This is a genomic window from Pseudomonas sp. GM74 (assembly GCF_000282455.1).
Taxonomy (GTDB): domain Bacteria; phylum Pseudomonadota; class Gammaproteobacteria; order Pseudomonadales; family Pseudomonadaceae; genus Aquipseudomonas.
The window spans coordinates 1-113140 of record NZ_AKJG01000047.1; the positions used below are offsets into that span (position 1 = coordinate 1).

A 113140-nucleotide genomic window follows, 5' to 3' on the forward strand; every position below is an offset into this window, starting at 1 on the left:
GTAGCAGCTGCCGAGCCTGCGAGGCTGCGTTCGGCTGCGCAGCAGTCGTAAAACCCTGAGCCCCCGGTCTTCCTGAAGAACCGCGCCGGCTGATCTTACGACTGCTGCGCAGCCGAACGCAGGCTTCGCCAGCTGCTACAAAGAGCGTGTTTTGCCTGGGGTTTATTGTGTTTCCGGATATGCGTTGCACGAAATTTTCACAAAGTGTCCAAGACAATTCGCCCGCGCCAACATTGCGGACAGTAATCAATGGCAATGCTGCCGTTGATCGTGCAACATTTGCGCACCGCGCAATCCCCGGGGCCTGGTACTGGCCAAAAAGAGGGCAAGGCGCAGCTGTATTTTTGAAACTTCAACTTCCAATGGGTCCTAAAACGACATGGCAATCCCGGACGCCCTGAATCAGCAGCGAGCTTCTAGTCGCCTGCTGCAACCGACCGTCAAATCGCATCTGGCCTACACGTTGTTGTGTGCCCTGGTCATGATGGTCATGTTCAGCCTGCTGCGCGTCGCGCTGCTGGCTTACAACCGCTCGATGATCCTCGACACACCGGCCTCGACCTTCCTCGAGGCATTCGCCAACGGTCTGCGTTTCGACCTGCGTCTGGTGGTCTATCTCAGCATTCCGCTGCTGCTGGCACTGTTCAGCGCCCGGGCCATGGCGGCACGCGGGCTGTTCCGTCTGTGGCTGACGGTGGTCTCCAGCATTGCGCTGTTCCTGGGCCTGATGGAGATGGACTTCTATCGTGAGTTCCACCAGCGCCTCAACGGCCTGGTCTTCCAGTACGTCAAGGAAGATCCGAAAACCGTGATGAGCATGCTCTGGTACGGTTTCCCGGTGGTCCGTTACCTGCTGGCCTGGGCCGTGGGTACCTGGATCCTGAGCCTGGCATTCAAGGGCGCCGACCGTGCGACCCGTCCTCGTGGCCCGTTCAGTGGCGGCAGCATCGGCACACGCCAGGTTGCGCCGTGGTACGCGCGTATCGCGGTATTCGTGGTGTGCCTGCTGGTTTGCGTGGTCGCCGCCCGTGGCACCCTGCGCCAGGGCCCGCCGTTGCGTTGGGGTGATGTCTATACCACCGACTCGAATTTCGCCAACCAGTTGGGCCTCAACGGCACGCTGTCGCTGGTAGCCGCAGCCAAGAGCCGGATGTCCGAAGATCGCGACAATATCTGGAAGGCGACCCTGCCACAGCCACAAGCCCAGCAAGTGGTGCGTGACATGCTGGTGCTACCGGCCGAGAAACTGGTGGATGCCGACACCGCGGCGGTACGTCGCGATTACACCCCGCCAGCCGACAAGACCCTGCCGATCAAGAACGTCGTCGTGATCCTGATGGAAAGCATGGCCGGTCACTCGGTGGGTGCATTGGGTGGGCCGGGCAACATCACGCCGTACCTCGACAAGCTGTCGAAGGAAGGCTTGCTGTTCGACCGCTTCTTCTCCAACGGCACCCATACCCACCAGGGCATGTTCGCCACCATGGCCTGCTTCCCGAACCTGCCGGGTTTCGAATACCTGATGCAGACCCCGGAAGGCAGCCATAAGCTGTCCGGTTTGCCGCAGTTGCTCAGCGCCCGTGACTTTGACGACGTGTATGTCTACAACGGCGATTTCGCCTGGGACAACCAGTCGGGTTTCTTCAGCAACCAGGGCATGATCAACTTCATCGGCCGTAACGATTTCGTGAATCCGGTGTTCTCTGATCCGACCTGGGGCGTGTCCGACCAGGACATGTTCGACCGTGGCCTGGTCGAGCTCAAGGCACGGGAAAACGGCAAGCCGTTCTATGCCTTGCTGCAAACCCTGTCCAACCACACGCCTTACGCCTTGCCGACGCCATTGCCGGTCGAACGCGTGACCGATCGTGGCAGCCTGAACGAACACCTGACCGCCATGCGTTACTCGGACTGGGCGTTGGGCCAGTTCTTTGAAAAGGCCCGCAAGGAGCCGTACTTCAAGGAAACCCTGTTTGTCGTCGTCGGTGACCACGGTTTTGGTAACGAACAGCAGATCACCGAAATGGACCTGGGCCGCTTCAACGTGCCAATGCTGATGATCGCGCCGGGCATCCAGGAAAAATTCGGCCAGCGTGACCACACCGTGGGCACTCAGATCGACATCGTGCCGACCATCATGGGCCGCATCGGTGGCGAAGTTCGCCATCAGTGCTGGGGACGCGACCTGCTCAACCTGCCGCAAGGCGACGCGGGTATTGGTGTGATCAAGCCGTCAGGCAGCGAGCAGACCACGGCCATCCTCACCGCAGACCAGATTCTGGTCCTGCCGAAGGACAAGGACATGGCGCCGAAGTTGTATCAGTATGAATTGGGTGCCAACCCTCGCGCCGAAGTCATTGCCGATGCGCCGCGTACCGCGGACTTGAAACTCAAACTCGAAGCGTTCCTGCAAACAGCGACCAAGAGCCTGCTGGACAACACCGCCGGTGTTGTTGATGGCAAGCCGGACTAAGTTGTGACGCAATAGAAAAGAGGCCCCTCAAGGGCCTCTTTTTTTTGCCGGTCGGATATTTATATTCGGCCGAGCAAGAGCAGGATCAACAGCACCACCAATACGACGCCGAGGATTCCAGACGGGCCGTAACCCCAACTTCTGGAGTGCGGGAAGACCGGTAAACCACCGATCAGTAACAGGATCAGAATAATGATCAGTATTGTGCCCATATCTATTTCCTTGTCGAAAATGCAGTGGATTGACCATGCCAATCGAGGTCAGCGGGAATGAAGTAAATTCGGGCTGCTTAAAAACTCCGACTCTTGCGCTTGCAGGAAAATTCCAGGTTTTTTTGAAGTATTTCGGACGGGCTCTTATTTCTTTTGTGGTTGCCTTGGTTGCTACAGGCGCTCTCGCGGTTTGCTCGGGCCATTCAGCAATCTGATGGAGCGTGGGTCGGGCAGTTTCCTTCGTTACACTCGATGCATCTTCCGAGAACAACAAGGCTGTCTGCTATGCAAAATCGCATGATGATCACTGGTGCAGGCTCTGGCCTGGGTCGCGAAATCGCGCTGCGCTGGGCGCGTGAAGGCTGGCAACTGGCCTTGTCGGACGTCAGCGAGCCTGGCTTGCAGGAAACCTTGAAGCTGGTCCGCGAAGCGGGTGGCGACGGTTTTATCCAGCGCTGCGACGTACGCGATTACAGCCAGTTGACGGCGTTCGCCCAGGCTTGCGAGGTCAAGCTCGGTGGCATCGATGTCATCGTCAATAACGCGGGTGTAGCGTCTGGCGGGTTCTTCAGTGAATTGTCCCTGGAAGACTGGGACTGGCAGATCGCGATCAACCTGATGGGCGTGGTCAAGGGCTGCAAGGCGTTCCTGCCACTGCTGGAAAAAAGCAAAGGCAAGATCATCAACATCGCGTCCATGGCCGCGCTGATGCAAGGCCCGGCGATGAGCAACTACAACGTGGCCAAGGCGGGCGTGGTGGCGTTGTCCGAAAGCCTGCTGATCGAGCTGGCGCATCAGGAAGTCGGCGTGCATGTGGTGTGCCCGTCGTTCTTCCAGACCAACCTGCTGGACTCCTTCCGTGGTCCGACCCCGGCCATGAAAGCCCAGGTTGGCAAGTTGCTGGAAAGCTCGCCGATCAGCGCTGCCGACATTGCCGATTACATCTACCGGCAGGTCGCCGCCGGCGAGTTCATGATCCTGCCCCACGAACAGGGACGCATGGCCTGGGCGATCAAGCAGAAGAACCCGCAATTGCTCTACAACGAAATGACCGCCATGGCCGACAAAATGCGCGCCAAGGCCAGGCAATCCGCAAGCTGATCTTGCCCGCAGGCGACGCTGTGGTTAGGGTGGCCGCCATCGGCCATCCTCGCGAGACGCTTGCATGCTCAATTACCTGTGGTTTTTTCTCGCCGCGCTGTTCGAAATTGCCGGTTGCTTTGCCTTCTGGATGTGGCTGCGCCAGGGTAAAAGCATGTGGTGGGTGGTGCCGGCGCTCCTGAGCCTGACCCTGTTCGCCCTGCTGCTGACCCGGATCGAAGCCACCTACGCCGGCCGCGCCTACGCCGCTTACGGTGGCATCTACATCATTGCCTCAATCGGCTGGTTGGCCGTGGTCGAGCGGATTCGTCCGCTGGGTTCGGACTGGCTCGGCGTGGCGCTGTGTGTGATCGGCGCGAGCATCATCCTGTTCGGGCCGCGATTCTCCGCGTCCTGACAGATTGGTCCTACAATCAGCCGGTCTGTCAGACCTTTCTGTAAGTGTGGTGCGTCATGGCTGTCAGTCCGGTCTGGATTGCTGTCGGAGCATTGTAGGCGTACGGCGGGCCGGGCATCTTCAAGGGCCAGAAACCCCTGAAGGACACTCCTCATGCTCGTACTCACTCGCGTTGTGGGCGAAACCATTTCCATCGGTGACAACATTACCGTGCGCGTACTCGCGATCAACGGAAACAACATACGCTTTGGCGTCGAAGCACCGCAGGACGTCAGTGTGTACCGCTGCGAAATCTACCAACGGATCCAGAACAAACTGGAAAAAACCAAGGCGCGCTGAAGGCTTCAGTCAAACAGGTGCTTGGGCACGTCGTGCTTGAGCATCAGTTGGCATTGCTCGCTTTCCGGGTCGAAGACAATCAGTGCCTGGCCCTTGGTCAGCGCCTGGCGCACGCGCAGTACGCGGGTTTCCAGGGGGGTGTCGTCACCATTGTCCGTGCCGTCGCGGGTCACGAAATCCTCGATCAGGCGGGTGAGGGTGTCGACTTCAAGTTGGTCGTGGGGGATCAGCATAGGCACCTCGGTTGGATCAATGGCGCGATGCTACGGCGTATGGCCGGTATCGGCTAGCCTGGGATTTGATGTTGTCTGCACTGACGCCATCGCGAGCAAGCTCGCTCCCACAGGGTTCAGCGGCGAACCGAAGATTTGTGTTCACCACTGATCAACTGTGGGAGCGAGCTTGCTCGCGATAGCGGTTTACCCGGCGATGAAGATCCTGGATCAGTTCTCCGACCGCTGCCCCACCAGGCTGTCCACCGACGGCACCCGCGTATCGCTTTCCATCTGTGTGTCATGTTCGAGCTGATGGCTGAAGCGGTCCAGTGAGCCCTTGGCCGGCTGTGCATCGCTGGCAAACACGGGTGGGCTGAGGATGTACGCACCGAGCAGGCGGCTGAGGGCGGCGAGGCTGTCGATGTGGGTGCGCTCGTAACCATGGGTGGCGTCGCAGCCGAAGGCGAGCAGGGCGGTGCGAATGTCGTGGCCGGCGGTCACCGCCGAATGGGCGTCGCTGAAGTAGTAGCGAAACAGGTCCCGGCGTGCCGGCAACTCGTTGTCGCCGGCCAGGCGCAGGAGGTGGCGCGACAGGTGATAGTCATAGGGCCCGCCAGAATCCTGCATCGCGATGCTCACCGCGTGCTCGCTGGAGTGTTGGCCTGGCGCGACTGGTGCGATGTCGATGCCGACGAACTCACTGACGTCCCAGGGCAACGCCGCCGCGGCACCGCTGCCGGTTTCCTCGGTGATGGTGAACAACGGATGGCAGTCGATCATCAGCTCTTGGCCACTGTCGACGATGGCCTTGAGCGCCGCCAGCAGCGCGGCCACCCCAGCCTTGTCGTCGAGGTGACGGGCGCTGATGTGGCCGCTTTCGGTGAACTCCGGCAATGGGTCGAAGGCGACGAAGTCGCCGACGCTGATGCCCAGCGACTCGCAGTCGGCACGGGTGGCGCAGTAGGCGTCCAGGCGCAACTCGATGTGATCCCAACTGATCGGCATCTCATCCACGGCGGTATTGAATGCGTGCCCGGAAGCCATCAGCGGCAAGACGCTGCCGCGGATCACGCCATTGTCGGTAAACAGGCTGACCCGGCTACCCTCGGCAAAGCGGCTGGACCAGCAGCCGACAGGCGCGAGGGTCAGGCGGCCGTTGTCCTTCACTGCACGCACCGCCGCGCCGATGGTGTCCAGGTGGGCGGAAACGGCGCGGTCGGGGCTGTTTTTCTTGCCCTTGAGCGTGGCGCGGATGGTGCCGCGACGGGTCAGCTCGAAGGGAATGCCCAGTTCTTCAAGGCGTTCGGCGACGTAGCGCACGATGGTGTCGGTGAACCCGGTGGGGCTGGGAATGGCGAGCATTTCCAGCAGGACTTTTTGCAGGTAGACGAGGTCCGGTTCGGGGATTTTACTGGTCATGGAAACTCCTGATGAGTTGAGGCGCCTTTCAGGACGCCTTCGCGAGCAAGCCCGCTCCCACAGGGAAATGCGATCAAAAGTGGGAGCGGGCTTGCTCGCGAAAGGGCCAGTCCAGACACCACAGAACTAAGGCACCACCGGCTGACTGTGCGGAAACAGCAAATCCACAAACCGCTCCGCCGTGGGTTGCGGTTCGTGATTGGCCAGCCCGGCCCGTTCGTTGGCTTCGATAAACACATAGTCCGGCTGGTCAGCGGCGGACACCATCAGGTCGAGGCCGACCATGGGAATGTCCAGCGCCCGCGCGGCCCGCACGGCGGCGTCCACCAGCGTCGGGTGCAGGATCTCCGTGACGTCTTCAAGCACGCCGCCGGTATGAAGATTCGCCGTGCGCCGTACGAACAGGTGCTCACCGGCCGGCAGAATGCTGCTGTAGTCGTATCCGGCGGCACGCAAGGTGCGTTGGGTTTCCTGGTCCTGCGGGATCTTGCTTTCGCCGCCCGTGGCTGCTTGTCGTCGCCGGCTCTGGGCTTCGATCAATGCACCGATGGAGTGCTGGCCGTCGCCCACCACTTCGGCCGGCCGGCGAATGGCGGCGGCGACCACTTCAAAACCGATCACCACAATGCGCAGGTCCAGGCCTTCGTGGAAACTTTCCAGCAGCACGCGGCTGTCGAAGTGGCGAGCGGCTTCCATGGCTTGCTGCACCTCCTCTATGGTGCGCAAATCCACCGCCACCCCTTGGCCCTGTTCACCATCGAGTGGCTTGACCACCACGCGCTGGTGTTCATCGAGGAACGCCAGGTTGTCATCGGCGTTACCCGCCAGTTGCTGCGCCGGCAGGTTCAAGCCGGCTGCCTTGAGCACTTTGTGGGTCAGGCTTTTGTCCTGGCACAGGGTCATGCTGACGGCGCTGGTCAGGTCGCTCAGGGATTCGCGACAGCGTACCCGGCGCCCGCCATGGCTGAGGGTGAACATCCCGGCGTCGGCGTCATCGACATGCACATCGATGCCGCGACGGTGTGCTTCCTCGACAATGATCCGCGCGTAAGGGTTGAACGCGGCTTCCGGGCCGGGACCGAGAAACAGCGGCTGATTGATGCCGTTCTTGCGCTTGATGGCGAAGGTCGTCAGGTTGCGAAAACCGAGCTTGGCGTAAAGGCTTTTCGCCTGGCGGTTGTCGTGCAGCACCGACAGGTCGAGGCAGGCGAGCCCGCGGCTCATGAAGTGTTCGATCAAATGCCGCACCAGCACTTCACCGACACCCGGCCGCGCACAATGCGGGTCGACCGCCAGGCACCACAGGCTGCTGCCGTGTTCCGGATCGTTGAAGGCCTTTTCATGATTGAGGCCCATGACGCTACCGATGATCGCGCCGCTGTCCTCATCTTCGGCAAGCCAGTACACCGGGCCGCCCAGATGACGCGGCGTCAACAGGGTGGCGTCGATCGGTAGCATGCCGCGGGCCTGATACAGCTGGTTGATCGCCTGCCAGTCGGCATCGCTTTGCGCGCGTCGAATACGAAAACCACGAAACACCCGTGTCGCCTGACGGTAGTCGCTGAACCATAGGCGCAAGGTATCGGACGGGTCGAGGAACAGCTGCGTCGGCTCCAGCCCCAGCACTTGCTGGGGCGCGGCGACGTACAGGGCAATGTCCCGCTCGCCGGGCTGCTCGTTGAGCAACTCGCCGGCGAGGCTCGCGGCATCGGCAAAGGTGTGGCCGATCAGCAAGCGCCCCCAGCCGCAATGCACGGCGATCGGCGCCCCGCCGAGTTCACTGCCATCCTCGGCCAGGCGTGCCTGCAAGCGTTCGTAGGAGGGTGACTGGCCGCGCAACAGGCGTTGGCTGAAAGCCGTGGCGTGAGGTTTCATCGGTCAGATTCCTTGTTCGCTGAGCCATAGGTTGAGGGCCGCCAGTTGCCACAGCTTCGAGCCGCGCAATGGTGTCAATTGCCCCTGCGGATCAGTCAGTAGACGGTCGAGCATCGCGGGGTTGAACAGGCCGCGATCCTGGCCGGGATCGAGCAGCAGCTCGCGCACCCACTCCAGCGTATCGCCTTGCAAATGCTTGAGGCCCGGCACCGGGAAGTAACCTTTCTTGCGGTCGATCACTTCGCTGGGAATCACTTGTCGCGCCGCTTCTTTCAAGACTTGCTTGCCGCCGTCCGGCAGTTTGAAACGCCCCGGAATCCGTGCCGACAGCTCCACCAGGCGGTAATCGAGAAACGGCGTGCGCGCTTCCAGGCCCCAGGCCATGGTCATGTTGTCGACCCGCTTGACCGGGTCGTCCACCAGCATCACCGTGCTGTCCAGACGCAAGGCCTTGTCCACCGCCGCATCGGCACCAGGCAGGGCGAAGTGGGCTTTGACGAAGTCACCGGCGGCGTCATTGGCGGTCAGCCATTTCGGTTGCACGGTGGCGGCGTAGTCATCGTAACTGCGGTCGAAAAACGCCTCGCGGTACGCGGCATACGGATCACTCGCGCCATCCACTTGCGGATACCAGTGGTAACCGGCGAACAGTTCATCGGCGCCCTGGCCGCTTTGTACCACCTTGCAGTGTTTGGCCACTTCCCGGGACAACAGGTAGAAGGCGATGCAGTCATGGCTGACCATCGGCTCGCTCATGGCGCGGAACGCGGCGGGCAGTTGTTCGATGATTTCCTTTTCGTCGATGCGCAGTTGATGGTGCTGCGTGTCGTAGTGCCGGGCGATCAGGTCCGAATACTGGAACTCGTCCCCACGCTCGCCGCCGGCATCCTGAAAGCCGATGGAGAAGGTCGACAGATTGTCCACGCCGACTTCCCGCAACAGGCCCACCAGCAGGCTTGAATCGACACCGCCCGATAGCAGCACGCCGACATCCACTGCCGCGCGTTGGCGGATGGCGACCGCTTCGCGGGTACTGTCGAGCACACGGTCGCGCCAGTCTTCGAGGGTCAGATCCGTCTCATCGGGGTGAGGGCCATAGGGCAGGGTCCACCAGGTTTTCTGCTCGGTGCGGCCATTGGCTTCGATGCGCATCCAGGTGGCCGGCGGCAGTTTTTCAATGCCCGCCAGCAAGGTGCGCGGTGCCGGGACCACAGCGTGGAAATTCAGGTAGTGATTGAGCGCCACGGGATCGAGGATCGGGTTGATGTCGCCGCCCTTGAGCAATGCCGGCAGAGTCGAGGCGAAGCGCAGGCGCTGGCCGGTGCGCGACAGGTACAGCGGTTTCACGCCGAGACGGTCGCGGGCGATGAACAGGCGTTGGGCATCGCGCTCCCAGATGGCAAAGGCAAACATGCCATTGAGTTTCGGTAGCAAGGCCTCGCCCCAGGCGTGATAGCCCTTGAGCAACACTTCGGTGTCGCCACCGGAATAGAAGGCGTAACCCAGGCTTTCAAGCTCGGCGCGCAGCTCCGGAAAGTTGTAGATCGCCCCGTTGAAGGCCAGGGACAAACCCAGTTGCGGATCTATCATCGGCTGCGCCGAGCCGTCCGACAGGTCCATGATTTTCAGGCGCCGGTGGCCCAGGGCAATCGGTCCCTGGCTATGAAAACCCCAGGCGTCGGGGCCGCGAGGGGCCAGGTGATGGGTGATTCGTTCAATGGCTGCAAGGTCTGCAGGTTGATGATCAAAACGTAACTCGCCAGCTAATCCGCACATATATTCCTTACCGGTTTTTCCGTTGGGGAGGGTCGATCGATACCGCGCCGAAACAGCGGGTACTCAGAAAGTGACCCTCCTCGGTAAGGGGAGTTTTAGATCAATGAGTTATATGCGCGACAGACCACGGCCGAGTCCCCCCCGTGAGGGCGACTTCGGCTACCGTATCGACTACTTGCCGCGGATAAGACGCCGCAAGGCAAACCGATTGGGATGACAGGCTTCGGCCACGCTTCTGGGCAACGGCAGGGGTTCGTTGTCCAGCCAGGCTGCCAGCAGTTCTCCGGACAGCGGCGCGGTGATCAGGCCGCGCGAGCCGTGACCGCTGTTGATGTACAAACCGTCAAGCCATGGGCATTCGACATCCGGCACCTGCCGGGCGTCCTTGCCCAGTGCCGCATACGCCTGAGTGAACGCCTGGGTGTCGGCCAACGGGCCGACGATCGGCAGGTAGTCGGGGCTGGTGCAGCGAAATGCAGCGCGCCCCCGGAGACTTTCAGGCGCAAGTTTATCGGCCTGTAAACGCTCCACCAGATCGTGGGAAATCTCTTCGAGCATGGCCATGTTACCCAGGTGTTCTGCCGTGGTCGGCGTCAGGTCATCGCTCTTGAAATCGAAACTGGCCCCCAGGGTGTGTTCGCCCAAACGGGCAGGGGCGACATAGCCTTCGGCACACACCACGGTGCTCAGGGCCTGGCTTTGCGGCGTCTGCGCCAGGCGGGTGATTTGCCCGCGAATGCGCTTGAGCGGCAACTCGGCGCTCTCGGGGAAACGCTGGATTTCAGCCGCACCGGCGAGCACCACCACAGGTGCTTCGGCAAGCAAGCGTTCGCCGTCCCAGGCTTGCCACTGGCCCTCAATCTTGCGCAGTTGCAGCGCATCGTGATGGGTGAGCAATTGAATCTGTGGATGTGCAGCCTGCCATTGACACAGCGCCGGTGGGTGGACCCAGCCGCCTTCGGGATAGAACAGGCCGCCGTGTGCCAGCCCGATACCGGCCACGGCCTGTGCCTCGGGTTGATTCAGCAGGTGCAGCAGGTCCGCTGGAAACGCCGCGGCCAATTGCGCCTGACGTTCGGCTTCCTTGGCATTGAAGGCCAGTTGCAACACGCCGCAATCGTCCCAGTCGCGGCCCCGTTGCAAGTGTTCGAGCAGGCGTCGGGTGTAGCCGAACCCACTGACGATCATTTGCGACAGCGCCGTGCCGTGGGCGGATAACTTCAGGTAGAGCACGCCCTGCGGGTTGCCCGAGGCTTCCTGGGCGATGGCGTCGTGGCGCTCCAGCAAAGTCACTTGCCAGCCCCGCGCGGCGAGGCTGGCGGCACTGGCACAACCGGCCAGCCCTGCGCCGATTACCAGCGCCCGGCGTTCGTCGCTCGGCGGTGCCGGTCGGGCAAACCAGGGTTTGTCGGGCGCCGGGACGGGCACGTCCTGGGGCCAGCCGAGGAACTCGCCGCGCAGAATTTCCCATTTATGGCCGATGCCGGGGGTGCGTTTCATCTTGAAACCGGCGGCGTTGAGCAGGCGCCGCACCCAGCCGGTGCTGGTGAAGGTGCTGATGGATGCACCGGGGGCGGCCAGGCGAGCCAGTTCGGCAAACAGCTCGGCGGTCCACATGTCGGGGTTCTTCGCCGGAGCGAAACCGTCGAGGAACCAGGCGTCGATTCGGGCATCGAGTTGCGGCAGTTGCTCCAGTGCATCGCCGATCAGCAGCGTCAGGGTCACGCGGCCGTGGTCCAGCGTCAGGCGCTGAAAGCCCTGATGGATGGCCACGTATTGCTCAAGCAGTTGATCGGCAAACACCTTGAGTTCCGGCCACAGCGCCAGGGCCCGTTGCAAGTCGTCGTGGCTCAACGGGTACTTCTCGACGCTGACAAAATGCAGCCGCGCACCGGCCGCGGCGTGTTGCTCGAATACCTGCCAGGCGCACAAGAAATTCAGCCCGGTGCCGAACCCGGTTTCCCCGATGACCAGCCGCCCGCCATCGGGCAAGGCCGCAAAGCGTTCCGCCAGACGGTTCTGCTCAATAAAGACATAGCGGGTTTCGTCCAGCCCCGACTGGTCGGAGAAATACACATCGTCGAACACTCGCGAATACGGGCGACCTTGGTCGTCCCAGTCGAGCTGGGCGTGGGGCAATACAGGTTTCATGGCAGGCTCGGCAACGGCAAGGCTGCCATTCTAGCCGATCGACGGCGTGGTGCTTGATCCGTGGCAAGGTATGCATTGGCCGAGACCGGGAGAATCTCTGCTGGCCTTCAGTTCAATCCGCTAGTCTTGCTCACATCTGGAAGGGAGCCGCTCATGTTTGAATCCGCCGAAATCGATCACGCCATCGACAAAGAAACCTACGACGCCGAAATCCCGGCACTGCGCGAAGCGTTGCTCGAAGCGCAATTCGAATTGCAGCAGCAACGCCGCTTCCCGGTGATCATTTTGATCAATGGCATCGAAGGTGCCGGCAAGGGTGAGACGATCAAGGTGCTCAACGAGTGGATGGACCCGCGCTTGATCGAGGTCCGCACCTTCGATCAGCAAACCGACGAAGAGCTGGCACGGCCACCGGCCTGGCGGTACTGGCGGATGCTTCCGGCCAAGGGCCGCATGGGGATTTTCTTCGGCAACTGGTACAGCCAGATGCTGCAGGGACGGGTCCATGGCGAGTTCAAGGACCCCCGGCTCGACCAGGCGATCAACGGGGCCGAGCGCCTGGAAAAAATGCTCTGTGACGAAGGTGCGCTGATCTTCAAGTTCTGGTTCCACCTCTCCAAGAAGCAAATGAAGGCGCGCCTCAAGGCATTGGCCGACGACCCGCTGCACAGCTGGCGCATCAGCCCGCTGGACTGGCAGCAGTCGCAAACCTACGACCGCTTCGTGAAGTACGGTGAGCGGGTCTTGCGCCGCACCAGTCGCGACTATGCACCCTGGCATGTGATCGCCGGGGCGGATGCCCATTATCGCAACCTGGCCGTGGGGCGGATTCTGCTGGCGGGCCTGCATGGCGCATTGAAGCGGCCGACGATCCATCCTGAAAAGGTCAGCGCCGCGCCAGTGTTCCCCAGTGTCGATCAAGTGAATTTGCTCGACAGCCTGGACCTGGCCCTGCACCTGGACAAGGAAGATTACGAAGAACAGCTGATCACCGAGCAGGCGCGGTTTTCCGGGCTGATGCGTGACAAACGCATGCGCCGGCACGCACTGGTGGCGGTATTCGAGGGCAACGACGCGGCCGGCAAGGGCGGGGCGATCCGCCGGGTAGCGGCGGCACTGGACCCACGTCAGTACAGCATCGTACCGATTGCCGCACCCACCGAAGAAGAACGGGCGCAACCGTATCTGTGGCGCTTCTGGCGGCACCTGCCGGCCCGGGGCAAGTTCACCGTATTCGACCGCTCCTGGTATGGCCGGGTGTTGGTGGAGCGCATCGAAGGTTTTTGCAGCCCGGCGGACTGGCTGCGTGCCTACGGTGAAATCAACGATTTCGAAGAACAGCTCACCGACGCCAGTGTGATCGTGGTCAAGTTCTGGCTGTCCATCGACAAACAGACGCAACTGGAGCGCTTCGAAGAGCGCGAGAAGATTCCCTTCAAGCGCTTCAAGATCACTGAAGACGACTGGCGCAACCGTGAAAAATGGGATGACTATCGCGCGGCGGTCGGCGACATGGTCGACCGTACCAGCACCGAGATTGCGCCATGGACCCTGGTGGAAGCCAACGACAAGCGCTGGGCACGGGTCAAGGTGCTGCGCACCATCAACCGGGCATTGGAAGAAGCGTTCGAAAAATCCGACCAGCATGAAGGCAAGCGTAAGGACAAGGATTGAAGCGATGGTTACGCATACGCGAGGTGAATGATTGTCGCGGTCGGTGAAGGGCTGGACTTATGCTCGGTCCACTCTCAACCGATAACAACAATGAGGTATGCCATGCGTGAAGTGGTGATCGTCGACAGCGTGCGGACCGGCCTGGCCAAATCCTTTCGCGGCAAATTCAACATGACCCGCCCGGACGACATGGCGGCACACTGTGTCGATGCCCTGTTGGCGCGCACCGGTATCGATCCGGCGAGCGTCGAGGACTGCATCGTCGGTGCGGGCTCCAATGAGGGCGCCCAGGGTTTCAATATCGGTCGCAACGTCGCGGTGCTCTCGCGCCTGGGTATCGGCACGGCCGGCATGACCCTCAATCGGTTCTGTTCCTCGGGCTTGCAGGCGATCGCCATTGCCGCCAACCAGATCGCTTCGGGTTGCAGCGACATCATCGTCGCCGGCGGTGTCGAGTCCATCAGCCTGACCATGAAGAGCGTCAACACCGACAACCTGATCAACCCACTGCTCAAGGAGCAGGTGCCGGGCATCTATTTCCCGATGGGCCAGACTGCTGAAATCGTCGCGCGTCGGTACAACGTCAGTCGCCAAGAGCAGGACCTCTACGCGCTGCAAAGCCAGCAACGTACCGCAGAGGCTCAGGCCGCCGGGTTGTTCACCGACGAAATCGTGCCGATGGCGGTGAAGTATCGCGTTGAAGACAAGGCTACCGGTCAGGCAAAGATCCTCGACGGCATCGTCGACCGTGATGACTGCAACCGCCCGGACACCACCCTGGAAAGCCTGGCCGGATTGAAACCGGTGTTCGCCGAAGATGGCTCGGTCACGGCGGGCAACTCTTCGCAGCTGTCCGACGGCGCGTCCATGACCTTGGTGATGAGCCTGGAGAAAGCGCTGGAACTGGGGCTCAAGCCGAAAGCGTTCTTCCGCGGGTTTACCGTGGCCGGTTGCGCGCCGGACGAAATGGGCATCGGCCCGGTGTTTTCGGTACCGAAACTGCTCAAGGCCAAAGGCTTGCGGGTTGACGACGTCGACCTGTGGGAACTCAACGAAGCGTTCGCCTCGCAGTGCCTGTACAGCCGCAACCGCCTGGAAATCGACAACGCCCGGTACAACGTCAACGGCGGCTCGATTTCCATCGGTCACCCGTTCGGCATGACTGGCTCGCGTCAGGTCGGGCATCTGGTTCGTGAGTTGCAGCGACGCAATCTGCGTTACGGCATCGTCACCATGTGCGTGGGGGGCGGGATGGGGGCGACCGGGCTGTTCGAAGCGGTGCGCTAGGCCTCGATATTTCTCGTTGTCAGTTAGATAGCCATCGCGAGCAAGCTCGCTCCCACAGGTTCTGTGGCGCCCAAAGAACCTGTGGGAGCGAGCTTGCTCGCGATGGGCGCGCCACGGTCAAAAAACATCCCCCGGAGATTGCGACCCGCACAGTTTCATTCGCGGCCAGAAGGCAACTGTGCCTGTGTACGCCACAGCTCTGCGCCTAGAATGACGGCTCCTGTCAGTCGGCGTTGGGGTTCACATGCACATTTCATCGGGTCGCTGGGGTTACGGTCTGTTCCTGGCCTTATTGACCGCGTTGTTGTGGGGAATCCTGCCGATCAAGCTCAAGCAGGTATTGCTGGTGATGGACCCGGTGACGGTGACCTGGTTTCGCCTGATGGTGTCCGGAGGCTGCCTGTTCATTTACCTGGCGGCCACCAGGCGCCTGCCCAGCCGTAAGGTGCTCGGCCCTCGCGGTGGCTGGCTGGTGCTGATGGCAGTGCTCGGCCTGGTCGGTAACTATGTGTTGTATCTGATGGGCCTTGACCTGCTCAGCCCCGGCACCGCGCAACTGGTGGTGCAGATGGGCCCGATCATGCTGCTGATTGCCAGTCTGTTTGTGTTCAAGGAGCGTTTCAGCCTGGGGCAGGGGATTGGCCTGCTGGTGCTGCTGATCGGCTTTGCGCTGTTTTTCAACCAGCGCTTGAGTGAGTTGCTCACGTCGCTGACCGACTACACCGCCGGTGTGTTGCTGGTGTTGCTGGCGTCCACGGTCTGGACCTTCTATGCCCTGGGGCAGAAGCAGTTGCTGACGGTGTGGAATTCGCTGCAGGTGATGATGGTGATCTACCTGTTTTGCGCATTGTTGTTGACGCCGTGGGTGCATCCGCTCGAAGCGTTGCAATTGAACCCCATGCAGGGTTGGTTGCTGCTGGCGTGCTGCCTCAACACCCTGATTGCCTATGGCGCGTTTGCCGAGGCCCTGGCCCATTGGGAAGCCTCCCGGGTCAGCGCGACGCTGGCGATCACGCCGTTGGTGACTTTTGCTGCGGTTGCCATGGCTGCGTGGTTGTGGCCCGACTATGTGCATGCCGAGACGATCAATGGCCTGGGGTATGGCGGCGCGGTGCTGGTGGTGCTGGGTTCGGCATTGGTGGCGTTGGGGCCTTCGTTGATTGCCGGGTTGAAGGCTCGCAAAGTAAGGATGGCGGCCAGTTAGACCGCGTTATCGTTCATCGCGAGCAAGCCCGCTCCCACAGGTTTTGCGTCGTTCATCAACTTTGTGAACGACGCAAAACCTGTGGGAGCGTGGCTTGCCCGCGAAGACGGACTATCAGGCGCTACAGTACTCAGCCCTTGGCCCCAGCCTCCAGCATGTTCTCCGGCCTCACCCACGCATCGAACTCTTCGTCAGTCAGATACCCGAGCTGCAACGCCGCCTCGCGCAAGGTCAGGCCTTCGCTGTAGGCCTTCTTGGCGATCTCCGCCGATTTGTCATAGCCGATGTGCGGGTTGAGCGCCGTCACCAGCATCAGGCCACGCTCCAGGTGTTCAGCCATTTTTTCCGCATCCGGTTCCAGGCCTGCCACGCAGTGCTGCTGGAAGTTGCTGCAGCCATCAGCCAGCAAACGGATCGATTGCAGCAGGTTATGGATGATTACCGGTTTGAACACGTTGAGCTGCAGGTGGCCCTGACTGGCGGCAAAGCCGATGGCGACGTCGTTGCCCAATACCTGGCAGGCCAGCATCGACAGCGCTTCGCACTGGGTCGGGTTGACCTTCCCTGGCATGATCGAACTCCCCGGTTCATTGGCCGGTAGCCTGACTTCGGCGAAGCCTGCGCGCGGGCCGGAACCCAGCAGGCGCAGATCGTTGGCGATTTTCATCAGCGTCACGGCGAGGGTTTTCAGCGCGCCGGACAGCGTGGTCAGCGGCTCATGACCGGCCAGTGCGGCGAACTTGTTCGGCGCGGTGATAAACGGCAAACCGGAGAGGGCGGCCAATTCCGCGGCGATGGCTTCACCGAAGCCGTGGGGTGAGTTCAGCCCGGTGCCGACGGCGGTTCCACCCTGGGCCAGCTCGCAGACCGCGGGCAGTGCGCTGCGGATCGCCCGCTCGGCGTAATCGAGTTGTGCGATGAAGGCCGAGATTTCCTGACCGAAGCTGATCGGTGTCGCATCCATCATGTGGGTCCGGCCGGTCTTGACCAGTTTCATATGGCGGGCGGCCAGTTCGGCCAGCCCGCCGGTCAGTTCACTGATCGCCGGCAGCAAGTGCTGTTGCACCGCCTGGACGGCGGCGATATGCATGGCGGTGGGGAAGCAGTCGTTGGAGCTCTGGGAGCGATTGACGTGATCGTTTGGGTGCACCGGGGACTTGCCGCCACGGGGGTTGCCGGCCAGTTCGTTGGCGCGACCGGCGATCACTTCGTTGACGTTCATGTTGCTCTGGGTGCCGCTGCCGGTTTGCCAGACCACCAGCGGAAACTGGTCGTCGTGGTCGCCGGCGAGCACTTCGTCGGCTGCCTGCTCGATCAGGCGGGCGATATCGGCGGGTACGTCGCCGTTGCGATCATTGACCCGTGCCGCGGCTTTCTTGATCAGCGCCAGGGCATGCAACACGGCCAGCGGCATGCGTTCGTTGCCAATGGCGAAGTTGATCAGCGAGCGTTGCGTCTGAGCGCCCCAGTAGGCTTCATCCGGGACTTCAACCTGGCCGAGGCTGTCGGTTTCGATACGGCTCATCTTGCTCACTCCTGTAGGTCCGATTGCGCAGTTTAGGCCGTGATCGACGGCCGTGGTTCCATCAGTCTGAATTTGACCATTCAACCCCTCTAAATCAGTCGCGACAAGGCTTGGGGTTGAGCGACACACTTTTTTAGGCGCAGAATGGACGCCCTTGGGGTCTTACCTCGCCAGCTAGAAAAGGAAACTCGATGACTCGTCTTCGTGCCATCTGTACCGCCGTTGCTTTGGTCTGCGCCAGCGGCCAGGTTCTTGCCGACACCGCCAGCCATAACGCCAGTGCCGAGGCTTTCCTGACCATGGCGCACGCTGACAAACTGGGCACTCCGGTGTACATGCAAGTACAGCAGATGTTTGCCCAGCGTTTCGAACAGACCAAAGCCCCTGAGTCGAAAAAGGCCGTGCTGGAAACCTACCAGGCCAAGGCCAACGCCGCTCTGGACCAGGCCATTGGCTGGAATAAGCTGAAACCGGACATGGTCAAGCTCTACACCACCAACTTCACCGAATCCGAGCTCAAGGACCTGGTTGCGTTCTACCAGTCGCCACTGGGCAAGAAAGTCCTGGAAAAAATGCCTCAGCTGACCCAGCAATCGGCCCAGATGACCCAGGCCAAGCTGGAAAGCGCGGTGCCTGTGGTCAACAAGCTGCTGGCTGACATGACCGCCGAGCTGACGCCGAAAGACGCGGCTGCTCCAGCCAAGAAAAAGCCTTAAGCGGAGTTCGGTATGACCATGCAACAACGCATCGAATCGACGCTGGCCCTGCTTCAGCCCGAGCATCTGCAAGTGCTGGATGAGAGCCATATGCACAGCCGGGGGCTGCAAACCCATTTCAAGGCTGTGGTGGTCAGTGCGCAGTTCGAAGGCTTGAACCGGGTCAAGCGCCACCAGAAGGTCTACGGCACGCTTGGCGAGCTGATGGGCGAGTTCCATGCGTTGGCGCTGCATACCTACACGCCAGAGGAATGGGCCCGGATCGACGCGGCTCCGGCCTCGCCGACCTGTGCCGGCGGCAGCAAGCACTAAACACAGGTTTTTTGTTAGAATGCCCAACGCGCCGCTCACCCGGCGCGTTTTTTTTCGCATCCGGTTCACCCCTTACGAGGGTAGCCACCTGGAGATTCACCCATGACACAACAGATTGTCGTGGCGGCACTGTATAAGTTCGTCACCCTGGAAGATTACGTCGCCCTGCGCGAGCCCCTGCTGCAAGCGATGGTCGACAACGGCATCAAAGGCACCCTGCTGATTGCCGAAGAAGGCATCAACGGCACCGTGTCCGGCAGCCGCGAAGGCATCGACGGGCTGATGGCCTGGCTCAAGAACGACCCGCGCATGGACGACATCGACCACAAAGAGTCGTACTGCGATGAGCAGCCGTTCTACCGCACCAAAGTCAAACTCAAGAAAGAAATCGTCACCCTTGGCGTGGAAGGCGTGGACCCGAACAAAAAGGTCGGCACCTACGTCGATCCGCAGGACTGGAACGCGCTGATCAGCGACCCGGAAGTGCTGTTGATCGACACCCGTAACGACTACGAAGTCTCGATCGGTACCTTCGAAGGCGCCATCGACCCGAAAACCACCAGTTTTCGCGAATTTCCCGATTACATCAAAGCCAACTTCGACCCGGCCGTGCACAAGAAGGTCGCGATGTTCTGCACCGGCGGCATCCGCTGCGAGAAGGCCTCGAGCTACATGCTCAGCGAAGGCTACGGTGAGGTTTTTCACCTCAAGGGTGGCATCCTGAAGTACCTCGAAGAGGTGCCGCAGGAAGAAACCAAGTGGCAGGGCGACTGCTTCGTGTTCGACAACCGCGTGACCGTTCGTCACGACCTGAGCGAAGGCGACTACGATCAATGTCATGCCTGCCGCACGCCGGTGAGCGTGGAAGACCGCGCGTCCGAGCATTACGTGGCCGGCATCAGTTGCCCGCATTGCTGGGATAAGCTGAGCGAGAAGACCCGTCGCAGCGCGATCGACCGGCAGAAGCAGATCGAACTGGCCAAGGCTCGTAACCAGCCTCACCCGATCGGCTACAACTACAAGCAAGCATCCTCCGAGGCCTGAACCATGTCTGCGCGCCTGCTCTATGTGATGGACCCGATGTGTTCCTGGTGCTGGGGGTTTGCCCCGGTGGCCAACGCACTGGTCGAGCAGGCGCAAGCCGCGGGTGTGGATGTGCATCTGATCGTCGGTGGTTTGCGCACCGGTAGCGGTGCGGCGCTGGAGCCGACCACTCGCCGCTACATCCTTGAACACTGGCAGGCTGTCACCGAGGCCACCGGCCAGCCGTTCAAGTTTGAAGGCGCGTTACCCGATGGTTTTGTCTACGACACCGAGCCGGCCTGCCGGGCACTGGTGACGGCGCGCGGACTGGCGCCGGATTGCGCCTGGAAGCTGCTCGGGCTGATCCAGCAGGCGTTTTATGTCGAAGGCCGGGACGTCACCCGCGCCAGCGTGCTGGTGGAGTTGGCCGAACAGGCCGGCGTACCGCGCATCGAGTTCGCCGCCGCTTTCGACCGTGCCGACATGCACACTGCGACTGATGCCGATTTCACCTGGGTCCAGGACCTGGGCATTGCCGGTTTCCCCACTCTGCTGGCCGAGCGTAACGGCCAACTGGCGTTGTTGACCAATGGCTATCAGCCGTTGAGCGAGTTGTCCCCGCTGCTCGGCCGCTGGCTGGAGCGTGCTGCCTGTGCATGATCTGCCTGATGATGTCGCTACCGCTAAACGTGTCGACCGTCTGAGCTGGGCGGAAATCCGTCGCCTGGCCCTGCATCACAAGAAATCCCTGTGGATCGCCAACGGCGTGGCCGTGCTGGCGACCTTGTGCAGTGTGCCGATTCCCTTGCTCCTGCCATTGCTGGTGGACGAGGTGTTGCTGGGGCACGGTGACGCCGCGCTGAAGATCATGAACCACGCGCTGCCCGAAGGCTGGCAAAAAGCGGCGGGCTACATCGGCCTGATGCTGCTGGTGACCTTGACCCTGAGGTGTACGGCGTTGCTGTTCAACGTGGTGCAGGCGAAATTGTTCGCCGGGTTGGCCAAGGACATCGTCTACCGCATTCGCATACGCCTGATCGAACGGCTCAAGCGTATCTCGCTGGGTGAATACGAAAGCCTGGGCAGCGGCACGGTGACCACGCATCTGGTCACCGACCTGGACACACTGGACAAATTCGTCGGTGAAACCCTCAGCCGTTTCCTCGTGGCCATGCTGACCCTGGTCGGTACGGCGGGCATTCTGATGTGGATGCACTGGAAACTGGCATTGCTGATCCTGCTGTTCAACCCGCTGGTGATCTACGCCACGGTGCAGTTGGGCAAACGGGTCAAGCACCTGAAGAAACTCGAAAATGACAGCACTTCGCGCTTTACCCAGGCGCTGACCGAAACCCTGGATGCCATCCAGGAAGTTCGCGCCGGCAACCGTCAGGGGTTCTTCCTCGGTCGATTGGGGCAACGCGCCCGTGACGTGCGCGACTATGCGGTGAATTCGCAATGGAAAACCGATGCGTCGAACCGGGCCAGCGGTTTGCTGTTCCAGTTCGGCATCGATATTTTCCGTGCCGCGGCCATGCTCACGGTGTTGTTCTCCGACCTGTCCATCGGCCAGATGCTCGCGGTGTTCAGCTACCTGTGGTTCATGATCGGTCCGGTGGAGCAACTGCTGAACCTGCAATATGCCTACTACGCTGCCGGCGGTGCGCTGTCGCGGATCAATGAGCTGCTGTCGCGCGATGATGAGCCTGAATACCCGGGCGGCGTCGACCCGTTCATCGGGCGCGAGACGGTCGGGCTGGAAGTACAAGGGTTGAGCTTCGGTTATGGCGATGAACTGGTCCTGAACCAGATGAACCTGTCCATCGCCCCCGGCGAAAAGGTCGCGATCGTCGGCGCCAGTGGCGGGGGCAAGAGCACGCTGGTGCAACTGCTGCTGGGCTTGTACACGCCGTTGGCCGGAACCATTCGCTTTGGCGGTTCGACCCAGCAGGAGATTGGTCTGGAAACCGTGCGGGAAAATGTTGCCGTGGTCCTGCAACATCCGGCGCTGTTCAACGACACCATCCGGGCCAACCTGACCATGGGCCGCGAGCGCAGTGACGAGGCCTGCTGGCAGGCACTGGAAATCGCCCAATTGCACGGCACGGTCCGGGATTTGCCCAATGGCCTGGACAGCGTCGTCGGGCGCTCAGGCGTGCGTTTGTCCGGCGGGCAGCGTCAACGCCTGGCCATTGCCCGGATGGTGCTGGCCGAGCCCAAGGTGGTGATCCTCGACGAAGCCACATCCGCGCTGGACGCCGCCACCGAGTACAACCTGCACCAGGCACTGGCGCGGTTTCTGAGCAACCGCACCACGTTGATCATTGCCCACCGTCTTTCGGCGGTGAAACAAGCCGACCGGGTGCTGGTGTTCGATGGCGGGCAAGTTGCCGAGGACGGCGACCATCAGCAACTGATTGCCGACGGTGGCCTGTATGCCAAGCTTTATGGTCATTTGCAGCGGTTGTAGGTTTAACTCCACAGCACTTGGAGCGCGTTTTTCCCACCGTCGTAGCCGAACTCTTTCATCACGATCGAGCACGACTCGCAAGGGGGCATCGTCGTGGCGATGTTGACGGATTTGATTGCCTTGGGATCGGGGTATTTTTCCCGAATCACGCGGATCAACTTGCTTTCGCTGTCCAGTGACGTCGGTTTTTTCGACTGCGCCGGATTGTATTTTTCGATGTCCTTGATGGTCGCCGGCACGGCCAGCAACTTGCCCTCGACGGTCACGTCAAGGGAGGTATAGGGAAAGCTCTGATTCATGTCGATATTGAAGTAGGTCGAATCACCGACCGGAACTGAATCCGCTCCAAGATGTTGCTTGAACAGCGGCAAGTGACCGGTTGTTTGCTGGGCACCGGACACGCTGACGTAGATTTCCCGTTGCCCACTGCTGGTAATGACGTCGGCGTAGGCAATGTTTCTCGGATTGAAGGAGCGTTCGCGTTTGGGTATCAACTGGTGCAGCTTCTGCATGGTCTGGTTGATCCTTAGCGCGCTGTTGGCATTATTGGCGTCGATCGTCGGCTCCATGAACAAGGTATCGAAAATATTGGCGGTGCTTTGACGCAAGTCCTCCGGAGCGTCCTTGCTCCTGCTCCATGTCGTGGCTCCTTTAGGCAGTCGAGTGACGATCATTCGGGTTGAATGATCGAACATCAGTGCTTCTCCAGGACTGGTGTCGACCTTCAGGAGTTTCATGTTGCCCGGAGGGTTAGATTTCGTTCCGATCGGAATGGCGATCTCGTCCATGGTTTTCATGGCGAGCTCAAGGGCTTCTTTACTATGGATGCGCGCGATGTTATTGGCGCTCAATGACCCGGTGTACACCGTTAGCAGTTCCGCACCCAGGGTGCCTTTAGCCAAGTCAGCCTTGAACAAGCGTTTCAATGTCAGCGGCTCGCTCAGGTTTTGGCCCTTGGGCACTGTCGCGACGTAATATTTGTCGGTGTTGATTCGGCTGAAGACATAAGTGCTCGATTCATCGATGGATGGCACCAGAATGGCCCCGATCCGGTGCGGGTCCTCGGCGCCCTCGTAAACCCCCTTGACTTCGATACGGCCATAAATGCCTTTGCGGAACATCAGGTTGGCCGGCATCTCGCGGCGGGGCACCAGCCACTTCTTGTCAAAGCCAAGTTCGGTGATGTCACCAGGGTAAAGGGTCGGTTTGTTGTCGATGACCTGATAAAGATTTCCCTCATGGGTTATAAACTGACCGTCATGACCTGGCCGGGTAACCGCTTCAGCCACCCTGTCGCCAAACCAGGGGGCGTAACCTTTGGTTTCGTCGAATGAGCCGACCTCCGGTGTTGGGGCGGGCGTTCCTGTCACAAAACTGCTGAGGCATTCGCTGCCGTTGTTTGGCGCGCGGCGTGGCCGGCAGGGGACTGACGTCAATGCGCTGCTGTCATCGATCATCTCGATGCGGCGCAGGTCTTCGCCATCCAGGCGGTAGGGAACGTCGTCGATGAAGACTGTCGTGCGCCCATCGATATCGAACTGATAGCGAACCTGCGCCTGATCCGGGAGTTCGATGAAAACCAGATCGTCGGTTTTTTCCACGGTGCTGTAGCTGGAGCGCCCGAGTGAAAGCTCATGATTCCGGGTGGTGATCCGGGGCCCGTAGGGCCTGGTGGACAGCGGGTCAAACAAGTAATGGTGGCCGTCGATCTTGCGTACCGGAACGTCTTCGATGCCTTTGACGATGGCTAACTGGTCGGCGTCCGTCAGCGGCTTCCAGCGTCCCGGTTCAGTGATCTGGGGCAGGCTGTCGAAAAAGTCATAGCTATCGGCTCTCCCCGCGAGTTTTTTCAACTGGAGCATCGCCCGCTTTTCCAGATAGACGACTGCACGCCCTGCGCTTTTTATGCCACTGCCAGTAAGCCGCAGCAGATCCACTGAACCGTCCAGGGGGTTGAAGTTTTTCAGACTCGAGGTCACCAGTTTTCGGGATAGATTCGCCATTCGCGGCAACGTTGCCCGAATCCCCATTCTGCCGGCATTGGCGGTCAAGCGGATGCTGCCGGCAGCGAACTTACCCAAGGGAACCATGAATGACACGATATCGAGCGCTAGTCCGATCACGCCGAGGACGCGATCACCGAACTTATCCGATTGAAGGTCTTCGAGGCTGCCCCAGAATGGTACGAAACCCTTGAGGTTATGCAGCCAGTGTTCCTTGTTACTGTCGCGTTCGAATTGAGTGACTCCCCAGGCTTCGCGACGAAGTTCCTGTTCATCAAGATAAAACAATCGGGCTGCAATAAACGACGCGATTTGTCGTGTACGGGGGGATGTCAGCGTGAGGTTGGGAAAATGGTCGTGATGTGCCGTTGACATTGCAGTAGGAGAGAGGGCATCACCGAGCTGGTCAAGAATCGCGAGACAGGTGCTGCCTGATTTCGGGGGCATGCCGGAATCATGGGCACTACGATCGAATGGCAGGCGATGTGGGCGTATGGCGATATGGAAGTCATAGTCTTCCTCAACCAGGCGGTTGACGAAGTAAAATTTGTCTCGGGTGCCTCCGACATGGGCGGTTGTCACATCAGTGCGCGGCCTTATGACACCAGCACGGGGCAGGCACTCATAGAAGCGCACGGCGTTGTCGTAAGTGGCTTGCAGCACAAACCCCATGCGCGCCCTGAGCGGCAGCGTATGTGTTGCAGTTTCTTCTTCGGCCTTGCGCCCGGTCTCATCCCTGAGGCTGAGAACCCTGACCTCACCCTGCTCCAGTATCTTGCGATCAGCCCACGGCAGCGTGACCAACAGGCTTTTGATCAGGTTTTCGTAGGCTATTTTTTTCTTGGCCAGATAGTTTTTGAATTGCTCGTCGAACAGGGCTGCAATGTCAGGCAGCGTGCGATTGACTGGAAACAACTGTACGTGGCGAGTCTTGGAATCTACCGGGCCTGATTCAAATTTGCGTTCAGATGACAGTCTGATCCAGTGTCTCGCGGTTTTGCCGTCGCTGCTGATGTACCACTTGTGATCGGGGCTCAAGCCATCCGAGGCATATACTTCCACCAGCGGCCAGGTTTTATGCGGTACGTCCGGTGTGTCCAGAAGACTGCGCTCAACGCGCTTGCCTGAACGATACAGGTTGCGCATCACTCTGGTGGCAACAGGGGCCGGCATAAGGTCGTTGGCCAATGCCCGCTTTAGTTGTTGTTCCGCCAGTTTCAGCCGGTCTGGAGGCGCCACTTCGAGTTGGACAATTGCCTCATTCAATTGCGCCTTGTGGTTTTCCAGCGCTTGCAAGGCGCTCAGTTTGTCCTGCGTAGCGTCGCCAGTTTGCGCACCCGGCTGCACTGCACCGGTTGCATTTGTCCACGCCAACGCCGCTGGAACTCGCGTCAGGTCAATCAACTGGTGCAGAGCGTCGGTGGCATTGCGGATTTTCTTCAGCGGCAGATCGGTGATTTGCTGGAAGGTCAGTCGTTGCAGCAGGGCCGGGTCCAGTGCATGGGCGAGATGGGCGCCGTGAACGAAATTGACCCAGACGACAGAAGTGGCGTATGGCAAGTCGTGGGGGATGTCGCGCACCTGAAATTCAACCGGGAACCAGGCTTGACAGAGCCTTCCCAGCAACGCTGTTTCGGTCGGCGTTGTCGTGCGAAATGAGTCTTCCAGGTGCTGCCGGAAGTTCTTGAGGATATTCGCGTAGCTTTGGCCTTGATTGGCGCGTTGTTGCAATTGATAGCCGGCAATGCTGTGTGGCGCTTCGGTACACGTCAGGTCGTACCATAGTCGCAATGCCTCCAGCAGCAGTTTTTCACCAATGTCCGGAACCGTTACTTCGTCGGGTTTGCTGCCGTACCAATCGAGTTCTTCCAGCAGGCGTTGGGCCAGGTTGCGTGCCTTCGCAGTGTCGAGCAAACGCTCAAGACAGGCGGTGGGCTGGACCGCCAGTTGATGGGGGGTCAGCGGTGGTTCGATTTCACTGGTCAGGGCGTCGATGACGGAGCTGGCTTCATTGGTGACCAATTCGCTGACGACGTCGAGAATCAGGGTGTGGTCGTGTGGTTCTATCAGTTCACTGATTTGCAGACCCTGCTCCAGATTCAATCGGTGAATGGCGCGTTTCTCCTCCACCTCTTCAATCAGTCGGGTCAGGGAATCGGTGTTTTGTGCAATTGGCAACGCAAGTCCGTAATACTTCAGGAACTGTGACAGAGGCAGCAATCTGTCGGTGCGGATGTGTCCACCTATGTTCATCAACGCTCGTTGAAAGGCTCGAATATCGCTGGTGGAACTTGTTACATCCTCGATTGTGTATGTAGTGACGCCATCCTTGAAGCTTGTGGAGAACACACACTGATCGGCGATGCCGGTGACTTCCATCAGCAGTCCTTCAGGGGTTCGAAGATATTCGGACAAGGCCCTGTTGCCGGCGTTTTCGATAAGCCCTGACAGTAGGGTTTGCGCGTGGCTGTGCTCCATGCCCAGGGGAGAATCTGCCTCGGGAGGCATGTAAAAGTATCGCAAGTCGGAAGATGCCGTTTGCACAGATCGTAATGCGGTCAGTAATGCCCTGAATTCGGCTTGATGACTGGCACGTCGTTGTAATGGGGTGGGATTCGAGTTTGGGGATAGCATGAGAATACGGCTCTTGAAATGGAGTAGAGCCGTCAGTGTCAGAATTTTGTGTACTCCGGATGCGGTACATATGTAATGCATGTTGTACCGTATCTGGCTTGCTGGAAACGGGAACGCCCCCTAGTCTAGCGGTAGCGATTTCGTCCGGAAGGCGAGCAAGCAGTGCTAATGCAAGGGACCTCATGAATCAAACGCGGACTCTCGGAACGCCACGGCTGTTGGGCATCGTCTGGCCATTTATTGCCGTTGTGGTGTTTCAAGCCTTGTTGGGCGGCGTTAGCCTTTACGTGCTGTCGGCGGTTCGCGGCTATGTTGCCGGCGAAAGCCTGTGGTCCAAGGGCCAGAAGGACGCCATCTATTACCTCAACCTCTACGCCGACAGCGGCGACGAAGCGATTTTTCATAAATACCAGAACGCCATTTCCGTACCTCAGGGCGGGCATGAGTTGCGCGTGGCGCTGGATCATCAACCGCCGAATATCGAGGCGGCACGTGTGGCGATTCTCAAGGGGGGCAACCACCCGGACGACGTTTCCAGCCTGATTTGGCTTTACCTCAACTTTCGTCACTTCAGCTACCTCGAAAAAGCCATCAACCTCTGGACCGTGGGTGATGCCTATCTGGTCCAACTCAATGACGTTGCGCGGGACATGCATCAGCACATCGCTGCCGGCCCGGTCTCCGGTGTGGATGTACAGCGCTGGAAGGATCAGATCTTCGCCATCAATGACGGCGTGACGCCGGCGGCAAAGGCGTTCAGCGATGCCTTGGGTGAAGGTTCGCGGGTGATTCTGCGTTTGTTGCTGGCGACGAATCTGGCCACCGCCCTGGGCTTGATTGCATTGGCCTTGATGCGCACCCATAAACTGCTCAAGCAGCGCCATGCCTTCGCCGATGCGCTGCAAGTAGAGAAAGAACGGGCGCAGGTCACCCTGCAATCGATTGGTGATGGAGTGATCACCACGGATGTTTCCGGTGCGATCGCCTACATGAATCCCGCGGCCGAGGCGTTGACCCATTGGAAAGCCGAGCAGGCGACGGGGTTGCCGCTGGCGGCGCTGTTCAACCTGCTGGACGAAAATGCCCAGACCGATGGTTTCACCCTGATCGAGCATATTCTGAGCGGTCAGCTCAGTGGCGGCAGTGAACACTCCAAACTGATTCAACGCCTGGACGGCAGCACGGTGTCGGTCACGCTGGTGGGCGCGCCAATCCGCAATGCCGGCAAAGTCAGCGGGACGGTGCTGGTGCTGCATGACATGACCCAGGAACGGCAATACATCGCCAATCTGTCGTGGCAGGCGACCCACGATGCCTTGACCGGGCTTGCCAACCGTCGCGAGTTCGAATATCGCCTGGAACAGGCGCTGCACAACCTGACCCGCCATTCGGGTCGCCATGCCCTGATGTTCCTCGATCTGGACCAGTTCAAGCTGGTCAACGATACCTGCGGCCACGCGGCAGGCGATGAGCTGTTGCGACACATCTGCGCGCTGCTGCAATCCGGGCTGCGCGAAGGCGACACCCTGGCGCGCCTTGGCGGCGACGAATTCGGCATCCTGCTGGAAAACTGCGCACCGGAAGCGGCGGAGAAAATTGCCGAAAGCTTGCGCCAGACAGTGCAGAATTTGCATTTTGTCTGGAAGGGCCGGCCTTTCGTGACCACTGTCAGTATCGGGCTGGTCCATGTCGCGCAGAATCCGACGACGCTCGAAGCTTCGCTGCGTGCTGCCGACATGGCGTGCTACATGGCCAAGGAAAAGGGCCGGAACCGGGTCCAGGTCTATCATCCGGATGACTCGGAACTGTCCCTGCGCTTCGGCGAAATGGCCTGGGTGCAGCGTTTGCACATGGCGCTGGAGGAAGACCGCTTCTGCCTGTACGCCCAGGAAATTGCCCCCTTGGGCCATGTCGATCAGGGCAGCGGGCACATTGAGATTCTGCTGCGATTGCATGATGAAGCCGGGCGGATGATCTTGCCCGACAGCTTCATTCCTGCAGCTGAACGCTATGGTCTGATGAGTTCGATCGATCGTTGGGTGGTGCAGAACGTGTTCAAGGTCATCGCCCAATGCCGGGTCGAGCAAGGCCACGGGCCGCTGGCCATGTGTGCGATCAATCTGTCAGGCGCGACGATCGGGGATGAGGCGTTCCTGGACTTCTTGCGCGAACAGTTTGTGACGCATTCGATTCCGCCTGAAATGATTTGTTTTGAAATTACTGAAACCAGTGCCATTTCAAATCTTGGCAGCGCCATTAGATTCATTAATGAACTCAAAGGCTTAGGCTGCCATTTTTCCCTGGACGATTTTTGTGCCGGAATGTCCTCATTCGCGTACCTGAAACATTTGCCTGTAGACTTCCTGAAGATCGACGGGAGTTTCGTAAAGGATATGCTGGACGACCCGATTAACCGCGCCATGGTCGAAGTGATCAATCACATTGGCCATGTGATGGGTAAGCGCACGATTGCCGAGTTTGTCGAAACGCCCCAGATCGAGCAGGCATTGCTGGAAATCGGGGTGGATTATGCTCAAGGGTATGTGATTGAACGCCCGCAGTTGTTTACCTGCGACAGTTTGCTGAGTCGCCCTGCCAGGCCTCAGCCGCTGCTGTTCAAGGCGCCTGGCACGTTCCGTTGAAACTCCTGTCGGTCTTACAATCACAATCAAAAGGAGCTCGACAGTGATCGATACATTCAACCGAACCGGACCGCTCATGGAAGCTGCAAGTTACCCTGCCTGGGCCCAGCGCCTGATCCAGGATTGCAGCGAGAGCAAGCGCCGGGTTGTCGAACACGAACTGTACCAACGCATGCGAGACAACAAGCTCAGTGCGAAGACCATGCGCCAGTACCTGATTGGTGGCTGGCCGGTGGTCGAACAGTTCGCGTTGTATATGGCACAAAACCTGACCAAGACCCGTTTTGCCCGTCATCCCGGCGAAGACATGGCCCGTCGCTGGCTGATGCGCAATATCCGTGTCGAATTGAATCACGCCGACTACTGGGTGCACTGGAGCCGCGCGCACGGTGTCAGCCTGGAAGAGTTGCAGGCTCAGCAGGTTCCCCCCGAGCTTCACGCCCTGAGCCATTGGTGCTGGCACACCAGTTCAGTCGACTCGCTGATCGTCGCGATTGCCGCCACCAATTACGCCATCGAAGGGGCGACCGGAGAATGGTCGGCGGTAGTGTGCTCCAACGGTATCTACGCCGCCTCGTTCCCCGAGGAAGATCGCAAGCGGGCGATGAAGTGGCTGAAGATGCATGCCCAGTACGACGATGCCCATCCATGGGAAGCCCTGGAGATCATCTGCACATTGGCGGGCACCAACCCGAGCAAATCCCTGCAGGTGGAGCTGCGTCAGGCTGTTTGCAAGAGCTACGACTATATGTACCTGTTTCTCGAACGTTGCATGCAATTGGAGCACGCAGAACGGGCACTGGTCGTTCGTGAGCGGATGGCACTGGCCGAAGGCTGATTCAAAGTCTGCTTGAAACAACTGTGGGAGCGGCGGTGCGACGATTCGACTTGCTCGCGAAAGCGGTGTATCAGGCGGCATGGATGTCGCTGATATTCCGCATTCGCGAGCAAGTCGAATCGTCGCACCGCCGCTCCCACATTGGTTTATGTGGTGGCTGAAAAAATCAGCCCGCCATCTCCAGCCGGTTACGCCCTTCGCGCTTGGCCACATACAACGCGCTGTCTGCCCGTCGCAACAGGCTTTCGGCAGACTCGCCGGGCAACAGGGTCGAGCAGCCGAGGCTGACCGTCAGCAGGATCCTGCGACCATCGGCCAGGTACTCTTCAGACTGCGCTGCAAACCGCAGCCGCTCACCGACCATGGCAGCGGCCTCGCGACAGGTATTGGACAGCAGGATCAGGAATTCTTCACCGCCATAGCGGAATACCATGTCCACGTTGCGCAGCTGGTTTTTGATCGAGGCAGCGACCGCCTTGAGTACGTCATCGCCTGTGCTGTGGCCATGGGTGTCATTGACTTGCTTGAAATGATCGATGTCCAGCATCAGCACCGACAACGGTTGCAGATGGCGCCGGGACAGCTCGATTTCCCTTTGCAGCGTCTGGTCCATGGCGATGCGGTTACCGGCGCCTGTCAGCGGGTCGCGCAGTGCGTTTTGGGTGGCGGTACGGTACAGCAGCGCATTGCGCATCGGGAAAAGCAGCGCGGCCAGCAGTGATTCGAGATTGCCTTGCTCCTGTTCGCTGAAACGCTGATTGCGGCGGAAAACCAGCTCACCCAGATGTTCGCCTTCGTGGCTGAGGCTGTAACTGATGGAGTGGTGGCCGCGTTGGCCGAACTCCAGGCGCAGGTCACTGCTCTTGTGCTGGTAGCACAAGGCGTCCAGCGGCACCAACCGCTGAATCTCGCGATAGAAAGTCCCAAGAATGCGTTGCGGCTCCAGACTGGTTTGCAACTGCAGGCTCAGTTGCTGGCGCAATTGCGCAAGACTGACAGGTCTTTCCAGGAGGGGCGGCTGCTGACCAAAGCCCAGGCGCTGCAATTTGGCGCTATCGAAGTCAATTGCGTTGGTCTGGGAGGGTGGTTTCATAAGGCGTGCGCCCCTAAGCAGTAAGGCTGTCTTACAAGCAGGGTGAGAGCGGCTTAGGGCTGCGCGTCGTACTGGTCCGTCAGTCCCGTAGGACATTTCGTACAAGTTTAATCCGCTTTGTAGAAGAAGAGTAATCTCTGGACTCAAGCTTCACCCCCGTCTGCTTTCACGTTACATGTCTGAGCAAACTTAGAGCGAAAGTCGTGCCATTCGGTTCATCCGAATAAAAGCCGTATTAAATCAATAGGTTGATGTTCTTCTGCTTCCTGTGTAGCGCAGGGTGTGACGTTTGTTTGACAGGTGCCTGGTTCGAATCCGATAGCCTTCGTGTGCCGCGACAGGAAGCTGGCGCGGCACCAATAAGCGACGTACGGTCGTTACTGGGCGTTGAACGCCTGGCCATTGATACCGGTGCTGTCCGGGCCCATCAGGTAGAGGTAGACCGGCATGATCTCCTCGGGTGTCGGGTTGTTCAGCGGGTTTTCACCCGGGTATGCCTGGGCGCGCATACTGGTGCGGGTAGCGCCCGGGTTGATGCTGTTGGAGCGTACCGGAGCCACGGTATCGACTTCGTCAGCCAGGGTTTGCATCAGGCCTTCAGTGGCGAACTTGGAGACACCGTAAGCACCCCAGTACGCACGTCCCTTGCGGCCGACGCTGCTGGAAGTGAACACCACCGAAGCATCCTGCGACAGCTTGAGCAGCGGCAGCAGTGTGCTGGTGAGCATGAACATGGCATTGACGTTGACTTGCATGACGCGCATGAAGTTTTCGCCGGAAAGCTGCTCGATCGGTGTGCGCGGGCCGATGATCGAAGCATTGTGCAGCAGGCCGTCGAGATGCCCGAATTCGCTCTCGATCATTGCGGCCAGCTCATCGTATTGATGGGGCAGGGCGGTTTCGAGGTTGAAGGGGATGACTGCCGGTTGTGGATGGCCGGCGGCTTCGATTTCGTCGTAGACCTGGGTCAGGTTGGCTTCGGTCTTGCCCAGCAGCAGTACGGTTGCGCCGTGTGCCGCGTAGGTTTTCGCCGCTGCGGCGCCGATGCCGCGTCCTGCGCCGGTGACCAGAATGACCCGATCCTTGAGCAGTTCGGGGCGGGCGGAATAATCAAACATAAAAAACCTCACAAACAGAAGACAGATCGCAGCGCGGCCATTCGCGGGCAAGCCCGCTCCCACAAAGACTGAGGGTGTTCACACATTTTGTATCCACCAGGGGAACCTGTGGGAGCGGGCTTGCCCGCGAAGGCGTCAGACATCACGCCACTTCCCTGGAGCCTGAAACCGGATCTCAGCAGCTACACAAAGCGCTATCGAGCACCTTGCGCAACTCCAGCGGGTGATCGACCACCACGTCCGCACCCCAATGCCGCGGGTTGTCATCCGGGTGGATATAACCGAAGGTCACCGCAGCAGTCTTGGTACCAGCATCGCGGCCCGACTCGATGTCGCGCAGGTCATCGCCTACGAACAGCACGCAGGCCGGGTCGAGGTCGAGCATCTTGCAGGCCAGGATCAGCGGCTCCGGGTCCGGTTTGCTGTTCTTCACGTGATCCGGGCAGATCAGCAGCGCCGAGCGTTCAGCCAGCCCCAGCTGTTGCATGATCGGTTCGGCGAAACGCAATGGCTTGTTGGTGACCACGCCCCAGATCAGGTTGGCTTTTTCGATGTCGGCGAGCAGCTCGGCCATGCCGTCGAACAGCTTGCTGTGAACGGCACAACCCACGAGGTAGCGCTCCAGGAACTCCAGGCGCAGCTCCTCGAACCCCGGCGATTCCGGGTCCATGGCGAAGGTCACCGCGACCATCGCCTTGGCGCCTCCGGAAATCTCGTCGCGGATGTGCTTGTCGTTCATCGGTGGCAAGCCGCGGTCGGCACGCATCGCCTGACAGATCGCAATGAAGTCCGGCGCGGTGTCGAGCAGAGTGCCGTCCATGTCGAAAAGAACTGCTCTGATTGGCATCGGCTTATTCCTCGCGCAGGGTCTGGATCATGTAGTTGACGTCCACGTCGGCCGCCAGTTTGTAGTGTTTGGTCAGCGGGTTGTAGGTCAGGCCGATGATGTCCTTGACGGTCAGGCCGGCCATGCGGCTCCAGGCACCGAGTTCGGAAGGGCGGATGAATTTCTTGAAGTCGTGGGTGCCGCGCGGCAGCAGCTTCATGATGTATTCGGCGCCGACGATGGCGAACAGATACGCCTTCGGGTTGCGGTTGATGGTGGAGAAGAACACCTGGCCGCCGGGCTTGACCATGCGGAAGCAGGCTCGGATGACCGACGACGGGTCCGGCACGTGCTCAAGCATTTCCAGGCAGGTGACCACGTCGAACTGCTCGGGCATTTCTTCGGCCAGGGCTTCGGCGGTGATCTGCCGGTATTCGACGTTGACGCCCGACTCCAGTTGATGCAACTGGGCAACCGCCAGCGGCGCTTCGCCCATGTCGATACCCATGACGGTCGCGCCGCGCTGAGCCATGGCTTCGCTGAGGATGCCGCCGCCGCAACCGACGTCGAGGACCTTCTTGCCGGCCAGGTTGACCCGTTCGTCAATCCAGTTGACCCGCAGCGGGTTGATGTCGTGCAGCGGTTTGAATTCGCTTTCGCGGTCCCACCAGCGATGGGCCAGGGCTTCGAATTTGGCGATTTCGGCGTAGTCGACGTTGCTCATGGTTTAAGTCCTCTAAAACTTGAAAAATCCTGTTGCCCCGGATGTGTTCCGGGGGGCTTACGATTCGATACGGCCGCTGATGCGCTGTCCCCAGGCCTTGGCGACAGTGCCAAGCTGTTGTTCATCCAGGCGTGTCAGGCGACGGTCGTCGAGCAGTTGCTTGCCGGCAACCCAAAGGTGTTTCACGCAGTCGCGGCCGGTGGCGTATATAAGCTGCGAAACCGGGTCGTAGACCGGCTGCTGGGCCAGGCCGGAGAGGTCGAAAGCCACCATGTCCGCAGCCTTGCCGATTTCCAGTGAGCCGGTTTCGGCCTCGATACCCAATGCCCGGGCACCGTTGAGGGTGGCCATGCGCAAGGCACGATGGGCATCCAGCGCGGTGGCCGAGCCGGCGACAGCCTTGGCCAGCAAGGCTGCGGTGCGGGTTTCGCCGAGCAGGTCCAGGTCATTGTTGCTCGCCGCGCCATCGGTGCCCACCGCGACATTGACCCCGGCCTGCCACAAACGCTCGACCGGGCAGAACCCGCTGGCCAGCTTCAGGTTCGACTCCGGGCAATGAATCACATTGCTGTTGCTTTCTACCAGCAGGACCAGGTCTTCTTCGCTGACCTGGGTCATGTGAACCGCCTGGAAGCGTGGCCCCAGCAAGCCCAGGCGCGCCAGGCGGGCCAGTGGTCGTTCACCGCGCTGCTCGACCGATTGCTGCACTTCGAACGCCGTCTCATGCACGTGCATGTGGATCGAGGCGTCCAGTTCTTCGGCAATCACCCGGATTTTCTCCAGGTTTTCGTCGCCCACGGTGTAGGGTGCATGGGGGCCGAAGGTGATTTTGATGCGCTCGTGGTGCTTGAGGTCGCCAAACAACTCGACACCCTGACGAATGGCTTCGTCCGCCGAAGCCGCGCCCGGAATAGGGAAATCGAGGATCGGAATCGCGATCTGCGCGCGAATGCCGCTGTTGTGTACGCGCTCGCTGGCAACCTTCGGGAAGAAGTACATGTCAGAGAAACAGGTGATGCCGCCTTTGATTTGCTCGGCGATGGCCAGGTCCGTGCCGTCGCGTACGAAATCCTCGTCGACCCACTTGGCTTCGGCGGGCCAGATGTGGTTTTCCAGCCAGGTCATCAATGGCAGGTCATCGGCCAAGCCACGAAACAGTGTCATCGCCGCGTGCCCATGGGCATTGATCAGGCCGGGGCTGAGCAGCATGTCGGGCAATTCGCGGGTTTCTGTTGCGTTAAGCTTCAGTGCGGCGGAACGTGGGCCGATAAACACGATGCGTCCATCACGGATGCCCACGCCATGCTCCTTGAGGACAACACCAGCGGGCTCGACGGGTACCAGCCAGGTCGGCAGCAATAACAGGTCGAGCGCAGCGGCAGTGTTCGGCATCGAGGGTCGGTTCCAGTGCTTTTGTATAGGATGGCGAAGTATACCCGAGCGTCTTCGCGGGGGGATCGCTATAATCGGCGGCTTTTGTTCATGAGTGCGGGGTGAGGGATGCGCGATCGACTGTTGGCTGCGGAAAAGGTAAAGGCCATCGATTGGCGTGATGGCGCTCTCCATCTGCTGGATCAGCGTATTTTGCCGTTCGAGGAAACCTGGATTACCTACACCAGTGCAGCGGGTGTGGCCGAGGCAATCCGCTCGATGGTGGTGCGTGGTGCTCCGGCGATTGGCATCAGTGCGGCTTATGGCATTGTACTGGCAGCCCGCGCCCGGATTGCCGAAGGTGGCGACTGGTACGCGGCGCTGGAAGAGGATTTCATGTTGCTGGCCGATTCCCGCCCTACCGCCGTCAACCTGTTCTGGGCGCTTGGCCGCATGCACGACCGGCTTGATCGCCTGAAAGACAACGCCGATCCGCTTGAAGTGCTGGAGGCCGAGGCCATCGCCATTCACGAAAGTGATCGCGAAGCCAACCTGACCATGGCGCAACTGGGGGTGGACCTGATCCGCAAGCATCAGGGCAACGCCCAGGCGATCCTGACCCACTGCAACACCGGTGCGCTGGCCACGGGCGGCTTTGGCACCGCGCTGGGGGTGATTCGTGGCGCATTCATCGAGGGCATGGTCGAGCAGGTTTATGTCGACGAAACCCGGCCATGGTTGCAGGGTTCGCGGCTGACTGCGTGGGAGCTGGCCAATGAAGGCATTCCCGTGACCCTCAATGTCGATTCCGCTGCGGCGCATATCATGAAGACCAAAGGCCCTACCTGGGTCATCGTCGGCGCTGACCGGATCACCGCCAATGGCGACGTGGCCAACAAGATCGGCACCTACCAACTGGCGGTCAACGCCATGCACCACGGCGTGCGCTTCATGGTGGTGGCGCCGAGTTCGACCATCGACATGAACCTGGCCAATGGCGATGAGATCCCGATTGAAGAGCGTGATGGTCGCGAGTTGCTGGAGGTCGGTGGCAAGCGCGTCGGGGCCGATGTCCATGCCTTCAACCCGGTGTTCGACGTGACGCCGGCAGACCTGATCGATGCGATCGTCACCGAAAAAGGCATCGTCGAGCGCCCGGATACGGCGAAAATGGCGCAGTTGATGTGCCGCAAGCGTCTGCATTGATTATCGTTGGCGTCTGTTCAATCGCTTTCGTCGGATCGCCGCCCGGAGCAAGCCCGCTCCCACAGTGTTTTATGGTGTTCACAAAACCTGTGGGAGCGGGCTTGCCCGCGAAGAGGCCCTAAAAGCCAACAAATCAACCCGAATCAGCCACAAATTCTCCATTCAACACGGCTCTAAGCCTCTCTCGTCCCTTTCAAGCCTGTCACCGGTCAACTAACTACTCTCCATGCGCATCTGGGGGATAGGTGCGTGGCGGCTCTTGTGATAACATCCGGCGGTTTCCATGGTTGCCCCGCGGGGTGACCTTTACTGCGCAGATCCATGGCATAACTCGTTGATTTGTCGTAAGCCAATGCATGGCACTGAGCCTGCAGCGGCGAGCTTCGTTGGTCCTGACGAAGTTTCACCAGAAAAAGGAATCAGGCTTCTCATGGGCGAACTGGCCAAAGAAATCCTCCCGGTCAATATCGAAGACGAGCTGAAGCAGTCCTACCTCGACTACGCGATGAGCGTAATTGTCGGGCGGGCACTGCCGGATGCGCGCGATGGCTTGAAGCCCGTGCACCGGCGCGTGCTGTTCGCGATGAGCGAGCTGGGCAACGACTTCAACAAGCCGTACAAGAAATCTGCCCGTGTTGTCGGTGACGTGATCGGTAAGTATCACCCGCACGGTGATACCGCGGTGTACGACACCATCGTTCGGATGGCGCAGCCATTCTCCCTGCGCTACCTGCTGGTAGACGGCCAGGGCAACTTCGGTTCGGTGGACGGCGACAACGCCGCGGCCATGCGATACACCGAAGTGCGCATGACCAAGCTGGCGCACGAGCTGCTGGCTGACCTGCACAAGGAAACCGTGGACTGGGTGCCGAACTACGACGGCACCGAAATGATCCCGGCGGTCATGCCGACCCGTATTCCCAACCTGCTGGTCAACGGCTCCAGCGGTATCGCCGTGGGCATGGCGACCAACATTCCGCCGCACAACCTCGGTGAAGTCATCGACGGTTGCCTGGCGCTCATCGACAACCCAGAGTTGACTGTCGACGAGCTGATGCAATACATCCCCGGTCCGGACTTCCCGACCGCCGCGATCATCAACGGTCGCGCCGGCATCATCGAGGCCTACCGCACCGGTCGCGGGCGCATTTACATGCGCGCCCGCTCGATGATCGAAGACATCGACAAGGTCGGTGGTCGCCAGCAGATCGTCATCACCGAACTCCCTTACCAGCTGAACAAGGCGCGTCTGATCGAGAAGATCGCCGAGCTGGTAAAAGAGAAAAAGCTCGAAGGCATCACCGAACTGCGCGACGAGTCCGACAAGGACGGTATGCGCGTCGTGATCGAGTTGCGTCGCGGCGAAGTGCCGGAGGTCATCCTCAACAACCTCTACGCCCAGACCCAGCTGCAAGCGGTGTTCGGTATCAACATCGTCGCGCTGATCGACGGTCGTCCGCGGATCCTGAACCTCAAGGACCTGCTGGAAGCCTTCGTCCGTCACCGCCGCGAAGTGGTGACCCGTCGTACCGTGTTCGAACTGCGTAAAGCGCGCGAACGTGGCCACATTCTGGAAGGTCAGGCAGTTGCCCTGTCGAACATCGACCCGGTCATCGCCCTGATCAAGGCATCGCCAACGCCGTCGGAAGCCAAGGAAGCGCTGGTCAGCACCCCTTGGGAATCCTCGGCCGTGGTGGCGATGGTCGAGCGTGCCGGCGCCGATTCGTGCCGTCCGGAAAACCTCGATCCGCAATACGGTCTGCGCGACGGCAAGTACTTCCTGTCGCCAGAACAGGCGCAAGCCATTCTGGAACTGCGTCTGCACCGTCTGACCGGTCTGGAACACGAGAAGCTGCTGGCCGAGTATCAAGAGATCCTCAACCAGATCGGCGAGCTGATCCGCATCCTCAACAGCGCCACGCGCCTGATGGAAGTGATCCGCGAAGAGCTGGAAGTGATCCGCGCCGAATACGGCGACGTGCGTCGTACCGAAATCCTCGATGCCCGTCTCGACCTGACCCTGGGTGACATGATCCCGGAAGAAGAGCGCGTCGTGACCATTTCCCACGGTGGCTACGCCAAGACCCAGCCGCTGGCTGCGTACCAGGCCCAGCGTCGTGGCGGTAAAGGCAAGTCGGCGACCGGCGTCAAGGATGAGGACTACATCGCTCACCTGCTGGTTGCCAACAGCCACACCACGCTGCTGCTGTTCTCCAGCAAGGGCAAGGTGTACTGGCTGAAAACCTACGAAATCCCTGAAGCGTCCCGCGCTGCCCGTGGTCGTCCGCTGGTCAACCTGTTGCCACTGGACGACGGTGAGTACATCACCACCATGCTGCCAGTCGAGGAATACACCGAAGGTCACTATATCTTCATGGCCACCGCCAACGGCACCGTGAAGAAGACCCCGCTGGAATCCTTCAGCCGTCAACGCAGCGTCGGCCTGATTGCGCTGGAGCTGGATGAAGGCGACGTATTGATCAGCGCGGCCATCACCGATGGCGAGCGCGAAGTGATGCTGTTCTCCGACGGCGGCAAGGTCACCCGCTTCAAGGAATCCGACGTTCGCGCCATGGGCCGTACCGCTCGCGGTGTGCGCGGCATGCGTCTGCCGGAAGGTCAGAAGCTGATTTCCATGCTGATCCCGGAAGAAGGCAGCCAGATCCTCACCGCTTCGGCGCGTGGCTACGGCAAGCGCACGGCGATCACCGAGTTCCCTGAGTACAAGCGTGGCGGTCAGGGCGTTATCGCCATGGTCAGCAACGAGCGTAACGGCCGTCTGGTCGGTGCGGTCCAGGTACTCGACGGCGAGGAGATCATGCTGATTTCCGACCAGGGTACCCTGGTGCGCACCCGTGTCGACGAAGTGTCCAGCCTGGGTCGTAACACACAGGGCGTGACCCTGATCAAGCTGGCCAACGACGAAACACTGGTCGGGCTGGAGCGGGTTCAGGAGCCGTCGGAAGTCGAGGGTGAAGAGCTGGAAAGTGAAGAGGGTGAAGGGTTTGTCGGGGAAGTCGTGATCGACGACGTTGCCGATGACCAGCAACTCGACGCCGCCGCTGACGAAGAACCACAGGAATAAGCGGGCAAGCAGGGGGCGGATGAAAATTCGCCCCCTTGTTGTTTGAATTGTCGAATTGTTCTCATGTAGGAGCTGTCGAGCGAAGCGAGGCTGCGATCTTTTGATCTTGCCTTCAGGAATAAAGATCAAAAGATCGCAGCCTCGCTTCGCTCGACAGCTCCTACAGATCAAATAGATTGATTGAAATCAGAGCGAGATTGGATGTGAGCAAGAGAGCCTATAACTTCTGTGCCGGTCCTGCGGCGCTTCCCGAAGCTGTCCTGCAGCGCGCCCAGGGTGAACTCCTCGACTGGCACGGCAAGGGCCTGTCGGTCATGGAGATGAGCCATCGCAGCGATGAGTTCGTGTCCATTGCCACCAAGGCCGAGCAGGATCTGCGTGATCTGCTGAATATCCCCTCGAACTATAAAGTGCTGTTCCTGCAAGGTGGCGCCAGCCAGCAATTTGCTCAGATTCCTCTGAACCTGTTGCCGGAAAACGGCTCGGCCGACTATATCGACACCGGTATCTGGTCGCAGAAAGCCATCGAAGAAGCTTCGCGCTTCGGCCACGTCAATGTTGCCGCCACCGCCAAGCCTTACGACTATTTCGCCATTCCCGGCCAGAACGAGTGGAAGCTGTCGAAAGACGCGGCCTACGTTCACTATGCGCCGAACGAAACCATCGGTGGTCTGGAATTCCAGTGGATCCCGGAAACCGGCGATGTTCCGCTGGTCGCCGACATGTCCTCGGACATCCTGTCGCGCCCGGTGGATGTGTCACGCTTCGGCATGATCTACGCCGGCGCCCAGAAAAACATCGGCCCGAGCGGCATCGTGGTAAACATCGTGCGTGAAGACCTGTTGGGTCACGCCCGTTCGCTGTGCCCGACCATGCTCGACTACAAGGTCGCAGCCGATAACGGCTCGATGTACAACACGCCGCCGACCCTGGCCTGGTACCTGTCCGGCCTGGTGTTCGAGTGGCTCAAGGAGCAGGGCGGCGTCGAGGCCATCGGCAAGCTCAACGAAGTCAAGCAGCGCACGCTGTACGGCTTCATCGATGCCAGCGGCCTGTACAGCAACCCGATCAACAAGTCGGACCGCTCGTGGATGAACGTGCCGTTCCGCCTGGCTGATGATCGTCTGGACAAGCCGTTCCTGGCCGGTGCCGACGAACGTGGCCTGTTGAACCTCAAGGGTCACCGTTCCGTGGGCGGCATGCGCGCCTCCATCTATAACGCCGTCGACATCAACGCCGTCAATGCGCTGGTTTCGTACATGGCAGAGTTCGAGAAGGAACACGGCTAATGTCTGAGCAAGAACTCAAGGCACTGCGCCTGCGCATTGATGCCCTGGACGAAAAGGTCCTGGAGCTGATCAGCGAGCGTGCGCGCTGCGCCCAGGAAGTCGCGCGGGTAAAGATGGCCTCGCTGGCCGAAGGCGAAGTGCCGGTGTTCTATCGTCCTGAGCGTGAAGCTCAGGTGCTCAAGCGTGTCATGGAGCGCAACCAGGGGCCGCTGGGCAACGAAGAGATGGCGCGGTTGTTCCGTGAAATCATGTCTTCGTGCCTGGCGCTCGAGCAGCCGCTGAAAGTGGCTTACCTCGGCCCTGAAGGTACGTTCACCCAGGCGGCGGCCATGAAGCACTTCGGCCACGCGGTGATCAGCAAGCCGATGGCGGCGATCGACGAAGTGTTCCGCGAAGTGGCGGCGGGGGCAGTGAATTTTGGCGTGGTGCCGGTGGAGAACTCCACCGAAGGCGCGGTCAACCACACCCTCGACAGCTTCCTCGAACATGACATGGTGATCTGCGGCGAAGTCGAGCTGCGTATCCACCATCACCTGTTGGTCGGTGAAAACACCAAGACCGACAGCATCAGCCGCATCTACTCCCACGCCCAGTCCCTGGCCCAGTGCCGCAAGTGGCTGGACGCCCATTACCCGAATGTCGAGCGCGTGGCGGTGTCCAGCAACGCCGAAGCGGCCAAGCGGGTCAAGGGTGAGTGGAACTCGGCGGCCATTGCCGGTGACATGGCGGCCGGCCTGTATGGCTTGACCCGTCTGGCCGAAAAAATCGAGGACCGCCCGGATAACTCCACGCGCTTCCTCATGATCGGCAACCAGGAAGTGCCGCCGACAGGCGACGACAAGACATCGATCATCGTTTCGATGAGCAACAAGCCGGGTGCGCTTCACGAGTTGCTGGTGCCGTTCCACGACAATGGCATCGACCTGACGCGAATCGAGACTCGTCCGTCGCGCAGCGGTAAATGGACCTACGTGTTCTTCATCGACTTCGTCGGCCATCACCGCGACCCGCTGGTCAAAGGTGTGCTGGAAAAGATCAGTCAGGAAGCAGTGGCACTCAAGGTGCTGGGTTCCTACCCGAAAGCAGTTCTCTAAGGGGCGGTAGCAAATGAGTGGCAATTTCCTCGCTCTGGCACAGCCGGGCGTGCAACAACTTTCGCCTTACGTTCCGGGCAAGCCCGTGGACGAACTGGCGCGTGAACTGGACCTCGATCCAGCCAGCATCATCAAGCTGGCGAGCAACGAAAACCCGCTGGGCGCGGGCCCCAAAGCGCTGGCGGCGATCCGCGATGCGCTGGCCGAGCTGCCCCGTTATCCGGACGGCAACGGTTTTGCACTCAAGAGCCTGTTGGCCGAGCAGTGCCGCGTCGAGATCGATCAGGTCACGCTGGGCAACGGCTCCAATGACATCCTGGAACTGGTCGCGCGTGCCTACCTGGCACCGGGTCTGAATGCCGTGTTCAGCGAGCATGCGTTCGCTGTCTACCCGATTGCCACCCAGGCGGTCGGCGCACAGGCCAAGGTGGTTCCGGCCAAGGATTGGGGGCATGATTTGCCTGCCATGCTGGCGGCGATCGATGCCAACACCCGCGTGGTGTTCATCGCTAACCCGAACAATCCGACCGGGACCTGGTTCGACGCCGAGGCGCTGGACGAATTCCTGCAGGATGTGCCGGAGCATGTGCTGGTCGTACTGGACGAGGCTTACATCGAGTACGCCGAAGGCAGCGATCTGCCGGATGGCCTGGACTTCCTGGCGGCTTATCCGAACCTGCTGGTTTCCCGCACCTTCTCCAAGGCCTATGGCCTGGCCGCGCTGCGCGTGGGTTATGGCTTGTCCACGGCGGTGGTTGCAGACGTGCTGAACCGCGTACGCCAGCCGTTCAACGTCAACAGCCTGGCCCTGGCCGCGGCCTGTGCGGCGTTGAAGGACGAAGAATATCTGGCGCAAAGCCGTCAGTTGAACGAGTCCGGCATGCAGCAACTGGAAGCTGGTTTCCGTGAGCTGGGGCTGAGCTGGATCCCGTCCAAGGGCAATTTCATTTGCGTCGATCTCGGTCAAGTCGCGGCCCCGGTGTTCCAGGGCTTGCTGCGTGAAGGCGTGATCGTGCGTCCGGTGGCCAACTACGGCATGCCGAATCACCTGCGCGTCACCATCGGCCTGCCGGCAGAGAACAGCCGTTTCCTGGAAGCGCTGTCCAAGGTTCTGGCTCGTGGTTGATGTCACTGCGCTGCAATCTGCTGAGCCTATGATCGGTCGCCTGGTGGTGGTCGGTCTCGGGTTGATCGGCGGTTCGTTTGCCAAGGGGTTGCGTGAAAGCGGTCTGTGCCGCGAAGTGGTCGGGGTCGATCTCGATCCGCAATCGCGCAAGCTCGCGGTCGAGTTGGGTGTGGTGGATCGCTGCGAGGAAGACCTGGGCGTTGCTTGTCAGGGCGCCGATGTCATCCAGTTGGCGGTGCCGATCCTGGCCATGGAAAAAGTGCTCGCGCGTCTGGCGGGCATGGATCTGGGGCAAGCGATCCTGACCGATGTCGGCAGTGCCAAGGGCAATGTGGTGCGTGCGGCCACCGAAGCATTTGGCAAGATGCCGTCATGTTTCGTGCCTGGGCATCCGATTGCCGGTTCAGAGCAAAGCGGGGTGGAAGCCTCCAATGCCGAGCTGTTCCGTCGCCATAAAGTCATTCTGACGCCGCTGGATCAAACCGATCCGGCAGCCCTGGCGGTGGTCGACCGTTTGTGGCGCGAACTGGGCGCCGATGTCGAGCACATGCAGGTCGAGCGCCACGATGAAGTGCTGGCCGCGACCAGTCATCTGCCGCACTTGCTGGCGTTCGGCCTGGTCGATTCGTTGGCCAAGCGCAATGAAAATCTTGAGATCTTCCGTTACGCTGCGGGCGGTTTCCGCGATTTCACAAGAATCGCCGGAAGCGACCCGGTCATGTGGCACGACATCTTCCTCGCCAACCGCGAGGCTGTCCTGCGCACACTCGATACATTTCGCAGCGACCTCGACGCCTTGCGCGACGCGGTCGATGCAGGGGATGGGCACCAATTGTTGGGCGTTTTCACTCGCGCCCGGGTTGCCCGCGAGCATTTCAGTAAAATCCTGGCCCGCAGGGCCTATGTGGACGCTATGAATTCCAACGATCTGATTTTCCTGGCTCAACCTGGTGGCCGCCTGTCCGGTCGGATTCGCGTACCGGGTGACAAATCGATTTCCCACCGTTCGATCATGCTGGGCTCCCTGGCCGAAGGCGTCACCGAAGTCGAAGGTTTCCTGGAGGGCGAAGATGCCCTGGCGACCTTGCAGGCTTTCCGTGACATGGGTGTGGTCATCGAAGGTCCGCACCATGGTCGCGTGACCATCCACGGCGTCGGCCTGCATGGCCTGAAGCAGGCACCGGGCCCGATCTATCTGGGCAACTCCGGTACTTCGATGCGTCTGCTGTCCGGCCTGCTGGCTGCGCAGAACTTCGACAGCACCCTGACCGGCGATGCTTCGCTGTCCAAGCGCCCGATGAATCGCGTGGCCAATCCGCTGCGTGAAATGGGCGCGGTGATCGAAACCGCCGCCGAAGGTCGTCCACCGATGACCATTCGTGGAGGCAACAAGCTCAAGGGACTGACCTACACCATGCCGATGGCCAGTGCCCAGGTTAAGTCCTGCCTGCTGTTGGCCGGTCTGTATGCCGAAGGCAAGACCACGGTTACCGAGCCTGCTCCGACCCGCGACCATACCGAGCGCATGCTGCGTGGCTTCGGCTACCCGGTAACGGTCAATGGTGCGACCGCATCGGTCGAGTCCGGCAACAAGCTGACCGCGACCCATATTGAAGTTCCGGGTGATATTTCGTCTTCGGCGTTCTTCCTGGTGGCGGCATCGATCGCAGAAGGTTCGGAGCTGGTGCTGGAACACGTCGGCATCAATCCGACCCGTACCGGTGTGATCGACATCCTGCGCCTGATGGGCGCCGACATCACCCTGGAAAACCAGCGTGAAGTGGGTGGCGAGCCTGTAGCTGACTTGCGCGTACGTGCGGCTAAACTCAAGGGTATCGAGATTCCCGAGGCGCTGGTTCCGCTGGCCATCGACGAGTTCCCGGTGCTGTTCGTCGCCGCCGCCTGTGCCGAAGGGCGCACCGTGTTGCGTGGCGCGGAAGAACTGCGGGTCAAGGAGTCGGATCGTATCCAGGTCATGGCCGATGGCTTGCTGGCGCTGGGCGTCAAGTGCGAACCAACCCCGGATGGCATCATCATCGACGGCGGCCAGATCGGCGGCGGTGAAGTGCACGGTCATGGTGATCACCGTATTGCCATGGCGTTCAGCGTTGCTTCGCTGCGCGCCAGTGCGCCGATCCGCATTCATGATTGCGCCAACGTCGCGACATCGTTCCCGAATTTCCTGGCGCTGTGCGCACAGGTCGGTATTCGCGTGGCACAAGAGGCGCAGTCGTGATCAGCATTGCACCGGTCATCACCATCGATGGGCCAAGCGGTTCGGGCAAGGGCACGGTAGCCGGGATTCTGGCCAAGCGCCTGGGCTGGAACCTGCTGGACTCCGGTGCGTTGTACCGATTGCTGGCGTTCGCCGCGCATAACCACGGTGTCGACCTGACCAATGAAGAGCTGCTGAAGAAACTCGCCGCTCATCTGGATGTGCAGTTCATCGCAGCGACGGACGGTCAGTTGCAACGCATCATTCTGGAAGGTGACGAAGTCAGCGATGTCATTCGCACCGAAAGCGTCGGTTCCGGCGCTTCTCAGGTAGCTGCGCTGCCCGCTGTACGCGAGGCGTTGCTGCAGCGCCAGCGGGCTTTTCAGGAAGCGCCGGGCCTTGTGGCGGATGGCCGCGACATGGGCACGGTGGTTTTTCCTGACGCGCCGCTGAAGATTTTTCTGACGGCCAGCGCCGAGGAACGGGCACGCCGTCGATATTTGCAGTTGAAGGGCAAAGTCGAGGGTGTTAGTCTGTCGAGTCTGCTAGATGAGATACGTGCACGCGATGAGCGTGACACCCAGCGAGCGGTAGCCCCGCTCAAACCGGCGGCTGACGCCATACAGCTGGATTCCACGGAATTATCCATCGACCAGGTGCTGGAACGCATCATGAGCGAAATCGCCATTCGCGATATCGCCGGGTGACCAAGAAGGCCGCAGGGGACCAGTCATAGTCCTGCGGTGGCTTCTTTTAAATGAAACTAACCCACACCGTCTGGGGTGTGGAGATGGGCGTATTCTTCGCCCTCATCAACAGGAATTAAAATGAGCGAAAGCTTTGCGGAACTCTTTGAAGAAAGCCTAAAAACCCTGAACCTTCAGGCAGGCTCCATCATCACCGGTGTTATCGTTGATATCGATTACCAGGCTCGCTGGGTAACCGTTCACGCTGGCCTGAAGTCTGAAGCACTCATCCCGCTTGAGCAGTTCTACAACGACGCTGGCGAACTGAACATCAACGTCGGTGACGAAGTTCACGTTGCTCTGGACTCGGTTGAAGACGGCTTTGGTGAAACCAAGCTGTCCCGTGAAAAAGCCAAGCGCGCTGAATGCTGGATTGTTCTGGAAGCAGCCTTCGCAGCCGAAGAAGTGGTCAAGGGCGTTATCAACGGTAAGGTTAAAGGCGGCTTCACTGTCGACGTTAACGGCATCCGTGCGTTCCTGCCAGGTTCTCTGGTTGACGTCCGTCCAGTGCGCGACACCACGCACCTGGAAGGCAAAGAGCTGGAATTCAAGGTCATCAAGCTGGACCAGAAGCGCAACAACGTTGTCGTTTCCCGTCGTAGCGTCCTGGAAGCCGAGAACTCCGCCGAGCGCGAAGCTCTGCTGGAATCCTTGCAGGAAGGCCAACAAGTCAAAGGTATCGTCAAGAACCTCACCGATTACGGCGCATTCGTCGATCTGGGTGGCGTCGATGGCCTGCTGCACATTACCGACATGGCTTGGAAGCGTATCAAGCATCCTTCCGAAATCGTCAACGTTGGCGACGAGATCGATGTCAAGGTTCTGAAGTACGATCGCGAGCGCAATCGTGTTTCCCTGGGCCTGAAGCAACTGGGCGAAGATCCATGGGTTGCTATCAAAGCCCGTTACCCGGAAAGCACTCGCGTTACCGCGCGTGTAACCAACCTGACCGACTACGGCTGCTTCGCTGAGCTGGAAGAAGGCGTTGAAGGTCTGGTACACGTTTCCGAAATGGACTGGACCAACAAGAACATCCACCCTTCGAAAGTCGTACAAGTCGGCGACGAAGTGGAAGTCATGGTTCTGGACATCGACGAAGAGCGTCGTCGTATCTCCCTGGGCATCAAGCAGTGCAAATCCAACCCATGGGAAGATTTCTCTGGCCAGTTCAACAAGGGCGATAAAATCTCCGGCACCATCAAGTCGATCACCGATTTCGGTATCTTCATTGGTCTGGACGGCGGCATCGACGGTCTGGTTCACCTGTCCGACATCTCCTGGAACGAAGTGGGCGAAGAAGCCGTTCGCCGCTTCAAGAAGGGCGACGAGCTGGACACCGTTATCCTGTCGGTTGACCCAGAGCGCGAGCGCATCTCCCTAGGTATCAAGCAACTGGAAAGCGATCCGTTCTCCGAGTACGTTCAAGAGAACGACAAAGGCGCCATCGTTAAAGGCATCGTGAAGGAAGTTGACGCTAAAGGCGCCATCATCACTCTGGCCGACGATATCGAAGCGACTCTGAAAGCCTCCGAAATCAGCCGTGACCGCGTTGAAGACGCGCGCAACGTTCTGAAAGAAGGCGAAGAAGTAGAAGCCAAGATCATCAGCGTTGACCGCAAGAGCCGTGTAATTCAGCTCTCGATCAAGTCGAAAGACGTTGAAGACGAGAAAGAAGCAATCCAGAGCCTGCGCGACAAGCCAGTAGCTACTGATGCTCCTGTGGCCACCACTCTGGGTGACCTGCTGCGTGCACAAATGGAAAAACAGAACTAAGTTCTGATTTTCTGTAAAAAAGGGCGACTTCGGTCGCCCTTTTTTGTGCCTGGCGTTTGGTGAAGTACCTGGGGGTGTAGTCGCTTGGGGCGTGAACCAAAAAGGACGAAAGAAGGTCTGATTGTTTAGTCGGATCAATCGCTTATTTGCAGCTAGTCTTTAGCCTGAGACTAATGATCGCTCGATAGGCTTTCTGGCAAAAGGACGTGAATGAACAAGCTCATTGTCGCAGTAGCAGTGCTGGCATTGGCGGGTTGTACCACCAGCGCCAAAACTCACGTAGTGCGTGGGGTCAGCGGTATTGAAGTCGATTGTTCGGGGCTCGGTTCGAAATGGGACAAGTGTTACAAGCGCGCGGCCAAGGAGTGCAAGGGGGCGGGCTATAAGGTTTTGACACGGTCTGATGATCTTAAGGAAGAGGAGGAGGAGGGAGGGCTTTTTGGGTTCAACCCGGCGGGTTTCCTGACCCGCACTATGCTGGTGATTTGCCGATGACAGGGTGAGCGCCCGGAGTCTTCCCGTTTCGGGAATCAAGCATTTTGAGGGGCTGGGATAGATGCTAAAACTCAGGCTGTTCAAAATCGTGCAGGCGTGCTAAAACCTTTGAAGCGCTGATCTAGCTGCTTGAAAAAGAAGGGAAAAATATGACGAAGTCGGAGTTGATCGAACGAATTGTCACCCATCAAGGGCTGCTCTCATCCAAGGATGTGGAGCTGGCCATCAAGACCATGCTTGAGCAAATGTCCCAATGTCTGGCTACCGGGGATCGCATCGAGATCCGGGGGTTTGGCAGCTTCTCTCTGCACTATCGCGCGCCACGGGTAGGGCGCAATCCGAAAACCGGCCAGTCTGTCAGTCTCGACGGTAAATTCGTTCCTCACTTCAAGCCAGGTAAAGAGCTGCGTGATCGGGTGAATGAAGAAGAGGAGGATGCGCTTTGACAGTCACTGCCGATCAAGGAGCCCTTCATGCGTAATCTCATGCGAGTGCTGCTTGGCGTGTTAATCCTTTTTCTGGTACTGGTGATCCTGGCTTTCGTACTGGAGAATCAGCAATCGGTTACCTTGTTTTTTCTCGGTTGGGCTGGCCCGCAACTGCCAGTATCTTTGGTAATAATTCTGGCTTTGCTGGCAGGGATGGTCGTCGGACCGCTACTTGGCTGGATTCTAGGACGCTCGTCCAGGATTTTGCGCAAGCGACTTGTTTAGTAACATCCAGTACGAAGTGCTCAGAGAGCTCGCGCCACAGCTTCTCTACATCCCTTAGTAAATCGGTCATTAAGCTGTAAAATGTTGCGCTTGTTCGAGAGTGGTCTATCTCCACATCGATTTAGACTGGCTCTGCCAGAGGCCGCATTTTTTGATGGCCTTGTATTCATGGATTTGGCAGCGCCGATGTGCAGCCCGGTCAGCAACTCAAGGGTATGGTTTCGCGTGAAAATTCTCGTAACCGGCGGAGCCGGATTTATTGGTTCGGCAGTCATTCGTCATATCATTTCGAATACCGCCGATTCTGTTGTTAACGTCGATAAACTTACCTATGCCGGTAATCTCGAGTCTTTAGCGGAAGCCAGTCAGAGCCCGCGCTATGTATTCGAGCACGTTGATATCTGCGATCGTGACCAGATCGATCGTGTACTGCTTGAGTCTCAACCCGACGCCATCATGCATTTGGCTGCGGAGTCGCACGTTGACCGCTCGATCTCGGCGCCCTCCGATTTCATCCAGACCAATATCATCGGCACCTACACCTTACTGGAAGCTACGCGTCAATACTGGATGGCGCTGGACGATACACGCAAAGCCAGTTTTCGGTTTCACCACATCTCGACTGATGAAGTTTACGGAGACCTGGAAGGTCCGGAAGACTTGTTCACTGAAACTACAGCCTATCAGCCAAGCTCGCCTTACTCGGCCAGCAAGGCCAGTTCCGATCACCTGGTCAGCGCCTGGAGTCGTACTTACGGTCTACCAACCCTGATCACCAACTGCTCGAACAATTACGGCCCCTGCCATTTTCCTGAAAAATTGATCCCGTTGATCATTCTCAATGCTCTGGAAGGCAAGCCCCTGCCTGTCTATGGCAAAGGCAATCAGGTTCGTGACTGGCTCTATGTCGAAGACCACGCCCGTGCACTCTACAAAGTTGTGACCGAAGGCGTCATCGGTGAGACTTACAACATTGGTGGTCACAACGAAAAACAGAATATCGAAGTCGTCCATTCGCTGTGCGCGTTGCTCGATGAACTGCGTCCAAACTCTGCTCACCGTCCCCACGCTAACCTGATCACTTATGTTCAGGACCGCCCAGGTCACGACCAGCGTTATGCAATTGATGCCAGCAAAATTCAGCGCGAGCTTGGGTGGGTACCGCAAGAGACATTCGAAACGGGCATCCGCAAGACGGTTGAGTGGTATCTGAGCAACACTGATTGGGTGGAACATGTGAAGAGCGGTAGCTACCAGCAGTGGATCGACCAGAATTACGCGGGTCGTTCGAGTACGGTATGAAAATCCTCCTGCTCGGGAAAAGCGGACAGGTCGGCCGGGAGCTACAGCGATCACCCGCGTCATTGGGCGAGTTGATCGCGCTGGATCGTCTGAAGGTTGAAGGTCTCTTCGGAGACTTGTGTGATCTGCCGCGTCCTTCCAAAGAGCTTGAAACTTTAAGCGTCATTGCTGATCAGATAGGGGTTGCGACAAGTGCGGATCCGATCGCCGATGTCGCCGCATTGGCTATTCAGCAAATTCAGACTCGGAAAGAATTTCTGTGTATCCGCTATGTACTTGCCAAACTGGCAATCGGGCATAGGCCGGAAAGCTTGGGGGGCTTATAAGCGGCTGATAAATACAAAACCAGGACTGTCGTTTCAATGAGTAGCGTTTCTACTCTAGATATCATGATTTTTAAAATTTTTTCCATGTTTAAATAAAATATTTTCACCTTGATGTGTGACTAGACTCATTGAAGGGCACTGATTTGAGTAAGTGGGGCGCGTGCGGAGAGGAGCTGAAGGTGTTTTACATGGTTGGGGCTATGGTTTTTTTTATTTCAAGGGTTTTAGGATATGCAGGTTGGTTCAAGTAATTCTGTAGTCAATGATGGTCTCGATTTGCACGCGCTTGCTCATACACTTTGGCGACAAAAAATTGTGATTTTGTGCGCGGCGCTGCTAGGAACATTCGTAGCCGCTTCCTATGCATTCCTCGCTGAACCTTTGTACGAAGCGAAGGCATTTGTGATCCCGCCTACCCAAAATGACATTGAGAACTTAAATTACGGTCGTATCGATCAGTCAAAGTTGCCTCAGTTTACGGTAAAGGACGTTTATTCGGTTTTTTTGAAGAACTTGCAAAGTGAGTCACTTCGTCGCGAGTTTTTCAAGAATACATATTTAGCTGCGCAAGGAAAGAGTGAGGATCCTAAGGGGCGGTTATATGAGAAGCTTTCTAAGAATCTTGTTATTTCCATGGTTGGCAAAGATGCGTTGGATCGATACTCCGTTGTTATCCTGAATAATGATCCGGAAATGGGTGCCAAGTGGATTGAGCAACTGTTGGCGCGTGCACAGCAATTGGCGATGCAAGAGATCAATAAAAATATCTCCAGTGAGTATGATATCGAGTCTCAAAATCTTCATCAGGAAATAGTCTCGTTGCGAGAAATTGGAGACAAGACAAGAGAAGATAGCTTAATTAAACTTCGTGAGGCCCTGGTGGTTGCCCAAGCTATTGGTCTTGAAAGGCCGCCAACCGTTGGCAGCGACTCGAAGGCCTCGATTGGTATTGTAGGCAACATGGACGGTGATCTTACCTACATGCGCGGCACGAAAGCACTGACGGCTGAAATAGAAAATTTGAAAACAAGGAAGTCTGACGATCCATTTATCAGCCGGTTGCGAGAGATAGAAACGAAGTACAATTTTTATAATCAACTTTCAAAGAGCTATCGAGAAGCGAAAGCTTTCAGGATAGATGGGCTCGTAGAGAAGTCGGGCTCACCAGTCAAGCCAAAATTTTTATTTGTAATTTTGGCTGGCATGTTTTTAGGTCTTGTTTTCGGGATGGTTGTTGCAGTTATTCGGGACTTTTTTATGACCAATAAAGTTGGCATACAGAAGACCCTATAACACGCAGCGATCTTGCTTGTTTTGATAGATTTTATTTATCGTGGCGGTTGTTTGATTTGCCAAGTCTATTGAACGGCGTTGGTTGTCTTGTGGGACAGCTTTATGTTCGTCTATCGGAAAAATAGCACTAAACAGGTGTAGGATTATGTTTAGCCGGTAGATGGTTTGTATCAATGTTGGTGAGTAGCCTAGGATCAGGCACGAGGGAAGAGTATGAAAGGTATCATTCTGGCAGGCGGTTCGGGAACTCGTTTGTACCCACTGACGAAAGGGGTATCCAAGCAGCTGCTTCCGATTTACGACAAGCCGATGATTTTTTATCCGCTTTCTGTGCTCATGCTCGCCGGGATCCGTGACATCCTGATTATCACGACGCCTGAGGATCAAGCTGGATTTCAACGTTTGCTTGCTGATGGCAGTCAGATCGGTGTCAACCTCACATATGCAGTTCAAGCAAGTCCCGATGGTCTTGCACAAGCATTTCTTATCGGTGAGGAATTTATTGGCAAGGATTCGGTGTGTTTGGTGCTTGGCGATAATATTTTTTATGGCCAGGGGTTTACGCCCATGCTCCAAGAGGCGACGAAGCGTAAAAGCGGCGCCACAGTATTCGGTTATCAAGTGAAGGATCCGGAACGATTTGGTGTTGTTCAGTTCGATGAAAGTCGTAAAGCGATCTCTATTGAAGAAAAGCCACTCAAGCCAAAGTCGAATTTCGCAGTAACCGGGTTGTATTTCTACGACAATGATGTGATTGAAATTGCAAAGCAAGTCAAGCCTTCTGCACGCGGCGAGTTTGAAATTACCTGTATAAACCAGGCATATCTGGAGCGAGGAAGTTTGCATGTCGAACTTCTGGGGCGAGGATTTGCGTGGCTGGATACCGGTACACACGAAAGCTTGCTCGAGGCTTCGCATTTTGTTGAAACAATAGAAAAGCGCCAAGGTTACAAGATCGCCTGTTTAGAGGAAATTGCCTTTAATAATGGGTGGTTGACCGTTGCAGAGCTCAAAAGGACTGGCAATGAACTGAAGAAAAACAGTTATGGACAGTATCTGTTGAGTCTGGTTGACGAGATTGATGAAAAGTAATTTGTTTAGAGTTTGAGTTGAGTTCTACATGGGTGGCCTATGGCGTACTTGAGCGCAATACAGTTGAGTGAACTAGGTTTCAGAACCCTAGGGGAAGAAGTAAAAATCAGTGACAAGGCTGCTATCTATAACCCAGAGTTGATTGACCTTGGGGATTACACGCGAATAGATGATTTTTGCGTGGTGTCGGGGCGCGTGGTGTTTGGTAAGTATAATCATATTACACCAATGTGCCTCGTTGCTGGTGGAGAGCCAGGTATCGAGTTTTCCGACTTCTGTACGCTGGCTTATGGTGTAAAAATTTTCTCGCAATCAGACGATTACAGTGGTGCCACACTTACTAACTCGTTGGTTCCAAAAAAATATAAAAATGAAATATTCGAGAAGGTTAAGCTCGAGCGCCATGTAATAGTTGGTGCAGGAGCAATAGTGATGCCTGGAGTCACTATTAAAGAGGGCTGCTCGATAGGTGCTATGGCATTGGTTACGAAAAGCACTGATCCATGGGGGATTTACGTTGGTGTTCCTGCTGAGCGAGTGAAGGAGCGCAAGCGAGATCTCCTGGCACTCGAACAAATGTTTCTGGATGAACAAAAATGACTATTCCATTTAATAAACCACCTTATACCGGAAATGAAGATCAATACGTCATTTCCGCAATGCGCAGCGGAAAGATGTCTGGTGACGGGGAGTTTACCCTTCGTTGTCAACGTTGGTTTGAAGAAAAGCTACACTGCAAAAAAGCGTTGTTAACGCCGTCGTGTACTCAGGCTCTGGAAATGGCTGCTCTGCTGGTTGATATTCAACCGGGCGATGAAGTGATCATGCCTAGTTATACGTTTGTCAGCACAGCTAATGCTTTTGTATTGCGCGGTGCAAAAATCGTATTTGTTGATATTCGCCCTGACACTATGAATATTGATGAAACGCTAATTGAGGCTGCAATTACCGACAAAACAAAAGCTATTGTGCCTGTCCATTACGCGGGGATTGCTTGCGAAATGGACACAATTATGTCCATCGCAAAGCAACATAACTTGTTTGTTATCGAAGATGCCGCTCAAGGTATGATGTCGACCTATAAAGGTAAGGCGTTAGGTACCATTGGCCACATGGCGGCCTATAGTTTTCATGAAACAAAGAACTATACGAGTGGTGGTGAAGGTGGACTGCTACTGATAAATGATGAACAATTTATAGTTCGGGCGGAGATCATTCGAGAGAAAGGGACTAATCGCAGTCTGTTTTTTCGCGGTATGATTGATAAATATACCTGGGTTGATGTGGGTAGTAGTTATCTTCCAGGAGAACTGCAAGCTGCTTATCTATTCGGTCAACTCGAAAAAGTGGACGAGATAAATAGTGCAAGACGTCATATCTGGGAAAGTTATTATCTGGCATTAAAAGAGCTCTCCGATGCTGGCCATGTCGAGCTTCCCACGACACCTGATGGATGTGTCGGCAACGCCCATATGTTTTATATAAAAGTTCGGGATATCGACGTTCGAACAAAAGTACTGGGTTTGCTCAAAGATCAGGAGATCGGTGCAGTTTTCCATTACATTCCACTCCACTCAGCGCCTGCGGGATTGCGGCTTGGTCGTTTTCACGGCAAGGATGTTTGCACCACAGTTGAGAGTGAGCGCCTGATTCGTCTGCCAATTTGGTACGGAATGCAAAAGAAGGACATAGATCGAGTAACTTCTGTTGTCATCGGTGCGGTTCATGCATCCGGCCAGTGAAGTTACAAAAAATTTCTCTGATAACAAGCGTGCGCTAATCAGCGCCGCTTTAACCAGTCTCGCCCAGATTTCGAAAATCGGAGTTGGTTTCGCCTTCATCAAGCTTGTTGCTGTATACCTCGGTGCAGAAGGTATGGGGCAATTGGGACACTTTATGAGTGCTGTCACCATGCTTTCTCTGCTTGCAGGGGGAGGGATTGTAAACGGCCTTATCAAATACGTCGCACAGTACAAAAAACAACCTAAGGAACTGCTGAAGACGATTGCGGTTTCCAAAGCTTATTCTTTAGTTTTTTGTGTTGTTGTGTGTTTGTTGGGGTGTTCTTTTTCCAGGGTTATCTCCAGTTATATCTTTAAAACGCCTGATTACTATTGGATTGTGGTGTTTCTTTCTGTTGCTCAGTTTGGGTTTGCTTTTACCAATCTAGTGACGGGAGTCGCAAATGGTCTTCGTGATACCAAGACATTTGCGGTTATACAAATAGTCGGAAATATATTGGTTCTTCCGGTAAGCTGGATCTTGATTAAGAGGTTTGACTTTGTCGGTGCAGCGATATCGATGGTGCTTTTTTTCTCATTTTATTCGATACCGGCACTGTATTTTTACTGTAAATCTATTTTCTTGAAGTTGCCCGTTGGTTTCAAGTTTGAGAAGCAGGGTTTTAAACGATTGTTGTCCTTTACGTTGATGGCAACAGTTGGAGCAATCAGTGTTCCATTGGTCGAAATTATTGTTCGTGAGCAAATTATTGAGCATGTTGGATTTGTAGCAGCGGGTATTTGGCAGGCATCGATAAAGTTATCCAGTGCATACATGGGTTTTTTTACGATATTTCTCGCTGTTTATTTTATGCCAATGGTTTCAGAAAAGACTAAGGTGGCGGAAATTACACCTCTGGTTTTTAAGTTTATGAAGCTCGTTATGGTTATTTTTGTATTGGGTGGGGCGTTGTTTTTCGCTCTTCGTCAATACGTAATTCCATTACTGCTTTCGTCCGAGTTTTCCGAGCTTGAAGGTCTTATCAAGTATCAACTGCTAGCAGATTTTTTTCGTGTTACCACGTACGTGATAAGTTTCGTCGTTGTGGCACGGGCGGCACTTAAAATATATTTGCTAAGTGAACTGACTCAGGGTGTGGTGTTTTGCAGTTTAAGTCTGTTTTTTTTGAATAGTGGTCAGGGCGTCGAAGGCGCTTTTATCGCTAACTTAATAATGAATGTAATTTATTTTATTGTTTCGGTTTTCGGCTTTGTGATTTATAAAAGGAGAAATGCTTGATGTTATCCGGGAGCGTGGTTGTATCTTGTTATAATCAACAGGATTACATAGAGGAATGTCTGGATAGTATCCTTTCTCAGGATATAGATTTTGATTGTGAAATTATTGTCTCGGATGATTGTTCAACCGATCGAACACAGGAAATACTTCGTGAGTACTCAAGCAAACACGAAGGTAGAATAAAGTTGTTGTTGAGAGAGAAAAACGTTGGCGCCGCCTTGAATTACCATGGTGTCCACAAGATGGCGTCAGGAGATGTTGTTTATCATTTTGATGGTGATGATGTCATGCTGCCGGGGAAGCTTCAGCAGCAGTATAATATTTTTAAAGAGAACGCAGATGTAAATGTCGTGTTCCATAAAGCTATTTATTTTTCTGATGACGGTTCTTACTCTTCTGAAACACAGTACCCAAGTTCTGACGCAAGCCTGGTTTCTTTTATCTCGCTTCAGGAAATGGCCCGCTGGGGAGCGATTGCGGTTCACAGTTCCTACGCCTATCGTCGAACCTCCAGGAAGGCAGTCATCACTCGAGAATTTATGGAGTGGTTCTTCGTTATCGATTCTTTACTTCCTGACGGCAAGGCAGCCTACATAAACTCTCCGTTAGTAAAATATCGGTGCAATCCATCTGCAGGTTCTTATTTGTCGACGACCAAAGGGAAAATAAAATCGTATACGATTTATTTTGATGATTTGTATCGATATTTTTATCAGCTACCAGAACTGAGAGAAGATCTATATTCTAATTTTATTGTCACGTTCCTGGCGATGGCGAAATCTACTCGCAAGTGCACATTCAAGGGGTTGGTTTTTCTGTTGCGCAATTTTTACTACTTCCGACTACACAAGTTTATGGATACGGTAAGTGTCAGAAAGCATGTAGGCCCTGAGAGCAAAGTTCGTTGACTAGAGAACAGTACGATGTGAGGCTGATCGAGGCGAGAAAATGGCTGGTTTAGAGTTGTATGGCACACCACTGTATGTGATAAGTGTTTTTCTACTGTTATTGACTGCAGTGAGAGCGATGGTGCCTGATAACAGGGCGAGCAATCTGTTTCGCACGATAGAGGTTTTTATCGTTTTTCTTGCGATTGTATTGGCGTCCTATTATATATCTAATCGACCATTTGATATGGAAGGTGATACTGAGGTCTATATAAATTTTTACAACGATTTTAATTCTGGTCTCGAAAATCCATTTCAAACCTTTGAGCCAGGCTTTATCGGTGTGGTCAGTTTTTTTGGCTTTCTTGGTTTGAGCTATCAGTGTTTTTTCTTCTTTGTTGCATTTATGTTTTTATGGTCCTACTACCTTTTGCTGAAAGTTGTATTTGGCAGTAGCTCTGGTTGGGTGCTCCCTGCTTTTGGGTTTTTGTTATTTTATCCGTTCTTTTTTTCATTGACGGCAAATATTATTCGTCAAGGTTTTGCTCTTTGCTTTGTGAATTTTGCCTTGGTTTGTTGTGTGAGAAACTATTGGCGTCGAGGTTTAGTGTTTTCACTGTTGGCAACATTATTTCATAAGTCCTCATTGGTTTACTTTCCTTTTGTGCTTTTTCGAAAGCAAATAATGGGGGTTGGTGTTTTTGGTGTAGTTGTTTTTTGGGTGTTGGTGTCTTTGGCATCCTACTTTAAGGTTTTTTCGTTACTGGTGTCCATGTTGTTCGAGTTGTTGTCAGGTTACGGTCTGTCAATAAACTATACTGATGTCGATAATATTGACTATCTCACAGGGTTTAGATGGGATTTCTGGGCGTTTTCATCGTTTTCTATTATATTGTTGATAGTGCTTAAACTGCTAGAGAGGGACAGAAAAAGCGAAACGTATATATTCTACATCTGTGCGTTTCTTTCTTGTTTGCATATTGCGATGTTTGATGTGGCTTATAATGATCGGTTTGGCATTTATGCCTGGATTTTCTATCCCTTGGAAATCGGGTACGTCATTCGCCTCGCATGTGCCAGTTTAGCAACTGGAAAACAACCAAAAGAAGCTGGAAACGAAAATGTGTTTTTGTAAGTGGGGGAGGTGAGATGTTCGTATTACTGACAGGTGCCAAGGGTTTTATTGGAAGCCAATTGCTCGCGCGCCTGTGTGCATCGGGCCATAAAGTCAGAGTTGTAACTCGTACCTCCTTTGAGACCAGTTTCAGCGGTGTAGAGGTTGTGCTGGCTGACTTGACGAGCCCTGAAACGAATTACGACTCTTTGGTATCCGGTTGCGAAGTCGTTTTCAATTGCGCGGGTGAAATCCGCGATGAAAAGGCCATGCGATCACTTCATGTCGATGCCACCAGTCGTTTGATTGCAGCTGTTAATCGTTTGGCATCTCCGGAACACCCTATTCACTTTGTTCAATTAAGTAGTGTGGGAGCATATGGCCCTGCCCAAGGTGCGCTCCGTATTGTAAGTGAAACAACAAAAGAAAACCCTCACGGAACCTACGAAGAAACCAAGACGATAGCCGACTCACTGGTAATGAAAGGTGGAAGTAGTAAGTTCTTCAGTTACTCGATATTGAGGCCGTCTAACGTATTTGGTGCAAACATGACGAACAATTCGCTTCGTCAGCTTGGGAAAATTGTACAGAAAGGCTTGTTTTTTTACATTGGAACTGCCAGGAGAGATGCCGTCGCTACATATATCCATGTTGAGGACGTCGCCTCTGCCTTGATGCTTTGTGGATTTCACCCATTGGCTAGAGGTGAGGTATTTAATCTTTCTAATGACTGTCCATTGTCAGATCTGATAAACGGAATGGCCGATGCACAACATGTATCCCGTCCGAAATGGAGCGTTTCAGAAACTCTGCTACGCGTGATGGTTGCCGTAGCCAATCGTTTTTTGCGTCTACCTGTCACACCGGCACGTATTGACGCACTAGTGTCTAAAACAACTTACCCAGCCACCAAGATTCGTGACACCCTCGGTTTTGTTCCTGAAAAAAATGTGCCAGAGGCTATCAGTGAACTTTTTACGAAACAGCCGATAGTCTGATAAGTGGAGTCATCTTTATGTTTTACGACCAAGTACTCCTAAATATCATTCGTGTTTTTTTGCAACCTGTGGTTGCAGCTATTGGTTTGATTGTTTCGACGCGGGGTAATGGACGGAGCCAAGGTGTTAAGAGGGGGATTCACAGTGCAGGATAAAAACTTAAAAGTTGCTCGAGTTTCAACTGTTCCTTTTTTTGTTCTAACACAGTTGAAAGCGCAGATTGACGCGTTGTCAGCTTCTGGTGCTGCGGTTACTGTTATTGCTAGTCACGATGAAATGAGTAGTCAGCTAGCGGAAAGTACGAATTATATACCTGTAAATATTGAGCGTAAGATAGATCCTGTAAAGGATTTGTTAAGTTTGATATCGCTGATTAAGGTTTTCAGAAGCAAAAAGTTCAATGTGGTTCATTCTACGACACCGAAAGCAGGGTTGCTTTGTGCAATTGCAGGTTTTCTATCGGGTACTGAAGTCCGTCTGCATACCTTTACCGGACAGCCTTGGGTGACGATGGGTGGAGCCAAAAAATTAATACTGAAGTTTTGTGATAAAGTTATAGGAGTGCTGAATACACATTGTTATGCCGACAGTATAAGCCAAAAGAATTTTCTTGTTTCCAGCGGTGTAATAAAAGCTGAAAAAATTTCCGTTCTAGGAAGTGGGTCGTTGGCAGGCATAAATCTTGATCGGTTTGATTCTTCTCGTTACGGCGTGGAGGAGTTGGCCGATTTGCGAAGTGGTCTTGGTATTCCGGAGGGCAGCAAAATACTATTGTTTGTCGGGAGAGTTACTCCGGACAAAGGAATCAGAGAACTTTTGGCGGCATTTGGTGAGATTGTACGTGCCGATAAAAGTGTATTTCTCATTCTGGTAGGGCCATTTGAAGCCGATGCCGAAGAAATTGTCGCCAGCGCCTCTACGGATGACTTGACTCGTAACCTTAAAATTGTCGGTTATTCAAACGAGCCTGAAAAGTATATGGCTCTGGCGGACCTGCTATGTCTACCCAGCTATCGCGAAGGCTTCGGCACCGTTGTCATTGAGGCAGCGGCCATGGGGACCCCTACGGTAGGCACTGATATTTACGGTTTGTCAGATGCGATAGTAAATGGTGAGACGGGAATTTTGGTTCCTGTCAGGGATTCTGCTTCACTTGAGCAAGCCATTGTTTCGATATTGAATGATGCTCGATTATTGGAGGCGATGGGGGAGGCTGCGAGAATGCGGGCCATTACCGAATTCAGTGCGAATACCTGCTCTGAACTGTTGATTAACGAATATAAGAGGTTTTTTAATTGACTATTGATTCAGTTCAGGTCCCCCTACGTATCGTAGTTACAGGGGCAAGTGGCTTTGTCGGATCCGCGGTGGTGAGCGCGCTGGATAAAGTCGAGCGATATTTCCCAGTGGCTGTCGTGCGTTCAAAAAAAGATGGCCAACAACTTTCTTCGTCAATGTTCTCAGTTCCGGATATATCCTCTGCTACTGATTGGCGTGCCGGAGTAAAGGACGCTGCAGTTGTTGTTCATGCTGCCGCACGGGTTCACGTTATGAAGGAAGTAGAGCAGGATGCGTTAGCCGAGTTCAGGAAGGTTAATGTTGAAGGCACAATCAATCTTGCTCGGCAGGCTGCCGCAGCGGGAGTTAAACGTTTTATTTTTATCAGTTCCATAAAGGTAAACGGGGAGCAGACAAATTGCGATAAGCCGTTTACCGCTGACGATAAGCCTGCCCCATCCGATGCCTATGGTGTTTCCAAAAAAGAAGCCGAAGACGCATTGCGGGTTATTTCGAAAGAAACTGGTATGGAAGTTGTCATCATTCGGCCTACCTTGGTTTATGGCCCAGGTGTAAAAGCTAATTTTAGAAATATGATGGCTTGGCTCTACAAGGGTATTCCGCTGCCATTTGGTTCTATTCATAACAAGCGAAGTTTGGTTTCACTCGACAATCTCGTCAGTTTGATTATGGTTTGCATTGAGCACCCCAATGCCGCGGGACAAACATTTTTGGTCAGTGATGGTGTTGATTTGTCTACAACTGAATTATTACAACGTACTGCCAAGGCGCTAGGGGTCAAGAGTCGGCTGCTTCCGGTTCCTGAAAAGATGTTGGCATTTTGTGCTGTTGCGTTGGGACGTCGATCACTTTCCCAGCGTTTGTGTGGATCACTGCAAGTAGACATACAAAAGACCCGGCATCTTCTTGGATGGTACCCGGCTGTATCAGTCGAAGACGCTCTAGACAAAACAGCCAAAGAATTTTTGGAACATCACTGATGACGAACTTATATTGGATTTTACCTTTGGCGTTTGTTGGCGCTCTGGTAGGCACTGCTGTTCTACGTCGATATGCATTGTCCAATAGCCTTATTGATGTCCCAAACGCGCGGAGCTCCCACGTGTTACCCACCCCCAGGGGAGGAGGGGTCGCGATCGTGGTTTCCTTCCTTTTGAGTGCGATTTTTCTTGCTGTGACTCAACAGATTCAATGGTCCGTCGCCTTGGCTGTCCTGGTGCCCGGGGGACTTGTCGCGATCATTGGTTTTCTCGACGATCACGGTCATATCCCGGCACGTTGGAGACTGCTAGGCCATTTTTCGTCGGCAATCATCGGAATGGTGATTTTCAACGGAATGCCGGCGATTCACCTGTTCGGCATGGCCATTGATCTAGGATGGGCGGCGTATTTATTTGGAAGCTTCTATCTGGTCTGGTTATTGAACCTGTACAACTTTATGGACGGGATCGATGGATTGGCGAGCATGGAAGCCATTTTTGTTTGCCTGGGTGGAGCAATCCTGTACATCGTTTCAGGAAATCCCGGTTCTGTGTGGGGGCCGGTGGCGCTCGCGCTGGCTGTTGCCGGTTTCTTGTATTGGAATTTCCCTCCGGCGCGAATTTTCATGGGCGATGCCGGTAGCGGTTTCCTGGGCATAACGCTAGGTTTTCTGTCATTGCAGGCAGCGTGGGTAAACCCCGCTTTGTTTTGGGGGTGGCTGATTCTCCTGGGCGCGTTCATTGTCGACGCGACATGCACGCTTTTCGTTCGACTGATTAGAGGCGACAAGGTTTACGAGGCGCATCGCAGTCATGCTTATCAGTACGCGTCACGACAGTACGGAAGCCATTTACCTGTAACGCTTTCAGTAACCGGTATAAATGTGGTTTGGCTGTTACCAATTGCCATACTGGTGGCGATAGGCCTGCTTGATGGTCTCGTCGGATTGTTGGTGGCTTATGCACCCTTGCTTGTGCTGGCATTGCGATTCAAAGCTGGTCAGCGCGAAGTGTGATGTGTCGCTTGAAGTTGTTTGAGATAAACACGCTTGAGCTTTAAGCTTGTCGTTTGCTTTATTTGAAAAGGATATTGAGATGCTTCGCCAATGGCTACTGCAGCTTCCGCGACGCCAAAAAAGGCTGATGCAAGTTGCGACCGATATTTTCCTGGTCTGGGCTGCGCTTTGGTTGGCATTCGTCGTTCGCTTGGGTATTGACGAGATCGTAAATCCACTGCAGGCGCACACCTGGTTATTCGTGTGTGCACCGATTGTCGCGATTCCGCTGTTCATTCGCTTCGGATTGTATCGTGCGGTTTTGCGCTACTTCGGAAACGACGCACTGATTGAAATCGTGAAGGCGGTTAGTCTCTCGTCGCTGATCCTCGGGCTCGTGGTCTATTGGTATAGCAATCATCAGACTGTTATTCCCCGCTCGATCATTTTTAACTATTGGTGGCTCAGCTTATTGATGATTGGTGGGTTGCGACTAGCAATGCGCCAGTACTTTCTTGGCGATTGGCTTACTGCTGCTCAGCATGTCCCGTTTACGAATAGAGACAAGGGGTTGCCAAAGGTTGCAATCTACGGGGCAGGAGCCGCTGGAAACCAGCTGGTAGCAGCGCTTCGCATGGGACGATTGATGAGACCTGTCGCGTTTATCGATGACGACACTAGTATTGCTGACCGGGTCATTTCGGGATTACACGTTTACGAGCCCAAGCATATTGAGAAAATGATCGATGTTACCGGCGCTCAGGAAATCCTTTTAGCCATCCCGTCGGCAAATCGCGGGCGGCGTCGTGAAATATTGGGGTACCTGGAAGGCTTTCCGCTGCATGTCCGAAGTGTTCCCGGCTTTATGGATCTGGCGAGCGGTCGTGTAAAAGTTGACGACATTCAGGAAGTCGATATCGCGGACCTGCTCGGGCGTGATGCCGTGCCTGCGCAAGGCGATCTGCTCGAGCACTGCATCAGGGGCCAGGTCGTGCTGGTGACGGGGGCAGGTGGATCGATCGGTTCTGAGCTTTGCCGCCAGATACTGGTGTTGCGACCTACTACGCTTTTGTTGTTTGAGCATAGCGAGTTCAATCTTTACAGCATTATGTCCGAATTGGAGCAGCGGGTTGCACGCGAGTCTTTGCCTGTAAAGTTGCTGCCGATCCTTGGGTCTGTCCGTAATCAGGAAAAACTGCTGGACGTGATGAAGACGTGGCGTGTCGATACGGTTTACCACGCTGCGGCTTACAAGCATGTCCCGATGGTTGAGCACAACATCGCCGAAGGTGTACTCAACAACGTCATTGGTACGCTCAATACTGCGCAGGCTGCGTTGCAGTCCAATGTTGCCAATTTTGTACTCATCTCAACGGACAAGGCAGTACGGCCTACCAACGTCATGGGTAGCACCAAGCGTCTGGCCGAGATGACGCTCCAGGCACTGAGCCAGGAATTGGCACCTGTGTTGTTTGGGGACGCCTCGAATGTTTCGCGGGTCAACAAAACCCGTTTTACGATGGTTCGATTCGGCAACGTCCTGGGCTCTTCAGGATCTGTCATCCCGCTATTTCACAAGCAGATTCAACTCGGTGGTCCACTGACGGTTACTCATCCGAAGATCACTCGCTATTTCATGACGATCCCCGAGGCGGCCCAGCTTGTGATTCAAGCAGGTTCAATGGGGCAGGGAGGCGATGTTTTCGTTCTGGACATGGGCGAGCCGGTAAAGATTGTCGAGTTGGCGGAAAAAATGATCCACCTGTCCGGTCTCAGTGTGCGCTCGGAGAGAAATCCCCATGGAGATATCTCTATTGAGTTCACAGGCCTTCGCCCTGGTGAAAAGCTGTATGAAGAGTTGTTGATCGGCGACAACGTAGCCGCAACGCCTCATCCAATGATCATGACCGCCACTGAGGACTACCTTTCCTGGGAGGTTCTCAAAGTCAAGCTGGCGGAATTGCTGGCCGCAGTCGAGCAGGACGACTACTCCTGCGTCCGCCAACTCCTGCGCGAAACCGTCAGCGGCTACACCCCCGACGGCGAGATTGTCGACTGGATCTACCAGCAGCGCCGTCTCGAGCCCTGATTACTCCACATCCTGCAACAGACACATTTTTGACACGCTCCAGACATCACCTAAGTTTTGAAGGCAGCTTCGGAAAAGCTGCTTTCTCAATCGATGTCATGGAGCGTCATTTATGCGTACTGGCTATTTCTACTCTCTCGTTTTTGCCCTGCTGACCAGCACTTCAATTGCCGTCGTAGCTGCACCTGCAGTCAAACAGGAAGCTGGAAATCCTCCTGTGGTGATGGAAGCTTCAGAGAAAGAGCAGTCCGGCAAAATCAACCTCAATGCGGCGGATGCAGCGACACTGCACCGCGAACTGTCCGGTGTGGGCGAGGCCAAGGCGAAAGCGATTGTTGCGTATCGTGAGGTTAATGGACCCTTTGCTTCAATTGACGAACTGCTTGAGGTCAAGGGTATCGGCAAAGCCATTCTCGATAAAAACCGCGATAAGCTTGAGGTGAACTAAACTTGTAAATCTACGCCAAGGGGCCGGTCATTGACCGGCTTTTTTGCATTCTGGCAAATGGGAACATTCCGGGCGTTGACTGATTCTGGCCCTGATCATTGAGACTGACCCTCTGTCAGCATAATAAAATTACGTCTATCATATATTGGTTAAATTATGCCTATAATAAACCGACGTTCCGTCACCGCGTCCTGAAACCCAGGCGCTGGTTTTCTCTTTGCGTTTCTCAGGAGCACTGCCATGAATTCTGTTCAGTCCCCAGGTACGGCCCTCGTCACCGGTGCTTCGTCGGGTATCGGTGCGGTTTACGCCGAGCGTTTGGCGGCACGCGGTTTTGATCTGTTGCTGGTTGCCCGCGATCAGGATCGATTGGAATCCGCAGCCAGCAAACTGCGCACCGATCATGGTGTTCGGGTCGAGGTGCTTAAAGCGGACCTGACTCAAAAGGAGGACCTGCTCAAGCTCGAGCAGCGTTTGCGTAGTGATTCGAGTATCAGCCTGCTACTCAATAATGCAGGTGTGGCAGCGGATGGTTTGCTGGCCAATGCCGATATGGACCAACTCGAGCGCTTGATTCAACTCAACATCACGGCGGTTACTCGGTTGGCCTCGGCCGCTGCGGCCAGCTTTACCAAGGCCGGGCGCGGCACGATCGTCAATATCGCATCGGTTGTGGCATTGTTTCCCGAGCGTTTCAACGCGACGTACAGCGCCAGCAAGGCCTATGTATTGAGCTTGACTCAATCGTTGAGCGCCGAACTGAATGGCACTGGAGTGAAGATCCAGGCGGTGCTGCCCGGTGTGACACGAACCGAGATCTGGGAGCGCTCCGGTATCGATGCGTCGCAGATTCCTGCGGAAATGGTGATGGAGGCGGGTGAGATGGTCGATGCTGCGTTATCGGGTCTGGATCAGGGTGAACTCATCACCATTCCTTCGTTGCCTGATGCGGCGGATTGGGATGCGTTCGTGGCGGCGCGTCATGTGATGGCGCCTAACCTTTCGAAAAGCAAGGCCGCAGCCCGTTATCGGTAAGCGCCATCAATCGGCTTGAGGTGTATTTGGTATGAATGATCGTCGAGTGGTTGTAACGGGCATGGGCCTGGTGTCACCGTTGGGGAGCGGTGTCGAAGCGGTCTGGGAGCGGCTGCTGGCCGGGCGTTCCGGGCTGCGCAATTTACCGCAAGAGGTGGTGGCTGATCTGCCGGCCACGGTCGGCGGTGCAGTGCCTGGGCTGGCGGATGATCCCGAGGCGGGGTTCGATCCGGACCGGGCAACCCCACCCAAGGAACAGAAGAAGATGGACCGCTTCATCCTGTTCGCCATGGAAGCGGCGCGTCAGGCACTGGAGCAAGCCGGCTGGCAAGCGCTGGATGCCGAATCCCAGGAGCGCACGGCCACCATCATCGGTTCAGGTGTGGGTGGTTTCGGCGCGATCGCCGACGCGGTGCGCACTACCGATAGCCGTGGTCCGAGACGTTTGTCTCCATTCACAATCCCTTCATTCCTGGTCAACCTCGCGGCAGGTCATGTGTCGATCCAGCATGGCTTCAAGGGGCCATTGGGAGCGCCGGTCACGGCGTGCGCCGCCGGGGTTCAGGCGATTGGCGACGCGGCGCGGCTGATTCGTGCAGGTGAGGCGGATATCGCGGTATGCGGCGGCGCGGAAGCGGCGATCGATCGGGTCAGCCTGGCCGGGTTTGCGGCTGCTCGCGCCTTGTCCAGTGCTTACAACGAAACGCCTGAGCGCGCTTCGCGACCTTTCGACAGTGGTCGCGATGGTTTTGTCATGGGGGAGGGTGCCGGGCTGCTGGTCATCGAGTCTCTGGACCATGCGCTGGCCCGGGGCGCTCAACCCCTGGCGGAGCTGGTCGGCTACGGCACCAGCGCCGATGCCTTTCACCTGACTGCCGGACCCGAAGACGGCAACGGTGCGCGACGGGCGATGTCGTTGGCATTGGCACAGGCCGGTGTTTCACCAGCTCAGGTTCAGCATCTGAATGCCCATGCAACCTCGACTCCGGTGGGGGATCTGGGTGAGTTGGCGGCGATCAAGGCGTTGTTCGGTGCGCAAAACGGCATTGCCGTGACATCGACCAAGTCGGCGACCGGGCATTTACTCGGTGCAGCGGGGGGAATCGAGGCGATCTTTACGCTGCTGGCGATCCGTGACCAGGTTGCACCGGCGACCCTCAATTTCGAGAACCCGGACCCTGCCACTGAAGGTGTCGACATCGTTCATGGCAACGCGCGGCCGATGGCCATCGTATATGCGCTGTCCAACGGCTTCGGATTTGGCGGGGTCAATGCCAGTGTGCTGTTCAAACGTTGGCAGGGTTAATCCTGCGAGTGCTTGAGGTGTTCGCGTGCGACGTCGAGAATCCGTTGGGCAAACTCGGCGTCGGCGACGCTGCGCGATAACAGCAAGGCGCCGACCAGCGTAGACATGATGACGATGCTGCGGTCGGCGGTGTGCTCACCCTCAAGGGTGTGCTGGATCTGATCGAGTCGCGCCTGGAGCACGACGTCGCTGGTCGGACTCGGTTGACCACGCAGCCCCAGTTCCGAGGAAATGGTCAGCAGAGGGCAGCCTTCGTGGGGTGAGGTTTGATGCCATTCGGACAGGTAGGCGTCGATGAAGGCTTCGAGTGGCTTTTCCTCGGCGAAGATTTGCGCGCACAACTCGTCGACTTGTGCGCCAGCCTCCTGCAAGGCTTTTTCTACCAGTTCATCTTTGGACTTGAAGTGCGAGTAAAAACCACCGTGAGTCAAGCCCAATGCTTTCATCAGGGGTTGCAGCCCGGTCGCGCCGATACCGTCGCGTCGAAATCGTGCTGAAGCTTCCTTGATTATGCGTTGGTGGGTCTGGGCTTTATGGTCCTGCGAGTAACGCATCTGATATCTCCGCATCAATGCGGCCCATATTAACCAATGAAAATTGCATGGTGACTGTACTTCTACGTCTAAAAAGCATGCAGATGCTTCGATATGGGTACAAAGCGGCATGATTTCAGGGGAAGCCACGCAAAAACAAACCCCGCCGTTCAAGGCGGGGTTTTCAGTCAGCGGTCCTGCGCTTCCTTGGCGTCCATTTCCGCATTGCGTTCGGCGACGCGCTTGCGTTGTTCTTCGGTCAGTTCGACCTTGTTGGCGGTGTCGCGCAGCAGCATCAGACCACCAACGATCGAGCCGATGGCAACGACCAGGATCAACCAGGCATACCAGGGCATAGGACTCTCCTTGAAAAGCAGGCGGTCGGCGAGGGGTCGCCAACCGATCGTGCATACCGTTTTGAGTGATGGGGTTGCATCGCAGTTCCATCGCTGTCATCCCCATTCTATGCCTGTTACTCGAGGTCTACCCGAACGCTTTCACAGTCCGGTCAGCATCGCATCCGCCGGCGCGTCGGCACGCAGTTGTGCGGTGAGCATGAAGTACACGAAACCTGCCGCCATGAAGCCCAGAAAAATCACGCCGATCAAGGTGTTGAACCAGGCCATCGCCACCAGGCACACCACGGCCAGCATCAGTGCAATGAACGGCACCAGCGGGTAGCAAGGGGCACGGAAGGTGCGTTCCAGGTTCGGCTCGGTTTTACGCAGTTTGAACAGGCTGAGCATGCTCATGATGTACATCACGATAGCGCCGAAGACGGCCATGGTGATCATCGCGGCGGTCAACGTCATGCCGCCAAGGTTGATCAGGCCATCGCTGTAGATGGCTGCGATGCCGATGACACCGCCGACGATGATCGCCCGGTGCGGGGTTTGAAAGCGCGACAGCCTGGACAGGGACGCCGGCAGGTAACCGGCCCGGGCGAGGGCGAAGAACTGCCGCGAGTAGCCAAGGATGATCCCGTGGAAGCTCGCCACCAGTCCAAACAGGCCGATCCACACCAGCATGTGCAGCCAGCCCGAGCTTTCGCCAACCACGGTTTTCATCGCCTGGGGCAGCGGGTCGTTGATGTTCGACAGGGTACGCCAGTCGCCGACGCCCCCGGCGAAAAACATCACGCCCATCGCCAGCAGCACCAGGGTCAGAATTCCACTGATGTAAGCCTTGGGAATCGTGCGTTTCGGGTCCTTGGCTTCTTCGGCGGCCATGGCTGCGCCTTCGATGGCGAGGAAGAACCAGATTGCAAAGGGGATCGCCGCGAACATCCCGGCAATCGCCGGAGCACCGAAAACATCGGAGCCGGCCCAGCCATTGAGGGCGAAGTTGCTGAAACTGAATGCCGGGGCGACCACGCCCATGAACACCAGCAATTCAGCGACAGCCAACACGCAGACCACCAGTTCGAAGGTGGCTGCCAGTTTCACGCCGAGGATATTGAGGCCCATGAATACGATGTAGGCACCGACTGCCGCGTGTTTCGGGTCCAGGGCTGGAAACTGGACATTGAGGTAGGCGCCGATGGCCAGGGCAATCGCCGGTGGGGCGAAGACGAATTCGATCAGAGTCGCCAGCCCGGCGATCAACCCGCCTTTCTCGCCAAAGGCGCGACGACTGTAGGCAAATGGACCGCCGGCGTGGGGAATGGCGGTCGTCAGCTCGGTGAAACTGAAGATGAAGCAGGTGTACATGGTGGCGACCATGAAAGAGGTCACCAGAAAGCCCAGGGTTCCGGCCACGCCCCATCCATAGCTCCAGCCGAAATACTCTCCGGAAATCACCAGCCCGACCGCAATGCCCCACAGGTGCAAGGTGCCCAGCGTGGGTTTGAGTTGTGTGTTCATGGGTTTGCTCCCTGAGTGGTTTGGAACGCTCGGGGGAGGCCGGTGCAGTGGGCGTGCCATTTTGTGATGTTGCGTCGTAAAGCGCTGAAAGCTGTCGTATCGGGGATGATCGCTGCTGGATGCATGCTTTTTGATGCGCCAGTTGGGTGCGTTGTTGTCTGTTGTGCCGCCATCGCGAGCAAGCTCGCTCCTACAGTGGAGCCATGTTGTATGGGCTGACGCATCTCCAATGTGGGATCGCGATGTGGCCCGCGCATGCGCCATCAAACCTCGCTGTAACAAAGCCATAAACCCACTATTTACGCTTTCTTTATGTCCCGCAGGCACCCTCGGTCTCGTTCCTTTACAGCCTCCTTTCCGACAATGACTCCACACGCGGCAATACGCCGTAACACGGAGAACTTCCATGAGCGTTCTGGACGGGGTGTCGCTGCTGCTGGCAGTGGGGCTGTTCATTTATCTGTTGGTTGCGCTGCTGCGCGCGGACCGGAACTAGGAGCGGCTATGCACAGTTATGACTATTGGCTGATCCTCGGGTTTTTCGCCCTGGTATTGGTCCCGGCGCCGTTTCTCGGGCGCTTCTACTACAAGGTGATGGAAGGGCAGCGCACCTGGCTGACGCCGGTTCTCGGTCCGGTCGAACGCGGTTGTTATCGTCTGGCCGGCGTCGATCCGCAGGCTGAACAGAGCTGGCAGAAGTACACACTGGCCTTGCTCGCCTTCAACCTCGCGGGTTTCCTGCTGCTGTTCACGATCCTGCTGTTCCAGGACCACCTGCCGCTCAATCCACAGAACCTGCCGGGTCAGGAGTGGACGCTGGCGTTCAACACCGCTGTCAGCTTCATGACCAACACCAACTGGCAGGCCTATAGCGGCGAAGCGTCCCTGAGTTACCTGAGCCAGATGGTCGGCCTCACCGTGCAAAACTTCGTCAGCGCCGCCACCGGCCTGGCGGTACTGGTCGCGCTGTGTCGCGGTATCGGTCGCAAATCCACCCGGACCCTGGGCAACTTCTGGGTCGACATGACCCGTGCCACCCTCTACGGCTTGCTGCCGCTGTGCCTGCTGCTGGCGCTGTATCTGGTCTGGCAGGGCGTGCCGCAAACTTTCGCGCAGTACGTGAATGCGGTGACGATGCAGGGTGTAGACCAAGTGATTCCGCTGGGACCTGCTGCCAGTCAGATTGCGATCAAGCAATTGGGCACCAACGGTGGCGGTTTCTTCGGCGTCAACTCGGCGCATCCGTTCGAGAACCCGACGGCCTGGAGCAACCTGTTCGAAATGGCCTCGATCATTCTGATCCCCGTCGCGCTGGTGTTCACCTTCGGCCATTACGTGAAGGACTTGCGGCAGAGCCGCGCGATCATCGCCTGCATGCTGGCGTTGTTCCTGATCGGCGGCGCGACTTCGCTGTGGGCCGAATACCAGCCGAACCCGGCCCTGAACAATGTCTCCGTCGAACAGACCGCGCCGCTGGAAGGCAAGGAAGCGCGCTTCGGCACTACCGCCACTGTGTTGTGGTCGGTGACCACCACGGCCGCGTCCAACGGTTCGGTGAACGGCATGCACGACAGCCTCAACCCGCTGAGCGGCATGGTGGCGCTGGTCAACATGATGGTGGGCGAAGTGATCTTCGGCGGCGTCGGCGCCGGGCTCTACGGCATGTTGCTCAACGTGCTGATCGCGGTGTTCCTCGCCGGCCTGATGATCGGCCGTACCCCGGAATACCTCGGCAAGAAACTGCAAGCCAAAGAAGTGCAATTGCTGGTGGTGACCCTCATGGTCATGCCGATTGGCGTGTTGGTGCTTGGTGCGATCGCCGCCAGCCTGCCAGGCCCGGTGGCTGCGGTGAGCAACCCTGGATCTCACGGATTCAGTCAGTTGCTCTACGCCTATACCTCGGCCAGTGCCAACAACGGTTCGGCGTTCGGTGGCTTCGGTGCCAACACGCCGTTTCACAACCTGATGCTGGGCCTGGGCATGTTGATTGGTCGCTTCGGCTACATCCTCCCGGTTCTGGCCCTGGCCGGCAGCCTGGCGATGAAGAAAACCGCACCGATTGGCCAGAACAGCTTCCCGACCCACGGCCCGCTGTTCGTAACCCTGCTGACTGTGACCATTTTGCTGGTGGGTGGCCTGACATTCCTGCCGACCTTGGCGCTGGGCCCGATTGCTGAACATCTGAGTATGGGCTTCTGAGGACTATTTGATGAATATGCCCGTAATTAAACCGGCCACCGTAAAGGCACCGGAACAACCGAAAACCGCGATCTCGGCCCTGTGGCGTCCGGCGCTGGTGCAAGCCTTCGTCAAGCTCGATCCACGGCAATTGCAACGTGCGCCGGTGATGCTGGTCGTTGAACTCACCGCGATCCTGACCACCGTGCTGTGCTTTATTCCTGACACGGCGGTGCCGACTTTCGTCGCCGCGCAAATCGCTGTGTGGCTATGGTTCACCGTACTGTTCGCCAACTTCGCCGAGGCCCTGGCCGAAGGTCGCGGCAAGGCTCGCGCCGACAGCCTCAAGGCCGGCAGCGAAGGCCTCAGCGCCCGGCGCAAGACCGGCAACGGCAGCTTTCAGGTGGTGCCCGCCGCCAACCTGCGTAAAGGCGATGTGGTGCGCGTCGAAGCGGGGGAGATGATCCCCGGTGACGGCGAGGTGATCGAAGGCATCGCGGCGGTCAATGAAGCGGCGATTACCGGTGAATCGGCGCCGGTGATCCGTGAGTCCGGTGGCGACCGCTCGGCCGTCACCGGCAACACACGGTTGGTATCGGACTGGCTGCTGGTGAAGATCACCGCCAACCCCGGTGAGTCGACCCTGGACCGCATGATCGCCCTGGTCGAAGGCGCCAAACGCCAGAAAACCCCGAACGAAGTGGCGCTCGATATCCTGCTGATCGGCCTGACCCTGATCTTCCTGCTGGTGGTCGTTACCCTGCAACCGTTCGCCCACTTCGCCAATGGCAGCCTACCGCTGGTGTTCCTGGTGGCGTTGTTGGTCACGTTGATTCCGACCACCATCGGCGGCTTGTTGTCTGCCATCGGTATCGCCGGGATGGATCGCCTGGTGCGCCTGAACGTGATCGCCAAGTCCGGTCGTGCGGTGGAAGCGGCGGGGGACGTGCACGTGCTGCTGCTGGACAAGACCGGCACCATCACCTTCGGTAACCGTCGTTGCTCGGCGGTATATGCCGCTCCTGGCGTCACTGCCAAGGAACTGGCTGAAGGCGCATTGTTTGCCTCGCTGGCCGATGACACTGCTGAAGGCAAGTCCATCGTCGAGTACTTGCGTGGCCTTCACCCTCAGGCGGAGCCATCCGCCGAGCTGTTGACCGCTGTGCCGTTCAGTGCTGAAACCCGCTTGTCCGGTGTCGACTATCAAGGGCGCGTGTACCGCAAGGGCGCGGTGGATTCGTTGTTGGCGTTCGTGGGCCTCAAGCGCGCTGATCTGGCTGCACCGTTGTCCCGTGAAATCGACAAGATCGCCCAAAGCGGCGGCACCCCGTTGCTGGTGTGTGCCGACGGCAAGTTGCTCGGGGCGATCCACCTCAAGGACGTGGTCAAACCCGGTATCCGCGAGCGTTTCGCCGAGTTGCGCAAGCTGGGAATCCGCACCGTCATGGTCACCGGCGACAATCCGTTGACCGCCGCTGCCATCGCAGCCGAGGCGGGTGTGGACGATGTGTTGGCGGAAGCCACTCCGGAGAAAAAACTGGCGCGCATTCGTCACGAGCAAAACGACGGTCGTCTGGTCGCCATGTGCGGCGACGGAGCCAACGACGCCCCGGCCCTGGCCCAGGCGGACGTCGGCATGGCGATGAACGACGGCACGCAAGCGGCCCGTGAAGCGGCCAACATGGTCGACCTCGACAGCGACCCGACCAAGCTGCTGGACGTGGTGCAGATCGGCAAGGAATTGCTGGTCACCCGTGGGGCGCTGACGACCTTTTCCATCGCCAATGACGTGGCCAAGTACTTTGCGATCCTTCCGGCACTGTTCGCCGCGATCTACCCGCAACTGGGCGTGCTCAACGTGATGCAACTGAGCAGTCCGCAGAGCGCGATTCTGTCGGCGATCGTTTTCAACGCGTTGATCATAGTGGTGCTGATTCCCCTGGCATTGCGCGGTGTGCGCGTGCAGGCGGCGAGTGCGGCGGCGTTGCTGCGGCGCAACCTGCTGATCTATGGCCTGGGCGGGATCCTGGTGCCGTTCGTGGGCATCAAGGCGATCGACATGCTGTTGACGGCGTTTCATCTGGTTTGACCTGACACCCCCACAGGTTTTTCCTGTGAATTCGAGGATTTTGATATGTCCACATTGATACGCCCGGCCCTGAGCCTGCTGGTCCTGATGACGCTGATCACCGGGGTCGCTTATCCACTGGTGGTCACCGGCGTGGCCCAGGTCGCGTTCCCGGATCAGGCCAACGGCAGCCTGGTGCGGGATGCCGAGGGCAAGGTTCGCGGCTCCTCGCTGATCGCCCAGAATTTCGTCGGCGACGCCTGGTTCCACCCGCGTCCTTCGGCCGGTGCCTTTGCCACCGTGTCGAGCAGTGCCAGCAACCTGTCGCCGAGCAACCCGGCGCTGGCGACGCGGGTACTCGAAGATGCCGGCAAGCTGCTGGTGCCCGGCCAGGGACCGGTGCCCCTGGCGCTGGTCACTACGTCCGGCAGTGGTCTCGATCCGCACTTGCCACCGGCGGCGATTGCCTATCAACTGGCGCGTGTCGCGACGGCGCGCAACCTGCCGGTAGCGACGCTGCAACAACTGCTGGACGCCCACATCGAACAGCCACTGATAGGCCCGCCGGTGGTGAATGTGCTTGAGTTGAATCGGGCGCTGGAAAAGCTTTAGGTCCGTGGTGCTGCGCCCGCTCCCACAATTGGAGTGCGTACTCCTGTGGGAGCGGGCTTGCTCGCGAAGACGGTTTGACAATCACTACATCAACATCTGAAAGACGAGAACTCCAAGCATGAGCAACTCCGGCCGCGCCGACGCGCTGTTAGCAGACCTGCCCCGCGATGGCCGTGGCCGGCTCAAGGTATTTCTCGGTGCCGCGCCAGGTGTCGGCAAGACCTACGCCATGCTGCAAGCGGCCCACACCCAGTTGCGCCAAGGGGTGAAAGTCATTGCCGGCGTCGTCGAAACCCATGGCCGGGCGGAAACCGAAGCACTGCTCGGCGGCTTGTCGCAGCAGCCGTTGGTACGTTCCGAGTACCGTGGCGTGTTGCTTGAAGAAATGGACCTCGACGGTCTGCTCCTCGCCAAGCCGAAGCTGGTGCTGGTCGACGAACTGGCGCACACCAACGCACCCGGCAGTCGTCACGAAAAACGCTGGCAGGACATTCAGGAACTGCTCGCCGCCGGCATCGATGTGTACACCACGGTCAACGTTCAGCACCTGGAAAGCCTCAACGACCAGGTGCGCGGCATCACCGGCGTGCAGGTCCGCGAAACCCTGCCGGACTGGGTATTGCAGGAAGCCTATGAATTGCTGCTGATCGACTTGCCTCCACGGGAGCTGCTCGAGCGTCTGCGCGATGGCAAGGTCTATGTACCGGAGCAGGCGCGGGCGGCCATCGACGCGTTCTTTTCCCAGACCAACCTGACAGCCCTGCGCGAACTGGCGATGCAAACCGCGGCGGCGCAGGTCGATAACGATCTGGCCCAAGGGTATCGTCAGTTGGGGCAAGCGGCGCCGGCCGTGCGCGGGCGTTTGCTGGTGGGGGTCGACGGCGATGCCCAGGCCGAGCGCCTGGTGCGTCATGCCAGTCGTGTGGCCCAGCGGCGGCACCTGCCCTGGAGCCTGGTGCACGTGGACAACGGCAGCGTGCGTGACGAGCAGTCACGCCTGCGTCTGCAGAGTGCCCAGCAACTGGCCGAGCGCCTGGGCGGCGAGGTGGTGTTGCTGCGCGCCGGTGAAGTGGCGAAAACCCTGATCCAGCATGCAGCTGAACGCCGCGCCAGCCTGGTGCTGGTCGGCCAGTCCCGGCCGCGGTTGCGCCGGCGTCTGTTCGGTGGTGGGTTGGCGGCGCGACTGCTGCGCAATGCGCGCGGGCTGGAGATCAATGTTCTCGACAGCGATCACCAACAGCTGCAACCCCATCAGCGGTCGATGCATTCACTGGTCTGGTTCGACTACGCATTGGCCGTGGTCGCGACGGTACTGGCCAGCGCCCTGGCCTGGGCTGTGGCGAGCGTGCTGCCATTGCCGAATATCTCTCTGGTGTTCCTTGCGGCGGTGTTGCTGGTGGCGGTGCGCAGCAGCCTCGGTCCGGCGTTGGCCTGTGCGGCGCTGTCGTTCCTGACCTATGACTTCCTGTTCATTCCACCGACTTTTTCTTTCAGCATACAGCGCGAAGAAGACGTGCTGACCTTGCTGTTTTTCCTGTTGATGGCGGCCCTCACCGGCAACCTCGCGGCGCGCCAGCGCAGGCAATTGCAGGCGCTGCGCGATACCCAGGAAGAGACCACTGAATTGCTCGACCTGTCACGCAAACTGACTGCCGCCACCGACCGCCAGGCCGTGGTCAGTGCGGCCGCCCAGCACCTCAACGGTTGGAGCGATGTGCAACTGTGCCTGCTCAATCGCGATGGGCAGAGTGGCTGGAAAGTCGAAACCGGTGGCCCGCTGGAGTTCAGCGAAGCCGAGCGCGCCGCCGCCGACTGGGCCTGGCAGCACGATCAACCCGCGGGTGCGGGCACCGGTACATTACCGTTCGGCCGCTGGTGGTGGTGGCCATTGTCGGTGGAAGACGGCCCGCTGGCGTTGCTTGGCGTGTGCGCCAGGGAAGGCCAGACCCTGAGCGGCCAGCGCCGACGCTTGTTGACCGCGCTGAGCCAGCCGCTGGCCCAGGCGCTGGCCCGGGCGCAACTGGCCGATGATCTGGAAGCGGCGCGGCTGCACGGCGAAACCGAGCAACTGCGCAGCGCCTTGCTGGCTTCGGTGTCCCACGATTTGCGCACTCCGTTGACGTCCATGCGCGGCAGTATCGATAGCCTGCTGGCCCTGGGTGAAGCGATCCCGCTGGAGGACCGGCGTGAGTTGCTTGAGGGCACCCGCGATGAAGCCGAGCGCCTGGACCGCTACATTCAAAACCTGCTCGACATGACCCGCCTCGGCCACGGAGCCCTGAAGCTGGCGCGGGACTGGGTGTCACCGGCGGATATCGTCGGCAGCGCGCTCAATCGCCTGCGGGCAGTTCTTGCGCCGTTGCAGGTCACTACCGAGGTGCCGGCCGAGTTACCGCTGCTGTATGTGCATGCCGCGCTGATCGAACAGGCCCTGATTAACGTGATGGAAAACGCCGCGCGGTTTTCGCCACCCCACGGGCGCTTGCAACTGCGCGCCGGGGCCGATGACAGTGAGCTGTTTTTCTCGGTCTGCGATGAGGGCCCGGGGATACCGGAAGAGGAACGGGCGAAGATTTTCGACATGTTCTACACCGCGGCCCGGGGGGATCGTGGCGGGCAGGGTACCGGGCTGGGGCTGGCGATTTGTCAGGGCATGGTCGGTGCCCATGGCGGGCGCATCAGCGTCGCCGACGGCATCGAGGGGCGCGGCACCTGCATCACGTTGCACTTGCCGCTACAGGCTCAGCCGGGATACGAAAGTGAAGCCTGACCGCGCTTGCGCTACTCTCTTGCAACTTCTTTGTTTTGATGTGAATTCATGAGCCAGACCGCGACCATTTTGGTCATTGACGACGAACCGCAGATCCGCAAGTTCCTGCGCATCAGCCTCGCTTCCCAGGGCTACAAAGTGCTGGAGGCGGGTACCGGCAGTGAAGGATTGGCGCAAGCGGCGTTGAACAAACCGGACTTGCTGGTGCTCGATCTTGGCTTGCCGGACATGGACGGCCAACAGGTATTGCGCGACTTTCGCGAGTGGTCGACGGTGCCGGTGCTGGTGCTCTCCGTGCGCGCCGGTGAAGGGCAGAAAGTCGAGGCCCTGGATGGCGGCGCCAATGACTACGTGACCAAGCCATTCGGCATTCAGGAGTTCCTGGCGCGGATCCGGGCGTTATTACGCCAGGCGCCCGCAGGCGAGGTGCAACAGGCGGCGCTGAGCTTCGGTCCGTTGACGGTCGACCTGGCGTATCGCCGGGTGTTGCTCGACGATGTCGAAGTCGCGCTGACCCGCAAGGAGTACGCCGTGCTGGCGCAACTGGCACGGCATCCCGGGCGGGTGATCACCCAGCAGCAATTGCTCAAGGACATCTGGGGACCGACCCACACCGAAGACACTCACTACCTGCGCATCGTGGTCGGGCACTTGCGCCAGAAACTGGCGGATGACCCGACCCGGCCAAGGTTTATCGTCACCGAGGCGGGGGTGGGGTATCGGTTGTTGAGTGAATAGTTTTGAAATTTTGTGGTGACTGATCTGGCGCTTTCGCGGGCAAGTCGGATCGCGAAGTGGCTCTGGTAGTCACCCGAGAACTTTCAGACTTTCAATTCTGCTCATTCTCATACCGATCCAGCGTATCCCGCGCAATCTCCCGTCCCAGCGCGATCAGCTCCGGCGCCTTGTAGAACTCGAAAAACCGGCACACGCGCTTGGGCACGTTGATCAGGATGTCCGGCGGATACCCGGCAATTTTGTATTGCGCCAGCGACGTCTGCATCACCTCGAAACTCTGGTTGATCAAATCCAGCAAGGACGCTGGCCCGACGTTGTCGATGATGAACGAACCGGTGGCGGAGCGGGGCGCGCCACTGGCTTCCGGAGCGGCGGCGGGTTGCTGCGCTTCGGGCTCGGCGGATTCGATCCACGGATTGATGTCCGCCCCTTCGGCCCTCAGGGCTTCCTGCTCGAGGATCAACAATTGCTCGGCCTGTTTGCGGCGGAACGGCAGCTTCGAGCCCAGGGAATTGATCAGGCTGTCGAAGCGGATCTTGAAGGCGGCGGGACGCTGGATGACCGGCAATTGATAGTGGCGCTGGTTGGTGGAGTTGAGGTTGACCGCAATGATCAAGTCGCAATGACTCGACACCACCGGCACGATCGGCAGCGGGTTGAGAATGCCGCCATCGACCAGCATGCGGTTGCCCTGCATCACCGGAGTAAACAGGCTGGGAATCGCTGCCGAGGCGCGCATGGCCTGATGCAGGCAACCTTCCTGGAACCAGATTTCCTGCTGGTTGGTCAGGTCGGCGGCCACGGCGGTGTAGGGGATACGCAAATCTTCGATGTTGATCTCTCCGACGATCTTGCGGATCTGCCCGAAGACTTTTTCGCCACGAATCGCCCCCAGACGGAAACTGACGTCCACCAGGCGCAACACGTCGAGATAATCCAGGCTCTCGATCCAGTCGCGGTAATCATTGAGTTTGCCGGCGGCGTAGATCCCGCCCACCACCGCGCCCATGGAGCAACCGGCGACACAGGCAATGTCATAGCCGCGCCGTTCGATCTCTTCAATGACGCCGATATGCGCATAACCCCGGGCTCCACCCGAGCCCAATACCAGTGCGACACGCTTTTTCATGGATCGCCCTCGTTTGAATGGTTCAACAATGCACCCATCGAGGGTCATGCTTCAATCGCCATGGTCGTTCGAGGGGACAAGTGCGTCGTATTTTCGACACTCCATGGCGGCACATGGTTATTCTCGTCAGCGCTATAGTTGCATAGCGGACCAACGGCACTTTTCAGGTGCCACACCGTCTTACCTGCACGACTGTTGACCTATCTTTGAGGAATGAGTGATGAAAGCCTGGATCTGCTTGCCATTGATTGCCCTGGCACTCGCCGGTTGTGCCGGCAAAACCGCATATCGCGACAGTTGCGGGAGTAACCTGGATGCCGCGTGGCATGAGCTGGACCTGGCCAAGGCTGAAGGTTTCGCCGGGACCGTCAGCTACTCCAAGGCCTTGTCGCTGTTGACCGCAGCCAAGACCCAGCAGCAATTCGAGGGGTTCGAAGGCTGCACCAAAAAAGCCGAGAAGGCCCGTTTCTATATTCGTGAGTCGCGCGCGGGGCGTTGAAAGCGAAAGGCGGCTACAAGCTCTAAGCTGAAAATTGCGAGACCCATCGAGCTTGCAGCCTGGAGCTTGCAACCTGGAGCTTGCAACCTGGCGCTGTTTACGGAGTAAACCCCCATGATCGATCGCTTGGTGGCTCAGATTCTGGGCCTGGAAGTTCGTCTGCTGGCCTGTCAGGCCCGTTTGAAAGAGCGTACTGATCCTGAAGCGTTACACGACCTGCGCACAACCATGCGGCGGTTGCGCAGCCTGCTACGACCTTTGCGCGGGCTGCCTGGCGTCGAACAACTGGAAGCGGCGGCCTCCCGGGTGGGGGATCTGACCACACCGTTGCGTGATCGCGAAGTGCTGGCGGCGTACTTGCTCCAGCACCATCAACCCCAAGCCGCACAGTGGCGCATGGCGCAAATGGCCGAGGCCTATCCGGCCGTGGCTGCCAGCCCCGAGCTCGCGCAAATGCTGATCGTCCTCGATGCTTTTCCGCGTTTTCTGCGTGCCGCCCAGCGCCAGGGACTGCTCAAGGGCCTGCGCAAGCGTATCCAGAAACGCCTGGGCAAGCAGTGGAAAAAACTCGACGAGGCACTGCACGATCCGACCCATGACCGTCATCGGCTGCGCTTGCTGATCAAGCGCGTGCGCTATGGCATCGACGCTTACCCCGAGCTGGACCGTTTGCCGAAAGCGGCCATGCCCCGGTTGAAATCGGCCCAGGGCGCGCTGGGCGACTGGCATGATTGCGTGCAATGGTTGGCCATGTCCGAACGGGAAGCGGATTTGCAGCCCTGTGTTGCAGTGTGGCAAGCCACCATGGCCGAGGCGGAAAGCCGTGCGGACCGGGTGCTGGAAAAACTCAGCCGCGACTGCTTCAAATCCTGATCACCACCGATCAAATGTGGGAGCGGGCTTGCTCGCGAAAGCGGTGTGTCAGTCAGCATTGATGCTTAGGCTGATGGCCTCTTCGCGAGCAAGCCCGCTCCCACAGGGTTTTATGTTCGATATGAAACCTGCGCGACTTATCTGTCAGTCAATTTGTCCGGAATAGGCGATGTATCCATCTCGCCAGATGGTTAAGATCCCCTCATCTTTTTCCGACCCCTGAGGTTTTCATGCGTTTTTCCGAACTGCTTGACGCTGTCCGTAGCCAGCCGCTGGAGCTGTCTATTCCGGCCTCCTGGGGCCAGGGTCGCGCCAGTTTCGGTGGCGTGGTGGTGGCTTTGCAGTACGAAGCCATGCGCGCCCGGGTTCCGGCGGATCGGCCGGTGCGTTCGTTGGCGATCACCTTTGTCGGCCCGGTTGAGCCCGAAGTACCGGTCAGTTTTGAAGTCGACGTATTGCGCGAAGGCAAGGCCGTCAGCCAAGTGCTGGGCCGGGCGGTGCAGAAGGGCCAGGTGGTGACGTTGATCCAGGGCAGCTTCGGCGCCTCGCGCCCTTCGGAAGTGGCGGTGGCCGCTGAGCCGGCACCGGAAATGAAGCACTGGGACGAATGCCAGGAATTGCCTTTCGTCGAAGGCGTCATCCCGGAGTTCATGCGCCATCTGGCGATGCGCTGGAGTGTCGGCGGGTTGCCGTTCAGCGGTAGCACATCCCGGCAAATGGGCGGCTGGGTACGCTTGCGCGGCGACGTAAAGGAGGAAGCTATCGGCGAGGCGCATATCCTGGCGCTGGTGGACGCCTGGCCGCCGGCCCTGATGCCGTTTTTGAAGAAGCCGGCGATGGGCAGCACGCTGACCTGGACCATCGAATTCGTGCAGCCGTTGCTGGAACTGACCACCCTGGACTGGTGCAAATACCTCGTCGAAACCGAATACGCCGCCGACGGCTACGGGCATGCCGCCGCAAAAATGTGGAGCGCGGATGGCCGGTTGATCGCCATGAGCCGGCAGACGGTGACCGTGTTCGCCTGATCAGTGACGGCGGTGGCGCTCACGCCAGGCGCGCCACCAGCCACCGCTGAGGAAGAACCGCGGAAACGTCAGGAACTGCTCGACCAACAGGCGCGATACCGCATCCTTGCGATCACTGAAGGGTTCGGAGGCTTGGGTCTCCAGGCTGTGGCCGTGGCGTTGCAAGGCCAGCGCCGCAATCACTCCGATCACGCCGATAGCGATGTTTGCCAGGCTCAGGCTGAACACCCCGGACACAATCAGCAGAAATGCCACGATGAACAGCGGCACCGCGATCAGGTGCAGCACCAGATTGGTCGGGTGCTGATGATTGTTCGGGTACGCTCGCCATTGCCAGGCGGGTAGGTTGGGGTGACGTTTGCCCATGATGCCGATCCTCGATCCATGTTGAACACATGTAAGAAGAATAGGCCCGGTCTATGCTGGCGGCGAATCAAGGCTGGCTATTGGCTTGATAGGAGCCATGACTGGAAAAGATGGTGCCGGTTCTGACGCCTTCGCGAGCAAGCCCGCTCCCACATTTTGACCGTATTCCAATGAAAGAACGCGGTCACCTGTGGGAGCGGGCTTGCTCGCGAAAGGGCCCTCAAAGTTTGAGCTGACCGATAGCCTTGCTCAACTCCCCGGCCAACGCCGCCAACTCATTGCTGGTGGTCGCCGACGTCACCGTCTGCTGCACCGTGTTCTCGGTCACGTCACGGATGCTCACTACCGCCCGGTTCATCTCTTCCGCCACCTGGCTCTGCTGCTCGGCCGCCACCGCGATCTGCGTGTTGCTTTCACGCATCTGCGCCACCGCGCTGGTGATCTCGGCCAATGCCGCGCCGGCCTCTTGCGCCTGTTGTACGCAGTCGTCGGCCTTGAACGAGCTCTCTTGCATGAAATCCACGGCGTCCCGCGTGCCAGCTTGCAATGCCGACACCATGATCGTTATTTCATCCGTGGAGGCCTGCACGCGTTTGGCGAGGTTGCGTACTTCATCGGCGACCACCGCGAAACCGCGACCCATCTCGCCGGCCCGGGCCGCTTCGATGGCGGCGTTCAATGCCAACAGGTTGGTCTGCTCGGCGATGCTGTGAATCACGTTGACCACGCCATTGATCTTCTGGCTGTCCTCGGCCAGGCGTTGAATCATCTCGGCGGTCTGCTGGACACCGGTTGACAGTCCGGCAATCGAGCGCTGCACCCGCGTCACGACCTCTTGCCCGCTGCCGGCCAGGGTATTGGCCGATTGCGAAAGGTCACGGGTGGCACCCGCGTGTTGGGCGATGTGATAGACCGTGGCGGTCATTTCATTGATCGCCGTGGCGGCCTGATCGGTTTCGCTTTGCTGGCCCAGCATGCCGTGGCGCACGTCATTCATGCTGGCCGCCAGCCGTGCGGCGCCGATGTCCAGTTGTCGGGCGGTGCTGGCGACGGTGTTGACCACCCGTTGATAACCGGCCTGCATGGCGTTGAAGGCGTTGGCCATTTGCCCGACTTCGTCGCTGCAAGCCAATGGCACGCGGGCCGACAGGTCGCCGCTTTTCTCCACGTGCAACATGACGTCTTTCAAAGTGTTGAGCTGGCTGAGTAAGAAGCGGATCAATAACTGCGATGCGCCGAGCATTGCCAGCATCAGGATGAACACGGCCAGCGCGTAGTTGGCGAAGCGCTCGCTGAATACCTGACTCAGGCTTGGGCCGTGGGCAATTACGGCGACCTGCTGGCCGTCGGCACGGGTAAACACTTCGGCACCCATCAACGGATTGTCACCGAACAGCGGCATCGAGTTGATCTCGACCCAGCCGTTTGAGTCGGTGAGTTCGAGCACGGGTTGTCCATCCAGTGACGGCGCCTGTCCGCGACTGAATGTCAGGAGGTTATGGGCTCTGGGTAGCGGCTGCGCGGCAGGCCAGTCACCCAGCAATCGCGCTTGTGCCTGGGCCGAGGCCTGGGACGCATGACTACGGGCCTGCTGTTCAAGCTGCACCGCGTACAGCACTAACAACAGGGTGGTGACGAACGCGACGGCATTGACCGCCCAGAATTTGTATTTCAGCGAGATATTGCTAAGCCAGGCACCCATGGAGGTCTTCTCTGATAGCGGAAACAGTTTTGGCAAGGTGCCAGTATTGTGCCGCCATGCAGAATTCGGATTTTGATACAGGTCAATGTGGGAGCGGCGGTGCGGCGATCCCACAGAGGGTTCTGTGTTTACTGTGGGATTGATGGCAAGCCGTAGAACGCCCGTGCGCACGCGGTGGTGTGCGCCGCCAGGTCTTCCTGGCTTTCCCCGCGATGCAGCGCCACTTCGCGCAATACTTCGGTCAGGTACGCCGGCTCGTTTCGCCCGTTTTTCGGCTTGGGGCGAAGGCTGCGCGGTAGCAGATACGGTGCATCGCTTTCGAGCATCAGGCGCCCGCGCTTGATCTCCTTGACCAACGGATGCAAATGCGTGCCCCGGCGCTCGTCGCAGATCCAGCCGGTGATGCCGATGTGCAGATCGAGGTCGAGGTAGCTGTACAGCGCCTTCTGTTCGCCAGTGAAGCAGTGCACCACCGCGGCCGGCAGTCGATCGCGGAAGTCGCGCAGGATTTCCAGCAATCGCTGGCTGGCGTCGCGTTCGTGCAGAAAAACCGGCAGCTGCAATTCAACGGCCATGGCCAGATGTTCTTCCAGGACCTTTTCCTGCTGCGGGCGCGGCGAGAAATCACGGTTGAAATCCAGCCCGCATTCACCCACGGCCACCACATTCGGCTCGTTGAGCAAAGTGCGCAAACGTCGGGCGCTGTCGGCGTTCCAGTCGCTGGCGCAGTGAGGGTGAATACCGGCGGTGGCGAACAGGCGCTGGGCGCTTTCGTCCAGTTGCCGGCACAGTTCGAGGGCCTGTTCACTGCCCTCGACACTGGTGCCGGTCAGCACCAGTTGGCACACGCCGGCTGCGTAGGCGCGATCGAGTACGGCCTGGTGTTTGTCGGCAAAACTGGCGTTGGTCAGGTTGACGCCGATATCGATGAGTTGCATGGTACTACCTCGGCCCAAAGGCCGGAAAGCATATCAGAGCCGTGGATTTATAAGAAAAGCCAAGAACTACAACGGGTTAACGCTGTCTCTTGAGCCGTGGACCAGGCTGGGTTGGTAGTTTTGCCATCATTGTGCCAGTCTTTCGTGCGTTGTCAGCGCCCTGGGCGCCCTGTTTTTGTCGCCGCGCTTCATTGAAGCGGCCTCCTATTCTTTCCGGAGAGTGGATGATTCGTCCCTCGGTTTTGCTACTGCTGTGTTGTTCGCTGCTACTGCCGATGACGGCGGTCGCGCGTCTGCCCGGGCCGCTGCAAGCCGTACCGGCCAGCAAGGTGCGCGACCTTGCCGAAATTCGCAGCAGCCGTGTGCTGCGGGTGTTGGTCAACCAGAGCCGCAACAGTTCCGGCGAAGTCCAGGGGCAGGCGATCGGGGTTGAATACCATCGCCTGAGAGCGTTCGAGCAATACCTCAACGGCCACGCCCGTGACGGTCAGGAAATCACCCTCAAGATCATTCCCAAGGCCAAGGATCAACTGCTCGGCGCCTTGCAGCGCGGGGAGGGCGATCTGGTGGCGCCAGGCGAGTTGCTCGATCTGCAACCGGGGTTCGCCGTCAGCACCAGTGAGCCGATTGCCAGCAACATCCCGTTGGTCCTGGTGGGCATCAAGGGCGAACGCCGTTACACCCGGCTTGAACAGCTTTCCGGCAAGACCCTGGCATTACCCGCCGGCAGCGCCGCCGGGGATGCCGTCAGCCAGATCAATCAAAAGCTCGCCCTGCACAAACTGCCACCGGTCAACGTCGAGTGGGTCGATCCGAGCCTTGCCGTCGAGGACGTACTGGAGATGGTCCAGGGCGGTATCTTTCACCTGACCATCGTCGAGCAACCGATTGCCGAACGCTGGGGCAAGATCCTGCCCAAGCTGCGTTTCGACAAGCAGGTCGTCATCAGTGAGCCAGGCGAAGAGTTCTGGTTCGTGCGCCGCGATGCGTCGATGCTGCGGGCCAGCATCAATCGCTTCCTCACCGTCTACAAAAAACCATCGGATCAGGACGCTGCATTCCTGCGCATCTATCGTCGTCTCTATCAAGTGCACTATCCATTGGCCAAGGCGGATCGGCAGCGCCTGGAAAAACTCCGCCCGGTGCTGCAGAAACACGCCGATGCCCAGGGCATGGACTGGCTGAACCTGGCGGCGCTGGCCTTCAAGGAGTCAGCGTTGCAGCCCACCGCCCGCAGTGGCGGCAGCCCGACCGGCCTGATGCAGATCACGCCTTCTGCGGCGCAGCGGGTGGGGGTCAGCAATATTCAGGACGTAGACGGTAATGTGCAGGCCGGGGCCAAGTACCTGGCGATGATCCGGCGCAAGTTCTTTGCCAGCCCTAAACTCAACGAGCGCGAACGCATGGCCTTCGTGCTGGCGGCCTACAACATCGGGCCGGAGCGGGTTCAGGGCATGCGCACCGAAGCCCGGCGGCGAGGCTTGAATCCCAACCAGTGGTTCTTCCAGGTCGAACGCGTGGCCATGGAGCAAGTGGGTATGGGGCCTGTCAGCTATGTTAATAGCGTGAACAAGTATTACTTGGCGTTCGATCGGGAGCGGGAGTCGTTGGAGCCCCAGGGGCAAAAGGTTGCCTCACGCAAATGATCAACTAATCTGATTGTTATTATGGGTTTTTTACGCTTTTAACATGTGAATTACTGATTAATATAGCGGCCAACCAACACACACTTACAAGGAATGAAACAGCATGAGCACTCTGATCAACAAGGTACTGTCCACCCGCGCTGGCTATGGCCTGACTGTTCTGCGCATCGTGGTCGGCATTATTTTCGCCGCTCACGGCTCGCAGAAACTCTTCGGGGCATTCGGCGGCTATGGTCTGGCTGGAACCGCGCAGTACATGGAAAGCATCGGACTGACGCCGGGTTACCTGATGGCGGCACTGGCGGGCGGCACCGAATTCTTCGCCGGCCTGGCCCTGATCATCGGCTTGCTGGTTCGCCCGGCCGCGCTGGGCCTGATCTTCCTGTCGCTGGTCGCGATTTTCTCGGTGCACATCAGCAACGGTCTGTTCATGGCCAACAACGGTTATGAATTCGCCCTGGCGTTGCTCGGTGGCAGTATCGCGGTATTGATCGAAGGTGCGGGCAAACTCTCGGCGGACCGTGCCATTGCCGGTTGACCGCTCTGGCTCAACGAAAAGGCCCGCATTGTGCGGGCCTTTTTTTGTTGAGCGTCATTCTTGACACTGTCCAGTCAGCTTCTCTAGGATGTTGCTCATGCGCCGATTTAAACAGCTACTTGCGGGGCGCCAGGTGACTCATCCAGTTGCCGATAGAAGCCGGAACAGGCTTCGAAATACCGCTAAAGCGCTGGTTCGGTGTTGCCTCTCACCTGCCATGCAGACTTTTGAGGCAGAGACACGACACAATGAATGCACTAAACCCCGTTGTACGTCCCGCGCCGATCACGGCACACCTGACCCAGCGCAATCCAAAAATCCTGCTTGGCGGCAAACATCAGCCGACGCTCTTGCGTTATCTCGATGGCTGGCCACGTCGTACCGGCGGTCCCGCTGCCTTCCTGATCCAGTTTGTCGAAGACGGTGAGTCCCTCGCTCGTTTCGCCGACGACAGTTTCGATCTGGCAGTGATTCAGTCCCCCAGCCTCGAAGATGCGCCTGAAGTGATCCGGCAACTGACCCGCGTTGCCCGGCAAGGGTTGATTACCCGGCGTTAAGGCTCACGGATAGTCGATTGCCACAATGTACACACACTGTTCACCGGTCGGTGTCTGGACCCGGACTTCGGCGTCCAGTGCCTTGCCGATCAGCGCGCGGGCCAGGGGCGAGTCGATGCTGATCAGGCCCTGTTTGAGGTCCAGTTCATCGGGCCCGACAATGCGGTAGCGCGACTCTTTGCCATCCTCGTCTTCGATCGTGACCCAGGCACCGAAATAGACCTTGTTCGGATCGCTGGGCTTTTCGCTGACAACCTTGAGCGCTTCCAGGCGTTTGGTGAGAAAACGCACGCGGCTGTCGATCTCTCGCAGCATCTTTTTGCCATAGGTGTATTCGGCGTTCTCCGAGCGATCACCCTGGGCCGCGGCTTCGCTGACAGCCTGGGTAACCTGGGGCCGACGAACATGCCACAGCTCATGGAACTCGGCGCGCATCCGCGCTTCACCCTCGGGGGTGATCAGCGCGGTGCCGGCAGTGCGGGGAGGGCGGTAACGGCTCATGACAGCTTCTTGTGGTGAGGATGGCAGGAGTCTATCAACCCTCGCGCAGGACTGTCAGCGGGCTGGCGTTCAACGCCCGACGGGTGCCGAACACCCCGGCACCACCAATGAGCACGGCGCCCAGCAGTGGCAGCAATAACAGCCATGGATGCGGATGCCACGGCAGGTCAAAGGCGTAGCGGTAGAGCACCCAACTCACCACTTCCGAACCCAGCGCGGCCAGCAAGCCACTGACGGCGCCCAGCAAACCGAACTCGATGCGCCGCGCCTTGACAAGCAATTGTCGCTCCGCCCCCAGCGCTCGCAACAGCGCACCCTGGCGAATGCGTTCATCCAGTGTCGCTTGCAGGCCGGAGAACAGCACCGCCATCCCCGCCGCCAACACGAACAACAACACGTACTCCACCGCCAGGGTCACCTGGGCGAGGATGCTGCGCAGTTGCTCCAGCAAGGCTTCGACCTGCAGGATGGTCACCGCCGGGAAAGCTCGGGACAGGTCGACAATCTGCTGGTCGTGACCCGGTGCCAGATAGAAACTGGTCAGGTAGGTCGCCGGCAGATCCTTGAGGGTGCCGGGCTGGAAGATCATGAAGAAGTTCGGCTGGAAGTTGTCCCAGTTGATCTCCCGCAGGCTGGTGACTTTCGCCTCGCGATTGATCCCGCCAACGCTGAAAACCAGATGGTCGCCGAGTTTGATTTTCAGGCTTTCGGCGACCTTGCCTTCCACCGACACGCCGGGAACATCGTCCGGTGCCTTGTCGTTCCACCAATTGCCGGCCGTGAGTTTGTTGCCCGCCGGCAGGTCCGCGGCCCAGGTCAGGCTCAGGTCGCGCTGGATCGCCCGATCGCCCGCCGATTCCTTGGTGACGATTTGCTGCACCGGTTCACCGTTGATGCTTATCAAGCGCCCCGGCACCACCGGGTACAGCGGCGCCGATTGCGCCGACACGGCGATCAGGTGATCGATGAAGGCCTGTTTGTCCGCCGGCAGGATGTTCAGCGCGAAATAGTTTGGCGCGTTCTTCGGCAGCTGGTTCTGCCAGGTGTCCAGCAACTCGCCGCGCAGCAGCGCAATCAGCGCCATCGACAGCAGAATCAGGCCGAATGCCAGGGACTGCCCGGCGGCAGCGAGGGGATGGCGCAGCAGTTGGCCCAGTCCCAGGCGCCAGGGCAAGGACGCACGGGCAAGCATGCGCCGCAGACTTTTCAACAGCAGCAACAACAGGCCGCCCAGCACCAGCGCAGCAACCACGCCGCCGCCAAGCAAGGCAAAGGTCAGCACCAGGTCCAGGCTCAAGCGCCACATGATCAGGCCGAGGGCGCCCAGCGCTGCGCCATAGACCATCCAGGTGCTGGAAGGGATCGGCAGCATGTCCCGGCGCAGCACGCGCAATGGCGGAACCCGGCCCAGAGCTGCCAGTGGCGGCAAGGCGAAACCGGCCAGCGCCACCAGCCCGGTGCCGATCCCGGCAATGGCCGGAAACAGCCCGCCCGGAGGCACATCGGTCGGCAACAAGTCATGTAGCAGGGCAAACAAGCCCAGCTGTGCGAGCCAGCCGAGGAGGGCGCCGCTGATGCTGGCCAGCAACCCGAGCACGGTCAGTTGCAGGCTGAACAACACCATGGTTTCCCGGCGCGACAGCCCGAGACAGCGCAGCAAGGCACTGGCATCGAACCGGCGAGTGGCGAAACGGGTTGCCGACAACGCCACCGCCACGCCGGACAGCAACACCGCTACCAGGCTGGCCATGTTCAGGTAGCGCTCGGCCTTGCCCAGGGCGCCACCGATCTGTCGATTGCCGTCGCGGGCGTCCTGCAGGCGCTGGTTGGCGGCGAGCCCCGGTTTGATCAGTTGCCGATAGGTCTCGAGTGCCTGAGCGTTGCCTCGCCACAGTTCGCGATAGCTGACCCGGCTGCCGGGCTGCACCACGCCGGTGGCCGCAAGGTCGTCGAGGTTGATCAGCACCCGTGGCGTCAGGCTGTAGAAATTGCCGGCGCGATCGGGTTCGTAGGTCAGCACCCGCGCCAGTTTCAGGGTTTTCATGCCGACATCGATGCTGTCGCCGATCTTCAGGTTCAGGGCGGTCAGCAGGCGTGCCTCGACCCAGGCTTCACCGGGTTGCGGTCCGCCGCCGACTGTTTCCGTGGCGAAGGGGGCGGGCGCGCTTTTCAATTCGCCCCGTAGCGGGTAGGTGTCATCGGCCGCCTTGATGCTGGACAGTTGAATGCCGTTGTCGGTGGCGATGACGCTGGAGAACTCCACCACTTGGGCGTACTCCAGGCCCAGTTCGGTGCCGCTTCTGATCTGTTCGGGACGCGCAGGCGAACTGCCTTCGAGCAGCAGGTCGGCACCGAGGAATTCGGTAGCGCGCAACATCATGGCGCCGTTCAGACGGGCACCGAAATAGCCAATGGCGGTGCTGGCGGCCACGGCCACCAGCAAGGCGAAGAACAACACGCGCAATTCACCGGCACGTGCATCGCGCAGCAATTGGCGGATGGCGAGACTGAACAGGCGCAACAGCGGCAGACGTGCCATCAAGGCTCCAGAGGGGCGACCAGCAGGCCGGCTTCAAGACGGATCAGGCGCCGGCAGCGATGGGCCAGGCGTTCATCGTGAGTCACCAGCACCAGGGTCGTGCCGCGTTCCTGGTTGAGCTCGAACAGCAAGTCGCTGATGCGCTCGCCGGTGTGGCTGTCGAGGTTGCCGGTCGGTTCGTCGGCGAACAGCACATCGGGCTCGGCGGCAAACGCGCGGGCAATCGCCACGCGTTGTTGCTCGCCGCCGGAGAGCTGGCGCGGCGAGTGAGTCAGGCGTTTGCCCAGTCCCACCCGTTGCAGCAATTGGGTGGCGCGTTCGCGGGCGTCTTTGCGGCCATCGAGCTCCAGCGGCAGCATGACGTTTTCCAGGGCATTGAGACTGTCGAGCAGCTGAAACGATTGAAAGACAAAACCCACGTGCTCGGCGCGGATGCGCGCACGCTGGTCTTCATCGAGGTTGCTCAGGCCTTGCCCGGCGAGAGTGACTTCGCCGCTGCTCGGCAGGTCGAGGCCGGCGAGCAGGCCCAGCAGGGTGGACTTGCCGGAGCCGGAAGCGCCGACGATGGCCAGGCTGTCGCCCTTGTTCAGTTCCAGGCTGAGTTGGTGCAGGATGGTCAGTTCACCTTCCGCGCTGGGAACCACTTTGCTAAGGTCCTTCGCGATGAGAATGCTTGCGCCCATGGAGAGTCCGATGCGTGTGTGGTTTTTGAGTGCTGGCCTGGCCTTGATGTGCATGGCCCAAAACGCAGCGGCGGGTACAGTCCTGATCGTTGGCGATAGTATCAGCGCCGGTTTCGGGCTGGATACCCGGCTGGGGTGGGTGTCGCTGCTTGAGCAACGGCTCAGGCGCGAAGGTTTCGACGACAAAGTGATCAATGCGTCCATCAGTGGCGACACCAGTGCCGGAGGCCAGGCGCGCCTGCCCGCGCTGCTTGCAGAGCATAAACCGGAGCTGGTGATCCTCGAGTTGGGCGGCAATGACGGCCTGCGCGGAATGCTGCCAACTCAATTGCAACAAAATCTTGCTTCGATGATCGACAGCTCTCGGGCCAGCGGTGCCAAGGTGTTGCTGCTCGGCATGCAATTGCCACCCAATTACGGTGCGCGTTACACCAAGGCGTTCGCCGAGGTCTATAGCAACCTGGCCGACGAGAAAAAGATCCCGTTGGTGCCGTTTTTCCTCGACGGCGTGGGCGGCCATCCGGACTTGATGCAGGCCGACGGCATACACCCGGCGGCCGGGGCCCAGGACAAGTTGCTGGAAAATGTCTGGCCTACCCTAAAACCGCTGTTATGACACTTTTCTAGACGCAGGCTTTCGGCTAAGGTGGCGCCCCCGATTTGGAGCCCCCGATGCCGCGTCCCGCCTGGTCACTATTTGCCTACCAACTGATCGAGCCTGACGAACAGCTGGATCTGTTCGCCTGCCAGGAAGTGCGGGTGCATCTGGTGACCCGTCAGCTGGAGTTGGGCGGCTCGGCGGACCGGACCCTGTGTGGCAGTCTGTTGCCGGCTTCGCCTCGCTGGTCGAGTGTTGATCGCCGGGTGTTTCAGGACCAGCGTTTGTGTTCGCTGTGTCGGGCCATTCTTGAGTCGCAGAAGCGTGGGACGTCGCCGATCTGGCCGGAGTTGCGGTTCGAGCTTTGACCCGCCGGGAGTCGAGGCGGCCTGCCAGCCGGCCAATTTCTCACAGGTATACCCAATCCCCTGTGGGAGATTCTATGGTTGAGGGAAAGCCCTCAACTGGCTTTTGGCTGATATTCGCTTTGCCCTTTCAGCAAGGCGAATACCACCCGAGCAAGCCCGCTCCCACAGGGATCTTCAGTGGCCAGGGGACCCAATGTGGGAGCGAGAATATTCGTAAAATCGCCTTACAGTGCCTGCAATCGGGCCATCTCCCCGAAATAACGGACAGCGGTGTACAATCGCGTTCTTATACCCTCTGTTGATCATGCGAAGGATTTTCCGGATGTTGCCGCGTTTTCCTGCCGTCACCCGCTGCCTGACTCTTGCCGCCCTCTTTGTGGCCGGCCCGGTCGCAGCATTGGAGTTTCCCCTGCCACCGCCAGGTGAGGACATCATCGGCCAGGTGCAGGTGATCAAGGCCAAATACGAAGATACCTTCGCCGACCTTGGTACCGCCTATGATCTGGGCTATACGGAAATGGTCGCGGCCAACCCGGGTGTCGATGCCTGGTTGCCTGGCGCCGGCACGGAAATCATCCTGCCCACCCGCTTCATCCTGCCACCAGGCCCGCGTGAAGGCATCGTGATCAACCTGGCCGAGTACCGCCTCTACTACTACCCCAAAGGCAAGAACGTGGTGTACACGTTCCCGCTGGGTATCGGTCGTGAAGGCTGGGGTTCGCCGATTGCCCACACCAGCATCACCGCCAAGACCCCGAACCCTACCTGGACGCCTCCGGCTTCGATCAAGGCCGAGCACGCAGCCGACGGTGATCCGCTGCCCAACGTCGTGCCGGCCGGCCCTGACAACCCGCTGGGGCCGTTCAAGTTCACCCTGGGCACGCCGGGCTACCTGATCCACGGTTCGAACAAGAAGTTCGGCATCGGCATGCGCACCAGCCACGGTTGCTTCCGCATGTTCAACAACAACGTGCTGGAAATGGCGGGCATGGTGCCGGTCGGTACGTCGGTGCGGATCATCAACGACCCGTACAAGTTCGGCCTGAGTGGCGGCAAGGTCTATCTGGAGGCGCATACGCCGCTGGACGACAAGGGCAACCCGTCGGTGGTCGACAAGCACACTGCGGTCATCAATGCGATGCTCAAGCGCGAAGACATCACCAACAACCTGCGCATGAACTGGGATGTGGTGCGTGATGTGGTCGCCGCTGAAGACGGCCTGCCGGTCGAGATCGCTGTGCCGGGCAACGGCGTTGCGCCGATGGTGTCCAGCATGCCGATCGACCCGCTGCAGTAACGCTGGCAAAGAGCCCGTCGACGCTGACCGCGTCGACGGGTTTTTTATTGCCTGGAGAAACGCCGGGCAATAAAAAAGCCGACCCAAAAAATGGGTCGGCTTGATAACAATCCCGAAGGATTATTACTTGCGGCTAGCTTTGTCCAGCATGCGCAGAGCACGCTCGTTAGCTTCGTCAGCAGTCTGTTGTGCTTTTTGAGCAGCAGCCAGAGCTTCATCAGCTTTACGGTAAGCTTCGTCTGCACGAGCCTGGGAGCGAGCAGCTGCGTCTTCAGTAGCGGTCAGACGTGCTTCGGTTTCTTTCGATGCGCTGCTGCAACCGGTAGCCAGAACTGCGGCCAGAGCCAGAGCAGAGAATTTCAGAACGTTGTTCATCGTGTTCCCCTTCAAGGACTTTCTATTAAGTAGCTATCTCCTCCGATTGAGGAAATAGCCGGCGTACATACTACCCATTACTTGTAGTAAGTAAAACTGACGTGACGCAAGAAGCAAAAAAAATTGTAGGCGTTGATTCTTTTTCGAGCAACTTTTAACTGAATTGTTTAAAAAATATCCAGCTGCAAGGCCCGTGGCTGAGCGAGCCGACGAGAAAAAGTTCCTGTGGTACGGCGCTGTTTTTCAGTCTGGCTAAAGTCCACCTACATGGATTCGTCTACACTTTTGTTCGGCTTTTGTGTGACGCCTCTCAATATCTTTCTCGATGTTCAGGTGACTTTAACAACGGGCGCTCGTCTTAAGTCTCAACATCCGGCAATGTACAGGCTATCGACCTGGAGTGATCTTCGGTCGAGCGCAATCCTGCGTGATCCGGAGCCGCACCCGCCAACCCGCACGATGACGAGCGCACCTTGAGCATTTCTGCCAATGGTGCCTACTATTTGTACGTGCTCGGTAGCGCGAGATCGGTGCAGCTCTTCTCGGTGTCCATTCAGGCACGGGGTGGCGTAGATGTTCCTTCGCCGGAAAAACATCGGTAAGGTAGGGGTCGGAATTCCAGACCCGCGAGGAGTAGTGATGAGCGAGGCGTTGTCCATCCACCATGACCAGGCTGGTCATCAGTTCGAGACCAATGTGGACGGTCATCGTGCCTATCTGACCTATATGGATCTGGGGAAACAGACCCTGGATATCTATCGCACCTTCGTGCCCAACGCATTGCGTGGTCGCGGTATTGCGGCAGCCTTGACCGAGAGGGCGCTGGAGTACGCTGACGAAATGGGCTACACCGTCATTCCATCGTGCTCCTACGTCGAGCGCTACATGGAGCGTCACCAGCGGCATGCGGCCAAGCTGAGTCAGTGACCTTCAACAAAACGAATGCATAAAAAAACGCCGGGTTCAGCCCGGCGTTTTTTTGTGTGCGTTTTTTTGCACCGCCAAACAGGCGATCAGCTGCGATCGCGTTTAGGCAACACATCCTTGAGCTTGGCATGCATGCTGCGCAAGGTGTTTTCGGTCGCGGTCCAGTCGATGCAGGCGTCGGTGATCGACACGCCGTACTGCAGGTCGGCGAGATCTTTCGGGATCGCCTGGGCGCCCCAGTTCAGGTGGCTTTCAACCATCAGGCCGATGATCGACTTGTTGCCTTCGAGGATCTGGTTGGCGACGTTCTCCATCACCAGCGGTTGCAGGGCCGGATCCTTGTTGGAGTTGGCGTGACTGCAATCGACCATGATGTTCGGCTTGATCTTCGCCTTGTTCAGCGCCTGCTCGCAGAGCGCAACGCTGACCGAATCGTAGTTCGGCTTGCCGTTGCCGCCGCGCAGCACCACGTGACCGTAGGCATTGCCCTTGGTGGTCACGATCGACACGCCACCTTCCTGGTTGATGCCCAGGAAGCGATGCGGGCTGGAAACCGACTGCAGGGCGTTGATCGCCACGGTCAGGCCGCCATCGGTGCCGTTCTTGAAGCCGACGGCCGAGGACAGGCCGGAGGCCATTTCACGGTGAGTCTGGGATTCGGTGGTACGCGCGCCGATAGCCGACCAGCTGATCAGGTCCTGCAGATACTGCGGGGAGATCGGGTCGAGGGCTTCGGTGGCGGTCGGCAGGCCTTTTTCCGCCAGATCCAGCAGCAACTGGCGACCGATGTGCAAGCCGTCCTGGATCTTGAACGAGTCGTCCAGGTACGGGTCGTTGATCAAGCCTTTCCAGCCGACGGTGGTGCGTGGCTTCTCGAAATACACGCGCATGACCAGATACAGGGTATCGGACACTTCAGCTGCGAGGGCTTTCAAGCGATCGGCGTATTCGTGGGCAGCCTTGATGTCGTGGATCGAGCAAGGCCCGATGACGACGAACAGGCGATGGTCGGTGCCATCCAGAATGTTGCGAATGACTTCGCGGCCCTTGGTGACAGTGCGCAGTGCGGCGTCGCTCAGGGGAATATCGCGCTTGAGCTGATCGGGAGTGATCAGTGTCTCGTTGGAGGCGACGTTTAGGTCGTTGATCGGTAAATCAGCCATCGTTTACTCGTCAGGTCACGGGTGCCGGCCGCCAGCGAACCCGCGCGGCGGAGCACAGCAAATTAAGCGCGTCGGGGAGCTGAACCTTAGCGCGTTACACCGTGGCTCGACAATGGGCAGACGCCGGTTTGGTGGGCTTTCGCAGTCAGTTTCCCTGCCATGAGGGGTAAACCGATCAAGAACGCCTCTATTCCAGCACCGGTTGCGCAAAAGCCTTGCGCACCGAATCGTGAGAGAACTCGTCGGCATGCTCCTGGACCCATTCGAGGGCCAGGGCCTGGATATCCTGCAAGTCTTCGTGGGCTTCATGCAGGCGGCAGTAGCGTTCGATCTGGCACACCTGTTCGCCCATCCGGGCGCTGAACAGCGTTTGTTCGTCGACGAAGGCGATGCCTACCAGGTAACCGCGCTTGCGTCGCAGACACCAGGCGACATAGCCCAGGTAGCGCATGTCCGGGTTCACGGTCGGCATGCGTACCTCCAGCGCCGTGCCGTGGCGCCACGCGCGGTGATAATTGCAAGCCATGCCGCCGAGGCTGATAGTGTGCAGCTGTCGTCGCGAAATACACTCAGGTTTCAGCAACGTTAACTCGACGGGCACATCGTCAGGGTGAGGAATAAAACGTCCCATGAACACAGACTCCATGTGTCGGCCATCTGACATTGTTCCCCCCAGTATAGTGGTCGAATTGGAACTGACCGATTTTGACGCCGACCAACGGCTGCTGGCGATGAGCGGTGTATCGCTGGTCATTTTCACCAGTGTCGGCTGCTCCGGTTGCCGTTTTGCCCGCGAGCAATTGCCGACACTCGACCTGGCAGTCGACCGACTGTGCTGGATCGATGCCGGCAACAACGGCGGGGTGGTCGAGCGTTTTCAGGTCTTTCACTTGCCGGCGCTGTTTGTCGTTCGCGACGGCGAATTCTTTGGAACACTGAAGTCGCGCCTGACCGACACCGAGCTCAATCGGGCCGTGCGCCAGGCGCTGAGTCGAACAGCAGAGGAGTTGCCATGATGGGAGTAGTTGCCAGGCCGACGATCGGCATTATCGGGACCGGCGCAATCGGCGGTTTCTACGGGGTGATGCTGGCGCGTGCCGGTTTTGATGTGCATTTTCTGCTGCGCAGCGAATTTTGCGCCGTGACCGAGCACGGGTTGCAAGTCGATAGCGCGCCCCACGGTGCGCTGAAACTGAATCCGGTACAGGCTTATTCGAACGCTGAAGACATGCCGCCCTGCGACTGGCTGCTGGTGGGGGCGAAAACCACCAGCAACGCCGACCTGGCACCCGCCATCCTGCAGGCGGCGGCACCGAACGCCAAGGTACTGCTGCTGCAAAACGGTCTGGACGTCGAAGACAGCCTGCGCGCGTTGCTTCCCGATTCGCTGCATGTGCTTGGAGGACTCTGTTACATCTGCGTCCATCGCGAGGCGCCGGGCGTCATTACCCATCAGGCGCTGGGCGCGGTGCATGTGGGGTACCACAGCGGTCCCGCCGATGGGCCGGCACGCACTGCGATTGTCGAGGAGGGCGTCGGGCTGTTTCGCAGCGCCGGCCTCGACTCCCAGTCCATGGCGAATTTACATCAGGCGCGTTGGCAAAAACTGGTCTGGAATATCCCTTACAACGGTCTCTCGGTTTTGCTGGGGGCGAGCACTACACCGTTGATGGCCGATGCCGACAGTCGCGAGCTGATCAAGGCGCTGATGGCTGAAGTGGTACAAGGCGCAATCGCCTGCGGGCACGACGTACCGGCAGGGTATGCCGAGCATTTGTTCATGGTGACTGAAAAGATGCCCGACTACTGGCCGAGCATGTACCACGATTACTTGCACAAGCGACCGCTGGAACTGGCCGCGATCTACGCCCGGCCTTTGGCGGCGGCGAAGGCGGCCGGGTGTGAGATGCCACGCATCGAGGCCTTGTATCGCAGTTTGAGTTTCATTGATCGACGCAACACCTGAGTCGACCGACCTGAGGGGGAAGGGCATGCCAAAGGCAATTGACGACAAGCTGGTGCTGGCGATTTCTTCGCGGGCGCTGTTCGACCTGAGCGAAAGCCACAAGGTCTACCTGTCGAGTGGCGTCGAAGCCTACCGGCAATATCAGATCGAACATGAAGACGAAATCCTCGAGCCCGGCGATGCCTTCCCGTTGGTGCAGAAACTCCTGAACCTCAACAACAGCCTCGGCCGCGCCCGGGTCGAGGTGATTCTGGTGTCGCGCAACAGCGCCGACACCGGGCTGCGGGTGTTCAACTCGATTGATCACTACGGGCTGGCGATCTCCCGTGCGGCTTTTGTCGGTGGACGCAGTCCATATCCCTACCTCAAGGCCTTTGGCTGCGACTTGTTTCTCTCGACCCACGCCGAAGACGTACGCAATGCGCTGGACGCCGGGTTCGCGGCAGCGACCATTCTGTCTGGCGGTGCCAGCCGTGCGGCCAGCGACGAGTTACGCATTGCCTTCGACGGAGACGCGGTGCTGTTTTCCGATGAGTCGGAGCGCATTTATCAGGCCGGTGGTCTGGAAGCGTTCCAGGCCAGCGAGCGTGAGGCAGCCCGCGAGCCGTTGCGCGGCGGGCCGTTCAAGGGTTTTCTTGCGGCCCTCAATCTGTTGCAGCGTGAGTTCCCGCAGGATACCTGTCCGATCCGTACCGCACTGGTCACCGCGCGATCGGCGCCAGCCCATGAGCGGGTCATTCGCACGTTGCGCGAATGGGACATCCGTCTCGACGAGTCGCTGTTCCTCGGCGGCCTGACCAAGTCGGCCTTTCTCGAAGCCTTCGCGGCCGACGTGTTTTTCGACGATCAGGCCGGCCACTGTGAATTGGCCCGTGAAGTCGTGGCCACCGGTCATGTGCCCCATGGCATAAGCAACGAGCAAAAGGTTTAAGCCCACCGTTCAATGCGTTGCGCCGGACGCCGTAGTCGCCAAGGCACTGCTAAGCTGAATCAAATCTCCGCCATGTTGGCAGTCGAGGAGGTCATATGATTCGTACGATGCTGTATGCCACTGACCTTGGCCTGTACGCGCCCGTGGTGATGCAGCATGCCCTGGAACTGGCCAGGACCTTCAATGCCGGTTTGTATGTCGTGCATGCGGTTGAACCCATGGGGTTGTTTGCCGAATCGGTGCTGCAAAGTTATCTCGATGAACAGGCGCTGAGCGAGTTTCACAGCCAGGGCCTGAATACGGTGATCGCCAGTATCGAGCAGCGGGTGCTCGACAGTTTTCGTGAGGAATTGGGGGATGAAGGGGAGCACGACCTGGAGCGGATTCAAGCAGTACGGGTGCTGCAGGGCGATCCATCGCAGGTGATTCTGGACCAGGCGCAGAAACTCTCCGTGGATTTGTTGATCGTAGGTAGTCACAGCCACGGCGCCGGTGCGGAAACGCCTCTGGGGCGAACCGCCGCCCGTGTGTTGCAACTGTCCACGGTGCCGGTCTATCTGGTGCCGCTGGTGCAACGTCGTCGTCAAGGGGACCGCTAGGACACGAATAATGGCAATTTGATAAAAAAGTTCTAGATTTATTCTTCGAGCCATTAATATAGTTATATATCGTCGCTGATGCCCGTGGCGTCTACCTGCTTTGAGGGATTCATATGAAGCTTCAACAATTGCGCTACATCTGGGAAGTGGCGCACCACGACCTCAACGTTTCCGCTACAGCCCAAAGCCTTTACACCTCTCAACCCGGCATCAGCAAACAGATCCGTCTGCTGGAAGACGAACTGGGCGTCGAGGTTTTTGCCCGCAGCGGCAAGCACTTGACCCGCGTTACCCCGGCCGGCGAGCGCATCATCACCACCGCTGGCGAAATTCTGCGCAAGGTTGAAAGCATCAAGCAGATCGCCCAGGAATTCTCCAACGAGAAGAAAGGCACCCTGTCGATTGCCACCACTCACACCCAGGCGCGCTATGCATTGCCGCCGGTGATCAGCAATTTCATCAAGCAATACCCGGACGTTGCCCTGCACATGCACCAGGGGTCGCCGATGCAAATCGCCGAAATGGCCGCTGACGGCACCGTGGATTTCGCCATTGCCACCGAAGCGCTCGAGCTGTTCGGTGACCTGGTGATGATGCCGTGCTACCGCTGGAACCGTTGCGTGGTCGTGCCTCAGGGCCACCCGCTGACCAAACTGTCGAAGCTGACCCTCGAAGCACTGGCCGAATACCCGATCGTGACGTACGTGTTCGGTTTTACCGGCCGTTCGAAGCTCGACGAAGCCTTCAGCCATCGCGGCCTGACGCCGAAAGTGGTGTTCACCGCCGCCGATGCCGACGTGATCAAGACCTATGTTCGCCTGGGGCTGGGCGTGGGCATCGTGGCGAAAATGGCTGTCGATACCAAGCTCGACAGCGACCTGGTGGTACTCGACGCCAGCGAACTGTTCGAGTCCAGCGTGACCAAGATCGGCTTCCGCCGCGGCACCTTCCTGCGGGGTTTCATGTGCGACTTCATTGAGAAGTTCGCGCCGCACCTGACCCGCGAAGTCATGGCCAAGGCCATTCAGTGCCACAACAAGCAGGAACTGGAAGAGCTGTTCGATGGCGTTGAACTGCCCGTTCACTGACAGCGTTTCTGCCGGTCAAACCACCTCGGTGACAGCGAACTGTTGCCGAGCGCCCGCCACCATGATCTCCACCTCGTCACCCTCGAACTTGCCCAGCAGGCTTTTGCCCAGCGGTGAGCGCGGGGTGATGACGGTAATCAGTTGCCCCACCAGATCGACCTTCAGGCCGGCTGCATCGGGGGCCAGAAACAGCCATTGTTCGCGCCCCTTCTCGTCCTCGAGCCCGAGCAGCGCACCCACTTCGATGCCCCGCCGATCGTCATACGGGCGCAGAGTCAGGTTCTGGCAGAGGCTCAGTGACTGGCGAATTTCCTCGACCCGCCTGGCTTGCCCGGCCGCGAGATAGGACGCTTCCAGCCCCAGGGTGTCGTACTTGTTCTCGGCGATGTTTTCTTCGTGGGTCGCCGTTTCGTAGGCGGTTTGCGCGGCCCGTTCGGCGATGTCGAGATCGATCCGCAGCTTGTCGAGAATCAGTTGGTGGACGGTTTGCTTATTCATGATCAATCGCAGAATTGCAGGACGTTGGCGCGGCTTTTTTCGCTGGGTGCAGTCCGGTCCTGTTGCAGCCAGAACTGACAGCTTGGGTTGGCCAGGTTGCGACTGCTGCTGCGCGCCTGATCGAGCCGTTGCTGCTGCTCGTTCTTGCGCAGGTTTTCTTCATATTGCTCGAACAGTGGGCTCTGTGGCGCAATGCTCGGTATCGGTTGAGCCTCCATCGGCGGTTTGGCCAGTTGCTCCACTGCTGCCGCCACGGGTGCCAGTTGTTCGCTGAAAAGCAGGCGCGAAGCGAGCCAGCAGGTCAGCACAATGGCAATGAACCCCAGCCACATGCCGAGGGCGATGCTGCCGGTCAGTTGCAGGGCGTTGAGGCTGATCGGGAAGGATCGGCGCTGAGTGGGGCGGTGGGGCATGGTTGCCTCCTGGCGAAAGGTCACTGGCGAGTGGCGATTGTCGCATGAAGAATAATCGCCGTCGGCTCTTCTGCACGGGGTAATTTATGCGGACAATCGGCGCCTTTGCCAACGGGAGCCTGCAATGCCTGAAATGAAAACCCGCTGGGATATTTTTTGCACCGTGGTCGACAACTTCGGCGACATCGGCGTGACCTGGCGACTGGCCCGGCAACTGGTGGCCGAACATGGGCTGGCGGTGCGTCTATGGGTCGATGACCTGCGAGCGTTCGAGCGTTTGTGCCCGGAAATCGACATCCACGCCGGGCAGCAGTGGCAGCACGATGTCGAAGTGCGCCAATGGCCCGCCGAGTGGCAGCCGACCGAAGCTGCCGATGTGGTGATTGCTGCATTTGCCTGCCAATTGCCTGGCGCCTATATGGAGGCCATGGCCGAGCGCGAGAAGCCACCGCTATGGATGAACCTGGATTACCTGAGCGCCGAGGACTGGGTGACCGGCTGTCACGGCTTGCCCTCGGTGAAGTACAAAAGCGTACAGAAGTTCTTTTTCTTCCCGGGTTTCCAGAAGGGCACTGGCGGATTGTTGCGTGAGCGCGGGTTGCTTGAGCGTCGTCGGCAATTTCAGCAGGACCCGCAAGCTCAAAGCGAATTCCTGCACGGTTTAGGGATTGATCCTGCACCCGGTGCACAGTTGATCTCATTGTTTGCCTATGAAAACACCGGGCTGGCCAGTTGGCTCGATGCGATGGCTGGAGATTCGACGGCCACTCATCTGCTGGTGCCGGAAGGGCGGATTCTCGGCGATGTCGAGCGCTGGCTCGGTGTGCAAGGTTTGGCGGCCGGTGCCGTGCATGTGCGTGATACCTTGACCGTGCAAGTGCTGCCATTCGTCCGCCAGGACCAATACGACCGGTTGCTGTGGTGCTGCGATTTCAATGCCGTGCGCGGCGAAGACTCCTTTGTCCGCGCCCAATGGGCCGGCCGGCCATTTCTCTGGCACATCTACCGGCAGGAGGAAGACATCCACCTGGACAAGCTGGAAGCCTTCCTCGAAATCTATGTGAAGGGGTTATCTGCGCCTGCGCGGGAGGCGATCAGCGGTCTCTGGCGGGCGTGGAACGCTGGTGAAAAAATAGCCGACCACTGGCAATTCACCCGTAAACACTGGCCAGAGCTGGAAAAACACGCCGAGGCGTGGTGTCAGGAACAGGCCTTGCAGGCCGATCTTGCCACGGCGCTGGTACAGTTTTATGGAAATTGGATATGATACGCGGCCTAGATTTTTGTAAATCCCATCCAAATTCGGATATTCGCAATGAAAACTGGTAAAGAACTGAAACCCGGGACCGTGATTCGTCTCGAAAACGATCCTTGGCTGGTTCAGAAAGCTGAATTCACCAAATCCGGTCGTAACAGCGCGATCATGAAAACCAAGCTGAAGAACCTGCTGACCGGTTACAAGACCGAGATCGTTTACAGCGCCGACGACAAACTGGACGACGTAATCCTCGACCGCAAAGAAGCGACCCTGTCCTTCATCAGCGGCGACACCTACACGTTCATGGACACCACCGACTACACCATGTACGAGCTGAACGCTGAAGACATCGAAGCCGTTCTGCCTTTCGTTGAAGAAGGCATGACCGATGTTTGCGAAGCGATCTTCTTCGAAGAGCGTCTGGTTTCCGTAGAGCTGCCGACCACCATCGTGCGTCAGGTTGACTACACCGAAGGTTCCGCTCGCGGCGACACTTCCGGCAAGGTAATGAAGCCTGCCAAACTGAAGAACGGTACCGAGCTGTCGGTTGCTGACTTCATCGAAATCGGCGACATGATCGAGATCGATACCCGCGAAGGCGGTTCCTACAAAGGCCGTGCCAAATAAGCACAGCTTCAGGAATGAAAAAGCCCGACCATTGAGTCGGGCTTTTTTGTGCCTTTCAGAATCTGCGTTGAACCCCTGTGGGAGCGGGCTTGCTCGCGAAGGCGTCTTCATATTCGATATTTATGTCGACTGACAGTCCGCTTTTGCGAGCAAGCCCGCTCCCACAGTTTTATTTCAGGTGTTCCTTGAGCTCTTGCGAGGCCTGTAGCATCGCCGAACGTACCGCCGGCACCTGGCTCACCACGTTGAGCAAACCGTAGTCGTGGATCAGGCCGTTGTAGCGAACCGAGGTCACCGGCACACCGGCCTCGTCCAGTTTGCGGGCATAGGCTTCGCCTTCGTCGCGCAACACGTCGGCTCCGGCGGTCTGCACCAGCGCTGGAGGCAGTCCTTTCAACTGGACGGTGGTCGCGCGCAGTGGTGAGGCGTAGATCTCGTTCCGCTGATTGGCGTCGGTGGTGTAGTTGTCCCAGAACCACTTCATCATGTTTTTGGTGAGGAAGTGCCCCTCGGCAAACTGGTTGTAGGACGCTGTTTCGAAGTTGGCATCCGTCACCGGCCACAGCAGCATCTGGAACCTGATCGCCGGCGTGCCCTTGTCCTTGGCCATCAGCGCAACCACCGCCGCCATGTTGCCGCCGACGCTGTTGCCGGCTACCGCCAGGCGATGGCCATCGACGTTGATCTCTTTGCCGTGCTCGGCCACCCATCGGGTTGCGGCGTAAGCCTGGTTGATCGCCACCGGGTAATGGGCTTCCGGCGACGGCGTGTAGTTCACGAATACGGCCGCGGCACCCGAGCCCGTCACCAGGTCTCGAACAAGGCGCTCGTGGGTCGGGAAGTCCCCCAGCACCCAGCCACCGCCGTGGAAAAACATGAACACCGGTAGCTCGCCCTTGACCCCGGCCGGCCGGACGATGGTCAGGCTGATCGGTTGGCCGTCGACTTGAATGGTCTTCTGGCTGACGTCTGCTTTTGGCAGCGTCAACTTGACCCCGGCCTGCGCGCCCACCAGCACGGCGCGGGCCTCGGCGGGCGTCAGTTGCTCCATCGGTTTGCCGGCACCGGCATTCAGCACATCGAGGAACGCCTGGGTGTTGTGTTCAACCCCGTTACCTGCGAAGGCGTTGCTGATGGACAAGGCGAGAAGGGTACCGGTCAAGACTTTGCTGAAAGTGTTCATGTTCGTTTCCTGTTCGGGCCTGGATAGTCAGCGTTTAGACGGTTACGTGCAGACGCACATCGACGTTGCCACGGGTTGCGTTGGAGTACGGGCAGACCTGGTGGGCCGCATCGACCAGTGCTTGTGCATCGGCTTGTTCAAGACCCGGCAGACTGATGTGCAGGTCGATGTCCAGACCGAAGCCGCCGGGGATCTGGCCAATGCCGACGTGGGCGGTGATCGATGCATCGCTCGGGATGCTGCGCTTGGTCTGGCTTGCCACGAACTTCAGGGCGCCGATGAAGCAGGCGGAGTAGCCGGCGGCGAACAGTTGCTCAGGGTTGGTGGCTGCGCCGCCGGCACCGCCGAGTTCTTTCGGCGTGGCGAGCTTGACGTCGAGGATGTTGTCGCTGGAAACCGCACGACCGTCACGGCCACCGGTGGAAGTTGCGATTGCGGTGTAGAGAGTTTGCATGGTGAAAGCCTCGTTCAGGGTTTGTTTTGCGCTAAATGTTTGCGCGCTAAGTAAGTGCGAAATAAATGTATCGCGCTAATGTTTAGTACGCAAGATAAATTTTGAAAAAAGTTTGAAAACGGGGGGCGGACGAAGGCTTGTATGTGACTGGAGGTGTCGAGATAGAGCTATTCAGGCGGGATTTTCAGCAGAGATTTTTTGAGGGTGAACCGGATCTTTCAGGACACCCTAAGGCAAATGTGGGAGCGGGCTTGCTCGCGAAGAGGGAGTGTCAGGCAATATCACTATCGACTGACACTCCCTCTTCGCGAGCAAGCCCGCTCCCACAAGGATGGTGGTGGATTGGAGGCTAGAGGCTGTCTTGCAGGTGACGACGCAACTCCTGCAGCTCCGCTTGCAGCTTTTGCAGGCGCTCCACGGTCATCCCGCTGGCGCCGAGGATGCACTGGGGAACATCTCGGGCCTTGTCGCGCAACGCCTGGCCCTGTTCGGTGAGTTCGACGATCACCACCCGCTCGTCCTCGCGGCTGCGGGTACGGCTGAGCAGGCCTTCGGCTTCCAGGCGCTTGAGCAGTGGCGTCAACGAGCCTGGATCGGTCAGCAACCGCGTGCTGATTTCACCTACGGTCAAACCGTCCCTTTCCCACAACACCATCATCGCCAGGTATTGCGGGTAGGTCAGGCCCAGCGCTTGCAGCAAGGGTTTGTAGACCTTGGTCATCATCAGCGAAGTGGAATGCAGGGCGAAACAGGCCTGATTGTCCAGCAGCAGGTTGTCGCAGTTGTCCGGGGTGTTGCGCTCGGTGGTCATGTCGAAGCCTTGATCTGTGATCTCAAGAATCTAGCGGGCGAATCTTTAATGCGCCATATAATTTTGCTCAGTGCCCTTACAAATGGGTTTGCAGCACCAGATCCCAGGGTGGAATCGGGCTGAAGCGGGTTTTCAGGTACTCCAGCAACAAGCGACTGCGGGAGTTGGGTTGCTGTTCCAGGCGCAAGGCATAGATGCCGGCGCTTTCCGGTTTCGGCAGGCCGCTGTCGCAGAACAGCGGCAGCAACTCACCCCGCAACAGGTACTCGCTGACCAGCCAGGTCGGCAGATGCGCGATACCCAGTCCGGCCAATGCGCCGCACACCAGTGCCTCGGCATTGTTGGCGCTCATGCGGATCCGCGCCGGCCGGTGCAACTGCATTTGCCCGTCGCGCTCGAAACGCCAGGCGAAGGGCGGGGCCAGGCCATCCCAGTCGAGTCCATCATGTTCAATCAGTTGTGGCGGCTCGGTCGGCACGCCGCGACGCCGCAAATAATCAGGGCTGGCGCAGGCGATACGCACCATGCTCGCCAGTGGCGTAGCCACCAGCCGGGTGTCGGCCAATTGCCCTGCGCGCAACACCAGATCGACCTTGCCGAGGTTCAGGCCCTGCATGTCGACGAAGCTGTCGATCAAGTGCAATTGCACATCGAGCCCGGGGTAGAGCATCAGGAAGTCGGCAATTACCGGTGCCAGGTGCCGCCGACCAAAGGCTGCCGGCGCATCGATACGAATCAGGCCTTCTGGCGCGTTGCTCAGGGACACGGCCTCGGCCCGGGCCAGGCGCAACTCGGCGACAATCCGCCGTGCGCGCTCGGCAAAGGCCAATCCCGCCGGGGTGGCGCGTACCGCATGAGTGCTGCGCAGGAACAATTGACTGCCAACCGCGCTTTCCAGGCTGTCGATACGCCGTGCCACGGCCGAAGGGGTCAGCGGATGACGGCGCGAGGCGGCGGAAAAACTGCCGGTTTCCAGCACGTCGAGGAACAAGGCCAGTTGGTCGGTCAGTTGATTGGGGTTCATGGCAGGTTTTTGCTTTTGCTAATTTGGCACAGCCATTGTGCGTTGCTGTGCGTTTCCGTGCCAGAGTCAACTGCGTAGGATCAAAGGCCTGATGGCGACGGGGAAAATGTTGTGATCGAGTTCTTGATGTATCTGGTGTTCGGCGCTGCGTTGGGCACGCTCGGCGGGTTGTTTGGCATCGGCGGCGGCCTGATCGCCATTCCGCTGCTGGGCGTGCTGTTCGGGCTCGATCAGCAGATTGCCCAAGGCACCGCGCTGGTGATGGTGGTGCCGAACGTGATGCTGGCGCTGTGGCGCTATCATCAGCGCAACCGGATCGAACTGCGCCACGCGCTACCGCTGGCCATCATGGGGTTCTGCTTCGCCTGGCTCGGATCGATCTGGGCGGTGGGCATTGATGCGCAAACCATGCGCATAGGCTTTGTCGCGTTTCTAATCGCGCTGTCGGCGTACAACCTCGTTCGCATGTTCGCCGCCAGCGCTGCGCCGGCTGCGCAGATGAACTATTCATGGCCCTGGCTGGGCTTGCTTGGCGCGGCATCCGGCACGATGGGCGGGTTGTTCGGCGTGGGGGGCGCGGTGGTGGCGACGCCGGTGCTGACCAGTCTGTTCGGCACCAGTCAGGTGGTTGCGCAGGGGCTGTCGTTGGCGCTGGCCTTGCCGAGTACGGGGGTGACGCTGGTGACTTACGCCGTGCACCATCAGGTCAGTTGGGTGATCGGCTTACCCTTGGCGGTCGGCGGGTTGATGAGCATCAGTTGGGGCGTGAAGGTTGCCCACGCATTGCCGGAGCGGATGCTGCGCGGGCTGTTTTGCGGGTTCCTGGTGTTCTGTGCAGTGATGCTCGCCTTCAAGGTTTGAAGCCCTCGACGATGTGCTCGGCCAGGCACTCGGTGATCGGCGACGGGTTATGCAGGTTGCGCACGAGCATGATGCTGGCCTCGGGCAGCAGCGGCAGGTCCTCGGCCTCACCGAGGATGCGCATGTCCGCGGTGATCAGGCTTTCAAGCTGCGCCGTAACCGCCAGGCCGGCGCTGACCACGGCCATGATCGCCGACAGGCTGTCGCTGTTGTACGCCACCCGGTAATCGCGCCCCTGGGCATCAAGGGCGTTGCAGGCCCACTGGCGGCAGAAGCAATCACTGTTGAACATCGCCAGCGGCAACGGCGTCTGCTCGTGGGCGCTGTAGCATTGCGCCTCGGCCCAGACAAAACGTTCCTTGCGCAACAACTGGCCGATTTCGCTGCCCGGTTCGCGGGTGACGATGGACAGGTCCAGGTCCTGGCGCATCAGCAGCTGTTTTGATGATTCGCAGTGCACTTCTATCTGAATCAGCGGGTAAGACTGGGCAAACCGGCGCAGAATTCCCGGGAGGAACCGCATTACATAATCGTCCGGCGTGCCGATGCGCACGGTGCCGACCATGTCGGGCTCACGCAAGGTATTGAAGACCTCACTGTGCAGCTTGAGGATCCGCCGCGCATAGCCGAGCAGCACCTGGCCTTCGGCCGTCAGCCGCACCTGCCGCCCGTCGCGCTGGAACAACTGGCGCTGCAGCACATCTTCTTCCAGGCGCTTCATCTGCATGCTGACGGCTGACTGGGTGCGGTTGACCATTTCGCCGGCGCGGGTAAAGCCGCCCTGATCGGCGATGGCGACGAAGGTGCGCAACACTTCGGTATCGATACTCGGGTAGGCGGACATCCATCAATCTCCGAGATATGTGACATCAGAAACATTCGTTGGATTGATCTTAGACCCGGCGCGAGACTGGAGCCATCCAAACGGAGGGCAACAAGATGAAAGGTCAACACGAGTTCCAAGGATCAGAAAAACACTCGATTCACGTGATATCCGATCTACTGCACAAGGTCGGCCGCTGGTACGAACTGCATCGCGAGCGCGAATTGCTGGCGAGCTTGAGCGACGAAGCACTCAAGGACATCGGCATGAGCCGTGCGGATGTGGAGAACGAGTCGATCAAACCGTTCTGGAATGACCCGATGCATAAATGATGAATGCCACGCTACACAAACCCCTTACCGGTGAGGTAGGTTGCGAGCAGACAAGGAGACGCCCATGCCCGCAACGTTGTCCTTTACCCTCAAACAGGCTCGGCGTCTGGCGCTGGCCGCCCAAGGGTTCAATGGGCGGTCGCCGCCAGCGACGATCAAGGTTGTTGCGCTCAATCGCCTGATCGAGCGTCTGGGCGCTCTGCAGATCGACTCGGTCAATGCAGTGGTGCGTTCGCACTACCTTCCGCTGTTTTCCCGCATTGGCAATTACTCCTCCGATTTGCTCGACCAGGCTGCCTGGAGTCAGGGCCGGCGCCGTACGTTGTTCGAATATTGGGGTCATGAAGCCTCGTTGTTGCCACTTTCCATGTACCCGTTGATGCGTTGGCGCATGCAGCGTGCGAGCCGTGGCGAAGACATTTATCAGCAATTGGCGCGCTTTGGCCGTGAGCAGCAAGACACCATTCGCCGGGTGCTGGCTTCGGTCGAGGAGCAGGGCGCGTTGGGTGCCGGAAGTCTGTCGACCCGTCAGGAGCGTGCCGGGCCCTGGTGGGACTGGAGTGCGGAAAAGCATGCGCTGGAATGGTTGTTCGCTGCCGGTGAAGTGACTGTGGCCGGCCGGCGGGGATTCGAAAGGCTCTACGATCTGCCGGAGCGGGTGATTCCTTCGGCGGTGCTTGCGAACCCCATTCTGAGTGAAAACGAGGCCCAGCGCGGCCTGTTGCGGCATGCGGCAACGGCCTTGGGGGTTGGTACGGAGAAGGACTTGCGTGACTATTTCCGCTTGAACCCCGCGGACAGTCGTCCGCGTTTGGCCGAGTTGGTCGAGGCCGGGGAGTTGCTGACCTGCGAAGTCCAGGGCTGGCGGCAACCGGCCTATTGTCTGCCCGAGCCAAAAGTGCCGCGCAAAGTCGCCGCCAGTGCATTGCTCTCGCCGTTCGATTCGCTGATCTGGGAGCGCAGCCGGACCGAGCGGCTGTTTGATTTCCGCTATCGGCTGGAGATCTACACGCCGCAGGACAAACGGGTGTACGGCTATTACGTCCTGCCGTTTTTGCACAACGAACGGATTGCCGCGCGGGTGGATTTGCGCGCGGAACGGGCGGCGGGCCGTTTGGCAGTGCATGCGGTGCATGAAGAGGACGCGGGGCTGGATGAAGAGGGAATGCTGGCGTTGGCAGTCAATCTGCGGCAGATGGCGGATTGGCTGGGGCTGGCGCAGGTTCGGCTCAATTGCCCGCGGGCGAGTGCGGCAAGGTTGAGGGTGGCATTGGCACAAATTGGCGGTGACTGAGCCGGCCTCTTCGCGGGCAAGCCCGCTCCCACATTGGTTCTGTGTCGTTCACAAATCAAGTGTGGGAGCGGGCTTGCCCGCGAAGGCGGACTATCAGGCAGCAAAAAAGGTTACTGGCTCAGCGCCGAACCTGCTTCAGCGTTTCCGCAATCAAGAACGCCAGTTCCAGCGACTGATCGGCATTCATCCGCGGATCGCAATGGGTGTGGTAGCGATCCGACAAGCCGTCCTCGGTAATCGGCCGCGCACCACCGATGCACTCGGTCACGTTCTGCCCGGTCATTTCGATGTGAATGCCACCGGCATAACTGCCTTCGGCCTGGTGCACCTGGAAGAACTGCTTCACCTCGCCAAGGATCTGCGCGAAGTCGCGGGTCTTGTAGCCGCTGCTGGCCTTGATGGTGTTGCCGTGCATCGGGTCGCAACTCCACAGCACCTGCTTGCCTTCGCGCTGGACGGCGCGGATAAGCTGCGGCAAGTGATCGCCGACCTTGTTCGCGCCCATCCGCGCGATCAGGTTCAGGCGACCCGGATCGTTCTGCGGGTTGAGCACATCGATCAAGCGAATCAGGTCGTCGGGGTTCATGCTCGGGCCGACCTTGACCCCGATCGGGTTGTTCACCCCGCGCAGGAATTCGACGTGGGCGCCGTCGAGCTGGCGGGTGCGGTCGCCGATCCACAGCATGTGGGCCGAGCAGTCGTAGTAGTCGTTGGTCAGGCTGTCGCGACGCACGAAGGCTTCCTCGTAGTTCAGCAGCAGCGCTTCGTGGGCGGTGAAGAAGCTGGTTTCGCGCAGCTGCGGCGAGCTGTCCATGCCGCAGGCCCGCATGAACGCCAGGGTTTCATCGATGCGGTCGGCCAGGTGGCTGTATTTTTCCGCCAGTGCCGAGTTGGCGATGAAGTCCAGGTTCCACTTGTGTACCTGATGCAGATCGGCAAAACCGCCTTGGGCGAATGCGCGCAACAGGTTCAGGGTGGCGGTGGACTGGTGGTAGGACTGCAGCAGGCGTTCCGGGTCCGGCACGCGGCTTTTTTCGTCGAAACCGATGCCGTTGACGATGTCGCCACGGTAGGCGGGCAGGGTCACGCCATCGATGGTTTCGTCGTTGGCCGAACGCGGTTTGGCGAATTGCCCGGCCATGCGCCCGACCTTGACCACCGGGCAGCCGGCGGCAAAGGTCATCACGATCGCCATCTGCAACAGCACCTTGAAGGTGTCGCGGATTTTCGCTGCGGAGAACTCGGCGAAGCTTTCGGCGCAGTCGCCACCCTGTAACAGAAACGCGCGGCCCTGGGTCACCTCGGCAAACTGACGGCGCAACTCCCGGGCTTCGCCGGCAAACACCAGCGGCGGATAGCTGGCCAGGGTCTGCTCGACCTGCTGCAAATGCGCGGCGTCGGGGTATCGGGGTTGTTGCTGGATCGGCAGGGCGCGCCAGCTGTCAGGGCTCCAGGGTTGGCTCATCACGGTCTCTAGTGTTTTCGCTCGGACGTCCATGTTATCAGCAAATTAGTGCGTGACCTGTTCCCGTCGCATCGCTGACAATCTCGCCTTTGCCGCTCTCTACACGCGGTGTTATTGCGTTGCCGGCCCCGGTGACGGTCAGGAGATGAAATGACTGAGGAGCGCGTCGAGCATCTGCTCGCCGAGGTACAGGACGAGTTCGGCGTAATTCGTGTGCTGGAAGTGGCCGATTACCGTTTTCTCGAGTTCGGTGATGCCATCGAGCAAAGCTGCGTGTTCACGGCCGATCCGAGCTGGCTCGAGTACGACTACACCCGGGCGATGCTGATCGGCGCGCTTTGCCACGAGCAACCGGAAAGTGCGCTGTTTCTCGGCCTCGGCGCCGGGACGCTGACCCAGGCCTGCCTCAAGTTCCTGCCGCTGGAAGATGTCGAAGCCATCGAACTACGCCCGGATGTACCGCGCCTGGCCATCGAGTACCTGGGGCTGGATGACGATCCGCGCCTGTACATCCGCGTTGGCGATGCGCTGGAGCTGCTGGACACCGCCGAATCGGCGGACCTGATTTTCGTCGACCTTTATACCGATGTCGGTCCGGGTGTCGGTCATCTGGCCTGGAGTTTTCTGGAAAACTGCCAGAAGCGATTGAATCCGGGAGGCTGGCTGGTCATCAATCAGTGGGCTACCGACGATGGAAAACCCTTGGGCGCCGCCTTGTTGCGCGGTTTGTATCACCGACATTACTGGGAGCTGCCGGTGAAGGAGGGCAACGTGATTCTGATCGTGCCGTCGGAGCTGGACCAGGAACTGGACATGGACGGCCTGATTGCCCGCGCCGAAACGCTGGCGCCACGGTTGGGGTATTCGCTGGATTCGTTGATCAAGTGCATTCGCCCGGCTACCTGATTAATTGATTGTCTGGACTGGCCCCTTCGCGGGCAAGTCGGATCGCCGCACCGCCGCTCCCACAGGTTTGCGCAAACACCTGTGGGAGCGGGCTTGCCCGCGAAGGGGCCTTCAAAGCCACCGCAAAAGCTAAAGCCCTTTGAAGACCCCCGGCCGCCGCTCCACCATCGACCGCACGCCTTCCTTGACGTCCTCGCTAGCCATCAACTTCTTGACCAGCAGCGGCAACGCCTGTGCCGCCGCGGTTTCCCCTTCATACCGGGCCTGTCGCGCAGACATCAGCGTAGCCTGCACCCCAAGCGGTGCCTGGCGGGCAATCCGTTCGGCCAGTTCAATCGCCCGGGGCAGTAGATCCTCGCTGGCCATGACTTCCTGCACCAGGCCCAGGTGCAAGGCATCACGGGCATCGAATTCATCACCGGTCAATAACCAGCGCATGGCGTTACCCCAACCGGATACTTGATGCAGGCGCAGGGTGGCGCCGCCGAACGGGAAGAGCCCGCGTTGCACTTCCATCTGCGCGAACCGGGTGTTGCTGGCGCACAGGTTGATGTCGGCGGCCAGCATCAATTCGATGCCGATGGTCAGGCAGTAGCCTTGGGCGGCGACGATCACCGGTTTGCTGACCCTGGGACCTGCGAACACCCCCCACGGATCACAGCCACCGGGCGGAACCTGCCAGCCATCTGCCAGTGTGACGCTGGCATTGACCAGGTCGAGCCCGGCGGTGAAGTGCTCGCCATGAGCGAACACCACCGCCACCCGCGCCTCGCT

The 113140-nt window shown here is 58.4% G+C and carries 103 protein-coding genes and 1 pseudogene (1 of these 104 cut by a window edge); 69 read left to right on the plus strand and 35 right to left on the minus strand.

Going from position 1 to position 113140, the window contains the following annotated elements:
• Positions 1–379 precede the first annotated feature (379 nt).
• Entirely contained in the window at positions 380–2473 is a 2094-nt protein-coding gene (locus tag PMI34_RS17590; protein WP_008048962.1) for an LTA synthase family protein, read from the plus strand.
• 59 nt (positions 2474–2532) lie between these two features.
• Here the strand turns inward: PMI34_RS17590 and PMI34_RS28040 are convergent, their stop codons facing one another.
• The gene (locus tag PMI34_RS28040) at positions 2533–2691 is read right to left on the minus strand and encodes a DUF3309 family protein (protein WP_177318803.1); all 159 of its coding nucleotides are present in this window, start codon (positions 2689–2691) and stop codon (positions 2533–2535) included.
• A 279-nt stretch (positions 2692–2970) separates the two neighbouring features.
• Here PMI34_RS28040 and PMI34_RS17580 point away from each other — a divergent pair, with 279 nt between their 5' ends.
• The 3 genes from PMI34_RS17580 (at position 2971) to csrA (ending at position 4522) form a co-directional block, all read left to right on the plus strand.
• On the plus strand, positions 2971–3786 hold the full coding sequence (locus tag PMI34_RS17580; RefSeq protein WP_008048965.1) for an SDR family oxidoreductase: 816 nt from the start codon (positions 2971–2973) through the stop codon (positions 3784–3786).
• Positions 3787–3850: 64 nt separating this feature from the next.
• A complete protein-coding gene (locus PMI34_RS17575; protein WP_008004345.1) occupies positions 3851–4183 on the plus strand; it encodes a YnfA family protein in 333 nt (110 codons plus the stop codon).
• Between the two features lie 153 nt (positions 4184–4336).
• A complete protein-coding gene (gene csrA, locus PMI34_RS17570) occupies positions 4337–4522 on the plus strand; it encodes a carbon storage regulator CsrA (RefSeq protein ID WP_008048966.1) in 186 nt (61 codons plus the stop codon).
• Positions 4523–4527: 5 nt separating this feature from the next.
• Here the strand turns inward: csrA and PMI34_RS17565 are convergent, their stop codons facing one another.
• The 5 genes from PMI34_RS17565 to mnmC form a co-directional block, all read right to left on the minus strand.
• Complete coding sequence (locus PMI34_RS17565; protein WP_003199186.1) at positions 4528–4755, minus strand: YheU family protein; 228 nt, start codon at positions 4753–4755, stop codon at positions 4528–4530.
• Positions 4756–4965: 210 nt separating this feature from the next.
• Entirely contained in the window at positions 4966–6156 is a 1191-nt protein-coding gene (locus PMI34_RS17560; RefSeq protein ID WP_008048967.1) for an osmoprotectant NAGGN system M42 family peptidase, read from the minus strand.
• 126 nt (positions 6157–6282) lie between these two features.
• Positions 6283–8031, minus strand: coding sequence for an N-acetylglutaminylglutamine synthetase (gene ngg / locus PMI34_RS17555; RefSeq protein WP_008048968.1), 1749 nt, complete (start codon positions 8029–8031; stop codon positions 6283–6285).
• Between the two features lie 3 nt (positions 8032–8034).
• Positions 8035–9807, minus strand: a complete 1773-nt coding sequence (locus tag PMI34_RS17550) for an N-acetylglutaminylglutamine amidotransferase (protein ID WP_008048970.1) — start codon at positions 9805–9807, stop codon at positions 8035–8037.
• 171 nt (positions 9808–9978) lie between these two features.
• Entirely contained in the window at positions 9979–11958 is a 1980-nt protein-coding gene (gene mnmC / locus PMI34_RS17545; protein WP_008048971.1) for a bifunctional tRNA (5-methylaminomethyl-2-thiouridine)(34)-methyltransferase MnmD/FAD-dependent 5-carboxymethylaminomethyl-2-thiouridine(34) oxidoreductase MnmC, read from the minus strand.
• Between the two features lie 153 nt (positions 11959–12111).
• On the opposite strand from mnmC, the gene pap reads away from it, so the two are divergent.
• From pap to PMI34_RS17530, 3 genes are all read left to right on the plus strand, one after another.
• On the plus strand, positions 12112–13632 hold the full coding sequence (gene pap, locus PMI34_RS17540; protein WP_008048972.1) for a polyphosphate:AMP phosphotransferase: 1521 nt from the start codon (positions 12112–12114) through the stop codon (positions 13630–13632).
• 102 nt (positions 13633–13734) lie between these two features.
• Positions 13735–14919, plus strand: a complete 1185-nt coding sequence (locus PMI34_RS17535; RefSeq protein WP_008048973.1) for a thiolase family protein — start codon at positions 13735–13737, stop codon at positions 14917–14919.
• A gap of 244 nt (positions 14920–15163) precedes the next feature.
• Positions 15164–16123, plus strand: a complete 960-nt coding sequence (locus PMI34_RS17530; protein WP_008048974.1) for a DMT family transporter — start codon at positions 15164–15166, stop codon at positions 16121–16123.
• A 130-nt stretch (positions 16124–16253) separates the two neighbouring features.
• On the opposite strand, the gene PMI34_RS17525 is transcribed toward PMI34_RS17530, so the two are convergent.
• Positions 16254–17648, minus strand: a complete 1395-nt coding sequence (locus tag PMI34_RS17525) for a class II fumarate hydratase (protein ID WP_008048978.1) — start codon at positions 17646–17648, stop codon at positions 16254–16256.
• A 191-nt stretch (positions 17649–17839) separates the two neighbouring features.
• Here PMI34_RS17525 and PMI34_RS17520 point away from each other — a divergent pair, with 191 nt between their 5' ends.
• The 5 genes from PMI34_RS17520 to PMI34_RS17500 all read left to right on the plus strand — a co-directional run bounded on the left by PMI34_RS17520 (position 17840) and on the right by PMI34_RS17500 (position 22169).
• The gene (locus tag PMI34_RS17520) at positions 17840–18364 is read left to right on the plus strand and encodes a DUF2059 domain-containing protein (protein WP_007997268.1); all 525 of its coding nucleotides are present in this window, start codon (positions 17840–17842) and stop codon (positions 18362–18364) included.
• Between the two features lie 12 nt (positions 18365–18376).
• Positions 18377–18676: a BolA family protein gene (locus PMI34_RS17515; protein WP_008048982.1), complete on the plus strand. Its 300-nt coding sequence runs from the start codon at positions 18377–18379 to the stop codon at positions 18674–18676.
• Positions 18677–18778: 102 nt separating this feature from the next.
• Positions 18779–19720 (plus strand): oxygen-dependent tRNA uridine(34) hydroxylase TrhO, encoded by a 942-nt coding sequence (gene trhO, locus PMI34_RS17510; protein WP_008048983.1) that lies wholly within the window; start codon positions 18779–18781, stop codon positions 19718–19720.
• A gap of 3 nt (positions 19721–19723) precedes the next feature.
• A complete protein-coding gene (locus PMI34_RS17505; protein ID WP_008048984.1) occupies positions 19724–20359 on the plus strand; it encodes a DsbA family protein in 636 nt (211 codons plus the stop codon).
• Complete coding sequence (locus tag PMI34_RS17500; protein WP_008048985.1) at positions 20352–22169, plus strand: ABC transporter ATP-binding protein; 1818 nt, start codon at positions 20352–20354, stop codon at positions 22167–22169. Before PMI34_RS17505 ends, PMI34_RS17500 begins: the two co-directional genes overlap by 8 nt.
• 2 nt (positions 22170–22171) lie before the next feature.
• Here the strand turns inward: PMI34_RS17500 and PMI34_RS17495 are convergent, their stop codons facing one another.
• The gene (locus PMI34_RS17495) at positions 22172–26551 is read right to left on the minus strand and encodes a hypothetical protein (RefSeq protein WP_008048986.1); all 4380 of its coding nucleotides are present in this window, start codon (positions 26549–26551) and stop codon (positions 22172–22174) included.
• A 437-nt stretch (positions 26552–26988) separates the two neighbouring features.
• On the opposite strand from PMI34_RS17495, the gene PMI34_RS17490 reads away from it, so the two are divergent.
• Positions 26989–29448: an EAL domain-containing protein gene (locus PMI34_RS17490; protein WP_008048987.1), complete on the plus strand. Its 2460-nt coding sequence runs from the start codon at positions 26989–26991 to the stop codon at positions 29446–29448.
• Positions 29449–29524: 76 nt separating this feature from the next.
• The gene (locus PMI34_RS17485; RefSeq protein WP_443216124.1) at positions 29525–30286 is read left to right on the plus strand and encodes a TenA family transcriptional regulator; all 762 of its coding nucleotides are present in this window, start codon (positions 29525–29527) and stop codon (positions 30284–30286) included.
• Positions 30287–30452: 166 nt separating this feature from the next.
• Here PMI34_RS17485 and PMI34_RS17480 read toward each other — a convergent pair whose 3' ends face one another.
• The 5 genes from PMI34_RS17480 to PMI34_RS17460 form a co-directional block, all read right to left on the minus strand.
• A complete protein-coding gene (locus tag PMI34_RS17480; protein ID WP_008048989.1) occupies positions 30453–31379 on the minus strand; it encodes a GGDEF domain-containing protein in 927 nt (308 codons plus the stop codon).
• A gap of 377 nt (positions 31380–31756) precedes the next feature.
• Entirely contained in the window at positions 31757–32497 is a 741-nt protein-coding gene (locus PMI34_RS17475) for a YciK family oxidoreductase (protein WP_007999919.1), read from the minus strand.
• A 175-nt stretch (positions 32498–32672) separates the two neighbouring features.
• Positions 32673–33344, minus strand: coding sequence for an N-acetylmuramic acid 6-phosphate phosphatase MupP (gene mupP / locus PMI34_RS17470; protein WP_008048991.1), 672 nt, complete (start codon positions 33342–33344; stop codon positions 32673–32675).
• Positions 33345–33348: 4 nt separating this feature from the next.
• Entirely contained in the window at positions 33349–34047 is a 699-nt protein-coding gene (gene ubiG / locus PMI34_RS17465; RefSeq protein ID WP_007985381.1) for a bifunctional 2-polyprenyl-6-hydroxyphenol methylase/3-demethylubiquinol 3-O-methyltransferase UbiG, read from the minus strand.
• Between the two features lie 57 nt (positions 34048–34104).
• Positions 34105–35439, minus strand: a complete 1335-nt coding sequence (locus tag PMI34_RS17460) for a TRZ/ATZ family hydrolase (RefSeq protein ID WP_008048994.1) — start codon at positions 35437–35439, stop codon at positions 34105–34107.
• Between the two features lie 108 nt (positions 35440–35547).
• Here PMI34_RS17460 and mtnA point away from each other — a divergent pair, with 108 nt between their 5' ends.
• The 28 genes and pseudogenes from mtnA to fabF all read left to right on the plus strand — a co-directional run bounded on the left by mtnA (position 35548) and on the right by fabF (position 67345).
• Entirely contained in the window at positions 35548–36624 is a 1077-nt protein-coding gene (gene mtnA, locus PMI34_RS17455; RefSeq protein WP_008048995.1) for an S-methyl-5-thioribose-1-phosphate isomerase, read from the plus strand.
• 430 nt (positions 36625–37054) lie between these two features.
• Entirely contained in the window at positions 37055–39709 is a 2655-nt protein-coding gene (gene gyrA, locus PMI34_RS17450; RefSeq protein WP_008048996.1) for a DNA gyrase subunit A, read from the plus strand.
• A gap of 203 nt (positions 39710–39912) precedes the next feature.
• On the plus strand, positions 39913–40998 hold the full coding sequence (gene serC, locus PMI34_RS17445) for a 3-phosphoserine/phosphohydroxythreonine transaminase (RefSeq protein WP_008048998.1): 1086 nt from the start codon (positions 39913–39915) through the stop codon (positions 40996–40998).
• Complete coding sequence (gene pheA / locus PMI34_RS17440; RefSeq protein ID WP_007939916.1) at positions 40998–42092, plus strand: prephenate dehydratase; 1095 nt, start codon at positions 40998–41000, stop codon at positions 42090–42092. Before serC ends, pheA begins: the two co-directional genes overlap by 1 nt.
• 13 nt (positions 42093–42105) lie before the next feature.
• Positions 42106–43218, plus strand: a complete 1113-nt coding sequence (hisC, locus tag PMI34_RS17435; protein ID WP_008049000.1) for a histidinol-phosphate transaminase — start codon at positions 42106–42108, stop codon at positions 43216–43218.
• A 28-nt stretch (positions 43219–43246) separates the two neighbouring features.
• Complete coding sequence (locus tag PMI34_RS17430) at positions 43247–45454, plus strand: bifunctional prephenate dehydrogenase/3-phosphoshikimate 1-carboxyvinyltransferase (protein WP_008049001.1); 2208 nt, start codon at positions 43247–43249, stop codon at positions 45452–45454.
• On the plus strand, positions 45451–46140 hold the full coding sequence (gene cmk / locus PMI34_RS17425; protein ID WP_008049002.1) for a (d)CMP kinase: 690 nt from the start codon (positions 45451–45453) through the stop codon (positions 46138–46140). Before PMI34_RS17430 ends, cmk begins: the two co-directional genes overlap by 4 nt.
• Positions 46141–46260: 120 nt before the next feature.
• On the plus strand, positions 46261–47952 hold the full coding sequence (rpsA, locus tag PMI34_RS17420) for a 30S ribosomal protein S1 (RefSeq protein ID WP_007973639.1): 1692 nt from the start codon (positions 46261–46263) through the stop codon (positions 47950–47952).
• A gap of 210 nt (positions 47953–48162) precedes the next feature.
• Entirely contained in the window at positions 48163–48447 is a 285-nt protein-coding gene (locus tag PMI34_RS17415; protein ID WP_008049003.1) for a hypothetical protein, read from the plus strand.
• A gap of 149 nt (positions 48448–48596) precedes the next feature.
• Positions 48597–48893, plus strand: a complete 297-nt coding sequence (gene ihfB / locus PMI34_RS17410) for an integration host factor subunit beta (RefSeq protein WP_008049004.1) — start codon at positions 48597–48599, stop codon at positions 48891–48893.
• 27 nt (positions 48894–48920) lie between these two features.
• A complete protein-coding gene (locus PMI34_RS17405) occupies positions 48921–49160 on the plus strand; it encodes a LapA family protein (protein ID WP_008049005.1) in 240 nt (79 codons plus the stop codon).
• Between the two features lie 225 nt (positions 49161–49385).
• On the plus strand, positions 49386–50462 hold the full coding sequence (gene rfbB, locus PMI34_RS17400) for a dTDP-glucose 4,6-dehydratase (protein WP_032829570.1): 1077 nt from the start codon (positions 49386–49388) through the stop codon (positions 50460–50462).
• Positions 50459–50590 (plus strand): annotated as a pseudogene (locus tag PMI34_RS28760) (dTDP-4-dehydrorhamnose reductase); the annotation flags it as partial. The gene rfbB and the pseudogene PMI34_RS28760, both read left to right, overlap by 4 nt.
• Before the next feature lie 429 nt (positions 50591–51019).
• Positions 51020–52081: an LPS O-antigen chain length determinant protein WzzB gene (locus PMI34_RS17390; protein ID WP_008049008.1), complete on the plus strand. Its 1062-nt coding sequence runs from the start codon at positions 51020–51022 to the stop codon at positions 52079–52081.
• Positions 52082–52294: 213 nt separating this feature from the next.
• Positions 52295–53173, plus strand: coding sequence for a glucose-1-phosphate thymidylyltransferase RfbA (gene rfbA, locus PMI34_RS17385; RefSeq protein ID WP_008049010.1), 879 nt, complete (start codon positions 52295–52297; stop codon positions 53171–53173).
• 39 nt (positions 53174–53212) lie between these two features.
• Positions 53213–53773 carry an acyltransferase gene (locus PMI34_RS17380; RefSeq protein ID WP_008049012.1) on the plus strand — a complete coding sequence of 187 codons (561 nt, stop codon included), beginning with the start codon at positions 53213–53215 and terminating at the stop codon, positions 53771–53773.
• Positions 53770–54915, plus strand: coding sequence for a dTDP-4-amino-4,6-dideoxygalactose transaminase (gene rffA / locus PMI34_RS17375; RefSeq protein WP_008049014.1), 1146 nt, complete (start codon positions 53770–53772; stop codon positions 54913–54915). Before PMI34_RS17380 ends, rffA begins: the two co-directional genes overlap by 4 nt.
• Positions 54899–56194, plus strand: coding sequence for an O-antigen translocase (locus tag PMI34_RS17370; protein WP_086790179.1), 1296 nt, complete (start codon positions 54899–54901; stop codon positions 56192–56194). The genes rffA and PMI34_RS17370 overlap by 17 nt, the downstream gene beginning before the upstream one ends.
• Positions 56194–57102, plus strand: coding sequence for a glycosyltransferase family 2 protein (locus tag PMI34_RS17365; RefSeq protein ID WP_008049019.1), 909 nt, complete (start codon positions 56194–56196; stop codon positions 57100–57102). The genes PMI34_RS17370 and PMI34_RS17365 overlap by 1 nt, the downstream gene beginning before the upstream one ends.
• A 40-nt stretch (positions 57103–57142) precedes the next feature.
• Positions 57143–58216, plus strand: coding sequence for an EpsG family protein (locus PMI34_RS17360; protein ID WP_008049021.1), 1074 nt, complete (start codon positions 57143–57145; stop codon positions 58214–58216).
• A 14-nt stretch (positions 58217–58230) separates the two neighbouring features.
• Positions 58231–59193, plus strand: a complete 963-nt coding sequence (locus PMI34_RS28045) for an NAD-dependent epimerase/dehydratase family protein (RefSeq protein WP_008049022.1) — start codon at positions 58231–58233, stop codon at positions 59191–59193.
• Between the two features lie 108 nt (positions 59194–59301).
• The gene (locus PMI34_RS17355; protein ID WP_238538778.1) at positions 59302–60492 is read left to right on the plus strand and encodes a glycosyltransferase; all 1191 of its coding nucleotides are present in this window, start codon (positions 59302–59304) and stop codon (positions 60490–60492) included.
• Positions 60489–61472 (plus strand): UDP-glucose 4-epimerase family protein, encoded by a 984-nt coding sequence (locus PMI34_RS17350; protein ID WP_008049025.1) that lies wholly within the window; start codon positions 60489–60491, stop codon positions 61470–61472. The genes PMI34_RS17355 and PMI34_RS17350 overlap by 4 nt, the downstream gene beginning before the upstream one ends.
• The gene (locus tag PMI34_RS17345; protein WP_032829562.1) at positions 61472–62488 is read left to right on the plus strand and encodes an MraY family glycosyltransferase; all 1017 of its coding nucleotides are present in this window, start codon (positions 61472–61474) and stop codon (positions 62486–62488) included. Before PMI34_RS17350 ends, PMI34_RS17345 begins: the two co-directional genes overlap by 1 nt.
• Before the next feature lie 79 nt (positions 62489–62567).
• Complete coding sequence (locus tag PMI34_RS17340) at positions 62568–64556, plus strand: polysaccharide biosynthesis protein (protein WP_008049027.1); 1989 nt, start codon at positions 62568–62570, stop codon at positions 64554–64556.
• 112 nt (positions 64557–64668) lie between these two features.
• Positions 64669–65004, plus strand: coding sequence for a ComEA family DNA-binding protein (locus PMI34_RS17335; RefSeq protein ID WP_008049028.1), 336 nt, complete (start codon positions 64669–64671; stop codon positions 65002–65004).
• Between the two features lie 240 nt (positions 65005–65244).
• Positions 65245–66039, plus strand: a complete 795-nt coding sequence (locus PMI34_RS17330; protein WP_008049030.1) for an SDR family NAD(P)-dependent oxidoreductase — start codon at positions 65245–65247, stop codon at positions 66037–66039.
• A 31-nt stretch (positions 66040–66070) separates the two neighbouring features.
• Positions 66071–67345 carry a beta-ketoacyl-ACP synthase II gene (gene fabF / locus PMI34_RS17325; RefSeq protein WP_008049031.1) on the plus strand — a complete coding sequence of 425 codons (1275 nt, stop codon included), beginning with the start codon at positions 66071–66073 and terminating at the stop codon, positions 67343–67345.
• On the opposite strand, the gene PMI34_RS17320 is transcribed toward fabF, so the two are convergent.
• The 3 genes from PMI34_RS17320 to eat all read right to left on the minus strand — a co-directional run bounded on the left by PMI34_RS17320 (position 67342) and on the right by eat (position 69740).
• Positions 67342–67899 carry a TetR/AcrR family transcriptional regulator gene (locus PMI34_RS17320; protein ID WP_008049032.1) on the minus strand — a complete coding sequence of 186 codons (558 nt, stop codon included), beginning with the start codon at positions 67897–67899 and terminating at the stop codon, positions 67342–67344. The genes fabF and PMI34_RS17320 overlap by 4 nt on opposite strands.
• Before the next feature lie 167 nt (positions 67900–68066).
• On the minus strand, positions 68067–68234 hold the full coding sequence (locus tag PMI34_RS28050; RefSeq protein WP_007985427.1) for a DUF2897 family protein: 168 nt from the start codon (positions 68232–68234) through the stop codon (positions 68067–68069).
• Between the two features lie 141 nt (positions 68235–68375).
• Positions 68376–69740, minus strand: coding sequence for an ethanolamine permease (gene eat, locus PMI34_RS17315; protein WP_008049034.1), 1365 nt, complete (start codon positions 69738–69740; stop codon positions 68376–68378).
• Between the two features lie 406 nt (positions 69741–70146).
• Here eat and kdpF point away from each other — a divergent pair, with 406 nt between their 5' ends.
• From kdpF to PMI34_RS17290, 6 genes are all read left to right on the plus strand, one after another.
• Positions 70147–70236 (plus strand): K(+)-transporting ATPase subunit F, encoded by a 90-nt coding sequence (gene kdpF, locus PMI34_RS28055; RefSeq protein ID WP_007899818.1) that lies wholly within the window; start codon positions 70147–70149, stop codon positions 70234–70236.
• An 8-nt stretch (positions 70237–70244) separates the two neighbouring features.
• A complete protein-coding gene (gene kdpA / locus PMI34_RS17310) occupies positions 70245–71939 on the plus strand; it encodes a potassium-transporting ATPase subunit KdpA (protein ID WP_008049035.1) in 1695 nt (564 codons plus the stop codon).
• A gap of 10 nt (positions 71940–71949) precedes the next feature.
• Positions 71950–74007, plus strand: a complete 2058-nt coding sequence (kdpB, locus tag PMI34_RS17305; RefSeq protein ID WP_008049037.1) for a potassium-transporting ATPase subunit KdpB — start codon at positions 71950–71952, stop codon at positions 74005–74007.
• 45 nt (positions 74008–74052) lie between these two features.
• Positions 74053–74598, plus strand: coding sequence for a potassium-transporting ATPase subunit KdpC (kdpC, locus tag PMI34_RS17300; protein WP_008049038.1), 546 nt, complete (start codon positions 74053–74055; stop codon positions 74596–74598).
• 118 nt (positions 74599–74716) lie between these two features.
• Positions 74717–77368, plus strand: coding sequence for a sensor histidine kinase (locus PMI34_RS17295; RefSeq protein ID WP_008049039.1), 2652 nt, complete (start codon positions 74717–74719; stop codon positions 77366–77368).
• A 48-nt stretch (positions 77369–77416) separates the two neighbouring features.
• On the plus strand, positions 77417–78106 hold the full coding sequence (locus tag PMI34_RS17290) for a response regulator (RefSeq protein WP_008049040.1): 690 nt from the start codon (positions 77417–77419) through the stop codon (positions 78104–78106).
• A 91-nt stretch (positions 78107–78197) separates the two neighbouring features.
• Here the strand turns inward: PMI34_RS17290 and PMI34_RS17285 are convergent, their stop codons facing one another.
• Positions 78198–79235: a patatin-like phospholipase family protein gene (locus PMI34_RS17285; RefSeq protein ID WP_008049041.1), complete on the minus strand. Its 1038-nt coding sequence runs from the start codon at positions 79233–79235 to the stop codon at positions 78198–78200.
• A 220-nt stretch (positions 79236–79455) separates the two neighbouring features.
• Between PMI34_RS17285 and PMI34_RS17280 the strand changes: the two genes are divergently transcribed.
• The 3 genes from PMI34_RS17280 to PMI34_RS17270 all read left to right on the plus strand — a co-directional run bounded on the left by PMI34_RS17280 (position 79456) and on the right by PMI34_RS17270 (position 81635).
• Complete coding sequence (locus PMI34_RS17280; RefSeq protein WP_008049043.1) at positions 79456–79734, plus strand: hypothetical protein; 279 nt, start codon at positions 79456–79458, stop codon at positions 79732–79734.
• Positions 79735–79848: 114 nt separating this feature from the next.
• A complete protein-coding gene (locus PMI34_RS17275) occupies positions 79849–80607 on the plus strand; it encodes a CHAD domain-containing protein (RefSeq protein ID WP_008049045.1) in 759 nt (252 codons plus the stop codon).
• Between the two features lie 230 nt (positions 80608–80837).
• Positions 80838–81635: an acyl-CoA thioesterase gene (locus PMI34_RS17270; RefSeq protein ID WP_008049046.1), complete on the plus strand. Its 798-nt coding sequence runs from the start codon at positions 80838–80840 to the stop codon at positions 81633–81635.
• Here the strand turns inward: PMI34_RS17270 and PMI34_RS17265 are convergent, their stop codons facing one another.
• The 3 genes from PMI34_RS17265 to PMI34_RS17255 all read right to left on the minus strand — a co-directional run bounded on the left by PMI34_RS17265 (position 81636) and on the right by PMI34_RS17255 (position 84641).
• Complete coding sequence (locus tag PMI34_RS17265; RefSeq protein ID WP_008049048.1) at positions 81636–82001, minus strand: Mpo1-like protein; 366 nt, start codon at positions 81999–82001, stop codon at positions 81636–81638.
• A 220-nt stretch (positions 82002–82221) separates the two neighbouring features.
• Positions 82222–83703, minus strand: coding sequence for a methyl-accepting chemotaxis protein (locus PMI34_RS17260; protein WP_008049049.1), 1482 nt, complete (start codon positions 83701–83703; stop codon positions 82222–82224).
• A gap of 128 nt (positions 83704–83831) precedes the next feature.
• Entirely contained in the window at positions 83832–84641 is an 810-nt protein-coding gene (locus PMI34_RS17255; RefSeq protein ID WP_008049050.1) for a TatD family hydrolase, read from the minus strand.
• A 224-nt stretch (positions 84642–84865) separates the two neighbouring features.
• Between PMI34_RS17255 and PMI34_RS17250 the strand changes: the two genes are divergently transcribed.
• From PMI34_RS17250 to PMI34_RS17240, 3 genes are all read left to right on the plus strand, one after another.
• Positions 84866–86287 carry a transglycosylase SLT domain-containing protein gene (locus PMI34_RS17250; protein ID WP_008049051.1) on the plus strand — a complete coding sequence of 474 codons (1422 nt, stop codon included), beginning with the start codon at positions 84866–84868 and terminating at the stop codon, positions 86285–86287.
• 103 nt (positions 86288–86390) lie between these two features.
• Positions 86391–86825, plus strand: a complete 435-nt coding sequence (locus PMI34_RS17245; protein WP_008049052.1) for a DoxX family protein — start codon at positions 86391–86393, stop codon at positions 86823–86825.
• 248 nt (positions 86826–87073) lie between these two features.
• Positions 87074–87382, plus strand: a complete 309-nt coding sequence (locus PMI34_RS17240) for a hypothetical protein (RefSeq protein WP_008001428.1) — start codon at positions 87074–87076, stop codon at positions 87380–87382.
• 3 nt (positions 87383–87385) lie between these two features.
• Here PMI34_RS17240 and greB read toward each other — a convergent pair whose 3' ends face one another.
• The 3 genes from greB to PMI34_RS17225 are packed head-to-tail and all read right to left on the minus strand — an operon-like array spanning position 87386 to position 91105.
• Positions 87386–87883 carry a transcription elongation factor GreB gene (gene greB, locus PMI34_RS17235; protein ID WP_007973570.1) on the minus strand — a complete coding sequence of 166 codons (498 nt, stop codon included), beginning with the start codon at positions 87881–87883 and terminating at the stop codon, positions 87386–87388.
• Positions 87884–87917: 34 nt separating this feature from the next.
• Entirely contained in the window at positions 87918–90422 is a 2505-nt protein-coding gene (locus tag PMI34_RS17230) for an ABC transporter permease (RefSeq protein WP_008049053.1), read from the minus strand.
• A complete protein-coding gene (locus PMI34_RS17225; protein WP_008049054.1) occupies positions 90422–91105 on the minus strand; it encodes an ABC transporter ATP-binding protein in 684 nt (227 codons plus the stop codon). Before PMI34_RS17225 ends, PMI34_RS17230 begins: the two co-directional genes overlap by 1 nt.
• Positions 91106–91115: 10 nt before the next feature.
• On the opposite strand from PMI34_RS17225, the gene PMI34_RS17220 reads away from it, so the two are divergent.
• The 3 genes from PMI34_RS17220 (at position 91116) to PMI34_RS17210 (ending at position 93368) form a co-directional block, all read left to right on the plus strand.
• On the plus strand, positions 91116–91721 hold the full coding sequence (locus PMI34_RS17220) for an arylesterase (protein WP_008049055.1): 606 nt from the start codon (positions 91116–91118) through the stop codon (positions 91719–91721).
• A 56-nt stretch (positions 91722–91777) separates the two neighbouring features.
• Positions 91778–92071: a hypothetical protein gene (locus PMI34_RS17215; RefSeq protein WP_007991769.1), complete on the plus strand. Its 294-nt coding sequence runs from the start codon at positions 91778–91780 to the stop codon at positions 92069–92071.
• Positions 92072–92393: 322 nt separating this feature from the next.
• Positions 92394–93368, plus strand: coding sequence for a L,D-transpeptidase family protein (locus PMI34_RS17210; RefSeq protein ID WP_008049057.1), 975 nt, complete (start codon positions 92394–92396; stop codon positions 93366–93368).
• 123 nt (positions 93369–93491) lie between these two features.
• Here the strand turns inward: PMI34_RS17210 and oprI are convergent, their stop codons facing one another.
• Positions 93492–93743 (minus strand): outer membrane lipoprotei OprI, encoded by a 252-nt coding sequence (oprI, locus tag PMI34_RS17205; protein WP_003199355.1) that lies wholly within the window; start codon positions 93741–93743, stop codon positions 93492–93494.
• A gap of 639 nt (positions 93744–94382) precedes the next feature.
• Between oprI and PMI34_RS17200 the strand changes: the two genes are divergently transcribed.
• Positions 94383–94670: a GNAT family N-acetyltransferase gene (locus PMI34_RS17200; RefSeq protein WP_008049058.1), complete on the plus strand. Its 288-nt coding sequence runs from the start codon at positions 94383–94385 to the stop codon at positions 94668–94670.
• Between the two features lie 86 nt (positions 94671–94756).
• On the opposite strand, the gene PMI34_RS17195 is transcribed toward PMI34_RS17200, so the two are convergent.
• Together PMI34_RS17195 and PMI34_RS28060 are read right to left on the minus strand one after the other, a co-directional pair.
• A complete protein-coding gene (locus tag PMI34_RS17195; protein ID WP_008049059.1) occupies positions 94757–95833 on the minus strand; it encodes a 3-deoxy-7-phosphoheptulonate synthase in 1077 nt (358 codons plus the stop codon).
• Between the two features lie 187 nt (positions 95834–96020).
• Positions 96021–96464: a PilZ domain-containing protein gene (locus tag PMI34_RS28060; protein WP_081498068.1), complete on the minus strand. Its 444-nt coding sequence runs from the start codon at positions 96462–96464 to the stop codon at positions 96021–96023.
• Here PMI34_RS28060 and PMI34_RS17185 point away from each other — a divergent pair.
• The 5 genes from PMI34_RS17185 (at position 96463) to cysB (ending at position 100417) form a co-directional block, all read left to right on the plus strand.
• On the plus strand, positions 96463–96849 hold the full coding sequence (locus tag PMI34_RS17185) for a thioredoxin family protein (RefSeq protein ID WP_008049061.1): 387 nt from the start codon (positions 96463–96465) through the stop codon (positions 96847–96849). The two genes, PMI34_RS28060 and PMI34_RS17185, sit on opposite strands and share 2 nt — an antisense overlap.
• Entirely contained in the window at positions 96846–97799 is a 954-nt protein-coding gene (locus tag PMI34_RS17180; RefSeq protein WP_008049062.1) for a putative 2-dehydropantoate 2-reductase, read from the plus strand. Before PMI34_RS17185 ends, PMI34_RS17180 begins: the two co-directional genes overlap by 4 nt.
• A 25-nt stretch (positions 97800–97824) precedes the next feature.
• Positions 97825–98730, plus strand: coding sequence for a 5'-nucleotidase (locus PMI34_RS17175; RefSeq protein ID WP_008049063.1), 906 nt, complete (start codon positions 97825–97827; stop codon positions 98728–98730).
• 95 nt (positions 98731–98825) lie between these two features.
• Positions 98826–99329 (plus strand): universal stress protein, encoded by a 504-nt coding sequence (locus PMI34_RS17170; protein WP_008049064.1) that lies wholly within the window; start codon positions 98826–98828, stop codon positions 99327–99329.
• Between the two features lie 113 nt (positions 99330–99442).
• Positions 99443–100417: an HTH-type transcriptional regulator CysB gene (gene cysB, locus PMI34_RS17165; protein ID WP_008049066.1), complete on the plus strand. Its 975-nt coding sequence runs from the start codon at positions 99443–99445 to the stop codon at positions 100415–100417.
• A 15-nt stretch (positions 100418–100432) separates the two neighbouring features.
• On the opposite strand, the gene PMI34_RS17160 is transcribed toward cysB, so the two are convergent.
• Both PMI34_RS17160 and PMI34_RS17155 read right to left on the minus strand, forming a co-directional pair.
• Positions 100433–100915, minus strand: a complete 483-nt coding sequence (locus PMI34_RS17160; protein WP_008049067.1) for a GreA/GreB family elongation factor — start codon at positions 100913–100915, stop codon at positions 100433–100435.
• 2 nt (positions 100916–100917) lie between these two features.
• Positions 100918–101328 carry a hypothetical protein gene (locus tag PMI34_RS17155; protein WP_008049068.1) on the minus strand — a complete coding sequence of 137 codons (411 nt, stop codon included), beginning with the start codon at positions 101326–101328 and terminating at the stop codon, positions 100918–100920.
• 124 nt (positions 101329–101452) lie between these two features.
• Here PMI34_RS17155 and earP point away from each other — a divergent pair, with 124 nt between their 5' ends.
• Positions 101453–102595, plus strand: a complete 1143-nt coding sequence (gene earP, locus PMI34_RS17150; RefSeq protein WP_008049069.1) for an elongation factor P maturation arginine rhamnosyltransferase EarP — start codon at positions 101453–101455, stop codon at positions 102593–102595.
• Positions 102596–102643: 48 nt separating this feature from the next.
• Positions 102644–103213, plus strand: a complete 570-nt coding sequence (locus tag PMI34_RS17145; protein ID WP_007943632.1) for an elongation factor P — start codon at positions 102644–102646, stop codon at positions 103211–103213.
• A 169-nt stretch (positions 103214–103382) separates the two neighbouring features.
• On the opposite strand, the gene PMI34_RS17140 is transcribed toward PMI34_RS17145, so the two are convergent.
• The 4 genes from PMI34_RS17140 to PMI34_RS17125 form a co-directional block, all read right to left on the minus strand.
• Complete coding sequence (locus tag PMI34_RS17140) at positions 103383–104396, minus strand: alpha/beta hydrolase (protein ID WP_008049070.1); 1014 nt, start codon at positions 104394–104396, stop codon at positions 103383–103385.
• 34 nt (positions 104397–104430) lie between these two features.
• Positions 104431–104850, minus strand: a complete 420-nt coding sequence (locus PMI34_RS17135; protein ID WP_007973539.1) for an organic hydroperoxide resistance protein — start codon at positions 104848–104850, stop codon at positions 104431–104433.
• Positions 104851–105199: 349 nt separating this feature from the next.
• The gene (locus PMI34_RS17130; RefSeq protein ID WP_008049071.1) at positions 105200–105661 is read right to left on the minus strand and encodes a MarR family winged helix-turn-helix transcriptional regulator; all 462 of its coding nucleotides are present in this window, start codon (positions 105659–105661) and stop codon (positions 105200–105202) included.
• A gap of 76 nt (positions 105662–105737) precedes the next feature.
• Positions 105738–106685 (minus strand): LysR family transcriptional regulator, encoded by a 948-nt coding sequence (locus PMI34_RS17125; protein ID WP_008049072.1) that lies wholly within the window; start codon positions 106683–106685, stop codon positions 105738–105740.
• A 111-nt stretch (positions 106686–106796) separates the two neighbouring features.
• Between PMI34_RS17125 and PMI34_RS17120 the strand changes: the two genes are divergently transcribed.
• Positions 106797–107546, plus strand: a complete 750-nt coding sequence (locus tag PMI34_RS17120) for a sulfite exporter TauE/SafE family protein (protein WP_032829563.1) — start codon at positions 106797–106799, stop codon at positions 107544–107546.
• Here PMI34_RS17120 and PMI34_RS17115 read toward each other — a convergent pair.
• Positions 107536–108390 (minus strand): LysR substrate-binding domain-containing protein, encoded by an 855-nt coding sequence (locus tag PMI34_RS17115; protein ID WP_008049075.1) that lies wholly within the window; start codon positions 108388–108390, stop codon positions 107536–107538. The two genes, PMI34_RS17120 and PMI34_RS17115, sit on opposite strands and share 11 nt — an antisense overlap.
• A 95-nt stretch (positions 108391–108485) precedes the next feature.
• Between PMI34_RS17115 and PMI34_RS17110 the strand changes: the two genes are divergently transcribed.
• Positions 108486–108701 carry a DUF1127 domain-containing protein gene (locus tag PMI34_RS17110; RefSeq protein WP_008049076.1) on the plus strand — a complete coding sequence of 72 codons (216 nt, stop codon included), beginning with the start codon at positions 108486–108488 and terminating at the stop codon, positions 108699–108701.
• Positions 108702–108765: 64 nt separating this feature from the next.
• Positions 108766–109995, plus strand: a complete 1230-nt coding sequence (locus PMI34_RS17105; RefSeq protein ID WP_008049077.1) for a winged helix-turn-helix domain-containing protein — start codon at positions 108766–108768, stop codon at positions 109993–109995.
• Between the two features lie 118 nt (positions 109996–110113).
• Here the strand turns inward: PMI34_RS17105 and PMI34_RS17100 are convergent, their stop codons facing one another.
• Positions 110114–111460, minus strand: coding sequence for a class II 3-deoxy-7-phosphoheptulonate synthase (locus PMI34_RS17100; protein WP_008049078.1), 1347 nt, complete (start codon positions 111458–111460; stop codon positions 110114–110116).
• Between the two features lie 150 nt (positions 111461–111610).
• Here PMI34_RS17100 and PMI34_RS17095 point away from each other — a divergent pair, with 150 nt between their 5' ends.
• Positions 111611–112366, plus strand: a complete 756-nt coding sequence (locus PMI34_RS17095; protein ID WP_008049079.1) for a spermidine synthase — start codon at positions 111611–111613, stop codon at positions 112364–112366.
• 129 nt (positions 112367–112495) lie between these two features.
• Here PMI34_RS17095 and PMI34_RS17090 read toward each other — a convergent pair whose 3' ends face one another.
• On the minus strand, positions 112496–113140 hold the 3' portion of the coding sequence (locus PMI34_RS17090; protein ID WP_008049080.1) for a crotonase/enoyl-CoA hydratase family protein. The gene runs 147 nt beyond the window's last position; the window shows 645 of its 792 coding nt (coding positions 148–792); the start codon falls outside the window, past its right edge — the gene reads right to left on this strand; it ends in the stop codon at positions 112496–112498.

What these genes read in the sequence shown, in the direction of transcription:
- kdpA (WP_008049035.1), top strand. Translation starts at nt 70,245, where the DNA reads ATGCACAGTTATGACTATTGGCTGATCCTCGGGTTTTTCGCCCTGGTA.
- PMI34_RS17550 (WP_008048970.1), bottom strand. Translation starts at nt 9,807, where the DNA reads ATGTGCGGATTAGCTGGCGAGTTACGTTTTGATCATCAACCTGCAGAC.
- earP (WP_008049069.1), top strand. Translation starts at nt 101,453, where the DNA reads ATGCCTGAAATGAAAACCCGCTGGGATATTTTTTGCACCGTGGTCGAC.
- PMI34_RS17365 (WP_008049019.1), top strand. Translation starts at nt 56,194, where the DNA reads ATGTTATCCGGGAGCGTGGTTGTATCTTGTTATAATCAACAGGATTAC.
- PMI34_RS17295 (WP_008049039.1), top strand. Translation starts at nt 74,717, where the DNA reads ATGAGCAACTCCGGCCGCGCCGACGCGCTGTTAGCAGACCTGCCCCGC.
- trhO (WP_008048983.1), top strand. Translation starts at nt 18,779, where the DNA reads ATGACACAACAGATTGTCGTGGCGGCACTGTATAAGTTCGTCACCCTG.
- csrA (WP_008048966.1), top strand. Translation starts at nt 4,337, where the DNA reads ATGCTCGTACTCACTCGCGTTGTGGGCGAAACCATTTCCATCGGTGAC.
- fabF (WP_008049031.1), top strand. Translation starts at nt 66,071, where the DNA reads ATGAATGATCGTCGAGTGGTTGTAACGGGCATGGGCCTGGTGTCACCG.
- PMI34_RS17390 (WP_008049008.1), top strand. Translation starts at nt 51,020, where the DNA reads ATGCAGGTTGGTTCAAGTAATTCTGTAGTCAATGATGGTCTCGATTTG.
- PMI34_RS17405 (WP_008049005.1), top strand. Translation starts at nt 48,921, where the DNA reads ATGCGTAATCTCATGCGAGTGCTGCTTGGCGTGTTAATCCTTTTTCTG.
- mupP (WP_008048991.1), bottom strand. Translation starts at nt 33,344, where the DNA reads ATGCCAATCAGAGCAGTTCTTTTCGACATGGACGGCACTCTGCTCGAC.
- PMI34_RS17530 (WP_008048974.1), top strand. Translation starts at nt 15,164, where the DNA reads ATGCACATTTCATCGGGTCGCTGGGGTTACGGTCTGTTCCTGGCCTTA.
- PMI34_RS17590 (WP_008048962.1), top strand. Translation starts at nt 380, where the DNA reads ATGGCAATCCCGGACGCCCTGAATCAGCAGCGAGCTTCTAGTCGCCTG.
- PMI34_RS17355 (WP_238538778.1), top strand. Translation starts at nt 59,302, where the DNA reads ATGGACGGAGCCAAGGTGTTAAGAGGGGGATTCACAGTGCAGGATAAA.
- rfbA (WP_008049010.1), top strand. Translation starts at nt 52,295, where the DNA reads ATGAAAGGTATCATTCTGGCAGGCGGTTCGGGAACTCGTTTGTACCCA.
- rffA (WP_008049014.1), top strand. Translation starts at nt 53,770, where the DNA reads ATGACTATTCCATTTAATAAACCACCTTATACCGGAAATGAAGATCAA.
- PMI34_RS17200 (WP_008049058.1), top strand. Translation starts at nt 94,383, where the DNA reads ATGAGCGAGGCGTTGTCCATCCACCATGACCAGGCTGGTCATCAGTTC.
- PMI34_RS17140 (WP_008049070.1), bottom strand. Translation starts at nt 104,396, where the DNA reads ATGAACACTTTCAGCAAAGTCTTGACCGGTACCCTTCTCGCCTTGTCC.
- pap (WP_008048972.1), top strand. Translation starts at nt 12,112, where the DNA reads ATGTTTGAATCCGCCGAAATCGATCACGCCATCGACAAAGAAACCTAC.
- PMI34_RS17360 (WP_008049021.1), top strand. Translation starts at nt 57,143, where the DNA reads ATGGCTGGTTTAGAGTTGTATGGCACACCACTGTATGTGATAAGTGTT.
- PMI34_RS17115 (WP_008049075.1), bottom strand. Translation starts at nt 108,390, where the DNA reads ATGTCCGCCTACCCGAGTATCGATACCGAAGTGTTGCGCACCTTCGTC.
- PMI34_RS17320 (WP_008049032.1), bottom strand. Translation starts at nt 67,899, where the DNA reads ATGCGTTACTCGCAGGACCATAAAGCCCAGACCCACCAACGCATAATC.
- PMI34_RS28050 (WP_007985427.1), bottom strand. Translation starts at nt 68,234, where the DNA reads ATGCCCTGGTATGCCTGGTTGATCCTGGTCGTTGCCATCGGCTCGATC.
- PMI34_RS17265 (WP_008049048.1), bottom strand. Translation starts at nt 82,001, where the DNA reads ATGGGCAAACGTCACCCCAACCTACCCGCCTGGCAATGGCGAGCGTAC.
- PMI34_RS17185 (WP_008049061.1), top strand. Translation starts at nt 96,463, where the DNA reads ATGAACACAGACTCCATGTGTCGGCCATCTGACATTGTTCCCCCCAGT.
- hisC (WP_008049000.1), top strand. Translation starts at nt 42,106, where the DNA reads ATGAGTGGCAATTTCCTCGCTCTGGCACAGCCGGGCGTGCAACAACTT.
- PMI34_RS17125 (WP_008049072.1), bottom strand. Translation starts at nt 106,685, where the DNA reads ATGAACCCCAATCAACTGACCGACCAACTGGCCTTGTTCCTCGACGTG.
- PMI34_RS17110 (WP_008049076.1), top strand. Translation starts at nt 108,486, where the DNA reads ATGAAAGGTCAACACGAGTTCCAAGGATCAGAAAAACACTCGATTCAC.
- pheA (WP_007939916.1), top strand. Translation starts at nt 40,998, where the DNA reads ATGTCTGAGCAAGAACTCAAGGCACTGCGCCTGCGCATTGATGCCCTG.
- PMI34_RS17275 (WP_008049045.1), top strand. Translation starts at nt 79,849, where the DNA reads ATGATCGATCGCTTGGTGGCTCAGATTCTGGGCCTGGAAGTTCGTCTG.
- PMI34_RS17380 (WP_008049012.1), top strand. Translation starts at nt 53,213, where the DNA reads ATGGCGTACTTGAGCGCAATACAGTTGAGTGAACTAGGTTTCAGAACC.
- PMI34_RS17330 (WP_008049030.1), top strand. Translation starts at nt 65,245, where the DNA reads ATGAATTCTGTTCAGTCCCCAGGTACGGCCCTCGTCACCGGTGCTTCG.
- PMI34_RS17210 (WP_008049057.1), top strand. Translation starts at nt 92,394, where the DNA reads ATGTTGCCGCGTTTTCCTGCCGTCACCCGCTGCCTGACTCTTGCCGCC.
- PMI34_RS17525 (WP_008048978.1), bottom strand. Translation starts at nt 17,648, where the DNA reads ATGAGCCGTATCGAAACCGACAGCCTCGGCCAGGTTGAAGTCCCGGAT.
- PMI34_RS17135 (WP_007973539.1), bottom strand. Translation starts at nt 104,850, where the DNA reads ATGCAAACTCTCTACACCGCAATCGCAACTTCCACCGGTGGCCGTGAC.
- ngg (WP_008048968.1), bottom strand. Translation starts at nt 8,031, where the DNA reads ATGAAACCTCACGCCACGGCTTTCAGCCAACGCCTGTTGCGCGGCCAG.
- greB (WP_007973570.1), bottom strand. Translation starts at nt 87,883, where the DNA reads ATGAGCCGTTACCGCCCTCCCCGCACTGCCGGCACCGCGCTGATCACC.
- PMI34_RS17430 (WP_008049001.1), top strand. Translation starts at nt 43,247, where the DNA reads ATGATCGGTCGCCTGGTGGTGGTCGGTCTCGGGTTGATCGGCGGTTCG.
- PMI34_RS17215 (WP_007991769.1), top strand. Translation starts at nt 91,778, where the DNA reads ATGCCGCGTCCCGCCTGGTCACTATTTGCCTACCAACTGATCGAGCCT.
- PMI34_RS17240 (WP_008001428.1), top strand. Translation starts at nt 87,074, where the DNA reads ATGAATGCACTAAACCCCGTTGTACGTCCCGCGCCGATCACGGCACAC.
- PMI34_RS17515 (WP_008048982.1), top strand. Translation starts at nt 18,377, where the DNA reads ATGACCATGCAACAACGCATCGAATCGACGCTGGCCCTGCTTCAGCCC.
- PMI34_RS17370 (WP_086790179.1), top strand. Translation starts at nt 54,899, where the DNA reads ATGCATCCGGCCAGTGAAGTTACAAAAAATTTCTCTGATAACAAGCGT.
- PMI34_RS17485 (WP_443216124.1), top strand. Translation starts at nt 29,525, where the DNA reads ATGGAAGCTGCAAGTTACCCTGCCTGGGCCCAGCGCCTGATCCAGGAT.
- PMI34_RS28045 (WP_008049022.1), top strand. Translation starts at nt 58,231, where the DNA reads ATGTTCGTATTACTGACAGGTGCCAAGGGTTTTATTGGAAGCCAATTG.
- PMI34_RS17505 (WP_008048984.1), top strand. Translation starts at nt 19,724, where the DNA reads ATGTCTGCGCGCCTGCTCTATGTGATGGACCCGATGTGTTCCTGGTGC.
- PMI34_RS17565 (WP_003199186.1), bottom strand. Translation starts at nt 4,755, where the DNA reads ATGCTGATCCCCCACGACCAACTTGAAGTCGACACCCTCACCCGCCTG.
- PMI34_RS17130 (WP_008049071.1), bottom strand. Translation starts at nt 105,661, where the DNA reads ATGACCACCGAGCGCAACACCCCGGACAACTGCGACAACCTGCTGCTG.
- eat (WP_008049034.1), bottom strand. Translation starts at nt 69,740, where the DNA reads ATGAACACACAACTCAAACCCACGCTGGGCACCTTGCACCTGTGGGGC.
- PMI34_RS17495 (WP_008048986.1), bottom strand. Translation starts at nt 26,551, where the DNA reads ATGGAAGTCACCGGCATCGCCGATCAGTGTGTGTTCTCCACAAGCTTC.
- PMI34_RS17520 (WP_007997268.1), top strand. Translation starts at nt 17,840, where the DNA reads ATGACTCGTCTTCGTGCCATCTGTACCGCCGTTGCTTTGGTCTGCGCC.
- PMI34_RS28060 (WP_081498068.1), bottom strand. Translation starts at nt 96,464, where the DNA reads ATGGGACGTTTTATTCCTCACCCTGACGATGTGCCCGTCGAGTTAACG.
- ihfB (WP_008049004.1), top strand. Translation starts at nt 48,597, where the DNA reads ATGACGAAGTCGGAGTTGATCGAACGAATTGTCACCCATCAAGGGCTG.
- PMI34_RS17175 (WP_008049063.1), top strand. Translation starts at nt 97,825, where the DNA reads ATGCCAAAGGCAATTGACGACAAGCTGGTGCTGGCGATTTCTTCGCGG.
- PMI34_RS17460 (WP_008048994.1), bottom strand. Translation starts at nt 35,439, where the DNA reads ATGCCGAACACTGCCGCTGCGCTCGACCTGTTATTGCTGCCGACCTGG.
- PMI34_RS17575 (WP_008004345.1), top strand. Translation starts at nt 3,851, where the DNA reads ATGCTCAATTACCTGTGGTTTTTTCTCGCCGCGCTGTTCGAAATTGCC.
- PMI34_RS17280 (WP_008049043.1), top strand. Translation starts at nt 79,456, where the DNA reads ATGAAAGCCTGGATCTGCTTGCCATTGATTGCCCTGGCACTCGCCGGT.
- PMI34_RS17255 (WP_008049050.1), bottom strand. Translation starts at nt 84,641, where the DNA reads ATGCAACTCATCGATATCGGCGTCAACCTGACCAACGCCAGTTTTGCC.
- PMI34_RS17155 (WP_008049068.1), bottom strand. Translation starts at nt 101,328, where the DNA reads ATGCCCCACCGCCCCACTCAGCGCCGATCCTTCCCGATCAGCCTCAAC.
- mtnA (WP_008048995.1), top strand. Translation starts at nt 35,548, where the DNA reads ATGCGCGATCGACTGTTGGCTGCGGAAAAGGTAAAGGCCATCGATTGG.
- PMI34_RS17195 (WP_008049059.1), bottom strand. Translation starts at nt 95,833, where the DNA reads ATGGCTGATTTACCGATCAACGACCTAAACGTCGCCTCCAACGAGACA.
- cysB (WP_008049066.1), top strand. Translation starts at nt 99,443, where the DNA reads ATGAAGCTTCAACAATTGCGCTACATCTGGGAAGTGGCGCACCACGAC.
- PMI34_RS17480 (WP_008048989.1), bottom strand. Translation starts at nt 31,379, where the DNA reads ATGAAACCACCCTCCCAGACCAACGCAATTGACTTCGATAGCGCCAAA.
- PMI34_RS17285 (WP_008049041.1), bottom strand. Translation starts at nt 79,235, where the DNA reads ATGAAAAAGCGTGTCGCACTGGTATTGGGCTCGGGTGGAGCCCGGGGT.
- PMI34_RS17270 (WP_008049046.1), top strand. Translation starts at nt 80,838, where the DNA reads ATGCGTTTTTCCGAACTGCTTGACGCTGTCCGTAGCCAGCCGCTGGAG.
- PMI34_RS17145 (WP_007943632.1), top strand. Translation starts at nt 102,644, where the DNA reads ATGAAAACTGGTAAAGAACTGAAACCCGGGACCGTGATTCGTCTCGAA.
- PMI34_RS17490 (WP_008048987.1), top strand. Translation starts at nt 26,989, where the DNA reads ATGAATCAAACGCGGACTCTCGGAACGCCACGGCTGTTGGGCATCGTC.
- PMI34_RS17230 (WP_008049053.1), bottom strand. Translation starts at nt 90,422, where the DNA reads ATGGCACGTCTGCCGCTGTTGCGCCTGTTCAGTCTCGCCATCCGCCAA.
- PMI34_RS17100 (WP_008049078.1), bottom strand. Translation starts at nt 111,460, where the DNA reads ATGAGCCAACCCTGGAGCCCTGACAGCTGGCGCGCCCTGCCGATCCAG.
- mnmC (WP_008048971.1), bottom strand. Translation starts at nt 11,958, where the DNA reads ATGAAACCTGTATTGCCCCACGCCCAGCTCGACTGGGACGACCAAGGT.
- PMI34_RS17225 (WP_008049054.1), bottom strand. Translation starts at nt 91,105, where the DNA reads ATGGGCGCAAGCATTCTCATCGCGAAGGACCTTAGCAAAGTGGTTCCC.
- PMI34_RS17535 (WP_008048973.1), top strand. Translation starts at nt 13,735, where the DNA reads ATGCGTGAAGTGGTGATCGTCGACAGCGTGCGGACCGGCCTGGCCAAA.
- rpsA (WP_007973639.1), top strand. Translation starts at nt 46,261, where the DNA reads ATGAGCGAAAGCTTTGCGGAACTCTTTGAAGAAAGCCTAAAAACCCTG.
- PMI34_RS17560 (WP_008048967.1), bottom strand. Translation starts at nt 6,156, where the DNA reads ATGACCAGTAAAATCCCCGAACCGGACCTCGTCTACCTGCAAAAAGTC.
- PMI34_RS17475 (WP_007999919.1), bottom strand. Translation starts at nt 32,497, where the DNA reads ATGTTTGATTATTCCGCCCGCCCCGAACTGCTCAAGGATCGGGTCATT.
- gyrA (WP_008048996.1), top strand. Translation starts at nt 37,055, where the DNA reads ATGGGCGAACTGGCCAAAGAAATCCTCCCGGTCAATATCGAAGACGAG.
- PMI34_RS17245 (WP_008049052.1), top strand. Translation starts at nt 86,391, where the DNA reads ATGAGCACTCTGATCAACAAGGTACTGTCCACCCGCGCTGGCTATGGC.
- PMI34_RS17580 (WP_008048965.1), top strand. Translation starts at nt 2,971, where the DNA reads ATGCAAAATCGCATGATGATCACTGGTGCAGGCTCTGGCCTGGGTCGC.
- PMI34_RS17170 (WP_008049064.1), top strand. Translation starts at nt 98,826, where the DNA reads ATGATTCGTACGATGCTGTATGCCACTGACCTTGGCCTGTACGCGCCC.
- PMI34_RS17220 (WP_008049055.1), top strand. Translation starts at nt 91,116, where the DNA reads ATGCGTGTGTGGTTTTTGAGTGCTGGCCTGGCCTTGATGTGCATGGCC.
- PMI34_RS17105 (WP_008049077.1), top strand. Translation starts at nt 108,766, where the DNA reads ATGCCCGCAACGTTGTCCTTTACCCTCAAACAGGCTCGGCGTCTGGCG.
- PMI34_RS17340 (WP_008049027.1), top strand. Translation starts at nt 62,568, where the DNA reads ATGCTTCGCCAATGGCTACTGCAGCTTCCGCGACGCCAAAAAAGGCTG.
- PMI34_RS17345 (WP_032829562.1), top strand. Translation starts at nt 61,472, where the DNA reads ATGACGAACTTATATTGGATTTTACCTTTGGCGTTTGTTGGCGCTCTG.
- PMI34_RS17180 (WP_008049062.1), top strand. Translation starts at nt 96,846, where the DNA reads ATGATGGGAGTAGTTGCCAGGCCGACGATCGGCATTATCGGGACCGGC.
- kdpF (WP_007899818.1), top strand. Translation starts at nt 70,147, where the DNA reads ATGAGCGTTCTGGACGGGGTGTCGCTGCTGCTGGCAGTGGGGCTGTTC.
- oprI (WP_003199355.1), bottom strand. Translation starts at nt 93,743, where the DNA reads ATGAACAACGTTCTGAAATTCTCTGCTCTGGCTCTGGCCGCAGTTCTG.
- kdpB (WP_008049037.1), top strand. Translation starts at nt 71,950, where the DNA reads ATGAATATGCCCGTAATTAAACCGGCCACCGTAAAGGCACCGGAACAA.
- kdpC (WP_008049038.1), top strand. Translation starts at nt 74,053, where the DNA reads ATGTCCACATTGATACGCCCGGCCCTGAGCCTGCTGGTCCTGATGACG.
- ubiG (WP_007985381.1), bottom strand. Translation starts at nt 34,047, where the DNA reads ATGAGCAACGTCGACTACGCCGAAATCGCCAAATTCGAAGCCCTGGCC.
- PMI34_RS17095 (WP_008049079.1), top strand. Translation starts at nt 111,611, where the DNA reads ATGACTGAGGAGCGCGTCGAGCATCTGCTCGCCGAGGTACAGGACGAG.
- PMI34_RS17250 (WP_008049051.1), top strand. Translation starts at nt 84,866, where the DNA reads ATGATTCGTCCCTCGGTTTTGCTACTGCTGTGTTGTTCGCTGCTACTG.
- PMI34_RS17335 (WP_008049028.1), top strand. Translation starts at nt 64,669, where the DNA reads ATGCGTACTGGCTATTTCTACTCTCTCGTTTTTGCCCTGCTGACCAGC.
- PMI34_RS17290 (WP_008049040.1), top strand. Translation starts at nt 77,417, where the DNA reads ATGAGCCAGACCGCGACCATTTTGGTCATTGACGACGAACCGCAGATC.
- PMI34_RS17160 (WP_008049067.1), bottom strand. Translation starts at nt 100,915, where the DNA reads ATGAATAAGCAAACCGTCCACCAACTGATTCTCGACAAGCTGCGGATC.
- PMI34_RS17415 (WP_008049003.1), top strand. Translation starts at nt 48,163, where the DNA reads ATGAACAAGCTCATTGTCGCAGTAGCAGTGCTGGCATTGGCGGGTTGT.
- PMI34_RS17260 (WP_008049049.1), bottom strand. Translation starts at nt 83,703, where the DNA reads ATGGGTGCCTGGCTTAGCAATATCTCGCTGAAATACAAATTCTGGGCG.